The sequence below is a fragment of the Rhodococcus sp. NPDC047139 genome, assembly GCF_040643435.1.
GTDB lineage: Bacteria > Actinomycetota > Actinomycetes > Mycobacteriales > Mycobacteriaceae > Rhodococcus.
In genome coordinates this window covers 1-112,519 of the sequence record NZ_JBEYUH010000002.1, presented here as the reverse complement: position 1 = coordinate 112,519, position 112,519 = coordinate 1, and the positions used below count along the sequence as shown (strand labels likewise).

Annotated in this window: 115 protein-coding genes, 1 tRNA gene, 2 pseudogenes and 1 riboswitch (1 of these 119 cut by a window edge); of the genes and pseudogenes, 68 read left to right on the top strand and 50 right to left on the bottom strand. The window is 67.2% G+C overall.

Annotated features, from left to right (window positions below):
- Positions 1–667 carry the 5' portion of a sulfite exporter TauE/SafE family protein gene (locus tag ABZ789_RS02660; protein WP_358418537.1) on the bottom strand. 212 nt of this gene lie to the left of the window's left edge, so 667 of the gene's 879 nt are visible here — the first part of the coding sequence; its start codon is at positions 665–667; its stop codon lies beyond the left edge, outside the window.
- 2 nt (positions 668–669) lie between these two features.
- Complete coding sequence (locus ABZ789_RS02655) at positions 670–1,269, bottom strand: rhodanese-like domain-containing protein (protein WP_358418534.1); 600 nt, start codon at positions 1,267–1,269, stop codon at positions 670–672.
- 235 nt (positions 1,270–1,504) lie between these two features.
- On the opposite strand from ABZ789_RS02655, the gene ABZ789_RS02650 reads away from it, so the two are divergent.
- Positions 1,505–2,884 carry an MBL fold metallo-hydrolase gene (locus ABZ789_RS02650; RefSeq protein ID WP_358418531.1) on the top strand — a complete coding sequence of 460 codons (1,380 nt, stop codon included), beginning with the start codon at positions 1,505–1,507 and terminating at the stop codon, positions 2,882–2,884.
- Positions 2,885–3,410: 526 nt separating this feature from the next.
- Positions 3,411–4,397, top strand: a complete 987-nt coding sequence (locus ABZ789_RS02645; protein WP_358418529.1) for an LLM class F420-dependent oxidoreductase — start codon at positions 3,411–3,413, stop codon at positions 4,395–4,397.
- Here the strand turns inward: ABZ789_RS02645 and ABZ789_RS02640 are convergent.
- From ABZ789_RS02640 to ABZ789_RS02630, 3 genes are read right to left on the bottom strand one after another with little or no spacing between them, the layout of a single operon-like run.
- Positions 4,380–4,964, bottom strand: a complete 585-nt coding sequence (locus tag ABZ789_RS02640) for a GNAT family N-acetyltransferase (protein ID WP_358418526.1) — start codon at positions 4,962–4,964, stop codon at positions 4,380–4,382. The genes ABZ789_RS02645 and ABZ789_RS02640 overlap by 18 nt on opposite strands.
- Before the next feature lies 1 nt (position 4,965).
- Positions 4,966–5,634, bottom strand: coding sequence for a DUF3239 domain-containing protein (locus ABZ789_RS02635; RefSeq protein ID WP_358418524.1), 669 nt, complete (start codon positions 5,632–5,634; stop codon positions 4,966–4,968).
- Positions 5,635–5,676: 42 nt separating this feature from the next.
- A complete protein-coding gene (locus tag ABZ789_RS02630) occupies positions 5,677–7,335 on the bottom strand; it encodes a DNA repair helicase XPB (protein WP_358418521.1) in 1,659 nt (552 codons plus the stop codon).
- A gap of 179 nt (positions 7,336–7,514) precedes the next feature.
- Here ABZ789_RS02630 and ABZ789_RS02625 point away from each other — a divergent pair, with 179 nt between their 5' ends.
- Positions 7,515–8,000, top strand: coding sequence for a hypothetical protein (locus tag ABZ789_RS02625; protein WP_358418518.1), 486 nt, complete (start codon positions 7,515–7,517; stop codon positions 7,998–8,000).
- Between the two features lie 17 nt (positions 8,001–8,017).
- Here the strand turns inward: ABZ789_RS02625 and ABZ789_RS02620 are convergent, their stop codons facing one another.
- Positions 8,018–10,297: a helicase-associated domain-containing protein gene (locus ABZ789_RS02620; protein ID WP_358418515.1), complete on the bottom strand. Its 2,280-nt coding sequence runs from the start codon at positions 10,295–10,297 to the stop codon at positions 8,018–8,020.
- A gap of 59 nt (positions 10,298–10,356) precedes the next feature.
- On the opposite strand from ABZ789_RS02620, the gene ABZ789_RS02615 reads away from it, so the two are divergent.
- Positions 10,357–10,545, top strand: coding sequence for a hypothetical protein (locus ABZ789_RS02615; RefSeq protein ID WP_358418512.1), 189 nt, complete (start codon positions 10,357–10,359; stop codon positions 10,543–10,545).
- Between the two features lie 170 nt (positions 10,546–10,715).
- On the opposite strand, the gene ABZ789_RS02610 is transcribed toward ABZ789_RS02615, so the two are convergent.
- The 3 genes from ABZ789_RS02610 to ABZ789_RS02600 all read right to left on the bottom strand — a co-directional run bounded on the left by ABZ789_RS02610 (position 10,716) and on the right by ABZ789_RS02600 (position 12,407).
- Entirely contained in the window at positions 10,716–11,306 is a 591-nt protein-coding gene (locus tag ABZ789_RS02610; protein ID WP_358418509.1) for a resuscitation-promoting factor Rpf1 domain-containing protein, read from the bottom strand.
- Positions 11,307–11,316: 10 nt separating this feature from the next.
- A riboswitch (cyclic di-AMP (ydaO/yuaA leader) is annotated at positions 11,317–11,542 on the bottom strand.
- 233 nt (positions 11,543–11,775) lie between these two features.
- On the bottom strand, positions 11,776–12,168 hold the full coding sequence (locus ABZ789_RS02605) for a YccF domain-containing protein (RefSeq protein ID WP_358418506.1): 393 nt from the start codon (positions 12,166–12,168) through the stop codon (positions 11,776–11,778).
- Positions 12,165–12,407 carry a hypothetical protein gene (locus tag ABZ789_RS02600; RefSeq protein ID WP_358418503.1) on the bottom strand — a complete coding sequence of 81 codons (243 nt, stop codon included), beginning with the start codon at positions 12,405–12,407 and terminating at the stop codon, positions 12,165–12,167. The genes ABZ789_RS02605 and ABZ789_RS02600 overlap by 4 nt, the downstream gene beginning before the upstream one ends.
- 190 nt (positions 12,408–12,597) lie before the next feature.
- On the opposite strand from ABZ789_RS02600, the gene ABZ789_RS02595 reads away from it, so the two are divergent.
- On the top strand, positions 12,598–13,008 hold the full coding sequence (locus ABZ789_RS02595; protein ID WP_358419207.1) for a cold-shock protein: 411 nt from the start codon (positions 12,598–12,600) through the stop codon (positions 13,006–13,008).
- 78 nt (positions 13,009–13,086) lie between these two features.
- On the opposite strand, the gene ABZ789_RS02590 is transcribed toward ABZ789_RS02595, so the two are convergent.
- The 3 genes from ABZ789_RS02590 to ABZ789_RS02580 form a co-directional block, all read right to left on the bottom strand.
- On the bottom strand, positions 13,087–13,584 hold the full coding sequence (locus ABZ789_RS02590) for a DUF2771 domain-containing protein (RefSeq protein ID WP_358418500.1): 498 nt from the start codon (positions 13,582–13,584) through the stop codon (positions 13,087–13,089).
- Entirely contained in the window at positions 13,577–15,253 is a 1,677-nt protein-coding gene (locus ABZ789_RS02585; RefSeq protein ID WP_358418497.1) for an MFS transporter, read from the bottom strand. Before ABZ789_RS02585 ends, ABZ789_RS02590 begins: the two co-directional genes overlap by 8 nt.
- A 91-nt stretch (positions 15,254–15,344) precedes the next feature.
- Positions 15,345–16,166 carry a glutaminyl-peptide cyclotransferase gene (locus ABZ789_RS02580; protein ID WP_358418494.1) on the bottom strand — a complete coding sequence of 274 codons (822 nt, stop codon included), beginning with the start codon at positions 16,164–16,166 and terminating at the stop codon, positions 15,345–15,347.
- Positions 16,167–16,295: 129 nt separating this feature from the next.
- On the opposite strand from ABZ789_RS02580, the gene ABZ789_RS02575 reads away from it, so the two are divergent.
- Genes ABZ789_RS02575 through ABZ789_RS02565 form a run of 3 tightly spaced genes read left to right on the top strand, consistent with a single transcriptional unit; the run spans position 16,296 to position 20,453 of the window.
- Positions 16,296–17,108 carry a DUF3027 domain-containing protein gene (locus tag ABZ789_RS02575; RefSeq protein WP_358419205.1) on the top strand — a complete coding sequence of 271 codons (813 nt, stop codon included), beginning with the start codon at positions 16,296–16,298 and terminating at the stop codon, positions 17,106–17,108.
- A 1-nt stretch (position 17,109) separates the two neighbouring features.
- The gene (locus tag ABZ789_RS02570) at positions 17,110–19,917 is read left to right on the top strand and encodes an ATP-binding protein (protein ID WP_358418491.1); all 2,808 of its coding nucleotides are present in this window, start codon (positions 17,110–17,112) and stop codon (positions 19,915–19,917) included.
- Positions 19,914–20,453: a phosphatase PAP2 family protein gene (locus tag ABZ789_RS02565; RefSeq protein WP_358418488.1), complete on the top strand. Its 540-nt coding sequence runs from the start codon at positions 19,914–19,916 to the stop codon at positions 20,451–20,453. The genes ABZ789_RS02570 and ABZ789_RS02565 overlap by 4 nt, the downstream gene beginning before the upstream one ends.
- 36 nt (positions 20,454–20,489) lie before the next feature.
- Here the strand turns inward: ABZ789_RS02565 and ABZ789_RS02560 are convergent, their stop codons facing one another.
- Positions 20,490–20,741: a DUF2530 domain-containing protein gene (locus tag ABZ789_RS02560; protein ID WP_358418485.1), complete on the bottom strand. Its 252-nt coding sequence runs from the start codon at positions 20,739–20,741 to the stop codon at positions 20,490–20,492.
- Positions 20,742–20,821: 80 nt separating this feature from the next.
- Between ABZ789_RS02560 and ABZ789_RS02555 the strand changes: the two genes are divergently transcribed.
- The 8 genes from ABZ789_RS02555 to ABZ789_RS02520 all read left to right on the top strand — a co-directional run bounded on the left by ABZ789_RS02555 (position 20,822) and on the right by ABZ789_RS02520 (position 27,388).
- The gene (locus tag ABZ789_RS02555; RefSeq protein ID WP_358418482.1) at positions 20,822–22,291 is read left to right on the top strand and encodes an NCS2 family permease; all 1,470 of its coding nucleotides are present in this window, start codon (positions 20,822–20,824) and stop codon (positions 22,289–22,291) included.
- A 44-nt stretch (positions 22,292–22,335) separates the two neighbouring features.
- Complete coding sequence (locus ABZ789_RS02550) at positions 22,336–22,767, top strand: MarR family transcriptional regulator (protein ID WP_358418479.1); 432 nt, start codon at positions 22,336–22,338, stop codon at positions 22,765–22,767.
- Between the two features lie 45 nt (positions 22,768–22,812).
- The gene (locus tag ABZ789_RS02545) at positions 22,813–23,619 is read left to right on the top strand and encodes an RNA methyltransferase (protein WP_358418476.1); all 807 of its coding nucleotides are present in this window, start codon (positions 22,813–22,815) and stop codon (positions 23,617–23,619) included.
- Positions 23,616–23,888 (top strand): DUF2537 domain-containing protein, encoded by a 273-nt coding sequence (locus ABZ789_RS02540; RefSeq protein ID WP_358418473.1) that lies wholly within the window; start codon positions 23,616–23,618, stop codon positions 23,886–23,888. The genes ABZ789_RS02545 and ABZ789_RS02540 overlap by 4 nt, the downstream gene beginning before the upstream one ends.
- A gap of 109 nt (positions 23,889–23,997) precedes the next feature.
- Positions 23,998–24,423: a hypothetical protein gene (locus ABZ789_RS02535; RefSeq protein ID WP_358418470.1), complete on the top strand. Its 426-nt coding sequence runs from the start codon at positions 23,998–24,000 to the stop codon at positions 24,421–24,423.
- 251 nt (positions 24,424–24,674) lie between these two features.
- Positions 24,675–25,091 (top strand): SHOCT domain-containing protein, encoded by a 417-nt coding sequence (locus ABZ789_RS02530; protein WP_358418467.1) that lies wholly within the window; start codon positions 24,675–24,677, stop codon positions 25,089–25,091.
- 37 nt (positions 25,092–25,128) lie between these two features.
- Positions 25,129–25,551, top strand: coding sequence for a hypothetical protein (locus ABZ789_RS02525; protein WP_358418464.1), 423 nt, complete (start codon positions 25,129–25,131; stop codon positions 25,549–25,551).
- 82 nt (positions 25,552–25,633) lie between these two features.
- The gene (locus ABZ789_RS02520; protein WP_358418461.1) at positions 25,634–27,388 is read left to right on the top strand and encodes an alpha/beta hydrolase; all 1,755 of its coding nucleotides are present in this window, start codon (positions 25,634–25,636) and stop codon (positions 27,386–27,388) included.
- Between the two features lie 24 nt (positions 27,389–27,412).
- Here the strand turns inward: ABZ789_RS02520 and ABZ789_RS02515 are convergent, their stop codons facing one another.
- From ABZ789_RS02515 to ABZ789_RS02500, 4 genes are all read right to left on the bottom strand, one after another.
- On the bottom strand, positions 27,413–28,114 hold the full coding sequence (locus ABZ789_RS02515) for a hypothetical protein (RefSeq protein WP_358418458.1): 702 nt from the start codon (positions 28,112–28,114) through the stop codon (positions 27,413–27,415).
- Positions 28,115–28,128: 14 nt separating this feature from the next.
- Complete coding sequence (gene sepH, locus ABZ789_RS02510) at positions 28,129–29,001, bottom strand: septation protein SepH (RefSeq protein ID WP_358418456.1); 873 nt, start codon at positions 28,999–29,001, stop codon at positions 28,129–28,131.
- Positions 29,002–29,220: 219 nt separating this feature from the next.
- Entirely contained in the window at positions 29,221–30,342 is a 1,122-nt protein-coding gene (gene serC, locus ABZ789_RS02505; RefSeq protein ID WP_358418453.1) for a phosphoserine transaminase, read from the bottom strand.
- 178 nt (positions 30,343–30,520) lie between these two features.
- Positions 30,521–31,648, bottom strand: a complete 1,128-nt coding sequence (locus tag ABZ789_RS02500) for a citrate synthase 2 (RefSeq protein WP_358418451.1) — start codon at positions 31,646–31,648, stop codon at positions 30,521–30,523.
- Positions 31,649–31,864: 216 nt separating this feature from the next.
- Between ABZ789_RS02500 and pdxH the strand changes: the two genes are divergently transcribed.
- Together pdxH and ABZ789_RS02490 are read left to right on the top strand one after the other, a co-directional pair.
- Positions 31,865–32,518: a pyridoxamine 5'-phosphate oxidase gene (gene pdxH / locus ABZ789_RS02495; protein ID WP_358419202.1), complete on the top strand. Its 654-nt coding sequence runs from the start codon at positions 31,865–31,867 to the stop codon at positions 32,516–32,518.
- Positions 32,515–33,783, top strand: coding sequence for an MFS transporter (locus ABZ789_RS02490; protein ID WP_358418449.1), 1,269 nt, complete (start codon positions 32,515–32,517; stop codon positions 33,781–33,783). Before pdxH ends, ABZ789_RS02490 begins: the two co-directional genes overlap by 4 nt.
- Positions 33,784–33,811: 28 nt before the next feature.
- Here ABZ789_RS02490 and ABZ789_RS02485 read toward each other — a convergent pair whose 3' ends face one another.
- Positions 33,812–34,906 (bottom strand): hypothetical protein, encoded by a 1,095-nt coding sequence (locus ABZ789_RS02485; protein ID WP_358418446.1) that lies wholly within the window; start codon positions 34,904–34,906, stop codon positions 33,812–33,814.
- Between the two features lie 634 nt (positions 34,907–35,540).
- Between ABZ789_RS02485 and ABZ789_RS02480 the strand changes: the two genes are divergently transcribed.
- The 3 genes and pseudogenes from ABZ789_RS02480 (at position 35,541) to ABZ789_RS02470 (ending at position 37,611) form a co-directional block, all read left to right on the top strand.
- Positions 35,541–36,839: a citrate synthase gene (locus tag ABZ789_RS02480; protein WP_358418443.1), complete on the top strand. Its 1,299-nt coding sequence runs from the start codon at positions 35,541–35,543 to the stop codon at positions 36,837–36,839.
- Between the two features lie 49 nt (positions 36,840–36,888).
- Positions 36,889–37,239, top strand: a pseudogene (locus ABZ789_RS02475) (FKBP-type peptidyl-prolyl cis-trans isomerase); the annotation flags it as partial.
- A 27-nt stretch (positions 37,240–37,266) separates the two neighbouring features.
- Positions 37,267–37,611 carry an FKBP-type peptidyl-prolyl cis-trans isomerase gene (locus tag ABZ789_RS02470; protein WP_358419199.1) on the top strand — a complete coding sequence of 115 codons (345 nt, stop codon included), beginning with the start codon at positions 37,267–37,269 and terminating at the stop codon, positions 37,609–37,611.
- Between the two features lie 90 nt (positions 37,612–37,701).
- On the opposite strand, the gene ABZ789_RS02465 is transcribed toward ABZ789_RS02470, so the two are convergent.
- Entirely contained in the window at positions 37,702–38,397 is a 696-nt protein-coding gene (locus ABZ789_RS02465) for a TetR/AcrR family transcriptional regulator (protein ID WP_358418440.1), read from the bottom strand.
- Between the two features lie 76 nt (positions 38,398–38,473).
- Here ABZ789_RS02465 and ABZ789_RS02460 point away from each other — a divergent pair, with 76 nt between their 5' ends.
- Entirely contained in the window at positions 38,474–40,273 is a 1,800-nt protein-coding gene (locus ABZ789_RS02460; protein WP_358418437.1) for an acyl-CoA dehydrogenase, read from the top strand.
- On the opposite strand, the gene ABZ789_RS02455 is transcribed toward ABZ789_RS02460, so the two are convergent.
- The 4 genes from ABZ789_RS02455 to ABZ789_RS02440 are packed head-to-tail and all read right to left on the bottom strand — an operon-like array spanning position 40,256 to position 42,621.
- A complete protein-coding gene (locus ABZ789_RS02455; RefSeq protein WP_358418434.1) occupies positions 40,256–40,777 on the bottom strand; it encodes a hypothetical protein in 522 nt (173 codons plus the stop codon). The two genes, ABZ789_RS02460 and ABZ789_RS02455, sit on opposite strands and share 18 nt — an antisense overlap.
- Positions 40,778–40,812: 35 nt before the next feature.
- Entirely contained in the window at positions 40,813–41,304 is a 492-nt protein-coding gene (locus tag ABZ789_RS02450) for a CinA family protein (RefSeq protein WP_358418431.1), read from the bottom strand.
- Positions 41,294–42,073 carry a pyrimidine reductase family protein gene (locus ABZ789_RS02445; RefSeq protein WP_358419196.1) on the bottom strand — a complete coding sequence of 260 codons (780 nt, stop codon included), beginning with the start codon at positions 42,071–42,073 and terminating at the stop codon, positions 41,294–41,296. The genes ABZ789_RS02450 and ABZ789_RS02445 overlap by 11 nt, the downstream gene beginning before the upstream one ends.
- A gap of 38 nt (positions 42,074–42,111) precedes the next feature.
- Positions 42,112–42,621, bottom strand: a complete 510-nt coding sequence (locus ABZ789_RS02440; protein ID WP_358418428.1) for a flavin reductase family protein — start codon at positions 42,619–42,621, stop codon at positions 42,112–42,114.
- A 77-nt stretch (positions 42,622–42,698) separates the two neighbouring features.
- Here ABZ789_RS02440 and ABZ789_RS02435 point away from each other — a divergent pair, with 77 nt between their 5' ends.
- From ABZ789_RS02435 to ABZ789_RS02425, 3 genes are read left to right on the top strand one after another with little or no spacing between them, the layout of a single operon-like run.
- Entirely contained in the window at positions 42,699–43,820 is a 1,122-nt protein-coding gene (locus ABZ789_RS02435) for a YihY/virulence factor BrkB family protein (RefSeq protein ID WP_358418425.1), read from the top strand.
- Positions 43,817–44,242 carry a phage holin family protein gene (locus tag ABZ789_RS02430; protein WP_358418422.1) on the top strand — a complete coding sequence of 142 codons (426 nt, stop codon included), beginning with the start codon at positions 43,817–43,819 and terminating at the stop codon, positions 44,240–44,242. Before ABZ789_RS02435 ends, ABZ789_RS02430 begins: the two co-directional genes overlap by 4 nt.
- Complete coding sequence (locus ABZ789_RS02425) at positions 44,239–44,481, top strand: DUF3618 domain-containing protein (protein WP_358418419.1); 243 nt, start codon at positions 44,239–44,241, stop codon at positions 44,479–44,481. The genes ABZ789_RS02430 and ABZ789_RS02425 overlap by 4 nt, the downstream gene beginning before the upstream one ends.
- 79 nt (positions 44,482–44,560) lie before the next feature.
- Here the strand turns inward: ABZ789_RS02425 and ABZ789_RS02420 are convergent, their stop codons facing one another.
- Positions 44,561–46,453 carry a propionyl-CoA synthetase gene (locus ABZ789_RS02420; RefSeq protein WP_358418416.1) on the bottom strand — a complete coding sequence of 631 codons (1,893 nt, stop codon included), beginning with the start codon at positions 46,451–46,453 and terminating at the stop codon, positions 44,561–44,563.
- 131 nt (positions 46,454–46,584) lie between these two features.
- Here ABZ789_RS02420 and ABZ789_RS02415 point away from each other — a divergent pair, with 131 nt between their 5' ends.
- Positions 46,585–47,259, top strand: coding sequence for a GPP34 family phosphoprotein (locus ABZ789_RS02415; RefSeq protein ID WP_358418413.1), 675 nt, complete (start codon positions 46,585–46,587; stop codon positions 47,257–47,259).
- Between the two features lie 21 nt (positions 47,260–47,280).
- On the opposite strand, the gene ABZ789_RS02410 is transcribed toward ABZ789_RS02415, so the two are convergent.
- From ABZ789_RS02410 to ABZ789_RS02370, 9 genes are all read right to left on the bottom strand, one after another.
- Positions 47,281–48,786 (bottom strand): carboxyl transferase domain-containing protein, encoded by a 1,506-nt coding sequence (locus ABZ789_RS02410; RefSeq protein ID WP_358418410.1) that lies wholly within the window; start codon positions 48,784–48,786, stop codon positions 47,281–47,283.
- A 118-nt stretch (positions 48,787–48,904) separates the two neighbouring features.
- On the bottom strand, positions 48,905–50,095 hold the full coding sequence (locus tag ABZ789_RS02405; RefSeq protein ID WP_358418407.1) for an ABC transporter permease: 1,191 nt from the start codon (positions 50,093–50,095) through the stop codon (positions 48,905–48,907).
- Entirely contained in the window at positions 50,092–50,982 is an 891-nt protein-coding gene (locus ABZ789_RS02400; protein ID WP_358418405.1) for an ATP-binding cassette domain-containing protein, read from the bottom strand. The genes ABZ789_RS02405 and ABZ789_RS02400 overlap by 4 nt, the downstream gene beginning before the upstream one ends.
- Positions 50,979–51,515, bottom strand: coding sequence for a hypothetical protein (locus tag ABZ789_RS02395; RefSeq protein ID WP_358418402.1), 537 nt, complete (start codon positions 51,513–51,515; stop codon positions 50,979–50,981). The genes ABZ789_RS02400 and ABZ789_RS02395 overlap by 4 nt, the downstream gene beginning before the upstream one ends.
- 2 nt (positions 51,516–51,517) lie before the next feature.
- Positions 51,518–51,790: a helix-turn-helix transcriptional regulator gene (locus ABZ789_RS02390; RefSeq protein ID WP_241385768.1), complete on the bottom strand. Its 273-nt coding sequence runs from the start codon at positions 51,788–51,790 to the stop codon at positions 51,518–51,520.
- 69 nt (positions 51,791–51,859) lie between these two features.
- Complete coding sequence (locus tag ABZ789_RS02385; protein ID WP_016694983.1) at positions 51,860–52,234, bottom strand: S4 domain-containing protein; 375 nt, start codon at positions 52,232–52,234, stop codon at positions 51,860–51,862.
- Complete coding sequence (locus ABZ789_RS02380) at positions 52,235–53,872, bottom strand: ABC-F family ATP-binding cassette domain-containing protein (protein ID WP_358418398.1); 1,638 nt, start codon at positions 53,870–53,872, stop codon at positions 52,235–52,237. It lies immediately after the preceding gene.
- Between the two features lie 159 nt (positions 53,873–54,031).
- The gene (locus ABZ789_RS02375; protein ID WP_358418395.1) at positions 54,032–55,105 is read right to left on the bottom strand and encodes a trypsin-like peptidase domain-containing protein; all 1,074 of its coding nucleotides are present in this window, start codon (positions 55,103–55,105) and stop codon (positions 54,032–54,034) included.
- Positions 55,102–56,232: an NAD(P)-binding domain-containing protein gene (locus ABZ789_RS02370; RefSeq protein WP_358418392.1), complete on the bottom strand. Its 1,131-nt coding sequence runs from the start codon at positions 56,230–56,232 to the stop codon at positions 55,102–55,104. The genes ABZ789_RS02375 and ABZ789_RS02370 overlap by 4 nt, the downstream gene beginning before the upstream one ends.
- 143 nt (positions 56,233–56,375) lie before the next feature.
- Here ABZ789_RS02370 and ABZ789_RS02365 point away from each other — a divergent pair, with 143 nt between their 5' ends.
- The 7 genes from ABZ789_RS02365 (at position 56,376) to ABZ789_RS02335 (ending at position 63,011) form a co-directional block, all read left to right on the top strand.
- Entirely contained in the window at positions 56,376–57,266 is an 891-nt protein-coding gene (locus ABZ789_RS02365; RefSeq protein WP_358418389.1) for an SPFH domain-containing protein, read from the top strand.
- Positions 57,267–57,278: 12 nt separating this feature from the next.
- A complete protein-coding gene (locus ABZ789_RS02360) occupies positions 57,279–57,488 on the top strand; it encodes a hypothetical protein (protein WP_358418386.1) in 210 nt (69 codons plus the stop codon).
- A gap of 5 nt (positions 57,489–57,493) precedes the next feature.
- Complete coding sequence (locus tag ABZ789_RS02355) at positions 57,494–58,177, top strand: DUF2332 family protein (protein ID WP_358418383.1); 684 nt, start codon at positions 57,494–57,496, stop codon at positions 58,175–58,177.
- A gap of 102 nt (positions 58,178–58,279) precedes the next feature.
- Positions 58,280–59,011: an enoyl-CoA hydratase gene (locus ABZ789_RS02350; protein ID WP_358419193.1), complete on the top strand. Its 732-nt coding sequence runs from the start codon at positions 58,280–58,282 to the stop codon at positions 59,009–59,011.
- Positions 59,008–60,126: an MBL fold metallo-hydrolase gene (locus ABZ789_RS02345; protein ID WP_358418380.1), complete on the top strand. Its 1,119-nt coding sequence runs from the start codon at positions 59,008–59,010 to the stop codon at positions 60,124–60,126. Before ABZ789_RS02350 ends, ABZ789_RS02345 begins: the two co-directional genes overlap by 4 nt.
- Positions 60,127–60,202: 76 nt before the next feature.
- Positions 60,203–62,656: an HAD-IC family P-type ATPase gene (locus ABZ789_RS02340; protein WP_358419190.1), complete on the top strand. Its 2,454-nt coding sequence runs from the start codon at positions 60,203–60,205 to the stop codon at positions 62,654–62,656.
- 70 nt (positions 62,657–62,726) lie between these two features.
- Positions 62,727–63,011, top strand: coding sequence for an antitoxin (locus ABZ789_RS02335; RefSeq protein ID WP_358418377.1), 285 nt, complete (start codon positions 62,727–62,729; stop codon positions 63,009–63,011).
- 21 nt (positions 63,012–63,032) lie between these two features.
- On the opposite strand, the gene ABZ789_RS02330 is transcribed toward ABZ789_RS02335, so the two are convergent.
- On the bottom strand, positions 63,033–63,233 hold the full coding sequence (locus ABZ789_RS02330) for a hypothetical protein (RefSeq protein ID WP_358418374.1): 201 nt from the start codon (positions 63,231–63,233) through the stop codon (positions 63,033–63,035).
- A 164-nt stretch (positions 63,234–63,397) separates the two neighbouring features.
- Here ABZ789_RS02330 and ABZ789_RS02325 point away from each other — a divergent pair, with 164 nt between their 5' ends.
- From ABZ789_RS02325 to ABZ789_RS02225, 21 genes are all read left to right on the top strand, one after another.
- Positions 63,398–65,044 (top strand): Na+/H+ antiporter, encoded by a 1,647-nt coding sequence (locus ABZ789_RS02325; protein ID WP_358418371.1) that lies wholly within the window; start codon positions 63,398–63,400, stop codon positions 65,042–65,044.
- A gap of 38 nt (positions 65,045–65,082) precedes the next feature.
- The gene (locus ABZ789_RS02320) at positions 65,083–66,579 is read left to right on the top strand and encodes a SulP family inorganic anion transporter (RefSeq protein WP_358419187.1); all 1,497 of its coding nucleotides are present in this window, start codon (positions 65,083–65,085) and stop codon (positions 66,577–66,579) included.
- Between the two features lie 45 nt (positions 66,580–66,624).
- Positions 66,625–67,839, top strand: coding sequence for a histidine kinase (locus ABZ789_RS02315; RefSeq protein ID WP_358418368.1), 1,215 nt, complete (start codon positions 66,625–66,627; stop codon positions 67,837–67,839).
- A gap of 31 nt (positions 67,840–67,870) precedes the next feature.
- Positions 67,871–68,650 (top strand): LytTR family DNA-binding domain-containing protein, encoded by a 780-nt coding sequence (locus ABZ789_RS02310; protein ID WP_358418365.1) that lies wholly within the window; start codon positions 67,871–67,873, stop codon positions 68,648–68,650.
- Positions 68,647–69,021: a hypothetical protein gene (locus ABZ789_RS02305; RefSeq protein WP_358418362.1), complete on the top strand. Its 375-nt coding sequence runs from the start codon at positions 68,647–68,649 to the stop codon at positions 69,019–69,021. Before ABZ789_RS02310 ends, ABZ789_RS02305 begins: the two co-directional genes overlap by 4 nt.
- A 6-nt stretch (positions 69,022–69,027) precedes the next feature.
- Positions 69,028–70,824, top strand: a complete 1,797-nt coding sequence (locus ABZ789_RS02300) for a cation acetate symporter (RefSeq protein ID WP_358418359.1) — start codon at positions 69,028–69,030, stop codon at positions 70,822–70,824.
- Between the two features lie 124 nt (positions 70,825–70,948).
- Positions 70,949–71,311 (top strand): DUF485 domain-containing protein, encoded by a 363-nt coding sequence (locus tag ABZ789_RS02295; protein WP_358418356.1) that lies wholly within the window; start codon positions 70,949–70,951, stop codon positions 71,309–71,311.
- Positions 71,308–72,942: a cation acetate symporter gene (locus ABZ789_RS02290; protein WP_358418353.1), complete on the top strand. Its 1,635-nt coding sequence runs from the start codon at positions 71,308–71,310 to the stop codon at positions 72,940–72,942. The genes ABZ789_RS02295 and ABZ789_RS02290 overlap by 4 nt, the downstream gene beginning before the upstream one ends.
- Positions 72,943–73,035: 93 nt before the next feature.
- Positions 73,036–73,473, top strand: a complete 438-nt coding sequence (locus ABZ789_RS02285) for an SRPBCC family protein (protein ID WP_358418350.1) — start codon at positions 73,036–73,038, stop codon at positions 73,471–73,473.
- A 483-nt stretch (positions 73,474–73,956) separates the two neighbouring features.
- Entirely contained in the window at positions 73,957–74,172 is a 216-nt protein-coding gene (locus ABZ789_RS02280) for a hypothetical protein (RefSeq protein ID WP_358418347.1), read from the top strand.
- A 48-nt stretch (positions 74,173–74,220) separates the two neighbouring features.
- Positions 74,221–74,661, top strand: a complete 441-nt coding sequence (locus ABZ789_RS02275) for a hypothetical protein (RefSeq protein WP_358418344.1) — start codon at positions 74,221–74,223, stop codon at positions 74,659–74,661.
- Positions 74,662–74,974: 313 nt separating this feature from the next.
- Entirely contained in the window at positions 74,975–75,175 is a 201-nt protein-coding gene (locus tag ABZ789_RS02270) for a cold shock domain-containing protein (RefSeq protein ID WP_358418341.1), read from the top strand.
- Positions 75,176–75,534: 359 nt separating this feature from the next.
- Entirely contained in the window at positions 75,535–75,669 is a 135-nt protein-coding gene (locus tag ABZ789_RS02265) for a hypothetical protein (RefSeq protein WP_358418338.1), read from the top strand.
- Positions 75,670–76,097: 428 nt separating this feature from the next.
- Positions 76,098–78,422, top strand: coding sequence for an ATP-dependent DNA ligase (locus tag ABZ789_RS02260; RefSeq protein WP_358418335.1), 2,325 nt, complete (start codon positions 76,098–76,100; stop codon positions 78,420–78,422).
- 43 nt (positions 78,423–78,465) lie between these two features.
- Positions 78,466–79,143 (top strand): response regulator transcription factor, encoded by a 678-nt coding sequence (locus ABZ789_RS02255; protein ID WP_358418333.1) that lies wholly within the window; start codon positions 78,466–78,468, stop codon positions 79,141–79,143.
- A complete protein-coding gene (locus ABZ789_RS02250; protein ID WP_358418331.1) occupies positions 79,127–80,350 on the top strand; it encodes an ATP-binding protein in 1,224 nt (407 codons plus the stop codon). Before ABZ789_RS02255 ends, ABZ789_RS02250 begins: the two co-directional genes overlap by 17 nt.
- Positions 80,347–81,366 (top strand): hypothetical protein, encoded by a 1,020-nt coding sequence (locus ABZ789_RS02245; protein WP_358418328.1) that lies wholly within the window; start codon positions 80,347–80,349, stop codon positions 81,364–81,366. Before ABZ789_RS02250 ends, ABZ789_RS02245 begins: the two co-directional genes overlap by 4 nt.
- 146 nt (positions 81,367–81,512) lie before the next feature.
- Positions 81,513–81,770, top strand: a complete 258-nt coding sequence (locus ABZ789_RS02240; protein ID WP_358418325.1) for a LuxR C-terminal-related transcriptional regulator — start codon at positions 81,513–81,515, stop codon at positions 81,768–81,770.
- A gap of 32 nt (positions 81,771–81,802) precedes the next feature.
- The gene (locus ABZ789_RS02235) at positions 81,803–82,996 is read left to right on the top strand and encodes an ATP-binding protein (protein ID WP_358418322.1); all 1,194 of its coding nucleotides are present in this window, start codon (positions 81,803–81,805) and stop codon (positions 82,994–82,996) included.
- A complete protein-coding gene (locus ABZ789_RS02230) occupies positions 82,993–84,006 on the top strand; it encodes a hypothetical protein (RefSeq protein ID WP_358418319.1) in 1,014 nt (337 codons plus the stop codon). The genes ABZ789_RS02235 and ABZ789_RS02230 overlap by 4 nt, the downstream gene beginning before the upstream one ends.
- An 11-nt stretch (positions 84,007–84,017) precedes the next feature.
- Complete coding sequence (locus ABZ789_RS02225; RefSeq protein ID WP_358418316.1) at positions 84,018–84,347, top strand: YnfA family protein; 330 nt, start codon at positions 84,018–84,020, stop codon at positions 84,345–84,347.
- A gap of 47 nt (positions 84,348–84,394) precedes the next feature.
- Here ABZ789_RS02225 and ABZ789_RS02220 read toward each other — a convergent pair whose 3' ends face one another.
- The 4 genes from ABZ789_RS02220 to ABZ789_RS02205 form a co-directional block, all read right to left on the bottom strand.
- Positions 84,395–84,847, bottom strand: a complete 453-nt coding sequence (locus ABZ789_RS02220; RefSeq protein ID WP_358418313.1) for a hypothetical protein — start codon at positions 84,845–84,847, stop codon at positions 84,395–84,397.
- A 94-nt stretch (positions 84,848–84,941) separates the two neighbouring features.
- Positions 84,942–85,715 carry an amidohydrolase family protein gene (locus ABZ789_RS02215; RefSeq protein ID WP_358418310.1) on the bottom strand — a complete coding sequence of 258 codons (774 nt, stop codon included), beginning with the start codon at positions 85,713–85,715 and terminating at the stop codon, positions 84,942–84,944.
- Positions 85,716–85,839: 124 nt separating this feature from the next.
- Positions 85,840–86,655 carry a DUF5602 domain-containing protein gene (locus ABZ789_RS02210; RefSeq protein ID WP_358418307.1) on the bottom strand — a complete coding sequence of 272 codons (816 nt, stop codon included), beginning with the start codon at positions 86,653–86,655 and terminating at the stop codon, positions 85,840–85,842.
- A 265-nt stretch (positions 86,656–86,920) separates the two neighbouring features.
- A tRNA-Arg gene (locus ABZ789_RS02205) sits at positions 86,921–86,993 on the bottom strand.
- A 234-nt stretch (positions 86,994–87,227) separates the two neighbouring features.
- Here ABZ789_RS02205 and ABZ789_RS02200 point away from each other — a divergent pair.
- Positions 87,228–88,049 (top strand): M23 family metallopeptidase, encoded by an 822-nt coding sequence (locus ABZ789_RS02200; RefSeq protein WP_358418304.1) that lies wholly within the window; start codon positions 87,228–87,230, stop codon positions 88,047–88,049.
- 66 nt (positions 88,050–88,115) lie between these two features.
- Positions 88,116–89,624 (top strand): glutamate-cysteine ligase family protein, encoded by a 1,509-nt coding sequence (locus tag ABZ789_RS02195; RefSeq protein WP_358418301.1) that lies wholly within the window; start codon positions 88,116–88,118, stop codon positions 89,622–89,624.
- 5 nt (positions 89,625–89,629) lie between these two features.
- Here ABZ789_RS02195 and ABZ789_RS02190 read toward each other — a convergent pair whose 3' ends face one another.
- The 3 genes from ABZ789_RS02190 to ABZ789_RS02180 all read right to left on the bottom strand — a co-directional run bounded on the left by ABZ789_RS02190 (position 89,630) and on the right by ABZ789_RS02180 (position 93,703).
- A complete protein-coding gene (locus ABZ789_RS02190) occupies positions 89,630–91,921 on the bottom strand; it encodes a M28 family peptidase (RefSeq protein WP_358418299.1) in 2,292 nt (763 codons plus the stop codon).
- A 64-nt stretch (positions 91,922–91,985) separates the two neighbouring features.
- Entirely contained in the window at positions 91,986–93,209 is a 1,224-nt protein-coding gene (locus ABZ789_RS02185; RefSeq protein ID WP_358418296.1) for a globin domain-containing protein, read from the bottom strand.
- A 50-nt stretch (positions 93,210–93,259) separates the two neighbouring features.
- Positions 93,260–93,703, bottom strand: coding sequence for an Rrf2 family transcriptional regulator (locus ABZ789_RS02180; protein WP_358418294.1), 444 nt, complete (start codon positions 93,701–93,703; stop codon positions 93,260–93,262).
- Positions 93,704–93,847: 144 nt separating this feature from the next.
- Between ABZ789_RS02180 and ABZ789_RS02175 the strand changes: the two genes are divergently transcribed.
- The 3 genes from ABZ789_RS02175 to ABZ789_RS02165 all read left to right on the top strand — a co-directional run bounded on the left by ABZ789_RS02175 (position 93,848) and on the right by ABZ789_RS02165 (position 96,804).
- Positions 93,848–94,756: a universal stress protein gene (locus ABZ789_RS02175; RefSeq protein WP_358418291.1), complete on the top strand. Its 909-nt coding sequence runs from the start codon at positions 93,848–93,850 to the stop codon at positions 94,754–94,756.
- A 70-nt stretch (positions 94,757–94,826) separates the two neighbouring features.
- The gene (locus ABZ789_RS02170; RefSeq protein WP_358418288.1) at positions 94,827–95,867 is read left to right on the top strand and encodes an LLM class F420-dependent oxidoreductase; all 1,041 of its coding nucleotides are present in this window, start codon (positions 94,827–94,829) and stop codon (positions 95,865–95,867) included.
- Positions 95,868–95,892: 25 nt separating this feature from the next.
- Entirely contained in the window at positions 95,893–96,804 is a 912-nt protein-coding gene (locus tag ABZ789_RS02165) for a universal stress protein (protein WP_358418285.1), read from the top strand.
- Between the two features lie 27 nt (positions 96,805–96,831).
- Here ABZ789_RS02165 and ABZ789_RS02160 read toward each other — a convergent pair whose 3' ends face one another.
- Positions 96,832–97,095: a hypothetical protein gene (locus tag ABZ789_RS02160; protein WP_358418282.1), complete on the bottom strand. Its 264-nt coding sequence runs from the start codon at positions 97,093–97,095 to the stop codon at positions 96,832–96,834.
- Between the two features lie 23 nt (positions 97,096–97,118).
- Positions 97,119–98,042 carry a nitroreductase family protein gene (locus ABZ789_RS02155; RefSeq protein ID WP_358418280.1) on the bottom strand — a complete coding sequence of 308 codons (924 nt, stop codon included), beginning with the start codon at positions 98,040–98,042 and terminating at the stop codon, positions 97,119–97,121.
- Between the two features lie 182 nt (positions 98,043–98,224).
- Between ABZ789_RS02155 and ABZ789_RS02150 the strand changes: the two genes are divergently transcribed.
- Positions 98,225–98,872, top strand: coding sequence for a response regulator transcription factor (locus ABZ789_RS02150; protein WP_358418277.1), 648 nt, complete (start codon positions 98,225–98,227; stop codon positions 98,870–98,872).
- A gap of 29 nt (positions 98,873–98,901) precedes the next feature.
- On the opposite strand, the gene ABZ789_RS02145 is transcribed toward ABZ789_RS02150, so the two are convergent.
- The 3 genes from ABZ789_RS02145 to ABZ789_RS02135 are packed head-to-tail and all read right to left on the bottom strand — an operon-like array spanning position 98,902 to position 101,811.
- Complete coding sequence (locus tag ABZ789_RS02145; protein ID WP_358418274.1) at positions 98,902–100,560, bottom strand: GAF domain-containing protein; 1,659 nt, start codon at positions 100,558–100,560, stop codon at positions 98,902–98,904.
- Entirely contained in the window at positions 100,557–101,204 is a 648-nt protein-coding gene (locus ABZ789_RS02140) for an alpha/beta family hydrolase (protein ID WP_358418271.1), read from the bottom strand. Before ABZ789_RS02140 ends, ABZ789_RS02145 begins: the two co-directional genes overlap by 4 nt.
- A gap of 55 nt (positions 101,205–101,259) precedes the next feature.
- A complete protein-coding gene (locus tag ABZ789_RS02135) occupies positions 101,260–101,811 on the bottom strand; it encodes a hypothetical protein (RefSeq protein WP_358418268.1) in 552 nt (183 codons plus the stop codon).
- Positions 101,812–101,878: 67 nt separating this feature from the next.
- Here ABZ789_RS02135 and ABZ789_RS02130 point away from each other — a divergent pair, with 67 nt between their 5' ends.
- Entirely contained in the window at positions 101,879–102,373 is a 495-nt protein-coding gene (locus ABZ789_RS02130) for a DUF2243 domain-containing protein (RefSeq protein ID WP_358418265.1), read from the top strand.
- Positions 102,374–102,391: 18 nt separating this feature from the next.
- A complete protein-coding gene (locus ABZ789_RS02125; protein ID WP_358418261.1) occupies positions 102,392–103,198 on the top strand; it encodes a cytochrome c oxidase assembly protein in 807 nt (268 codons plus the stop codon).
- A 90-nt stretch (positions 103,199–103,288) separates the two neighbouring features.
- Here ABZ789_RS02125 and ABZ789_RS02120 read toward each other — a convergent pair whose 3' ends face one another.
- Positions 103,289–104,155: a DNA-formamidopyrimidine glycosylase family protein gene (locus ABZ789_RS02120; RefSeq protein ID WP_358418258.1), complete on the bottom strand. Its 867-nt coding sequence runs from the start codon at positions 104,153–104,155 to the stop codon at positions 103,289–103,291.
- 73 nt (positions 104,156–104,228) lie between these two features.
- Here ABZ789_RS02120 and ABZ789_RS02115 point away from each other — a divergent pair, with 73 nt between their 5' ends.
- The 3 genes from ABZ789_RS02115 to ABZ789_RS02105 are packed head-to-tail and all read left to right on the top strand — an operon-like array spanning position 104,229 to position 105,876.
- Positions 104,229–105,029 (top strand): thymidylate synthase, encoded by an 801-nt coding sequence (locus tag ABZ789_RS02115; protein ID WP_358418255.1) that lies wholly within the window; start codon positions 104,229–104,231, stop codon positions 105,027–105,029.
- Positions 105,029–105,514: a dihydrofolate reductase gene (locus ABZ789_RS02110; RefSeq protein WP_358418252.1), complete on the top strand. Its 486-nt coding sequence runs from the start codon at positions 105,029–105,031 to the stop codon at positions 105,512–105,514. The genes ABZ789_RS02115 and ABZ789_RS02110 overlap by 1 nt, the downstream gene beginning before the upstream one ends.
- A 35-nt stretch (positions 105,515–105,549) precedes the next feature.
- Positions 105,550–105,876, top strand: a complete 327-nt coding sequence (locus tag ABZ789_RS02105; RefSeq protein ID WP_358418249.1) for a cupin domain-containing protein — start codon at positions 105,550–105,552, stop codon at positions 105,874–105,876.
- On the opposite strand, the gene ABZ789_RS02100 is transcribed toward ABZ789_RS02105, so the two are convergent.
- The gene (locus ABZ789_RS02100) at positions 105,860–107,410 is read right to left on the bottom strand and encodes a carboxylesterase/lipase family protein (protein ID WP_358418246.1); all 1,551 of its coding nucleotides are present in this window, start codon (positions 107,408–107,410) and stop codon (positions 105,860–105,862) included. The two genes, ABZ789_RS02105 and ABZ789_RS02100, sit on opposite strands and share 17 nt — an antisense overlap.
- A gap of 40 nt (positions 107,411–107,450) precedes the next feature.
- Positions 107,451–108,674 (bottom strand): hypothetical protein, encoded by a 1,224-nt coding sequence (locus ABZ789_RS02095; RefSeq protein WP_358418244.1) that lies wholly within the window; start codon positions 108,672–108,674, stop codon positions 107,451–107,453.
- Between the two features lie 59 nt (positions 108,675–108,733).
- Between ABZ789_RS02095 and ABZ789_RS02090 the strand changes: the two genes are divergently transcribed.
- From ABZ789_RS02090 to ABZ789_RS02080, 3 genes are all read left to right on the top strand, one after another.
- A complete protein-coding gene (locus tag ABZ789_RS02090; RefSeq protein WP_358418241.1) occupies positions 108,734–109,351 on the top strand; it encodes a TetR/AcrR family transcriptional regulator in 618 nt (205 codons plus the stop codon).
- A 4-nt stretch (positions 109,352–109,355) separates the two neighbouring features.
- Positions 109,356–110,978 carry an acyl-CoA dehydrogenase family protein gene (locus ABZ789_RS02085; RefSeq protein WP_358418238.1) on the top strand — a complete coding sequence of 541 codons (1,623 nt, stop codon included), beginning with the start codon at positions 109,356–109,358 and terminating at the stop codon, positions 110,976–110,978.
- 93 nt (positions 110,979–111,071) lie between these two features.
- Positions 111,072–111,863: an FAD:protein FMN transferase gene (locus ABZ789_RS02080; protein WP_358418235.1), complete on the top strand. Its 792-nt coding sequence runs from the start codon at positions 111,072–111,074 to the stop codon at positions 111,861–111,863.
- 9 nt (positions 111,864–111,872) lie between these two features.
- On the opposite strand, the pseudogene ABZ789_RS02075 reads toward ABZ789_RS02080, so the two are convergent.
- Positions 111,873–112,519, bottom strand: a pseudogene (locus ABZ789_RS02075) (glucose-6-phosphate isomerase); the annotation flags it as partial.

The following is a 112,519-nucleotide window of genomic DNA, read 5'->3' as shown; positions in this document are numbered from 1 at the left end:
CGAGTGAGGTCAGGCGTCCTCCGATGAGGCTCCCCACGACGGCGGCGCCGGTGACCATGGCCGCCAGGCGCCAGTCGATCTGCACGTTCGAGAGATAGCCACCGAGGCCGGCGAAGGACTTCATGGCGATCACGATCAACGATGTACCGACGGCGATCGGCATGGGCAGTCCACCGAGCAGCGCCAGGGCGGGTACGACGAGGAAGCCGCCGCCGGCACCGACGAGTCCCGTGACCAGGCCGACGACCACGCCGTCGAGCAGGATCTTGCCGATGGGCATCGCACGGTCGCCGCCGTCGGCTGCGTTTGTGTTCTTGCGGCCACGAAGCATCGCGACCGCAGTGGCGATCATCATCACGGCGAAGGCGAGCAGTAGAACAGTGCCGGGGATGAAACGCGAGAGCAGTCCACCGCCGTAGGCGCCGACCATGCCGGCCAGGCCGAACAGGAGGCCGGTACGCCACTGGACACGGCCGGCGCGTGCGTGGGAGATCGCGCCGACCGCGCTGGTGACACCTACGACCAGCAGCGAGGTGGCAATCGCCTCTTTGGCGTCCATGCCTGCGACGTAGGCAAGTAGGGGGACTGTGAGTATCGAGCCCCCGCCGCCGAGCAGTCCGAGTGTCACACCCACCAGGACTGCCAGGGCCACGGTCAACGCGATCATGATCAGTTCCCTTCGGCAGGTGTGGAATTCGACTCGACGAGCTGCGCGACGATCGTCCGGGCGTCGCACGATGCGCTACGGTTGTAGGGCAGCTTGGACAGCAGCATGCCCATCGCGCAGGTATTCGACAGCGCCGCAAAAGTCAGGCCGCCACCGATTCCGGCGGCGAGCCACTTGAGCTTCGGTACCGCGATGCTGCCGAGGATCGAGCTCAGCACGAGCGATCCGGCGACGAGCCGAACCTGGCGCTCGAGATCCCAGCGCTCGGCACCGCGATTGACGGGTAGTCCGGCGGACTCCCATCCGAGCATGCCTCCGTCGAGGATATGGATGTTGAACAAGCCCGCGTCGCGCAAGGTCTGCTCGGCTTGGGTGGCGCGCTGCCCGGATCGGCAGACCAGCACGATGTTCTCGTCGAAATGGGCGCAGAACTCGTCTCGGTGCTCGCGCAGCAGGTCCAGCGGGACGTTGTAGGCGCCGGGGATGTGCACGGACTCGAACTCGCCCGGAGTGCGGACATCGATGATGCGCACGTTCTTGCCGGAGTCGGCCAACTCGTGCAGGGCGCTCGGATCGATGGTGACAGCGGGAGACTCGGTCATGAATGGCCTTTCGGTGGGATGACTCGAGGGGCTGTATGAGGTGCCCCCGGGGGTATTTCCGATATCATCGTATACATACCCCTAGGGGTATGAGCAAACGTGATGTCGTGCGGGGTGGGTCGAATCGGGGGAGCGGTCCTGCCCCGCCTATCGCATACCCCCAGGGGTACTTGACATACCCTAGGGGGTATATGTCAGGATGTCTACATCCTCGGAACCGATAACGGAGGAATCCATGATTCTCGAGCAGTACTACATCGAGTGCCTCTCCCACGCGTCCTATCTCGTCGGCGACGAGAACACAGGCAGGGCGGTCGTGGTCGACCCGCGCCGCGACATCGCCGAATACCTGTCCGATGCAAAGAAGTACGGGATGACGATCGAGGGTGTGATCAATACCCACTTCCACGCCGATTTCGTCTCCGGCCACCTCGAACTGGTCGATGCGACCGGCGCGTGGATCGGCTTCGGTGAGGCTGCCGAGACCGACTACCCGATCCGCCGCCTGAGCGACGGCGAGAAGCTGTCCCTCGGCGAGGTGGAACTCGAGATCCTGTCCACTCCGGGCCACACCTGGGAATCGATCTCGGTGCTGGTGCGCGAACGTTCCGGCGCCGTCCCGTCGGCGGTCCTCACCGGCGACTCGCTGTTCATCGGCGACGTCGGCCGCCCCGATCTCGTCAATCTCGGAGACGGCTCGACCGACGATCTGGCGCGGGCGATGTACCACACGGTGCACGAGAAGCTGCTGACGCTGCCCGACGAGGTCGTCGTCATGCCTGCTCACGGTGCGGGTTCGTCTTGCGGCAAGAACCTGTCGACGGAGCTCACCTCCACCATCGGCGAGCAGCGTGCCACCAACCCGGCCGTGCAGCCGATGAGCGAGGACGAGTTCGTCGCCCTCGTGACCGAAGGGCAGCCGGCTGCTCCGTCGTACTTCTCGGTCGACGCGGCCATGAACAAGCGGATGCATCCGCTTCTGGTGCAGGACCACACGATTCCGGAGCTGAGCCCGGAAGATGTTAAAGCCGAACTTGTCGCCGGTACAAGGGTTCTCGATGCGCGCAGTGTCGACGATTTCGCTGCCGGCCACCTGCGTGGTTCGGTCAATGTCGGATTCGACGGCCGGTTCGCGGAGACCGGTGGCATGGTCGCCGAGGTCGGGGAGAAGATCGTTCTCATCACTTACCCCGGCGAGGAGCAGGAAGCCGCGGTGCGCCTGGCCCGGATCGGATCCGACGGCGCAGCAGGTTATCTGAACGTCGGCCCTGATGGGGTCTTCCCCGCGGAGCTGGCCGATCTCGTCGAGACCGCAACGAGGACGACCGTCGAGGAACTCGACCACCTGCTCGCAGACGACGCGGTCACTCTCGTCGACATCCGCAATCCCGGCGAACGCGAGTTCGGCACGATCCCGGGCGCGGTTCCGATCCCGTTGGCACAGTTGCGGACCCGACTGGATCAGGTGCCTGCCGACAAGCCGATCGTGGTGCACTGCGCAGGTGGATGGCGTTCGAGCGTGGCGGCCTCCCTGCTACGGGCTCAGGGCTTCGAGAACGTCACCGATCTGCTCGGCGGTTACAACGCGTGGGCCGAATCACACGTCCCCGCCTGATCGTTCAGCACCCGAGGAAGGAGCGGAAACGATGACGACGAAGAACCTCGCGATGGTGGACTTCGAGACCCGGGTTGCCGAACGACGCGCAACCTCCCGCTCCTGACCCTCCGGGGCAGTAGCGAACTTCTTATCCAGGAGGAATCCATGTGTTACCCCGTCACCTGCCCGAAATGCGGAAAGACCGGTTGGGGTGGTTGCGGACAGCATGTCGACGCCGTCATGCGTTCCGTGCCTGCCGCCGACCGCTGCACCTGCAGTGAGGACTCTGAGCCGGCCCGCGCCGAGCGTCGAAGTCTGTTCTCGCTCTTCCGTCGCTGACGGCGATCGTAACGAGCGAGGGGCGGCGGCCCCGGCCGGTGGTCGTGGCCGCGAAGCTGCCGATGAGCGCCGATCAGGGTCCGACCTGGTCCACGGAAGTCCAGGCTCCGCGACTCGCCCGGACTTCCGGGCAAACGCACCGCACACTGTAAGGAGGAGGCGGGATGAATGTCATCACGCCCGTACCTTCCAGCGGAGGAGCTGTATGCGTTTCGGACTGTTCGTTCCCCAGGGCTGGCGACTGGATCTTGTCGGCATCGATCCCTCCGATCAGTGGCGGGTGATGCGCGACCTCGCGGTGCGCGCCGACGGCGGGCCGTGGGAATCGATCTGGGTGTACGACCACTTCCACACCGTCCCAGAACCCACTGACGAAGCGACCCACGAGGCATGGACCCTCGTGTCCGCCTTCGCGGCCGTCACCGAGCGCGTGCGGATCGGCCAGATGTGCACGGCCATGGGTTACCGCAATCCCGCCTACCTCGCGAAGGTCGCGGCGACCACCGACATCATCTCCGGTGGACGCATCGAGATGGGTATCGGCGGCGGCTGGTACGAACACGAATGGCGCGCATACGGTTACGGTTTCCCGTCCGCGGGTGAGCGCCTGCGGCGCCTCGAGGAAGGGGTCGAGATCTTCCGGCAGGCGTGGACCACCGGTTCCGCGACTCTTGCCGGACGGGAGTACACCGTCGACGGCGCCATCGTCCGTCCGCTACCGCTGCAGGAGGGCGGTATTCCGCTGTGGATCGCCGGGGGCGGCGAGAAGGTGACCTTGAAGATCGCCGCGAAGTACGCGCAGTACACCAACTTCGACGGCACACCCGAAGGGTTCGCACGCAAGTCCGACATTCTCCGTGCGCACTGCGCCGAGGTCGGTACGGACTTCGACGCCATCGTGCGCTCGGCCAATTACAACGTGGCCATCGGGCGGACCGAAGCCGAGGTGCAGGAGCGGCTCGAGTCGTTGCGGGCACGTCTCGAACCGATCGTCGGCGCGGAGAAGGCGGACGGGGCGCTCGATGCGTTCCGGGGAATGCCGGCCGTGGGCACGCCCGAACAGATCGTCGACAACCTCACCGCGCTGAAGAAGCAGGGACTCGAGTACGCGATCTTCTACGTTCCCGAGGCCGCCTACGACACCTCGGGCCTCGAACTCCTCGAGAAGGAAGTGCTACCGCACCTCGCGTGACGTGCGGATCGGCCAGGCGTCGGCCGGTCCGGGTGGGTCGTCGGCGGACAACCCGGCGACCCACACGTCCCGTGGAACTCCGCGCTGGACGAGGCCGTTGCGGACGAGGCCCTCGTAGCGGAATCCGACCCCTCGTGCGACGGCCGCGGATGCGAGATTGCCGACGAAGGCGCGCCAGCCGACCCTCCGGAGGTTCATCCCGTCGGGGGCGAAGGCGAACCCGCATGCCAATCGCACTGCGGCGGTCGCGAGACCCCGGCGCCGCGCTGTCGGTGAGATCCAGTAGCCGACCTCCGGATCGTCGCTCTCGCGCGGGGCGAATCCGACCATGCCGCACAGCACTCCGTCCTCGGATGTTCGCACGGCCCAATCGGGAAAGCGGTTGGACCACTTGGCCGGAACGGTGTCCTCGACGAAGCGCAGAGCGTCCGTCCGGGTGTAGGGAGAGGGCATGGTGGTCCATCGGGAGATGAGCGGATCCCGGCATGCCTCGGTGATGGCGTCGACGTCGTCCGACCGGGGAGGCGAGAGCACCACCGCGTTGTCGGTCAGCGTACGCAGTTCCATGTCACCGCAGTTCCGGTGGAAGTTCCTTGCTCGACAGTTCGAGGCGACGCTCGTCGGTCGCGTCGACCTCGTCCACCATCTTCAGCTTGTCCTTCAGGACACGCCACTCGACGTCGGGAATGCGCGCGACGGCATCGGCGATGACCTTCTGGTCGCGAGTGCCCCACGCGATCGGCATCGGGCCCACCATCTGCCACATACCCGAGGTGTTGCGGGTCGTGCGGTCCGAGAGAACCGCCACACAGGGCACCCGCTCGCCGATCGCGATGCGGTGGCCGGGCACCGCCTCCACGTTGCGGGTGACGAGGGCGAAGTGCCGGCTCGATGTCTCGGGCTTCGCGATGTCCACCAGGGCGAGCAGCGTCAACCCGCGAGCGCGCTTCGCTGCGACGACAGCCGGGACGAGCGGGCTGTCGTGATAGAGCTGCTCGATGGTCCCGACCTTGTGCGGTGCCCACAGGGCCACCCATGCCGATGCCACAGCTGCCACCGCCAGCACCGCGGCGACGATGTACGACCAGCCGGCACCGACAAGGAACAGCCCCACCGCACCCGCGGCGCAGACCAGAGCGACGAAGATTCCCGACCAACGCAGACGACGTACATCCGCGAGGGTCTGATTCACGGCTTTGGCATGGGAAAGGTCGACGGGGAACTCGAAGCGGCGCACCCCACCAGCTTATGGGAGGGCCGAACGAGCTCCGGCGGGTAGTCAGCCGATCTGCGGTCCCAGGAGATCGTCGGCGTCGGTGATTCGGTATGCGTAGCCCTGCTCGGCGAGGAACCGCTGGCGGTGCGCGGCATACTCCGCGTCCAGGGTGTCGCGCGAGACCACGGAGTAGAAGTGGGCCTGTCCACCGTCGTGCTTGGGGCGCAACAGCCGCCCGAGCCGCTGGGCCTCCTCCTGCCGGGACCCGAAGGTCCCCGACACCTGGATCGCGACCGACGCCTCCGGCAGGTCGATGGAGAAATTCGCCACCTTCGATACGACGAGCACCTTCAACTCGCCTGCGCGGAACCGGTCGAACAGCGCCTCGCGTTCCTTCGTCTTCGTCGAACCCTTGATGACCGGTGCGTCGAGCGCTTCACCGAGTTCGTCGAGCTGATCGATGTAGGCGCCGATGATGAGTGTCGGGGCGTCCCGGTGCTGCTCGAGGATGGATTTCACCACCGGGATCTTGGTGCGTGCGGTCGAGCAGAGCTTGTACCGCTCCTCGGGCTCGGCCACCGCGTACGCCATGCGTTCGGCGTCGGTGAGGGTGACACGGACCTCCACGCAGTCGGCCGGGGCGATCCAGCCCTGGGCTTCGATGTCCTTCCACGGCGCGTCGAACCGCTTCGGGCCGATGAGCGAGAAGACGTCGCCTTCGCGTCCGTCCTCGCGCACGAGCGTCGCGGTGAGGCCGAGGCGGCGACGCGACTGGAGATCGGCGGTCATGCGGAAGACCGGCGCCGGCAGCAGATGTACCTCGTCGTAGATCATCAGCCCCCAGTCGCGGGAGTCGAACAGCTCGAGGTTGCGGTACTCGCCCTTCGACTTGCGGGTGATCACCTGGTAGGTGGCGATGGTGACCGGGCGGATCTCCTTCTTCTCACCCGAGTACTCGCCGATCTCGTCCTCGGTGAGGGAGGTGCGGGCGATCAGCTCGCGTTTCCACTGGCGTCCCGCGACGGTGTTCGTCACCAGGATCAGCGTCGTAGCTCCGGCCTTCGCCATCGCGGCGGCACCGACCATGGTCTTGCCTGCCCCGCACGGCAACACCACGACACCCGAGCCACCGGCCCAGAACGAGTCGGCCGCCATTTCCTGGTAGTCGCGCAGATGCCAGGGGTTCGTCTCGAAGTCCAAGGAGATGGGATGGGCCTCGCCGTCGACGTAACCCGCGAGGTCCTCCGCGGGCCAGCCGATCTTCAGCAGCATCTGCTTGATGCGTCCGCGCTCGCTCGGGTGCACGATCACGGTGTCGTCGTCGATCTTGGCGCCGAGCATCGGCGCGATCTTCTTGTTCCGGAGAACCTCGGCGAGCACCGCCCGGTCGAGACCGACCAGCGTCAGGCCGTGCGCGGGGTTCTTGACCAGCTGGAGCCGCCCGTAGCGGCTCATGGTGTCGACGATGTCGACGAGCAGCGCCTGCGGGACGGCGAATCGAGAATGTGAGACCAGTGCGTCGACGACCTGCTCGGCGTCGTGACCGGCAGCACGGGCGTTCCACAGTGCCAGCGGCGTGACCCGGTAGGTGTGGATGTGTTCGGGTGCTCGTTCGAGTTCGGCGAACGGTGCGATCGCCTGCCGGGCCGCGTCGGCGCCCTCGTGGTCGACCTCGAGGAGTACGGTCTTGTCGGACTGGACGATGAGCGGTCCGTCGGCCACGAGTGCCTCCTGTGGGTAGAGAGCAGAACTTTCCCATTCTCCAGACTCGAGCCCTCTCGCGCCACCGGCGCAGATCCGTCTCCTACCATCACCACGACGAGCGGACGACTCGCATCGCACTGTACCGAGCATCGTCGTGCGTCCGAGAACATCGAGGACACAACCACATCGGAGGAGTCATGACGACACCGGGCGAGAGTGCCCCGAACACGCTGCCGCGATCGGTGCGCGGACTGCGGGAGCGATTCCGGGAGTTGCACGCCGAGGCGCTCCCCGCGGCCGGCACCTACCGGGCCGTCTTCGTCGGGCCTGCCCTCCTGCGGGTCGCTGCTCCGCGCGCCATTGCGCTCGGCGGGATGCCCCGCTGGTACGGCAAGCGGTTCAGCGGCGACGGGAGCGCGGTGAACCTTCGCGAAGACGCCCCCGGCGTGCTGCGTGAGGTGTTGCCCATGCGTGTGGCGATCGCACCGTCATGGCTCGACGGCCGCCCCGCGATCGTCGTGTCGTACGGAGCGGACGCGCCGGTACCGTGGCGCTGGGTCCGCGACGAGTTCCGGCCGGCCGACGAGCGAACGCTGCTCGGCCTCACCTTCGCCGGAACGCCTGCCTCCCGCGCGGCAGCGTCACCGTTCACCCTCGTGCGTGACCTTCCGCGCCTCGACTGATCGCCGCGTCCTCGCTGTCAGTCGACCAGTGCCACCGAGGTGACGCGGTGCAACACGAAGCTGCGTACCGAGCCGGTCGCCGGATCGAACGCCTGCACCTGCCCGCCGCCCACCGACACCGGGTCGACGATCCGGCGCGTCGCCACCCCCTGCGCATCGACGTAGCCGAGGGTCACACTGCGCTTGCCGTGTACGGCGAGTTGCAGCAGCGCGAGGGTGGCCGCACCGCCCGACCTGCTGCCGTCACCGCGCGCAGAGGCGGTGGGTGTGGCCGTCTCCGCGCGGTCACCGGCACGCAGCGTGCGCACCAGCACGTGAAGCTGCTCCTCGCTCGGGGCACTGGGTCCGGCGTAGCGTGCTCGCGCACGCGGCACTGTGACGCGGGCACCGCGCGGGCGCAGATCCACGATCGTTCCGGAGGCGTCCTCTCCGGCCGGAGCGAAGCCTGCCGCACGGAGTTCGGTGAGCACTTCGGCCAGGGGCGCCTGCGATATCGCCACGGTCGGGGCGACGGCACGCAGGGCGAGGGTTGCTGCGACCGGGGCGGACAGCACCTCGGTGAGCAGGGCGGGATCGTCGGCGCGCACGAAGGACATCGCGACACCCGCACGCAGGCGGCCGTGGCGCCGGGCCACGTCGTCGATCAGATAGGTGAGCGACTGCGGTACCGGTGTGCGCGAATGATCGGCGAACAGGCTGTGCAGGTCGTTCGCGCCGAGACCGGCGTCGAGTGCTCGCCGGATACTGCTGTCGCCGATCCGGTAGACGGTCGCGGCGCCGGCCGATTCGATGTCCGCCACGAGCGAGATCCGCTCGGCGAGTTCGGGGACCAGAGGCCCCGGGGCGACGATTGTGAGGTCGGCTTGGACGAGTACGTAATCGACGGGTTCGGGCAGTGCCGCTGCCATCTCCGCTTCGGCGTCACCGCCGTGCAGCAGGGCTTTGCCCGGTGACGCGAGCATGCCGTGTGCGACGAGACCGAGTGTCGTGGCCTCCCGTACCGTCTCGACGACACTCGTCGTGTCGAAACGTCCTGCCCAGCGCGGGCGGCGCCACGCGGCGGCGGCGCGGAGGTCCGTGACGTCCGCCCCGTCCGCCGGCACGTCGGAGAGGACGTCGAGGAGCAGTCGCCGGTCGCGGACAGCAACGGGCGATTTCACCTCGTCGGAGAGGGCCGCGACCGGCTTGTCGTTCTGATCGCGACGGCCGATCAGCCAGGGCCGGCGCTGCAGGTCGAGCCAGGCACCGGCGAGCACCGCCCAGCGGTGGGCGGGGGAGGACGCCAGCCACGCGTCGGCGGCGGTGGTCGGTGCCCAGTGATCGTCGTCCCCGGGTGTGGGTGGATCGGGAAGCCCCCGCGCGACGAGTCCGGCGCCCGCGAGAACCTCGACGATCAAGGCAGTCTCCACGTCGTCCAGACCCACGGCCTTGCCGATGCGATGCATCTCGCGGACGCCGAGACCACCGGCCTTGAGGACGGGGGCGGGTTGCGCGCCGAGCGTGTCGAGAACGTCTTCGCAGTGCCGCAGCAGTTCGAGCGCGGCTCCGGCTGCGGTCGCGTTGACGTCGGCCGTCGACCGGGTCGCTTTCGGTGCGCGCGGAGCCGTGAGCGCTGCGGGGTCGAAGGGGGCATCGTCACGCAGCGCCTGCCCCACCCGGTGCGGCAGTTCGACGGTCTCGTCGTCGAGGCGGATCAGCAATCCGGCGGAGAGCAGCTTCTGTACGGGCCGCTCGGCGGGGGTCCCGGGCGCGGCGTCACGCGTACGACCGACGGGGGAGGTGCGGGACAGGGTGTCGAGGATACTGCGCTGCTCGGGCGGAAGAGTCGCGAGTATGTCGTCGAGTTCGTGCCGGGCGGGCACGGTGATGTCGCTACCGCGTCCGACCCGCCAGGGGACGGCGTCCACAGCGGCGGCGACGAGGCGCAACTCGTCGATGGGCCCCCACACGAGCAGCAGTGAACGCAGCGTGGACAGGATGCGGTCGAGATTCCTCGCGCTGATCCGGCCCGACACCTCGCCGAGCACGGTGGCACGGGAAACGGGGGACTCGACGGCACCGAGGCGCGCCAGCACCTCGATGATCCCGAACGCAGCCGTGTCGAGTTCGTCGGCTGCACGGAACACCGAGGCGCGTTGCTGTGCCCTGCCGGCGAGCACACTCATACTCGCAGGTGGCGGCACAACGAGGTCGGGTCGGGCACGCAGTGCAGCGGCGAGCTCCGTGTCACGACGACCTGCCAGCCAACTGGCGAGGGAGTCCGAGGTGGTGTCGGGAATGGGCGTGGTCGGTGACATCCTCCCCAGATTAGAGACCTGCGGTAGCAAGCCCCGAACTCACCTGCCAAAATGAGCGCATGGCTACCTCTTCGAAAAAGCACTACGTGGATCACGGATGGCCCGAGCTGGCCGACGGTGAGCATGCTGTCACCGAGCTGTCGTCCACGCGATCCGGTCCGCTCTCGCCCTACGGTGAGGACACCGTGTTCCCGTTGCCGGTCGCGGACCTGCCTTACACGCACCCGAAGACGGTGATCAACCGCTAGTCGAAGACCAGCGAGTCAGCAGTACCCGCGACGCCCGGTCCCTCGGTGAAGGGACCGGGCGTCGCGCGTACGTGTGATGAGCTCGTTCGGTCGGCAACATGCACGAGGGCCTCGCACCGGATTCGGTGCGAGGCCCTCGTGTGATGTCGGGTCTTACTGCGTGTCGGGTCTTACTGCGGCAGCACGGCGCGCACGGCGTCGAGGATGCTCGGGTCGAGTTCGACGCCTGCGTCCTGGAGCGCAGTGACACCCTGCTCGAAGCCGGCCAGGATGCTCTGGGCCTCGGCGGGGAGCTCGGGAACCTCGGGGAGCTGAGGAACCGGGTTGCTGGTGAGCGGGGCCGGCGTCTCGGCAGGAGCGCTGGGAGTCGCGTCGACGGAGCGCTGGGTGGGTGCACTCGACAGTCCGAGGCTCGACGAGCACGAAGGCCAGGCACCCCAGCCCTGGCCGGCGAGGACGCGCTCGGCGACGGCGATCTGCTGCTCGCGGCTGGCCTGGTTGGCGGTGGCAGCGTATTCCTGACCGCCGTAGGCGTTCCAGGTGCTCGGCGAGAACTGCAGTCCGCCCTGGTAGCCGTTGCCGGTGTTGATCGCCCAGTTACCGCCGGACTCGCACTGTGCAAGGCGGTCCCAGTCGGAGTCGGGGGCGGCAGCGGCAGTGCCGCTGAACGCGACACCCGTGACGCCGAGGACTGCGCCGGTCAGCGCGAACTTCGCGACTGTGCGACCGGTATTGGTGGGCTTGCGATGGCGTCCGCTCATGTCGGTTCCGTGTTCCTCTCCGTACGCACCTACGAGGTCAGCTGTCGGGTTCGGGCTGAAGAGGTCGCCCGGTCGCGTTACTCCGTGGGAGTGCTACGACTTCACCCCTAGGGCCGTCGCGGTTGCGTCGGCCCGGGCCTCCTGGACACCGTCCGGTTGTGGACCGAGCGGTTCCTGGGAGACCGGTGGGTCCCCCGTTTCCTGTCCCCTGGATCGTTCGTCGGGACTTCCGGAACCGCGGGACAGGAATTTGGCGCGGCGGTTCAGGACCGGTCGAGCCAGGCGGTTCGACCGGAGATGACGGTAACGGGTCAGGGGGCGAAGTGTCACCAATTGATAACGCACCGATGCCCCGGGCCGCGCGTGACATTCGGCCCGACCTCGGTGGGGAATTCGCAGGTAGTCGGGTTCGGCGGGTCGAAAACCGGTTTCGAGACTCCGCCGTTACCCGACCGTTATGTGATCAAGATCACATGTAACTCGGGCGGGCATCCACGGAGACGATGTCCTTTCCGAGGGGCATGAGCGAGATGGGGATCATCTTCAGGTTCGCGATCGCGAGTGGGATACCGATGATCGTCAGGGCCATCGCGACCGCAGTGGTGATGTGACCGATGGCCAGCCAGATACCGGCGATCAGAATCCAGATCACATTACCGATCAACGACGCGGTACCGGCCGTCGGCTTGTCGACCGTCGTCTTCCCGAACGGCCACAACGCGTAGACACCGATCCGGAACGACGCGATCCCGAAGGGGATGGTGATGATGAGGATGCAGCAGATCACGCCGGCCAGGAAGTAGCCGAGCGCGAGCCACAAACCACCGAAGACCAGCCAGATGATGTTGAGCAGAATCCTCATGTCCTGTCTCCGTTCCGTGCGCGCCGGCCCGAGCGCAATGCGAATGCGATGGCGAGTGCGAAGCCCAGTGGCCACGCGAGCGTCAGCAGATACAGCACGAGTCCGGGCTTGCCGTCGGTGACCACCGGCGTCAGGAAGATGGCGAGCACGGCCACCACGCCGACGACGAAGCACACGACGGCGGCCTTCAACAGGCCGTTACGCGGGGCTGCAGACGAATCCGAAGATGAAGTACCCACGTGACCACGGTAGTCGTCCGGGAGTCGGACCGTGACGTCCGGGACGGGAGACGATGGGAGGGATCGCCCGCCCCCTGCGGGTACACTGTGATGTGTTCACGCGTCCCGCTCGGCCGAGTCGGGGCGCGTTGTTTTGCATAGTAAACGGGTTGCCCCGCGGGGCACGGTTGTCGAGGAGCAGGTGAGCGCGGTGCCGACCGGCAAGGTGAAGTGGTACGACGTCGAAAAGGGCTTCGGCTTCCTGTCCCAGGACGAAGGGGAGGACGTCTACGTCCGAGCCTCGGCGCTTCCCGAGGGAGTCGAAGCGCTCAAGCCGGGCCAGCGCGTCGAGTTCGGCATGGCGGTGGGGCGCAGGGGCCCTCAGGCACTGAAGGTCGAGCTCCTGGAGCAGCCCACGCTGCGGCAGGGTGGACGGCGTGAGGCTCCTGCCCAGCAGAAGCGTCGCGCTCCGGACGAGCTGCACGGCATGGTCGAGGACATGATCAAGCTGCTCGAAGCAGCGGTGCAGCCGGATCTGCGGCGCGGTCGTTATCCCGACCGCAAGACGGGTCAGCGCATCTCGGAGGTCATGCGGGCGATCGCGCGCGAGCTCGACCACTAGGAACGGACCCCACGAACTACTACAGGCCGCCCTCGCTCGTAGCGAGGGCGGCCTGTCTCGTGATCGGGGAGTGCCGGGTCAGAAGGTCCGGACGGCCCACACCGCGTGCGCGATCGGTTCACCGGCCTCGTCCACCACCGCGGACGGCAGCTGGATCTCCACCCCGAGCAGCTGCAGATCCGGAGCGCTCGGGACGGTGAGCGCTCGTCGCGCACCCGCCTCGAACATCTGCCCGTCCACATACGTCTGCCCGGTTCGCGTGTCGCCGTAGACGGTGATGATGCGCCACGGGGCGCCGGAGATCTCCTGCGGAAGCGACAACTGCAGCGGATAACCCGCCGGTACGTCGAGTTCGCCGATCTGGTTCTCCATGCAGTCTTCGAGGTAGAGATTGCAGTACTGTGCAGGGCCGATGGTCGCGGCCTCGCCGCGCGCGTAGGCGGTGATGGTCGGCAGCGTGGGCTCGGCCGAATCGACCAGCCTCCACACGGTGGCGGCGATTCCCCCCACCACTACCACCACGGCCGCCAGCAGTAGTGCGAGAGTCTTCTTCGTCCGTGCCTGCAACTCAACCATTCCAATCTTCGGTCGGGGATCCGCCGGAACGCTTCCGCTCGGCAGCCGTATCTGTGGAGACCCGTTCGGGTCTCCGGCCGCCGAAGCCCGGCAGCAATGTCCCCCCACGGTATGTCAGCACCGTCTGTGCGAACCCGAGGATCAACACGACGGAGACCACCGCGAACCCGAGCCACAGTTCGGTGGGCAGCAGGACACCCATCGCTCCGCCGAACACCCAGCTGAGCTGCAGGACGGTTTCGGAGCGCCCGAAGCCGGAAGCGATCGATTCCTCGGGAAGATCCTGTTGCAGCGACGCGTCGAGCGAGACCTTGGCCAACGCACTGGCACACGCTGCGACGAGCGCCGCCAGTGCGGCCGCCAGGACGTTTCCGGTCGCGGCGACCACAGCGGCCACGATCACGACCGCGGCAGTGCACCGCACGACGATCAGGGCAGGTCGTCCGAGTGCGAGCCGCGCCCCCGTCGCGTTGCCCGCGAAGTTGCCGATCGCGGCGGCGGCACCGACTCCACCGAGCATCGCGGCCTGCATGAGCGGATCCTGGCCCGTGGTGTTCTTCGCGACGAACGCCATGAACAGAGTCAGGAAGCCGGTGAGGATCCGGATCGTGCCGTTACCCCACAAGCCCGTCACGACCGCGCGCCCCAACGGTTGCTTCCGCTTCCCGGACTTGGTGATGATGACTTCGGTCACGGTGTCGGAACCCAGCACTTCCGTCCGTGCATCGGAGCGGTGGTAGGACAGCGTCGCCGGTACCTCGCCCTCGGTGACCTCGACCCAGGCCGGGATACGCATGCTCAGGTAGGCACCGAAGGCGGTGATTCCTGCGCACAGCCACAGGGCGCCCACCGAACCGAACGCCCACGCTGCCGCCGCCGCGACCGCCCCGGCCCCGAGGGTGCCGCCGACCAGGCCGAAGACCGTCAGGCGGGAGTTCACCCGCACGAGGTCGATCTCCGGTGGCAGCACGCGTGGGGTGACCGCGGATTTGAGAACCGCGAACGACTTGCTCAGCACCATCACTCCGAGGGCCGCCGGATACAGCAGCCAGCTGTCGAAGTTGAACACGAGCACCACCGCGAGCACCGTGCGCAGCGCAAACGATGTCGCCAGTGCGACACGACGACCGTGCTGCAAACGATCGAGCAGCGGGCCGATGAGCGGAGCGATGATCGCGAACGGCGCGATCGTGATGAGTAGATACAGCGCGACCTTCGTCCTGTCCTCCCCGGTTGCCGCGGAGAAGAACAGGGTGTTCGCCAGGGCGACGGCGATGGCTGCGTCCGACGCGAAGTTCGTCATCGTCGCGTAGGTGAGCGCAGTCAGGCCCGATTTGTCGGCGCCGTCGGCCGTGGCCGCTCGGCGGAACGTCGCGATGCCCTTCGAGGTGAGTTCGCGGCTGCGCAGGGCCGCGACACGCGTCACGGTCAGCTTGCGCGGCATGCGGGGAGCGCGCGGGGTGTCGGAGTCCGGCGAGCTGTCCGCGCGGCGGGCACCGGACGCACTCGCCGGTCGGCGCGGCTCGTCGACCGGATGCAGTGGTGGCAGCGGCGTACGACGTCCGGAGACACGGCGGGGAGGTGGATAGTTGCTGAACCCCGGATGCTGCGACCCCGGGGCACGGCGGTCCACCCCTTCAGGGGTGCGGCGCTCGTCCGGTTCCGTCACGTCTTCGATTCTTCCCCACGCGATAGCGGTTCGAGCACCAGGGCGGCTCGAGACCCGGGCGATCCGGGTCGCGATCGGAATGCCACCGGGATCACGGCACGAAACGCACTTCGAACAGCGTCGGCCAGTACTTGCCCGTCACGAGGAACCGGTCGGTTCCCGGAATGTGCGCGATGCCGTTGAGAACGTCCACATCGGCTCCCTCTGGCAACAGGTCACGGAGAGGGGCCGCGTCGATCCGCGCCTCGACCCGGCCGGTGGACGGATCGATTCGCACGATCTCGTCCGTCTGCCACACATTCGCGTACACACTGCCGTCCGCGGTGCATTCGAGTTCGTTCAGCTTCGCCACGGCACGGCCCTCCCGGTGCACGGTGATGCGGCCGAGTTCGTCGAAGGTGGCGGCGTCGCGGAAGATCAGATCGGCAGTGCCGTCGCTCATCACCAGACGTTCGGGTTGCGCGCACAATCCCCAGCCTTCGCCGTCGTAGTCGACACGGCGGCGCTCCGACAGAGTGTGGCGGTCGCGGACCACGGCAGTGCCGTCCTTCCAGGTCAACTGCCACACCTCGTCGCCGACCACGGTGATGCCCTCCCCGAAGAGGTCGTCGCCGAGCGGGACGCGGGTACGTTCGGCCGCGGCGAGCGCGATGCCCCCGTCCGAAATGTCGACCGGGCGGGCCGCGACCCACGACCGGCCCGTGCGGCCGGTGCCCTCGAGCAGTTCGCCCTCGTCGATCTCGAGGCCTTGGGTGAACGCTTCGGGATCGTGAGGATGCGTGGCGACGACCTCCACACGGAGCTCGGCGGCCGGAGGGCCGGGCTCGGCGACGAGTTCGCTGCCGCATCCGGCGATCGTGGCGCACACCGTCGCAGTGACGGCGACTGCAGTTGCGAAACGATGGCGGGACACGTGCCCATCCTGCATCCCGCGCGCGGGCGGTGCGCGCGCGACCTTCTGTGACCCGCGGGCACTCGGGCCGACAGGTCAGGCAGAATGGGGGCCGTGAGTGTTGCGTCTGCTTCCCGAGGAACGAACCCCGTGGTCGATCCGGCGGTGCGATCCGTGCTCGCCGACGCCGCTGACCTCGCCCGAGCAGCGCTCGACGAACTCGGAGACGGTGGAGTCGGCGCCTACCTCGGTGTGACGAGTGAGGACGAGTGCTCGGCGACCCACCGTTTCGCGGCCGAGCTCCCTGGCTACCGAGGGTGGCAGTGGGCCGTCGTAGTGGCCGCTGCACCGGAATCCGATCGGGTGACCGTGAGCGAACTCGTGCTCCTCCCCGGCCCGGACGCGCTCGTCGCACCCGACTGGGTGCCGTGGAGCGAGCGGATCCGTCCGGGCGATCTCGGGCCCGGCGACCTGCTGGCGCCCGCTGTCGACGACATTCGGCTGGTACCCGGGTACATGGAGACCGGCGACCCCGAGGTCGACGAGACCGCACTCGAGATCGGCCTGGGCCGTAAGCAGGTCATGAGCCTCGAGGGTCGTCTCGACGCCGCCCAGCGGTGGTTCGACAGCGAATACGGCCCGGACTCGGAGATGGCGAAGGCCGCGCCCTCGTCCTGTCACCTGTGCGGCTTCTATCTCCCCCTCGCCGGATCCTTGCGAGCGGCCTTCGGAGTCTGCGGAAACGAGTTCGCGGCCGACGGGCACGTCGTGCACGCCGAATACGGGTGTGGTGCGCATTCCGACACCAGCCTGCCCACCGGCGCCGGGTCACCGCTGTACGAGGCATTCGACGATGCGGCAGTGGAGGTCGTCGAGCTCGGTCCGGCCACCTCGACGCCCGCCGATTCCACGGACGAGGCCGGTGTCGAGCCCTCCTCGCCCGAGCCGGAACAGACCGACTGACGTGCCCCCGCCGGACCTCGCGGATCCGTTCGGAACCGCGGAGTTGCGCGAGGGGATCGTCGCCGCATGGTCGTCGTCGCCCACTCGGCTCCGCGAGGACGCCACCACCGAGGCGGATCACGTCCGTGCCGGTTACCGCGACCGTGTCCTGACCGAACTCGCCCAGAACGCCGCCGACGCCGCCGCGCGGGCCGGCATACCGGGTGAGCTGCGGGTGTGGTGCGCGGACGGTCGACTCCACTTCGCGAACAACGGTGAACCGCTCGATGTGAGCGGGGTCCACGCGCTGACCGCACTGCGTTCGTCGAACAAGACCGGTTCCGATTCCGTAGTGGGACGGTTCGGTGTCGGGTTCACCGCGGTCCTGTCGGTCTCGGACGACATCGAGGTGCGTTCGCGCACCGGTTCCGTCCACTTCTCCGCCGAGCGGACCCGCTCGGTGCTCGCCGAGCGGAACCTGCCCGCGCCCGCAGCCGGGATTCCGGTGCTGCGCCTGGTGTGGCCGACGACGGCAGTCCCGGCGCCCGGTAGCGACACCGAGATCGTGCTGAGCCTGCATGCAGGGGTGGATCCGGCCGTGTTGCTCGATGCTTTCCGCGCCGAGGCACACGACATCCTGCTCGAGCTTCCGGGCCTGCACACCCTCGTCATCGGTGACGACGAGTTCGCCCGTCGCCGGCGTGAACTCGACACCGGCTTGTCCGAGGTGCGGATCGGGGAGCGCACCTGGTGGGAATTCACCGGACCGTCGGCGCGGTGGCTCGTACCCGTCGTGGGCGGCCGGGTCGAGACGGTGCGCAACGACGTTCTGCGTGCACCCACGCGATCCGACGAGGAACTGTCCCTGCCCGCTCTCGTCGTGGCCGACCTCCCCATGCAACCCGACCGGCGGCGGGTGTTGCCCGGCGCCCGTGTCGAGGACGTCGCCCGTGGTTACGCGCTGTTCGTCGCGGCCCTGCCCCCCGAACAGCGAGTCGACCTCGTGCCCGTCCCGGGCTTCGCGCGCAGTGAGGTCGACGGTCGTATCCGTGAGGCGATCCTCGACGAACTGAGGGGCGCGCGGTGGCTGCCGGCAGCAGACGGGGATACCGATCTGGCACCCGACCGGGCAGTCGCGCTCCCCGGCCTGACCGATGAACTTGCGGACGTCCTCGGTGAGGTCGTTCCAGGGCTCGTGATTCCCGAACTGTGCGGCCCGCGGTATGCGTCCGCGCTCTCGGCCGTCGGCGTCCATCGCCTCGGTCTCGCGCGACTCGCCGAGATGCTCTCCGGGCACGAACGCGACCCGAAATGGTGGCACAGGCTCTACGAGGCGCTGTCCCCGCTCGTCGTCGATGCGGTGGCGGCCGAGGAACTCGCCTCCCTGCCGGTGCCGTTGTCGGACGGTCGCACGGTGACGGGTCCGCGCACCACCGTGCTCGCGACGCGGCTGCAGGATCTCGGCCCGGTGTCGATGCCGTGGATGCGCCTCGTCCATCCCGACGCCGCACATCCTCTGCTTGCGCGGCTGGGAGCCGGCACCGTCACCGTCGAGGATCTGCTCGCGGATCCGGCACTCGTCGCCGCTGTCGAGGACGCCGAGCCCGATGCAGATTCCGACCCCGATCTTCCGGCAGGGACGCTGGCCGATGTCGTTCTGCGGCTGGTGCCGTCGGTGCCTGCGACAGCAGTTCCACGCGAACTCGGGGCACTGCTGCTGCCCGACACCCACGGCGACCTCGTGCCCGCGGACGAACTCCTGCTTCCCGGGGCTCCGCTCGCCGAAGTGCTGGTCGAGGACGCGCCCTTCGGTACCGTCGCGCAATCCGTCGTGGACCGCTACGGTCCGGACGCGTTGCGGGCGATCGGCGTGGGCTGGGGTTTCACGATCCTCCGCGCGGAACTGCCCACCGGTCCCGACCACGACCTGCCAGGCGAACACGCCTGGTGGGAACGGCTCGACGACGATCCCACCTCGCTCGTCGCAGTACGCGACCTCGATCTCGTCGACGATCGTCGCTGGTCACGGGCACTGACCTTGCTGGCGGCCGAACCCGCGACCGTCGAGGCCATGGCAGACCCCGCCGGATACACGGCGTGGTATCTGCGCACCCGTGCCTCGCTCGACGGCCGGCCGCTGGGGCACTACCGATTCGCCGACGACACGCTGTTCGACGGTCTCCTCGATCCCTGTACCCATCCCGACGCCGCCGTCTTCCGCAGTGCCCTTGCCGGCACCGTGGTCGACGACCTCGACCTGGCGCAGACGCTGCTCGATCGTCTCGCGGATCCGAGCCGGTCGCCGCGACCGGCTGCGATCGTCGCCGCTCACGACGCGCTCGCCGCGGCCTTCTCTTCGGGCGGTCTCGATCCCGAGTCGGTCACCCTGCCCGACGGCGTGCGCAGCCTCGCCGGCACCGTCGTCGATGCCGCGGACGCGCTCGTGCCCGACCTTCCCTGGTTCACGGGGATCATCCCGCACGACCGACTCGTCACCGGGGGGCCGGGCACCGCCCACGCTCTCGCGGATGTGCTCGACATTGCAGTCGCCTCGGCGGTGGTCGAGGCAGAACCCACCCGGCAGGGACGGAGCTCGACCTGGGAGCGCGAACCCGCCGCGGTCCTGGCCGGGATCGTCGCCGGAGTTCCGATCCCGCGCGGCACGCTCGTACTGCACGACCGTCTCGCCGTGCGCTGCTCCGGAGCACTGACCGGTGAGGTCGAGGTCGAATGGTGGGTCGATGCGGCCGGTGCTGTCCACAGCACGCCGAACGGATTGTCCGCCGCACTCACCGCTCTTTCCGCGGTGAGCACGGGAAGTGAGCCGTGACGCTCGACGTCGCGGTGCTCGACTGGGTGGTCTCGATCCGGGAGCCCTGGCTGACCGACGCGGTGGCCGTGTTCACCCGGACGGGTGGCGGTGTCGCGACGAGCCTGATCGCGGCGGTGGTGGCTCTGTTGCTGGTCCGGGCCGGTCGGCTGCGCGACGCCGTCTTCGTGGCCGGAGCGGTCTTCACCGGCTGGCCGGTGATGACCCTGCTCAAGCACCTGTTCGGCCGCGTCCGGCCACCCGAACCCGAACGATTGCTGGCTCTGCAGACCGAATCGTTCCCCTCCGGTCACGCGATGACCAGTGCAATCCTGGCCACGGTGCTCGTCGCGGTCGTCGTGCGCACGTGGCCGCGGGGTGATCGCCGGCGGACGGTTGCGACAGCCGCACTGGCCACGTACACCCTGGCGATCGGTCTTTCGCGCGTCTACCTCGCCGCGCACTGGCTCACCGACGTCGCCGCGGGCTGGATCTTCGGGATCGCATGGGCGCTGGGGTGGGTGTGGTTCGTCACTCGGGTGCGGATACGCCGATGAGGGCCCCGTAGATGTGCCGCGCGGCTTCCGGACGGATCAGTCCAAGCCGCGCTGTGCGCCGCGGCTGCCCCGCCGCGCGGCGCGACGCTGTATGAGGAAGAGGGCAGTTCCCAACAGCCCCACCAGGATTCCGGCAACACACACCGGTAGCGAATCCTCGCGTAGATCGCCACCCACTGCCAGCACGACGACGGTCGCCGCGACCCACAGACCTGTTCCCACTGCAAGGGCGGGACGGGGGTCGGCGAGACGTCGGATACGGGCTGCGACGAACTGGGCGGGTTCCACGGATTGCAGATTAGTTCCTTTCCGCTGCAATAATCGTTTCCCGTTGCGACGCCCCGTACTCGACGAGCGGAATTGTGGACATGGCCTTAGAGACCGATTCCAAGCGAACGTCCTTCCTGGACACCTATTTCAAGATCACCGAGCGCGGTTCGACCGTGTCCCGGGAGGTGCGTGGCGGCATCGTCACGTTCTTCGCGATGTCGTACATCGTGGTCCTCAACCCGTTGATCCTGGGTAGCTTCTCTGCCGACGACGCGAGTGCGAAGGTCGACGTGATGGGCAACATCCTGCCCATCAACCAGGTCGCTGCCGTCACCGCCCTGGTGGCCGGGTTCATGAGCATCGTCTTCGGTGTCGTCGCCAACTATCCGTTCGCCATCGCCGCCGGCCTCGGCATCAACAGCCTGCTCGCCGTGACCATCGCGCCGCAGGTCACCTGGCCCGAGGCGATGGGCCTGGTGGTCATCGACGGCATCATCATCGTCGTGCTGGCCCTGACCGGTTTCCGCACCGCTGTCTTCAACGCGATTCCGGCGGAACTCAAGGCTGCCATCGCCGCGGGCATCGGTGCGTTCATCGCCTTGATCGGTCTCGTCGACGCAGGTTTCGTCCGGCGTGTTCCCGATGCGGCCGGAACCACGGTGCCGGTCGGCCTGGGAATCGACGGATCGATCGCCTCGTGGCCGACCCTGGTCTTCGTGATCGGCGTCCTGCTGATGGGCGTACTGGTCGCCCGGAAGGTGCGGGGCGGCCTGCTGATCGGCATCGTCGTCACGACGATCCTGTCCGTGATCATCGAGGCGATCGCCGACGTCGGCCCGTCGATGGGCACCAACCCCAAGGGCTGGAACCTGAGCACGCCTGAAGCGCCCGACTCCCTGTTCGGCATCCCGGACCTGAGTCTCGTCGGCAACGTGGACCTCTTCGGCGCCTTCACACGCATCGGCGTGATCGCCGCGACGCTGCTCGTGTTCACCCTCGTCCTCGCGAACTTCTTCGATGCGATGGGCACGATGACCGGCCTGGGCAAGGAAGCCGAACTGACCGACAAGAACGGCAATCTGCCGGGTATCGGTAAGGCTCTCGTCGTCGAGGGCGCCGGCGCAGTCGCCGGTGGCGCCGCATCGGCCTCCTCGAACACGGTCTTCGTCGAGTCGGCTTCGGGAATCGCGGAAGGTGCCCGCACCGGCCTGGCGAACGTGGTCACCGGTGTGCTGTTCCTGCTCGCGATGTTCCTGACCCCGCTGTACGAGGTGGTCCCGGTCGAGGCCGCCGCTCCGGCGCTCGTCGTGGTCGGCGCCCTGATGATCGGGCAGGTCCGCGACATCGACTTCTCGAAGTTCGCAGTGGCGCTGCCGGCCTTCCTGACCATCATGGTCATGCCGTTCACCTACTCGATCGCCAACGGTATCGGCGTCGGCTTCATCACCTGGGTGATCCTGCACGCGGCGAGCGGCAAGATCCGCACGATCCATCCGCTCCTGTGGATCGTCGCCGTGTTGTTCACCCTGTACTTCGCGGTCGATCCCATCACGGAACTGCTCACCTAGACGGACGGCGCCTGATTTGGCCGGTGTGACGTATTCTGCACGCCATGATCTCGGATACACGCGCACTCGCAGGTGACCTCTCACTGGCCGTAGTGCGTCTGACGCGTCATTTGCGGGGGAGACGCACCGATTCCCGAGTTTCCCTTACCCAGATTTCGGCGATGGCCACCCTTGCTCAGGAGGGTGCGATGACCCCGGGGGCGCTGGCTGCGCGCGAGCGCGTGCAGCCACCTTCCATGACCAGGGTCATCGCATCTCTCCACGAGCTCGGGCTGGTCGAGCGGACGCCCCACCCGACTGACGGTAGACAGATCATCGTCACCCTGTCGGATGCCGGGCACGAGCTCCTCGCCGACGAAGCCCAGGCCCGGGAGGTGTGGCTGACCGAGCGGCTCGACAAGCTCGACGCGCAGTCGCTCGAAACGCTGCGCGATGCGGTAGGCATTCTCACGGCGATCGTCGCTGAAGACGACTGACCGACCCGGTGCAACCGGGCCTGTGAGGGCTGGGAGAATGGGCCGGTGGTGCACGTCATCGACATCGAGGACCCCTCCGACCCCCGGCTCGACGATTTCCGCGATCTCAACTCTGCGGATCGTCGACCGGACCTTCCTGGTGGCAAGGGACTGGTGATCGCCGAGGGTGTGCTGGTGGTCCAGCGCATGCTCGATTCACGCTTCGCGCCGACGAGCCTGCTCGGGGTGGACCGGCGGCTGGACGAACTCGCCGACGATCTACGCGACGTCGATGTGCCGTTCTACCGAACCGACGCCGGAACCATGGCGGAGGTCGTCGGATTCCATCTCAACCGGGGTGTGCTCGCCGTTTCACGCCGGCCCGCGCCTCTGGCCCTCGACGAGGTCCTCGACAAGGCGACCACCGTCGCGGTCCTCGAGGGGGTCAACGACCACGAGAACATCGGTTCGATGTTCCGCAACGCGGCCGGTCTCGGGGTGGACGCCGTGCTCTTCGGCAAGGGCTGTGCCGATCCGCTGTACCGGCGGGCCGTACGCGTGTCGATGGGGCACGTACTGCGCGTTCCCTTCGCGCAGGTCGATCGGTGGCCGGGCGACCTCGACCTGCTGCGTGAGCGGGGCTTCCAGCTGATCTCGTTGACGCCGAATCCGCAGGCGATCCCGCTTGCGGAGGCGATGACGGGGGAGAAGGTCGCGTTGCTGCTCGGCGCCGAGGGCCCGGGCCTGACCGAGCATGCGATGCGGGCGACCGATGTGCGCGCCCGGATTCCGATGGCTCCCGGCACCGATTCGCTGAACGTGGCCACCGCCGCTGCGATGGCCTTCTACGAGCGGGTCCGGCTGCCGCGATGACCCACGCTCGCGACCCGGTGCCGACCCCATGGGCGACGGGACTCCCACTGTCGGCCTTCTCGTTCGTCGCCACCGTCGTCGCCATCGTCGCCTGTGGTCAGTTGCTCGGCCGGATACATCCCGTGCTCGCGGTCGTAGTCAATCTGGTGACGGTTGCGGGAATCACCCCGACCGTGTGGTCCCGGCTGCGGGTACCGGTACTGCGCTGGTTCTCCGCGGGCGTCGTCGCCGGTGTGCCGGCAGGTTGGCTCGTGCTGCTCGTCGCCTGACCCGATCCCCGGACGATCCGATTCTCGGATACAACCGACGCAACGCGCTCCGGAGGACGCCGTCCGAGCGCACACTTGTGATGCCAGTCCACCGGGAAAAGGGAGCATCATGTCTCAGAACGTGCGTGCCGATCGGGAGGACATGTCGCTCGAGCAGGGATTTGCCGCAGGTACGTCGGTCGGCGCGGCCATCATCATGATCCTGATCGGCGTTCTGCAGTTTCTGCAGGGCATCGCGGCCGTGGCCGAAGACGAAGTGTTCGTCCGCGGTCAGGAGTACCTGTTCCAGTTCGACCTCACCACCTGGGGATGGATCCACATCGTCGTCGGAGCCGTGGTGGCGATCGTCGGAATCGCGTTGATCACCGGGGCCACCTGGGCGCGCGTGGCCGCGATCATCATCGCTGCCTTGTCGATCCTGGTGAACTTCGTGTGGCTCCCGTACTACCCGGGCTGGGCGATCGCGATCATAGCCCTCGACGTGGTCGTGATCTGGGCGATCTCGACCTGGAACCCCCGTGCGGTCTACTCCTGATCTCACCGCCGCAGATCGGACAAAGGGATCAGCGAAACGACCGACCTCCGGCACTGAGGCGTCGTATTGTGAATCCGTCCCCGCAGAGCGAGGGGCGGAGGTCTTTCATGACGTGGCGGTAGGTCGATGCCATAGGTAGCGCTGCAGCAGGACATGAAGCGCTGCAGCAGGACATGCTTCGAGAGCGTTCATTTCCGGCCGGATTCGACGAATCGTTCTCCGGCCGCCGACCGAGCCGAGGAGGTTCGGCAATGGAGTCCTTCTGGGATTACGTGTGGTACACAGTCGTCGTGTTCGCCTTCGTGGCGTATCTGATCGTTCTGTTCCAAATCCTCGTCGATCTCTTCCGCGACCACACCGTGTCGGGCTGGGTCAAAGCGGTATGGGTCGTCGCGTTGGTGATCTTCCCGTATCTCACGTCGATCATCTACTTGATCGTTCGTGGCCGGGGAATGGCACTGCGGGCACAGCAAGCCCAAGCAGAAGCGAAGAAGGCCACCGACGAGTACATCCGGACGGTGGCGTCCGGAAAATCGCCGGCCGAGCAGATTGCCGACGCCAAGGCCCTGCTCGACTCCGGTGCGATCACGGCCGAGGAATTCGACCATCTGAAAGCCCAGGCGCTCGGTCGCACCAACACCGGCCGGGACGGCGTGCCCATCGGCTGAGTGCGTCGATGGGTCATCCGTAGACGAAAGGATCGTCATGGCGCACGAAGTTCGCCCTGACAGAAGCGGACCCAGCGTGAAACAAGGGATCGCGGCCGGCACCTCGATCGGGGCGGCGATCATCATGGCAACGGTCGGGGTCGTCGAGTTCTTCCAAGGCATTGCGGCCGTGTCCGAGGACGAATTGTTCGTACAGGGCCAGGATTACACGTTCAAGTTCGATTTCACCGCGTGGGGATGGATCCACATCGTCCTGGGCGTGGTGATGGTGGTGGTGGGTCTCGCGCTGGTGAGCGGCGCTACCTGGGCGCGGGTGACCGCGATCGTCATTGCCGCGCTGTCGATCCTCGCGAACTTCCTCTGGCTGCCGTACTACCCGTGGTGGTCGGTGCTGATCATCGCGCTCGATGTGGTTGTGATCTGGGCGGTCTCGACCTGGAATCCTCGGGCCGATTACTGACGCACCCATCCGTATCCGAAGGAGGAAGCTCTTCCCACGCACCGGCCGTGGGTGCGTCGACAGTTGCAGAACAAGAGGCGCCATGGTGCCGAACGGCAGGAGTGCTGCTCCCGGCGAATCCCGCCACGCCGGAGCGAAGACATCGGGCTCCGGCGGTAACGATTCCGGCTTGCGGTTCGGGCTCGACTCCGATCGTCCTCGAACACCGAGGCGGAGGTCGTTGCACCTCGCACTCCCCGGGTGTTGGGGTGCAGTGCTTTTCGCGTGTTTGTCGTTTACACCTTCTCTGCTTCCACGTGGTGGTCTTCTGCAGGGAATGATCTGCGGAATCACTGCTGCCATCGGATACGGACTCGGGGTGCTCCTCGCATTCGTGTGGCGCGCGTTCGCCGATCGGCCTCCTCGATCTGCGAGGCTTGTCTCGTGGCGGATCTTCGGGATCTGTGCAGTGATTCTCTTCGGGGTGTTCTTCGGGCTCGGTCAGTACTGGCAGCACGAGATCCGTGCGCTGATGGGAGTTTCCGAATACAACCTTCTGCTCGTGGTCCTCTCGCCGGTCGTCGCGGTGGTGGTCGCCGGCCTGTTGCTGGCAATCGGGCGCGGCATCCGCGGTATGTACCGCCGGGCAGCACGGACGCTCGACCGGTGGATGGGTCAGCGAGCAGCGAACGTGGTCGGCTGGGTCCTGGTCGCCGGGCTCGTCTACGTGGTCGTCTCGGGCGTGTTGCTCGGTGGTCTCGTCGATATCGCCAACACGGCCTTCTCGGCACGCGACACGAGAACTCCGGAAGGTGTGCAGCAGCCGGCGAGCGGCCTGCGCTCGGGCGGTCCGGATTCGGTGGTGCCCTGGGATTCCCTGGGATGGCAGGGGCGCACCTTCATCGGCGAAGGGCCGTCCACAGAGCAGATCGGCGGGTTCACCGGCGACCCCGCCCTCGAACCGATCCGGATCTATGCCGGGCTGGCGTCATCCGAGGACTCCGAGTCACGGGCGGCACTGGCAGTCGAAGACCTCATGCGGGCAGGGGGATTCGAGCGTGGCAATCTGGTCGTGGTGACGACGACCGGCAGTGGTTGGGTGGACCCGGCGCTGGTCGACACGTTCGAATACCTCACCGGGGGCGATGCTGCGACCGTCGCGATCCAGTACTCCTACCTCCCGTCGTGGATCTCGTATCTCGTCGACCAGTCGAAAGCACGGGAAGCAGGACGCGACCTGTTCGATGCCGTCTACGACACCTGGTCGACGCTTCCGCAGGACGATCGTCCTCGGTTGTTCGTAGCGGGGGAGAGTCTGGGTTCGTTCGGCGGGGAGACGGCCTTCAGCGGTGAATACGATCTGCGCAATCGCACAGCGGGAACGGTGTTCGCGGGACCTCCCAATTTCAACACTCTCTTCCGCGAGTTCAGCGACCGGCGGGACGAGGGCAGCCCTGAAATCGAACCCGTGTACCGGGAGGGCCGTACGGTGCGATTCACGAACGACCCGGAGTCGGGTATTCCGCCTGCGGACAGGTCGTGGGAGGGGAGTCGGGTGCTGTATCTGATGCACCCCTCGGACCCGATCGTCTGGTGGAGCCCTCGTTTGATCTCGAGAGAGCCGGACTGGATCGGCGAAGCTCCCGGCCACGACGTGCTCGAGGACATGGTGTGGATACCGTTCGTCACCTTCTGGCAGATAACCGCCGATCTACCCTTCTCCACCGGGGTTCCCGCCGGACACGGCCACAAGTACACCACCGAGTACGTCGACGCCTGGGCCGCCGTTCTCCGGCCCCCTGGGATCACCGCCGCCGATCTAGCCAATCTGAAATCTATTGTGGCGCAGGAGGAGTGATCTTTCCGGATCGGCAGCGGGCCGTCAATGAGCCACCAGACGTCGCCACCAGGCGATTCTCGGGGTGGGAACGGAGAGCCGGGGGGACGGGCTGTTCAGCGTGAAACTCCACGTCTCGATCTCGCGCGGATCGGGTTCGTCGTCGCGGCGACCGACATAGCGGAATCCCAGCCACGCGCCGTGAGCCTCCTCGACGAGCTTGCGCGGATGGAAGGGCAGCGACTGCGGAGGCGGCGGGAAGTTCGCCGGCCAGCGGAGCGGATGCTCACCGGCCCAGAAGGGACGCTCCCACACGAACGGCAACCCGTCGTCCTCGAAGAACTCCACTGTGCTCGCCCCGAAGGCCCGCCGGAGGCTGCCGCGCTGCCAGACTGCGAACGATCCCCACGCTCCGGCCCGATCCGAGACCAGCAGACAGGTCCGTTCGGAGGCCGGGGTGCGCAACCACATCGGGGAAAGCTCCGATGGGCGCCTCAATGTGAATCGGTGACTCGATACGACCGTCACCCCGGGATAGCTGCCGACGCAGATCCGTTCGACTTCATCGTCCTGTCCGAGACTGCCGGCCTCGGTCAGCGGAATCCGCTTACCAAAATCGACACGGCGGTCCGGGAACAGGCGCGACAGGAGTGCTCGGGCCGCATCGCGGTCCGGGGCGTGTTCGCGCAGGACCGTCGCTGGATCCGGTGCGTCGACGTACCACAGCGTCGACACCGTCGCCGCCATCGCCGGCGTCTCGCTCAGATACGCCCGTTACTACGCACCCCGAGCAACACGTCGTCCCAGGAGGGCAGTGCCGGCTTGCCGCGCTTGTCCTTCGCCGGAGCCTGGGGCGCTCGCGAGGCCTCTGCATCGTCTCGCACCGTGACTGCGACGGCGGTCTCCTCGACGACGGTGACGGGCTCCGGTGCCGGCTGGTCGAGCACGGGAGTGTCCAGCGTGATCGGGGCACGGCGGTCGGTGCTCTCGATCTCGGTGTAATCGTCGATGTCGCGAGCCGAGTAGACGGGAGTCAGGTAGCGGAGCGGGCGACCGCAGTCCGGATCCACCAGATCCGCTGCGATGTCGTCCAGCGCGGTGATCGTGCCGCCATGCGCGTCCGGCTGATACCGCCAGTGGGCGCGGTTCGTGGAGCGACCGGCATCCCAACGCAGCTGTGCAACCCAGAACCCCTCGTCGTCGCGCCAGGCATCCCACTCGGCCTCGTCGAGGCTGTGTCCACGGGCGCGGAATGCCTGGGTGACGATCTCGAGCAGGGTTTCGACGGTGGGGCCGTCGGGACGGACGGGATGCCCCATCTTGGCCATGTCCGCGGCCCGGGACCGCTCGAGCAGGACGGGATAGGCGAACCGTTCGACCTTGGCGACCGGAATGCCGGCCTCCTCGGCGACCTGTTCGACCGACGCCCCTCCGCGGATACGGGCCTGGATCTCACGAGGCCGGAGCTGGCTGGTCGTCTCGATCTGGATCTGGCCCAGACGAGCGAGATCGCCGCGAGCGGCAGCGCGCAGGGTGTCGTCCACGGGAATGCGGAACTTGTCCCCCGTTGTGGGATCGGCGAGCACCACATGCTTTGCATCGGGCTCGAGACCGACCACTCGAAGCTCTCGCACCTTGACCTCCTCGCGCCGATCGCGACTGACCCGCTCGACTGTAACCGACGTCGTTATATTTCGTGGCCGGACGCGCCGCGCCACGCCGTGGGGCATCGCAAGAAAACCGCCGCGGCGCGTTATCGTCCAGGGTTGCCGAAATGTCTCGATGTGAAGTCGAGACTCGACACAGAGGCGGGCCGGGTCCGATGTCGGACCCGGCCCGCCTCGTGTGGGTGCTCAGAGCTGGGAGACGACCCAGTCGATGCTCTTCGTCAGCTGGGTGACGTCCTCGGGGTCGATGGCCGGGAACATGCCGATGCGCAGCTGGTTACGGCCGAGCTTGCGGTACGGCTCGGTGTCGACGATCCCGTTGGCGCGCAAGATCTTTGCAACCTGCGCGGCGTCGATCGATTCGGCGAGGTCGATGGTGCCCACTACCTGCGAACGCAGTGCCGGATCGGCGACGAAGGGGGTCGCGTACTCGGAGGCCTCGGCCCACTCGTACAGGCGCGAGGACGAATCCTTCGTGCGGGCGACGGCCCAGTCGAGTCCACCGTTGCCGTTGATCCACTCGATCTGGTTTGCGAACAGCAGCAGCGTGGCCAGAGCCGGGGTGTTGTACGTCTGATCCTTGCTGCTGTTGTCGACTGCGATCGGCAACGAAAGGAACTCGGGAGTGTAACGGCCCGAGTCCTTGATCTCGGCGACGCGCTCGAGTGCGGCCGGGCTCATCAGAGCGATCCACAGGCCACCGTCGGCGGCGAAGCACTTCTGCGGGGCGAAGTAGTACACATCGACGTCGGAGATGTTCACCGGCAGGCCGCCGGCTCCCGAGGTGGCGTCGATCGCGATCAGAGCGTTCTCCGAACCGGCGGGTCGCTGTACGGGCACCGCGACACCGGTCGAGGTCTCGTTGTGCGCCCAGCCGATGAGGTCGGCCGACGCGTCGGCGACGATCTCGGGGGCCGAGCCGGGCTCCGAACCCACGACGATCGGATCGCCGATGAAGGGATTCTTCTTCGCGACCGTCGCGAACTTCGACGAGAATTCGCCGTAGGTGAAGTGCTGCGAACGTTCCCGGATCAAACCGAAGGCCGCGGCATCCCAGAACGCGGTGGTACCACCGTTGCCCAGCACCACCTCGTAGCCCTCGGGAAGCGAGAACAGGTCGCCCAGACCGGAGCGGACGCGGGCGACGACATCCTTGACCGGCTTCTGCCGGTGGCTGGTGCCGAACACCGAAGCGCCGACATCGACCAGCGACTGCAGCTGCTCGGGACGAACCTTGGACGGCCCACAGCCGAAGCGGCCGTCGGCGGGCTTCAGGTCGGCGGGAATGATCGGTGAAGCGTCTGCCATCGGAATGCGTGTCCTAAGCGTCGAGGGACATGGTGCACAGGTAGTCTAGACGGCCGCCCTGTGCCTTCCGACGGGCGCGTCGCAGGCATGTGACGCAAATCCTCCCGGTGTGCCCACTGTGGCGCGGATGCAGGCCGTGAGCTCGAGCGGCAACACGGCCCCGGCCGCCGATCGACGATCAGTGATGGTCGATCGAGTCCCAGCCCGCGACCTCCGACGCCGACCGCGGATCCGGACCGGTGTAGACGGCCGCGGGACGCACCAGTTTCCCCAGTCGCTTCTGCTCGAGAATGTGCGCGCACCAGCCGGCGGTGCGTCCGCAGGTGAACATCGCCGGCATCATCGCCGCAGGCACCTCGGCGAAGTCGAGGATCACCGCCGCCCAGAACTCGACATTCGTCTCGATCGCACGGTCGGGACGACGCTCGCGCAGTTCGGCCAGTGCGGCCTGCTCGAGCGCGGCAGCAGCCTCGAAGCGCGGAGCATCGAGTCGCTTGGCGGTGTTGCGCAGCACCCGGGCACGCGGATCCTCGGCGCGGTAGACGCGGTGACCGAAGCCCATGAGCTTGTCCTTGCGGTCGAGGATGCCCTTGACCAGACCACGTGGATCGCCGGTGCGCTCGGTCTCCTCGATCATCGGCAGTACCCGCGCGGGAGCACCGCCGTGCAGCGGCCCGGACATTGCGCCCACTGCGCCGGACAGCGACGCTGCCGCGTCGGCTCCGGTCGAGGCGATGACCCGGGCGGTGAACGTCGAGGCGTTCATGCCGTGCTCGGCCGCCGACACCCAGTAGGCGTCGATCGCCTCGACGTGCTTGGGATCGGGGTCGCCTTTCCAGCGCACCATGAAGCGTTCGGTGACGGTGCTCGCCTCGTCGATGCGTTGCTGCGGTACGGCAGGCTGGTAGATGCCGCGGGCGGACTGGGCGACATAGGACAGAGCCATCACCGCGGCGCGCGCGAGATTGTCGCGGGCGGTTGCGTCGTCGATGTCGAGCAGCGGACGGAAACCCCAGATGGGCGCGAGCATCGCGAGACCGGCCTGAACGTCGACCCGGACATCCCCGGTGTGGATGGGCAGCGGGAACGGCTCGGCCGGATGCAGACCCCGGCCGAACTCGCCGTCGACGAGCAGCGCCCACACGTCACCGAAGGTCACACCCTTCTCGACGAGTTCTTCGATGTCGACCCCCCGGTAGCGCAGGGCGCCACCGTCCTTGTCGGGTTCGGCGATGTCGCTCGTGAAGGCGACCACGCCTTCGAGTCCTGGAACGAAATCCTCGGGAACTGACGCGCCTGCTGCCATGACGGTGGGCTCTCTTCGCTCGCGTGCGGCCCGGTCCGGGCCGCGCTGCCGGGGGAATGAGGACACCGTCGGGTGTGACCGGCGCCCCACTCGGGTCGTCGGTGAAACTGTAGCCCCTCCGGGTCCGAACGCGGCGGGTCGGATGCCGGAGTAGCGTCGTCGTTCGTGCCGTCCGATATCCCGCTGCCGCGTCCCGAGGATGACGACCTCGCGCGTATGCGTGTCGACTACACCCCGGCCGGACCGGCCGGTGAATCCCCGGCCGACCGCGACCTCACGCCGGACGATGTCGCCGCGGGATGGCTTCCGCTGCTGCACACATGGTTTGCGAGTGCTGTCGCTGCGGGTGTACCCGAGCCCAACGCGATGGTGCTCGCGACCGTCGACACCCACGGCCACCCCGCGACCCGCACGGTGCTGTGCAAGAAACTCGACGCCGACGGCCTGGCCTTCTTCACCAATTTCGAGTCGGACAAAGGCCGGCATCTCGCCGCCCTGCCGTATGCGTCGGCGACCTTGCTCTGGCTGCCGATGTACCGGCAGGTGACCGTCCGTGGACCGGTCGTCCGGGTGCCGGACGAGGAGACGCTCGCGTACTGGCGCACGCGTCCCCGTGGATCGCGTCTCGGCGCGTGGGCATCGCAGCAGTCGCGCCCGGTGAAAGACCGGTTCGATCTCGAGCATGCCCTCGTCGAGGTCGCCGAGCAGTACGCCCTCGACGACGACATCCCGGTGCCGCCGTTCTGGGGTGGATTCCGGATCGTGCCCGAGACGGTCGAGTTCTGGCAGGGACGCCCGAACCGGCTCCACAACCGGGTTCGGACCCGCTCGGTCGACGGTCGCTGGATCACCGAGCGTCTGCAACCGTGAAGCGGTTGCTCGCGGACACCACCCCCCTTCGCAACAAGGACTACGCCCGGCTGTGGTGGGCCGGGGTCGTAACCGTCATCGGCGCCCAGATGGCAGTGGTCGCCGTGCCTCAGCAGATCTACGAGATCACTCGCAATTCCGCCTATGTGGGCCTGACCGGAGTGTTCGGTCTCGTCCCGCTGGTGGTGTTCGGACTGTGGGGCGGAGCGCTCGCCGACGCGATGGATCGCCGCAAACTGCTCCTGATCACGTCCGCCGGTCTCGGCGTCACATCCCTTCTGTTGTGGGTGCAGGCGGCGAGCGGACTGAACAACGTGTGGGTGCTGCTGTGTCTGTTCTCGGTGCAGCAGGCGTTCTTCGCGGTCAACCAGCCCACGCGGGCAGCGGTGATCCCGCGATTGCTGCCGGTCGGGCAGATCGCGGCAGCGACCTCGCTGAACATGACGGTCGTGCAGTTCGGTGCCATCGCGGGGCCGCTGTTCGCAGGTGCTCTCATTCCCGTCGTGGGGCTGCCCACCCTCTACCTCCTCGACGCGATCCTCCTGCTTGCCACGCTGTGGGCGGTGGTCAGGCTGCCGGCGATCCCACCCCTCGGCGAGGTGACCCGCGCCGGCCTGCGCGCACTCGTCGACGGGTTCCGGTATCTGTCCGGGCAGAAGATCCTGCTGGCGTCCTTCGTCGTCGACATCGTCGCGATGGTGTTCGGAATGCCGCGTGCACTCTTCCCCCAGATCGCTCACGAATCGTTCGGAGATCCAGCCCAGGGCGGCTTCGCCCTGGGCTTGCTGTTCGCCGCGATGTCGGCCGGAGCGGTCCTTGGTGGAATCTTCTCCGGGTGGCTGCCGCGGGTGCAGCGACAAGGGCTCGCCGTGATCGTGTGCATCCTCCTGTGGGGCGTCGCGATGGTGGGATTCGGCGCTGCGGTGTGGTGGGCCGAACCCGGCAGCGGCGGTCTACTGCTGTGGATCGCGCTGTTCTTCCTCGCCTTCGGTGGTGCGGTCGACATGGTTTCCGCCGCTTTCCGGTCGACGATGCTGCAGACCGTCGCGACCGACGAGATGCGTGGCCGCCTCCAGGGCGTGTTCATCGTGGTCGTCGCAGGCGGACCGCGCATCGGCGACGTGCTCCACGGCGCGGCCGCGGCGGCTGCTGGCACCGCCGTCGCGGCGGCGGGGGGCGGCGCGCTCGTGATCGTGGGCACGCTCGTGTGCGTCGTCGCCTTCCCGGCCTTCGTTCGATATCGCGTCTCCCGCACCCTCGCTTGACGTCGGCGTTCTGCGGGGTCCCGCAAGGTCAGTAGCGCAGGAGCGCTGCGATGCCGTCGGCCGGACTCAGCCGCTCGTCGATCCGCACCAGGCGATCGGCGCCTGTCGCCACGGCTGCGGCCGGAAGAGCGTCGTCCGCCCGGCACGCTCGTTCGTTCTCCGTCCCCATTGCCGACAGCGTCTCCGTGTCACGGGCTACGAGGGACGGATCGTCGCCCGCCAGCACGGTCGCGTCTCCGATATCGCCGATGATCAGTGTCTCGACCCGACGCTCGCGCAGAGCCGCGGTGACTTCGTCGAGTCCTTCGACCGCCAACCCCGTACCTGCCCCGGCGCGGAACCGTTCGGTGGTCTCGTTCATCTCCGCGAGTCGCCGGAGAGCCAGCGCCTCCTCGACAGCGGCCCGGGTCTGCGCGGAATCCGATCCCTGCGCCCGAGAACCTGTCTCCACCTGCACAGCGACCTGCGCGGTCCGGGAAACCAGCGCGTCGGCCAGATCGTTGCGCGAGCGGACCTCACCGATGAGGAAGACCGGGTCGGTTCTGTACCGGTCGGCGAGTTCGGTCGCGCGCTCGGCGACTTTCACGATGTTCCGGCGGCGCTGTTCCTCCACGTGAGGTTCGGGATCGCCGTAGCCGGGTGCCTGCGCGCCGGCAGCCTTGTGAACCGGGTGGTTCTCGCCGTCGACGGATTCCTCGTGTACGACACCGCCGTTGCGGTCGTAGACCGTCACGTCGGCGCCGACGTGGTCGACGGCGACCACCAGATGCGGGCGTCCTCGGCTGCCGTGTTCCACGAGCGGCACCAGATGAGGACTGTCGGACCAGCGGACCTCGGTCTGCAGCGGCGCACGGAGCAACCGCTCGTCGACCCACACTCGTTCCGCGTTCGCCACCACGGCGCGCCCGCCTGTACCGACCGGCGTCGGACCCTCGGTCACCGCACGCTCCACGTTGGCACGTACCTCTTCGGATACCCCCAGTTCCTCCAGTTTGCCGGAGATCGCGCGCCAGGTGAGTTCGGCAACTTTCGCGGCATCCTCGGTGGTGTGCGAGTCCTCGAAATACACGGAGGCGAACGGACCGGGGGCGGAAGCGAGTTCCTGGAATCGATCGGTCTTCAATGCTGCTCCTTCGTCCTCGATTCACGGTCGCTATTTCGAGTGCCCGACCCTCCGTGCGCGCAAACAGTCTCGGCGCAGAATTCGAGTTCTCACGAATCACATTGCCGTGCAGTGAGTTTCTCGAAGACCGGCGTGGCGCCGGTGCTCACTGTTGCGGCGGTATGCGGACTGCCGAAACGACGCGGCGGGCCCCGGCTCCGTGTTCGTTCACTTCGACGGGGCGTAGTGGACGACCCGCCGGATGTCCTGGTGGACTCGGCGGTGAGGCCCGGGTAGAGGGGCGGGCGAGGACGATCGGGAACGCTTCGTTTCGCGGAGGCGACGGCCGCTGTCGCCTATCGGTGCCGCGCCGTGGGGTGGGCGGGACCGACGACCCGAGGCGGTTTCGAGCATATGTCCGGGTGCAGTGTCCGAGGTGGATCGGGCACAGGTAGTATTGCCGCAGGTTATCGGCGTGTGCCGGCCTTGCGGCGCTGTCGCAGAGGGCGCGGTCGAGCGTTCGGAACCCACATGGACGACATACCGCTCGGGGACTTTCGACGGACCCTGCCGCAGCGCTCCGGCCGCGCTACGGCTAGGTTCTACGTGAATGTTCGGAAGTTTCTCGTAGGTCTGAGCTTGAGAGGGATCCTTCGTGCCCGCTGAGAATGACACCAACCCCACCCTCAGCTACCCCGGTGGCGAACACACGATGTCTATCGCCAAGGCGACGGAAGGCAATGACGGTATCGAGCTGGGCAAGCTCCTCGCGGCGACCGGGTACACCACCCTCGACCCGGGTTTCGTCAACACCGCCTCCACCAAGTCGGCGATCACGTACATCGACGGCGAGAAGGGTATTCTGCGGTACCGCGGATACCCGATCGAGCAGCTCGCCGAAAAGTCGACGTTCATCGAGGTCAGCTACCTGTTGATCTACGGTGAGCTGCCGACCGCCGAGCAGCTCGAGGTCTTCACCGACAAGATCCGCCGCCACACGCTGCTGCACGAGGACCTCAAGCGGTTCTTCGACGGCTTCCCGCGCAACGCGCACCCGATGCCCGTCGTGTCGAGCGCGGTCAACGCGCTCTCGGCGTACTACCCGGACTCCCTCGATCCCGACGACTCCGAGCAGGTCGAGCTGTCGACGATCCGTCTGCTCGCCAAGTTGCCGACGATCGCCGCCTACGCCTACAAGAAGTCGGTCGGCCAGCCGTTCCTCTACCCCGACAACTCGCTGTCGCTGGTCGAGAACTTCCTGCGCATGACCTTCGGGTTCCCGGCCGAGCCCTACGAGATCGACCCGGAGATCGCCCAGGCGCTCGACATGCTGCTCATCCTGCATGCCGATCACGAGCAGAACTGCTCGACGTCGACGGTGCGCCTCGTCGGCTCGTCCGATGCCAACCTCTTCACGTCCATCTCGGGCGGCATCAACGCGTTGTGGGGCCCGCTGCACGGCGGCGCCAACCAGGCCGTGCTCGAGATGCTCGACGGCATCCACAAGTCCGAGGGTGACGTCAAGGACTTCGTCCGCAAGGTCAAGAACAAGGAAGACGGCGTGAAGCTCATGGGCTTCGGGCACCGCGTCTACCGCAACTACGACCCGCGGGCCGCGATCGTCAAGAAGACCGCCGACCGCATCCTCAAGAAGCTCGGTGCGGGCGACGAACTGCTCGAGATCGCCATGAAGCTCGAAGAGGCCGCCCTCACGGACGACTACTTCATCGAGCGCAAGCTGTACCCGAATGTCGACTTCTACACCGGCCTGATCTACCGTGCGATGGGCTTCCCGGACCGCATGTTCACCGTGTTGTTCGCGCTCGGTCGCCTGCCCGGATGGATCGCGCACTGGCGTGAGATGCACTCGGATCCGACCTTGAAGATCGGTCGTCCGCGTCAGATCTACACCGGTTACACCGAACGGCCGTACACCTCTCTCGAGGAGCGCTGACCCTCCGGACAACCGGAAATCTCGACCGCATCCCGACGAGGAGACACGCATGACAAAGCCGGAAATCGAGTTCCAGGAGGGCCCCGCCCCCACCCAGCTGGTCATCAAGGACCTGGTGGTCGGCGACGGCGCCGAAGCGGAACCCGGATCGAAGGTCGAAGTCCATTACGTCGGGGTCGAGTTCGATACCGGCGAAGAGTTCGACTCGTCGTGGAGCCGTGGTGAGTCCATCACCTTCCCGCTGTCCGGTCTGATCGCCGGATGGCAGGAAGGTATCCCCGGCATGAGGGTCGGCGGCCGTCGCCAGCTGACCATCCCGCCGGAGCTCGCCTACGGCCCGGCCGGATCGGGACACCGTCTGTCGGGCAAGACGCTCGTCTTCATCATCGACCTGCTCGCCGTGCAGGTGCCGCCGGAGGTTCCCACGGTGGAGCCGTCGACCGGCCCGGCGCCCGCCGATCTGGTGATCGAGGACATCACCGTCGGCGACGGCGAGGAGGCCCAGCCCGGTGGTGTGGTCGACGTGCATTACCACGGGGTGGAGTACGAGACCAACGAGGTGTTCGACTCGTCGTTCGCTCGTGGCGACTCCGTCCGGTTCCCCCTGGGGCGTCTGATCCCCGGTTGGCAGGAGGGCATCCCGGGCATGCGCGTCGGTGGGCGCCGCAAGCTCACCGTCCCACCGCAACTCGCATACGGACCGGCGGGCTCCGGGCATCCGCTCGGAGGAAAGACGCTCGTCTTCGTGATCGATCTGCTCGGCGTGGGATAGCCCGAGCGGACAAGAGCATTCGGGGCTCGCAACATCGGTGGCCATCACCGGCGTTGCGGGCCCCGTTCTTCGTATTCGGGTCCCGGGCGCTCAGCGGCGGGGTGTCCCGAGCATCGACAACGCGAGGCCGATGTAATTGCGGGCGAGAACGTCGACGTCCACGCGGTCGGGGCGGTACCAGCGGGCCACATCGATTCCCAGTGACAGAATCGCCAGGGCAGCGGTGGGAACGTCGTCGACGTCGAACACCCCGCCGTCCACACCCGAGGAGATGACCTCACGGACCACGGCGTCGGTGCGTCTGCGGATCTCGGCGATCTCGCGGTAGTGCTCCTCGGAGAGCGCGTGCAGTTCGTACTGCGCGACCCGGCAGGTGGTGTGATGCACGGCGTGGATCCGCACGAAGCGATCGACGATCGCGCGGACCCGCTCGACCGGATCGGTTGCGCTCGTGGCGGCCTTCTCGACCTCGTCGAGAACGTGGAGGTGTCCGTTGCGGCAGGCCTCGAACAACACCGCTTCCTTCGAGGGGAAGTGCACGTACAGGGCTGCGGGACTCAACCCCGCGCCGACCGAGATGTCCCGGGTGGTGGTCGCGTGGTAGCCGCGGCGAGCGAAGGACTCCACTGCTGATGCGACGAGCCGGCGCGCGACCTCGGATCCTTCGCCGGGGAGAGCGGCAGCGAGAGAGTCGACTGCCGCCGGGGCGTCGGTGGATTGCTCGGGTGTGTGGCTCACGGGTTCCGTCCTGCAGTTCGCGGAAAAGGCGTCGTTGACATGATGCACCCGCGTTGGTCTACTGAGTGAGCGCTTAGTTCGTTCCTGTTGCGGCCGGGTCCCCGCGTCGCCCGAAAGGATTTCGATGCCTTCTCCCATCCTGTCCCGCCGCGACCTGGATTTTCTCCTCTACGACTGGCTCGACGTCGAGTCCCTCACCCGCCGTGAACGCTTCGCCGATCACTCTCGTGAGACTTTCGACGCAGTACTCGACCTGAGCGCCGACATCGCCGTCAAGCACTTCGCGACCCACAACAAGAAGGCCGACGCACAGGAGCCCCGCATCGGGGAGGACGGTCGCGTCGAGATCGTTCCCGAGGTCAAGGAAGCCCTCGAGTTGTTCTCGAAGGCCGGACTCCTCGCCGGTGGATTCGACGAGGAACACGGCGGGATGCAGCTGCCGGTGACGGTGCAACGGGCATCGATGGCGTGGTTCCAGGCCGCGAACGCCGGGACCTCCGCCTACCCCTTCCTCACGGCGGCGAACGCGAGTCTGCTCGTGGCTCACGGTAGCGACGAGCAGATCTCGGCGTTCGTTCCTCCGATGCTCGAAGGCCGGTTCTTCGGCACCATGTGCCTGTCGGAACCGCAGGCCGGTTCGTCGCTCGCCGACATCACCACCAAGGCCGCCCCCGCTGCGGACGGAACCTACCGGCTGACCGGCACCAAGATGTGGATCTCCGGTGGCGACCACGAACTCACCGAGAACATCGTGCATCTCGTGCTGGCGAAGATTCCCGGCGGACCCGAGGGCGTGAAGGGCATCTCGCTGTTCATCGTCCCGAAGTTCCTCGTCGAGGCCGACGGCACTCTCGGCGAGCGCAACGACGTCGCGCTTGTCGGCCTGAACCACAAGATGGGCAACCGGGGTACCACCAACACCTTCCTCAACTTCGGTGAGGGCGTCCATACACCCGGTGGTGAGGCGGGTGCGGTGGGCTATCTGCTCGGCGAACCACACAAGGGCCTGTCGTACATGTTCCACATGATGAACGAGGCGCGGATCGGCGTCGGCTTCCTCGCCACCTCCCTCGGGTACGCCGGATACCTGCAGTCCCTCGACTATGCCCGCACCCGTACCCAGGGCCGGCCGCTCGGCGCGAAGGATCCGGCCTCACCGCAGGTTCCACTCGTCGAACATGCCGACGTGCGGCGAATGCTGCTGGCGCAGAAGTCGTACGTCGAAGGTGCCCTGGCGCTGGGACTGTACTGCTCGAACCTCGTCGACGAACAGCGCACCGCCGAGAGCGAAGAGGCACGCGCTCGCGCCGGGCTCCTGCTGGACCTGCTCACTCCCATCGCGAAGTCCTGGCCGTCGCAGTGGTGCCTCGAGGCCAACAGCCTCGCGATCCAGGTACTCGGTGGCTACGGCTACACCCGCGAGTTCGACGTCGAGCAGTTCTACCGCGACAACCGCCTCAACCCCATTCACGAAGGCACCCACGGCATCCAGGGCCTGGACCTCCTCGGCCGCAAGGTGATCATGCAGGGCGGCGCCGCTCTGGCGCTGCTCGGCGAAACGGTAGGGGAGACCATCGCACGGGCGACCCGGGCCGGGGGCGACGCCGCGGCCTACGCGGAGCAACTGGGCGCGGCGGTGGGGCGCGTCGCCGAGATCACGGCAACGCTGTGGTCCACCGGCGATCCTGCTGTGGCCCTGGCGAACTCGTCGGTCTATCTCGAAGCCGTCGGGCACGTCGTGGTCGCGTGGATCTGGCTCGAGCAACTCCTTGCGGCCGGCGACAGGGAGGGCGACTTCTTCGACGGCAAGCGCGCGGCCGCGCGGTACTTCTATCGCTTCGAGTTGCCGAGGACCGGACCACAGTTCGATCTGCTCGCGAGCCTGGACCGGACGACCCTGGACGTCTCACCGTCGGTTCTGTAACGGCACCTTCCAGAGCACCGTCAACGACCCGCCGACCGGTAGCGCATGCCACCGGTCGGCGTAGTCGTCGAAGGCGTTCACGATGCGGCCGACCACCGGTTCGACATCTTTCTCGGAGACATAGGCCGGCAGCCCGTCTGCCAGGCCTCGCCGCGCCTCCCAGACGGGGACGGCGATGCGCGCCAGTTCCTCCGACCTGATCATGTCGGCCTCCGCACGCGGCGACATCGCGTGTTTCTTCGATCTGCGACGCCGACCGGCCCGGGTTCGTTCCGCGTCGTCGGCGGGCCAGAACAGGCCGTTGTCGCCGGCGGCCAACTGTCCGTAGACGCCGAGTTCGATGCCCGCCTCCCTCTCGACCAGCAGGTGTACGAGGTCGTGGGGGAGATAGGGGTGACCGCCCGGGCCGTTGCGCGGAGCGAGTTCCGGACCGGTGTCGCGATGCACCGCGATCTCGTACCCGATGCCGGGACCTTTCGTGAAGACGACGCGCACGGTCGCCACATTAGATCCCGCGGGCAAGGGGCCGCATCCGATTTTCAGGCGGATGCCCGCTCGACGAGCAGGGACAGGGCGTGACGCACCGTCTTCGCGAGCACCTTCTGTGGGTCGCCGTCGAAGTGCTGTTCTTCGCTGCGGGTTCCGTCGGGTGCGGTCGTGGCGAAACAGACCGTCCCCGGGGGGCGGCCGTCCTGCGGATCCGGGCCGCCCGCGCCGCTCACGGCCACGACGATGTCCGCACCCAGCAGACGGGCCGTGCTCTCGGCCATCGTGCGCGCCGCGCTCTCGCTCACGACCGGGCCTTCGGGTACGTCGAGAAGGCCGTACTTGACCTCCCGTGAGTACGCGACGATGCCGCCGCGGAACCAGTCCGAGCTGCCCTTCGCCGCTCCGAGTCGGGCCGCGAGGGTGCCTGCGGTGAGCGACTCCGCGCAGCCGAGCGTCAGCTCTCCGTCGGAGGCGATCTCGGCGAGTCGCTCGATCAGCTCGTCGGAAGTGTCCGTGCCCTCCACCACATCGTCATCGGCCATCGGTTTCTCCCTCCAGGTCATCGGGTCGCACCCAGCGAGTGAGCAGGGTGCCGTCGTCGTCGCAGATCAGATGGGCACGCCGCAGCGGAGTCAGGACGGGTGCGGGAGACGTCGCGATCCTGCCCGCACCGCCTGCGGTGAGAACCGGTGCCCACGTCAAGCACAGGTCGTCGACGATTCCGTCGTCGATCATGCGACCGAACAAGCGCGGACCGCCTTCGCACAGCACCCGCATCCACCCCGCTCCGGCGAGCGCGGCGCGCAGGGTGCGGCCGTCGATGTCGTCCTCGGCGATCACCCGGAGATCCGCACCCGCCTCCTGCACGGCACGCCGGGCGGCTTCCGGGGCCCGCGCGGTCGTGAACACGACCGGCGGGATCGTCGTATCGGTGAACAACCTCAGGTCGGGAGTGAGATCGCAGGAGGCGGTGACCACTGCGACGGGTGGGATCGGTGTCAGGCCGGCCTCTTCCCGGCGCGCCCGCAGCATTTCGGTCGTACGTGCCCCGCCGTAATTCTCGGCGCGGACGGTTCCCGCGCCCACGAGGATCACGTCGGCGAGCTCGCGCAGCAGGCCGAAGACCTTCTTGTCGGCGGGCGAACCGAGAGCACCCGATCGTCCTTCGACCGACACGGCGCCGTCGAGGGAGGACACGAAGTTGATGCGAATCCAGGGACGTGCGAGATCGTCCGGATATGCATAAAGGTCGCGCAGCACGGCGTCGTCCACATTCCGGAGCAGTACCGGGTCACCGTCGAGTCGTTGCATGGTTCCGATCCGATCCTCCTCGAGGTCTCGTCGAGCGGTCACGCGCCGTGTCCGGCGTCGATGTCCTTGACGGCTGCGAATGTGAGCAGGCCACCCGCGTCCTCCCGTAACTCGCCGAGGTCCGGCTCGAGCAGGAATCCGACATGATCGCCCAGTTCGAACTTCCCCAGAACGCGTCCGGTGAACCATCCCGCCGCCTCGTCGAGGATGGGTAACCCGTGTGGACCCTCCGTCCAGGAGCAGCGGGCGAACTTGTCGACGTCGTCCCCGGTGTGACCGCCGAACAACTCGGCGAGTTCCCGCGCGCCCTCGCGCAACACGTGTACCGCAAGATACTCGACCTCTCTTGCGATCCGATATGTCCGGTTCTTGTCGGACAGACCCACCAGGAAACGGGCGGGATAGATCCCGGCCTGGGTGGCGAAGCCGACGAGGCATCCGCTGAGTTCCTCCCCGGACCGCGTCGTGACGATGAACATCGGATAGTTCAGGTGACCCACGATCGAATCGAATCCGTCGGAAGATCCCTGCAGCAAGGTGTCGGGCATGCGCTGAATCGTACGGCCGTTCGTACCCGGGCGCGGCGGCGTTTGGTCCCGATGTGACGGTGGGTACCCGCTGCACTATGGATGCCGAGCACGGAACGGAACGGAGACACGGCGCCACTCTCGCGCCGGACGATCCGCGTAAACCGGACTCTCCGACCGATCTGTCCAAGCCCTCGTGGAAGTACCTGCTGCGCAGGACCATTCGCGAATTCAGCCACGATCAGTGCACCGATCTCGCTGCCGCGCTGACGTACTACGCCGTCCTGTCGCTGTTTCCTGCCCTGCTCGTGGTGGTCTCGTTGCTCGGTGTGTTCGGGCAGGGGCAGGCCACGGTGGACACCGTGCTCGACATGGTCGAAGACCTCGGCCCGTCCTCCGCCGTCGACACACTCCGCGGACCGATCGAACAGCTTGTTTCTGCTCCGACTGCCGGATTCGCGCTGGTTGTCGGTGTTCTGGGTGCCCTGTGGTCGGCCTCGGGGTATGTCGGTGCCTTCGGTCGTGCGATGAACCGCATCTACGAGATCGAGGAAGGGCGTCCGGTCTGGAAGCTTCGTCCGCTGATGTTGCTGGTCACCGCCCTGGTGCTGGTCGCAGCCGGTGCTACCGCGCTGATGCTCGTCGTCAGCGGTCCGGTGGCCCGCGCGATCGGGGACGTCATCGGCCTCGGCGAGACCGCCGTGATGATCTGGAACATCGCCAAGTGGCCCGTCATGCTCGCACTCGTCGTCATGATCGTCGCGGTGCTGTACTACGCCACACCGAACGTGGCCCAGCCCAAGTTCCGCTGGGTGAGCCTGGGATCGCTCATCGCTATCCTGGTGTGGATCGTGGCCTCGGTCGGCTTCGCCTTCTACGTCTCCAATTTCGGCAGCTACAACAAGACCTACGGATCGCTCGCCGGCGCCGTGATCTTCTTGCTGTGGCTGTGGATCACCAACTTGGCCCTGTTGTTCGGTGCCGAATTCGACGCCGAGATGGAACGCGGCCGCCAGCTGCAGGCGGGCATTGCCGCGGAGAAGAACATCCGGCTGCCCGAACGCGATTCGCGGGCATACGAGAAGAACGCCGCCAAACTCCAAGCACTCGTAGAGCACGGTCGGCGCTTGCGAGAAGCACACAGCGCCGACAAGCCCTCCGAGGACGCGACCGACTCCGCGGGTTCCGGCAAGCATTCGACGGAAAGGAATCCGCAATGACGACACCCGCAGGAGATTCGCGCCCTGTGGCCGAACAACCCAAGAATCTGTCGACGGTCGAACTCACCGAACGGCTCACCGAGCAGGTCTCCACTCTGGTCCGAACCGAGGTTTCGCACGCGCTCGAGGAGGTCAAGTCGAAGGGCAGCCGCATCGGGGTAGGGATAGGGATTTCGGGCGCGGGAGCGATCCTGCTCTTCTTGGGGGCGGCGACCCTGATCGCGACGGCTGTGCTCGGTCTGGCCACCGCCGTCGAACCGTGGCTCGCGGCCCTGATCGTCGCCCTGGTGGTGCTCGCGGCAGGCGGAATCCTTGCGGTGGCCGGTGCCTCGAAAGCCAAGAACGCCGCACCGCCCGTGCCGGAACGTACCGCCGCCAGTGTCCGCGCCGACATCGACGCCGCGAAGGGAGCAACGAGGTGACCACACCCGACAACGACGGACCACCGGAGGCGACCGAGATCGAACGTCAGCGGGCCGAACTCGCCGCGACCGTCGGCGAACTCACCGATCGGCTCGACGTACCCACGAGAGTCAGGCAGTCCGCTGCCGACCAGGCAGAGGCAGTGCGCAAACGCCCTGATCTGATCGCAGCGGCCGCCGGGGCTGTGGTGACTGTGGTCGTGGTGGTGTCGGTGCTCCAGCGCAGACGCCGGAAGTGATGTAGACGCCGCTCGGCGGCCGGGGCTCGCGTGTGCAGCGACGCCCGGCCGCCGAGGGTGCGAACTCCCGGCGTGCCGATCAGCCGCCGAGTTGTTCCTTCAACGCGTCGAGAACCGCGGGATCCTCGATCGTCGACGGCACGGTGTACTCCTCGTTGTCGGCGATCTGCCGCATCGTCTTACGGAGGATCTTGCCGGACCGTGTCTTCGGGAGGGCCTGGACGACTGTTACGTCGCGGAAGGTCGCAACCGCACCGATCTGGTCCCGGACCATTTGGACGAGCTCTCGGCGCAACGTCTCCGGGTCGATCTCGAAGCCGGACTTGAGCACGACATATCCGGAGGGGCGCTGGCCTTTCAGTTCGTCGCGGATACCCACCACCGCGCATTCGGCGACGGCGGGGTGCGAGGCGACTACGGCCTCTATGCTGCCGGTCGAAAGACGGTGCCCGGCAACATTGATCACATCGTCGGAGCGTCCGAGCACGAATACGTAGCCGTCTTCGTCGAGGTAGCCGGAGTCGCCGGTGAGGTAGAAGCCGGGGAAGGTGTCGAGATAGGAGCGCCGGTAGCGATCCTCGTCCTGCCACAGCCCCGTCAACGTTCCCGGGGGCAACGGCAGTCGGATGACGATATTGCCCTCGGTGCCGGGTCCGACGGGGCTGCCTTCACCGTCGACGATCTCGACCCGATATCCGGGCACGGGCACGGTCGGGGAGCCCGCCTTGAGTGGCATCCGTTCGAGACCGCGCAGATTGGCTGCGATCGCCCAGCCCGTCTCGGTCTGCCACCAGTGGTCGACGACGGGCCGGTCGAGTACCTGCGTCGCCCACCGGTAGGTGTCGGGGTCGAGGCGCTCACCGGCGGCGAAGAGGGTCTGCAACGTATCGACCGGGTAGTTCTCCAATTCGGCCGCATCGGGATCGGCTTTGCGTATCGCACGGATCGCGGTGGGAGCGGTGAACAAAGCCTTGACGCCGTTCTCGGCGATGATCCGCCAGAAAGCACCAGCATCGGGCGTGCCGACGGGCTTGCCCTCGTACATCACCGTCGTGGCGCCGGTCAGCAGCGGTCCGTAGACGATGTAGGAGTGTCCGACCACCCAGCCCACATCGGAGGCCGTCCACCAGACATCGCCCGGATCGATGTCGTAGATGTTGCGCATCGACCAGGTGAGAGCGACTGCGTGCCCGCCGTTGTCGCGGACCACGCCCTTGGGCTTTCCGGTGGTGCCGGAGGTGTAGAGGATGTAGAGCGGATCGGTCGCCGCGACCGTCACAGCCTCGGCGGGGGTCGCGTCGGCACACAACTCGTCCCAGTCGAACCAGGACGCCGAGGATGTCCGGTAGTCGGCTGCGGAACCGGGGATCTGCTCGCGATCCTTGACGATCACGGTGTGCGGCGGCGTCGGCGACAAGCCGATCGCCTGCTCGACCATCGGCAGGTACTCGACGGTACGTCCGGGTTCGAGGCCGCCGGACGCCGTGATCAGCACGACGGGCTTCGCGTCGTCGATGCGCGTCGCGAGTTCCTTGGCGGCGAACCCGCCGAAGACCACCGAGTGCACCGCACCGATGCGGGCACAGGCGAGCATCGCGATCGCGGCCTCGGGGATCATCGGCATGTAGATGATCACTCGGTCGCCGGCGGTCACTCCCTGGTCGCGCAGTACCCCGGCGAACTTTGCGACCTCGTCGAGCAGTTCCGCGTAGGTGTAGGTGCGCTTGGCCGGTACCATCGCCGAATCCCAGATCAGCGCAGGACGATTGCCGTGCCCGGCACGCACGTGCCGATCGAGCGCGTTCACGCACGTGTTCAGGGTGCCGTCGGGGAACCATCGGTAGGACGGCGCCGACGAGTCGTCGAGTGCTCGCGTCGGAGCGCTCTCCCACTCGACCGCCTGCGCGGCCTCGAGCCAGAATTCTTCCGGATCCTCGATGCTCCGGCGGAACGCGTCCTCGTACGAGCTCATCCGTCGTGTCCTTCCTCTGGCGACAGTTCTGGCGCAAGCCACCTTATGTGACCTCGGCTGCCCTGGCCGGAGGTCTGCGTCGGGTGGGCACGATCGAGCGACGAGCGGACGAACTCCCTACGCTGACAGGCATGGCATTGCTCGCGGAGGACATTCTGCTCCTGCTGCTCGACGACGAATCGGGAAAGCCGCTCGTCGGTAGCGTCGAATTGCCCCGGGTCCTGGCCGGCGCCGTGCTTCTCGAGCTCGCACTCGACGACATCGTGGTCGTCGATACGGAGGGGAAGCAGGCGAAGAAGGGGCGGTTCGCGGTGCGAGCGGCGGCACAACCCGCTGATCCCGTCCTCGCCGAGGCGGTGGAACTGCTGGACTCGGGTAAGGAGGTGAAACCCACGGCCGCCGTGGAGAAGTTGCAGAAGGACATTCGGGAGAAGCTGCTCGGACGAGTGATCGAGCACGGCTGGGTCTCGGAGGAGCGCGGCAAGATCCTCGGATTGTTCCCCACCAGGAAGTGGCCCGCTCTCGATACCGGCCACGAACAGCGGGTCCGCGAACGGATTCGAGCCGCCCTGATCGAAGGGGTGACGCCGGAACCCCGCACAGCGGCCCTGATCGCTCTGCTGTCGGCGGTCGGCGCGGCCCCGAAGGTGTTCCCGGACACCGACAAGCGGATGGTCAAGCGTCGCGCCAAGGAAATTGCGCAGGGCGAATGGGCGGCCGAAGCGGTGCGCGCCGCCGTATCGTCCGTGAACGCGGCGATGATGGCTGCCATGGCCGCCGGCGGAGCGGCGGGTTCGAGCAGCTGATCGATCTGCCGACGGGGCGGGTCAGGAAGGCACGCCGAGCTTCCGGTAGCGCTCGAGACGGCGCCGACAGCGTTCTTCCGCAGGTTCTTCGGTCAGGATCGTGAGTTCGCGAGCGACCGCGGCACCGACACGTTTGACGAACGACACCGGCTCCTCCGTGGCGTCCGGGTGCTCGGGGACGACCGCGTCGACGATGCCGTTGTGCAGTAGATCGCGGGAGCGGATCCCCTGATCCCGGGCCATGCTCGGTGCGTGGGTGGTGTCTCGGTACACGATCGCACTGGCGCCTTCGGGTGGCAGCGGCGCGAGCCAGCCGTGCTGCGCGCACAACACCCGGTCGGCAGGCAGGAGGGCGAGCGCCCCGCCGCCGGTGCCCTGACCGAGCAATACCGACACGGTGGGGCTCGGCAGGGTGACGAGATCGGCGAGGCAGCGGGCGATCTCCGGGGCGAGTCCGCGCTCTTCCGCCTCCTTCGACAGCGAGGCGCCCAGTGTGTCGATGACGAGCACGAGTGGCAGACGCAATTCGTCGGCGAGACGCATCGCACGGCGCGCCTCTCGCAATGCTCCCGGACCCATCGTCCGTTCCGGGGACTGGCCCGAGCGGTCCTGACCGAACATCACACATGACACACCGCGGAAGCGGGCGAGCGAGAGCAACACGGTGCGGTCCGATTCTCCCTCTCCCGTGCCGGACAAGGGGACCTGTGCCGACGCGGCGTGCCGCAGCAGATGCCGGATACCGGGTCGTTCGGCTCGCCGGCTGAGCATCACCGACTGCCACGCGGGAATATCCGGGACATCGTCGACGGTGGTGACCGCAGGGCTGACCGTCACCTCGGGTCGGTTCGGCTCGACCAGCACCCGCAGCAGGCGGTGCACCACCTGCCGCACCCCGCCGAGGGGTACGACGCCGTCGATGACGCCCTTGCGGTACAGATTCTCGGCCGTCTGCACGTCTTCCGGGAAGTTCTCCTGGTAGAGGGACTTGTAGACGCGCGGCCCGAGGAAGCCGACGAGCGCACCGGGCTCGGCAGCGGTGACGTGCCCGAGCGAACCCCACGAGGCGAAGACGCCGCCGGTCGTCGGATTGCGCAGGTAGACAAGGTAACCGAGATGTGCGGCCTTGTGGGCTGCGACGGCGGCGGCGATCTTCACCATCTGCACGAAGGCGAGTGTGCCCTCCTGCATGCGCGTGCCGCCCGAAGTCGGGGACGCGAGCAACGGCAGTTCCTCGGCCGTCGCGCGCTCGACCGCAGTGACGATGCGTTCGGCTGCGGCGACCCCGATAGAGCCTGCGAGGAAGGAGAATTCGCACACGATCAGCGCGATCCGCCGACCGTGGACGGTGCCCGAACCGGTGACGACGGACTCGTCGAGCCCGGACTTCTCGGCGGCCCTGCCGAGATCGGCGAGGTATTTCTCGCCGGCGCCCACATCGATCGGATCGACGTCCCAGGAGACGAAGCTCCCCGGGTCCAGAACCTTGTCGATGAACTCCTGCGCCGAAATCCTGCCAGCGGCCACTTTGTCCTCCACCTGTCCCTGTCGGTCGAGGTCAACCTACAACGGCGCGAACGAGGGGAAGGACATGTGCGTTCTCTTGCGATGAACCGCACATATCCTCCCCCTCGAATTGGGCGGGCTAACGGCCGAGCGCTTCCTTCCAGGTGACCGTCCGGCCGATGCGCAGGATCGATCGCTGGTAGATCCGCGCGGCGATCACGCTGAGTACGCCGATCGCGGCGAGCATGAGCACGATCGTGCCGACGATCTGCACCGGGGTGGCCACACCCGCGGCGATGCGCAGCGGCATGAGGATCGCCGAGAAGGGCGGTATCCAGCTGAGTGTGGTGCTCCACCCCGCGTCGGGGTCGTCGACGGACGAGAACGCCGCGAAGAACATCGCGAGGATGATCATCACCAGGGGGCCGGACGTGGCGTTGACGTCCTCCTGTCGGGAGACCATCGAACCTGCCGCAGCGTAGAGCACCGCGAAGAAGGCGAATCCGAGGACGAACCAGCCGAGGGTGCCGGCGAGGACACCGAGCGCGGTGCCGGTGATGGTGAGGGTCCCGGTGGCGAGCGCGGTGCCGACACCGACCACACCGTACGCCGTCAATTGCAGAAGCCCGACCGCCCCGATACCGAGGATCTTCCCCCAGAGCAACTGCAGGGGACGCAGGGTGGAGAGCAGCAGTTCGACGACCCGCGAGGACTTCTCCTCGACGACACCCATCGCGACGTACATGCCGAACATGAGGATCTGCATGTAGAGCAGGATCACGGCGATGACCGACAGGATGACGCGTTGTCCCTGTTCGGGATCCGGCGGGTCGATGGCATCGACTGTCACGGTCGCGGCGGACACGTCGGCGGCGACCGCGGCGGGATCGACACCGCGATCCGTCAGCGCGGTGGCCTGGGCCTGCTGCATCACGGCGGCTTCGACGACCGCGCGGACCTCGCTGTCGAGATCCGACTCGGTGATCGCCGTGACGCCCGCTCCGTCGCCGGGTACAAGGGCGACGTCGAGATCGCCGGCGGCGACCCGGTCGCGGGCCGTGCCGGCGTCCGGGACCTCGGAGACCTCGAGCGGAGTACCGATGGTTTCGCCGAGGGAGGAGATCGTCGTCTGCAGCGCCGGTGCCCCGACGACTCCGACGGTGGGTCGATCATCCTCGCCGGAGAAGATCGACGTGGCGACGATGCCGACGACGATGGCGACGAGAATGATCCCGTTGCTGATCAGGAAGCTCTTCTTCCGTACCTGGGTAACGAACTCGCGCGAGGCGACGAGCCCGATCGCGCGGGCATTGCTCAGTGGGGCACTCATGCGGCGACCACCTCTCGGAACAGTTCGGTCAGGGACGGGCGCCGGAGTGAGAACTCGTGAACGGGGCCGGTGGACAGGGCTGCCTTGAGGATCATCTGGTCGTCGGTTCCGGGGGCGACTGTCAGCACGGTGCGCTCGGCCTCGTACTCGGCCAGCGTGACCCCGGGCATGCCGTCCGCCCAGCCGTGGGGTGCCTGTGGCGCGTGGACGACGAGCCGTGCGTCCCCTTCGGAGCGTAGGTCGTCGACGGCGCCCACTGCGCGCATCCTCCCCGCGCCGATGATGCCCACGCGGTCGCACAGGCGCTGGACCAGATCGAGTTGATGGCTCGAGAACACCACCGGTACACCCTCTTTCGCTTTCTCGAGCAGGACGTCGCTCATGACGTCCACCGCGACCGGGTCGAGTCCGGAGAAGGGTTCGTCGAGCACGAGAACCTTCGGATCGTGCACGAGTGCGGCGGCGAGCTGCACGCGCTGCTGGTTGCCGAGGGAGAGTGCGTCGACGGCGTCGTCGAGGCGCTCGGCGATCCCGAGCCGTTCGGTCCACCGCTGCACCGCATCGGTCGCCTCCGACTTGGAAAGTCCGTGCAGCCGAGCGAGATAGGACAGTTGCCTGCCGACCTTCATCTTCGGATACAGGCCGCGTTCCTCGGGCATGTATCCGATCGTGCGGCGGACCTCGAGGTCGACGGGCCGCCCGTCGATGCGGACCTCACCGGAGTCGGCGGCCAGGACGCCGAGAATGATCCGCATCGTGGTGGTCTTGCCCGCGCCGTTGCTGCCGACGAAACCGAACAGCTCGCCGGGGCGGACTTCGAAGCTCGCGCCGTCGAGAGCGACCTTGTCGCCGTAGCGTTTCGAGAGAGTGTCGATCGTCAGTGTCACAGCAGGTCCTCCGGGTCGTCGTCGGGGCGGGTCCAGGCGAGCAGAACGGCGGGCAGGCATCCGCTGAACAGTATCGAGGCGAGAGCGAAGCCGCCCGCGGAATAGGCGAGGGCCCGATGATCGATCGTGTCGAGCGACGCGCTCCACAGCAGTGTGAAGATGGGGAGTATCAGCAGCCCCTGTGCCACGGACAGGCCGATCGAACGGGCACTGTTGCGTTCGGCGATCTCACGTTCGTCGAGGGCGTGGCGGGGCGCTTCGGACTGCCGCCCCGACACGATCTGCAAGCAGGTCCACACCGGAAGGAAGGCGATGGTGACCGGCAGCCAGACGAGGGCGGCGGACATCGTGAAGTACGAGACGATCGCGGTGACGAACATGAGCGCGATCAGCGCCAGGACCGTGCCGGCGAGAATGCGACGGCGGTGCTGGGTGCGCCAATTGGGCAACCATCCGGCGGTGAGCTTCTCGTACTCGAGGAACCGGCGCGTGCGGCGGTCTTCGTAACGGTCGAGCAGGGACGGGGTGGACATCGTCAGGCCCCCTTCCGAGGCTTGTACAACTCGGTCGACAACGGGGTGAACTCGGTTCGGGAGAACACTGCCTCGACCGGAAGCCCGAACACGTCACAGATCCGGAAGGCCAGATCGAGACTCGGGTAGTGGTCGCCTCGTTCCAGGGCGCCGACGGTCTGAGGGTTCACCTCGATGAGTTCGGCCAGTTGTGCGCGGCTCATCCCGCGTTCCGCGCGCAGGACGCGGATGCGGTTGTAGATGGGGAGCGTTTCCCCACGGCGTACCGGACTCATGGAACAAAGTGTTGTGAAAACACAATGTTTTGTCAACCGCTGAAGACGACGCCCTGCTCAGTGGGTTGTTCAGTCGTCGTCGAAACCGCGAAGCCGATCGAGTTCGCGGCGCTCCTTCTTCGTCGGGCGACCCGCTCCACGGTCCCGGCGGGGCAGCGCGGCCAGGATCTCCTTCGGCGGAGGCGGAGGACTGTGATCGATGTACGCGGTCGCGGCGATCGGTGCTCCGACCCGTTTGTTCACCAGCTGGGTGACCTCGACGATCTTCTCGGTGCCGTGCGCACGCACGCGCACCTCGGCGCCGATCGTCACCGGCGTCGACGGCTTGGCCGTCACGCCGTCGACCCGGACGTGCCCGGCGCGGCACGCGCTCGCCGCGGCCGAGCGGGTCTTGAACAACCGGACCGACCACGTCCAACTGTCCACCCGGACGCTTCCACCCATCTACAGCAACTCCTCGCTCAGCTTCCCGTCGTCGAGCATCCATCGACGTGTACTCCGCGTGGTTTCCAGCATGCGGCGATCGTGCGTGATCAACAGCAGTGTGCCGTCGAAACTGTCGACGGCCTGCTCGAGTTGCTCGATCGCCGGAAGGTCGAGGTGGTTGGTGGGTTCGTCCAGGACCAGCAGATTCACCCCCCGCGCCTGCAGCAGCGCCAGCCCTGCACGGGTACGTTCGCCCGGTGACAGCGACGCCGCCGTCCGCAACACGTGATGGCCTTTGAGCGCGAACTTCGCCAGCAGCGTCCGAACCTCGGCATCCGGCCAGTCCGGAACGTTGCGCCCGAACGCCTCGACCAGCGGCTCGTCATCTTCGAACAGGCTGCGCGCCTGGTCGATCTCCCCGACGAGCACACCCGACCCGAGCGACGCCCGGCCGGAATCCGGCTCGATCGTGCCGAGCAGCAACCCCAGGAGCGTGGACTTACCTGCTCCGTTCGGGCCGGTGACGACGATACGGTCGCCCCACTCCACCTGTGTTGTCACCGGGCCGAGCGTGAAGTGGCCCCGACGGACCGTCGCCTCGTCGAGGGTCGCGACGACCGTGCCGCTGCGAGGGGCCGCGGCGATGGACATGCGCAGTTCCCATTCCTTGCGGGGTTCTTCGACGACGTCGAGCCGTTCGATGCGACGTTGCGTCTGACGCGCTTTCGCAGCCTGCTTCTCGGTGGCCTCCGCGCGGTGCTTGCGTCCGATCTTGTCGTTGTCCTTGGACTTGCGCCGCGCGTTCCGCACGCCGTGCTCGAGCCAATTGCGTTGCATCCGAGCACGTTCCTCGAGCTGCGCCTTCGTGTCGGCGTACTCGTCGTACTGCTCGCGGGCGTGGCGGCGCGCCACCTCACGTTCCACCAGATATGCCTCGTAACCACCCTCGTACACCGAGATCTGCTGCTGCACCGGATCGAGTTCGACGATGCCCGTGACCGTGCGAGCGAGGAACGCGCGGTCGTGGCTGACGACCACCAGCGCCGTGCGGGTCTCCTCCACGAACCGTTCGAGCCGTTCGAGTCCGGCCAGATCCAGATCGTTCGTCGGCTCGTCGAGCAGGAGCACGTCGTAGCGCGAGAGCAGCAGTGCCGCCAGTCCGGCGCGTGCGGCCTGACCACCGGACAGCGCCGTCATCGGCGCCTCGAGTCCGACGTCCAGCCCGAGATCAGCGACCACCTTCTCGGCGCGCTCGGCCAGGTCGGCCCCGCCGAGAGCCAGCCACCGCTCGAGCGCCGGGGTGTACTCGTCGTCGTCCGATTCGCCGAGCCGTGCGGCGGCTTCGTTCATGACGTGTTCGGCATCGGAGACACCGGTGCGACGAGCGAGGAAATCGAGGATGGTCTCGCCCGGCATCCGCTCGGGTTCCTGCGCGAGGTATCCGATCGTGGCGTCGGGCGGGCTGAGGATCACCGAGCCCGCGACATCGGCGTCACCGACCCCCGCGAGTGTCGTGAGCAGCGTCGATTTCCCGGCACCGTTCGCCCCCACCAGGCCGATCACGTCGCCCGGTGCGACAGTGAGATCGAGCCCGTCGAACAGGACACGTTCCCCACGGGAGGCCGACAGACCGTTGATGCGAAGTGTTGCGCTCACGCTCCGAGTATCCCGGTCGCGATGAGCTCGGCATCCGGCGCGGGTCGGTACGGCCTCGGCACGACCCCTCGGGTCCGGCACTCCACCGGCGCGATCGCCGTCCGCGTCCATCGCGGCGACCTGCCATCGGAGGACGATCGATTCTCCGTGCGGGTAGGGTCAGCGCGCAGGACCGGGTTCGAGAATCACCTCGGCGGAACGCTTTTCGCCGCTTTCTGTGGTCCACTCGATCGACACGGCGTCTCCGGGACGGCGCCGCATGAGCAACTCCTCCAGCTCCGAGGTCGACGAGACGAGTTCCCCGTCGAAGGACACCACGACATCACCGGCATCGAGCCCGACCTGGTGGGCAGGGCCGTCGAAGGACACCCACAACACCTCGGCCCCGCGGTCTTGTCCGTCCGCTCGTCGCGTGGTGACACTTGCGCCCAGTCGCGGTGTGGGGCCCACGTGCACCGATCCGTCGCTCACCCCCGACCGCACCTGGTCGACCACCGTGATCGCCTCGGCGATCGGTACGGCGTACGCCTCCGGCGTCGTGTCCGGTGAGGAGTCGGTGTTCCGTTGCACAGCGCCGGCGGTGTTGATGCCGACAACCGTTCCGTAGTCGTCCACGAGCGGTCCCCCCGAATCGCCGGGCCGGATCGGGGCGTCGGTCCGGATCATCCCTGTCAGGCGGTGCCGCGAGCCGTCCGCGGCGTCGCGAACCACGACATTGCGGTCGAACTCGACGATGGTGCCCGGGGTGGCCACGACGACTCCGCCGCCCTCGGAATTTCCGAATGCCGTCACCCGGGTGCCCACGGGCGGCGGACTGTTCGCGACGGTCGCGACGGGAAGATCTCTCGCGGTGGCGAGTTGCAGAACGGCGAGGTCGCGCTCGCGGTCGTACCCGAGGACCTCCACGTCGTATACCAGTCCGTCGGCGCCGCTCACGGCACGGATATCGGTGGCGCCGCTCACCACATGGTGATTCGTGAGGACCGTACCGTCGGGGGAGAGCACGATCCCGGTGCCGGTGACCCCGGTCCAGCCCGCGCTCGCATCGATCGTCACGACGACCGGCACGGTACGCGCGGCCAGTTCGTCCGCGGCCAGGGGGATCGGTGGGGGAGCGACGGGGGCGGGGGGCGGCGGAGGTAGCGGGATGTCGACCAGGGCAGGGGCTGAGGCGACGAGGCTGGCCGTGGTCGCGAGCGCCACCAGCAGCACCGATCCTGTGCGGCCGCTCACTTCTGCGGTACCTCGCCGGTGAGATGATCGAGCAGTTCTCGTGCGGCAGCGCGCCCGGCCCGGTTCGCGCCGATGGTGGACGCGGAGGGGCCGTACCCGACCAGATGGATACGCGGGTCCTTCTCGACACGTGTGGCGAGGCGCCCGGTCATCGTGATGCCGCCACCGGCATTGCGCAGCGACAGCGGGGCCAAGTGGTCGAGTGAACTCCGGAAACCGGTGCACCACAAGATGACATCGACATCGAGGGTCGTTCCGTCGCTCCATCGGACACCGGTCTCGGTGATCTCCGAGAACATCGGTGACCGCTCCAGTGCGCCCCGCTCGCGCGCAGCGCGCAGCGCGGGGGTGAGGGGGAGTCCGGTGACGGACACGACCGATCCCGGTGGCAGCCCCCGCCGGACCCGATCCTCGACGAGCGCCACGGCGGCGTGACCGCGTTCGGAAGTGAAAGGTTCGTCGCTCCAAGCCGGTTCGCGACGGGTGACCCAGGTGGTGGTGGTGACCTGCGAGATCTCGTCGAGGAGCTGGACCGCGGAGATACCTCCCCCGACGACGAGGACGTGCAGGCCGGCGAACTCTTCGGCCGACCGATAGTCCTTGGTGTGCAACTGTCTTCCGGTGAACCGTGCGGCTCCCGGATACCAGGGTACGAAAGGGTGCTCCCAGGTGCCGGTTGCGTTGATGATGCCGCGTGCGGCGTACACGGCCGACCCGGTCTCCACCCGTAGCCACTCGCCCCGGTCGCACACGACCCGGACCGTGCTCGGGCGGTGGACGGGCAGGCCGAATTCCTTCTCGTAGGCGGCGTAGTACTCGGGAACGGCCGTTGCTGCCGGAACTTGTCCCGCAGAGGTGTCCACGACGTCCGAGAACGCGAGGCCCGGCAGATCGTGGACACCGTTGACGGTGCTCAGCGTCAGTGACGGCCAGCGCTCCTGCCACGCGCCGCCGGGGCCGAACGAGCGGTCGAGCACGACGAATCCGGACTCGGGCCTCACTCCGAACCGGGTGAGGAAGTACGCGGCCGACAAGCCGGCCTGCCCTGCGCCGATCACGACGATGTCCACCGGCGTCGCGTCGGTGGTCTGGGTGTCGGCGGCATCGAGTGCTCCGTCGGCGGTCATCGAGTCTCCCTCTCCGATCGTCGCCTTTCATGATGCCGTGGCGGCGACGTACATGCGGAACGAACGCAGTTCGCTCCGGGGCAATTCCCACGCGAAAAATGTGATATCACTTAGACATCATTTTGACTCTGGGAGGTTGGAACATGGATGTCGTGCACTCACCTGCGACCGCCGAGCGGCCGGGCGCCTCGTCCAATGGGTGGCCTGTACTGATCTCCGCTCTCGTCGCGATCGTGATCGGTGCCGGGCTGATCGGCTGGGGCGCGGTCGAGGTGACCGTTCCGCTGATCGTCGTCGGAGTCGTGGTGGTCGTGCTCGCTCTCGTTCCGCTCGCCGGGCTCGTCCTCGTCGAACCGAACGAAGCACGGGTGCTGCAACTTCTCGGCAGTTCGTACACCGGCACCCTGCGCGAACCCGGCCTTCGATGGATGAATCCGCTCAACACCCGGCGCAAGATCTCCACCCGTATCCGCAACCACGAGACCGCCAAGGCCAAGGTCAACGACGCCGACGGAAGTCCGATCGAGATTTCTGCGGTGATCGTGTGGCAGGTCGAAGACACCGCTCGGGCGGTCTTCGACGTCGACGATTTCGAGGAGTTCGTCGCGGTCCAGACCGAGGCCGCGGTGCGTCACATCGCCGGAGCGTATCCCTACGACGGTGCATCGGAAGTGATGTCGTTGCGCGAGAACGCCGACGAGATCACCACCGAACTCTCTGCCGAGGTGCACAATCGCGTCCAGCTCGCCGGCATCCGGGTGATCGAGACCCGCATCAACCAGCTCGCCTACGCGCCCGAGATCGCCCAGGCCATGTTGCGGAGGCAGCAGGCAGGAGCCGTGATCGCAGCTCGTGAGCAGATCGTCAAGGGGGCCGTGTCGATGGTGGGAACCGCGCTCGAGCGGCTCGAAGCCGAGCACACCGTCGAACTCGACGAGGAACGCAGGGCCGCGATGGTCTCGAACCTGCTCGTCGTGCTGTGCGGAGATCAGAGTGCTCAGCCTGTGCTCAATGCAGGATCGTTGTACCAGTAGGGATCGTGCGGTATGCCCGAACGTAAGAAGGTGCTGTTGCGACTCGACCCGGCAGTCCACGATGCGCTCGCGCGCTGGGCTGCCGACGAGTTGCGCAGCACCAACGCCCAGATCGAGTTCCTGCTCCGGCGCGCTCTCGCCGAAGCGGGCCGGATGCCGCGCGAGGCGCGGCCCGTTCGCGGGCCGGGCCGCCCCCGTGCGGATTCCGGCGGCGAGGAGTGAGTGGCATGCCCGACGCGACGCGGCGAAAGGCAGCTCCCGACGAGCCCGGCCGTTGTTCGGTGCTGTATCCGGCGATCGCCGAGGCTGCTCATCGTGCGGGAGCAACCGCGATCGGCCTGATCGATGTGGCACGCCCAGCGGCGACGAACCTCCACGTCGATCGGGCAGGTATCACCTACAGCGACGGAATGTTCTTGGGTGAGCCGGATTCGGTTGTGCAGGAACACTGTTCGATTGTCCACGGCGGGTCTGTCCCGGGGCGGACGATGCCTCCTGTCGTCGCACGGATCGCACTGGCCCGCCGCAGGGCCGATCTCGAAGGCTCTCCGATCGCAGCCGACTCATCTCTCCGGTTGCACGGTGACGTCGTGGAACTGCTTCCGGATGCGATCGCGGCAGTACCGGAGGAGGCTCTGCCCGTCGTGATGACGACCTGGGCACTGTCGCGCCTGTCCATCGCCCGGCGCGCCCTGTTCGTCCAACGCCTCGGAGAAGCGGCCACGAGTGCGAAGGTGGCGTGGGTCTCGGTCGAGGGGGTCGGCGTCGCGCCATCGGTACCGACGCTCGGTGATCGCCCAGCCTCCGGCCACAGCATCGTCGGCATCGCGGTGTTCGAGGGATCGAGCCAGAGCGTGGACGCGGTTGCGCGCTGCTGGTCGCGGGGACGGATGCTCGACTGGTTCCACTGATTCGTGTGGATCGGCCGTGGTGCGCTGATCCCGTCTTCGGGCACGCGGACCTCGCTGATGGAATGATGCGGGGTGTCCGGCGACGAAGAGATGGGACGACACATGATCGGGATCAGCCGCGACGGCGACGTCGTGACCGTGGAACTGCAGCGCGAGGAGCGCAGGAACGCGCTCAGCACGCAGTTGTGCGTGGAGATCCGCGAAGCCGTGGAGAAGGCCGTGGCCGACGAGGTCCGTGTCATGGTGATCACCGGACGGGGCACAAGTTTCTGTGCCGGTGCCGATCTGTCCGGTGACGTTTACGCCGAAGGGTTCACCGACAGCCTCGCCGAGATGCTGCGCACACTCGAAGGAGCCCCGATACCGGTGATCGCCGCGGTCAACGGCCCGGCGATCGGTGCCGGAACCCAGCTTGCCCTGGCTGCGGACCTCCGGGTCGTGGCACCCACCGGACGTTTTGCGGTACCTGCTGCGAGACTGGGTATCTCGGTGGATCGCTGGACCGTTCGACGACTCGCATCGCTCGTCGGCGGTGGTCCCGCGCGAACGGTCTTCCTCGCGGCCGGGAACATCCCAGCAGAGGAGGCACTCGCTCGGGGGCTGGCCAACCGCATCGGCGACCTTGCCGACGCCCAGGCATGGGCGCACGAGATCGCAAAGCTCGCCCCGCTCTCGCTGCACGCGATGAAGTTGTTCCTCAACGACGACGGCACCCGCGACGAGAGCACCCCCGAGCAGACCGCGGCGCTCGCCGCGGCGTGGCTCAGCGAGGACGCCCAGGAAGCCAGGCTCGCTCGCGCCGAACGTCGCGACCCGATCTTCCGCGGACGATGAACATCCGGTCGGCGGTCTCGGCCGCGCTCGCCGGAGCGGGCACGCTGTGGGTTGTTCGCGCCGTCAACGGGCTCCCCGGTGCTCTGGGCGCCTCGTCCTCCGACATCCGCCCGTACGCCGCCGGGTCGCCGCGCTACCGGGACGGTCGCTTCCACAACACCGACCCGGCGTCCGTCCTCGGCCCCGAAGCAGTGGGTGGTTTCGCGAAGGACATACTCACCCGCGGCTCGAAGGGAAGACCGCGCGCAGACGTGCCGCTGGCTCCCTATCTGGCGCCGGTCGACGCGGCCGAACTCGCGGTGACCTGGTTCGGCCACTCGTCCGCGTTGGTGGAGATCGACGGCTACCGGATCCTGTGCGACCCGGTGTGGAGTGAGCGGGTGTCGCCGTCACCGACCATCGGTCCGGCCCGCATGCATCCCGTGCCCGTCGAATTGAAGTCCCTGCCTCCCCTCGACGCGGTGGTGATCTCGCACGATCACTACGACCATCTCGACCGATCCACCGTCGAACGACTTGCTGCACTCCAGCCGGCGGCCCGCTTCGTCGTGCCGCTCGGTGTAGGCGCTCACCTGCGCCGGTGGCGCATTGCAGAGAGCCGGATCGTCGACCTCGACTGGGACCAGCACGTCGAGGTCGACGGGCTGCGGATCACGTGTACCGAGGCCCGGCATTTCTCCGGACGCGGCCTGCAGCGCGACCTCACGCTGTGGTCGTCATGGGTGTTCACCGGGCCGACCCGCCGGGTGTTCTTCGGTGGCGACAGCGGGTACACCCCGCGGTTTGCGGGTGTCGGTGAGGCCTACGGCCCGTTCGACCTGACACTGTTGCCCGTGGGCGCTTACGACAAGCGGTGGCCCGATATACATATGAATCCCGAGGAAGCGGTGCGCACGCATCTCGACCTCGGCGGTGTCGACCGGCGCGACAGCATGCTGGTTCCCGTGCACTGGGGAACCTTCGACCTGGCTTTCCATGCGTGGTCGGAGCCGATCACCCGGCTGCTTCCCGCCGCGCGGGAGTCGGAGGTGACCACCGCCGTGCCGATGCCCGGGCAACGGATCGATGTCTCGAGGCCCGTCTCGGTCGATCCGTGGTGGCTCGCCGCCGGCTGACGTACCCGCCGCCGCGACAGGTGTTCGCTTCCGTGCCTTAATCTGGTTCTTCATGGCAGTAGAAGAGCCCGCGACGATGGTGGGAACGGACGAGGCGGAAGCCCTCGGATCCGGCCACGCCGCCAACGGGCTGTCCACCGAGCAGGTCGCCGAGCGAGTGGCGCGTGGCCTCACCAACGACGTTCCCGACCGCGCATCCCGATCGGTCAAGGACATCGTCCGGGCCAACGTGTTCACCCGGATCAACGCGATCCTCGGAGTGCTGTTGCTGATCGTGCTGGCCACCGGCTCGATCATCGACGGCATGTTCGGCCTGCTGATCATCGCGAACAGCGGGATCGGCATCATCCAGGAGGTTCGCGCCAAGCGCACGCTCGACAAATTGGCGATCGTCAGCCAGACGAAACCCGTGGTGCGCAGAGGCGGCACCGCAGCGCCGATCGCTCCCCGCGAGGTGGTGCTCGACGACATCATCGAACTCGGGCCCGGCGACCAGCTCGTCGTCGACGGCGAGGTGGTCGAGGCACAGGGACTCGAACTCGACGAGTCGTTGCTGACCGGTGAGTCGGACGCTGTGCACAAGATTCCTGGTTCGACGGTGATGTCCGGTAGCTTCGTCGCGTCCGGGTCGGGCTCCTACCGTGCGACGAAGGTCGGCCGCGACGCGTATGCGGCGCGACTGGCGGAGGAGGCCAGCAAGTTCACCCTCGTCAAGTCGGAGCTGAACGCGGGCATCAACAAGATCCTGCGCTTCATCACCTACCTGATGATCCCCGCGGGGCTGCTCATCATCTACAACCAGCTCTTCTCCAGCGGTCAATCGCTCGGTCCTGCGCTGAGCGGAATGGTCGCGGCCCTCGTGCCGATGGTGCCCGAGGGCCTCGTGCTCATGACGTCCATCGCTTTCGCGGTCGGCGTGATCCGTCTCGGTCGCCGTCAGTGCCTCGTGCAGGAGCTTCCGGCGATCGAGGGTCTCGCACGTGTCGATGTGGTGTGCGCGGACAAGACCGGCACGCTCACCGAGAACGGCATGCGGCTCGCCGACCTCGAAGCCGTACACGACGGCAACCTCGACGAGGCTCGCGCCGCCCTGGCCGCGCTCGCCGCGGATGACCCACGTCCCAACGCCAGTGTGCTTGCGATCGCCGAGGCGTTCCCCACCTCGCCCGCGTGGGGCGCGCCGACCGCCGTGGCGCCGTTCTCGTCGGCCAAGAAGTGGAGCGGGCAGTCCTACGGCACGCACGGCAACTGGTTGCTCGGTGCTCCCGACGTACTGCTCGATCCGGGCAGTGAGGCTGCGCGACGCGCCGAGGAACTCGGAGCAGGCGGATTGCGGGTGTTGTTGCTCGCCTGCAGCGACCGCCCGGTCGACGTGGTGGACGCGCCCGGCACGGTCACGCCGGTCGCACTCGTCGTCCTCGAACAGCGGGTACGCCCGGAGGCGAAGCCGACACTGGAGTATTTCGCCGGTCAGCACGTCGACGTCAAGGTCATCTCGGGCGACAATGCGATCGCCGTGGGCGCGGTCGCCTCGTCGCTCGGCCTGCAGGGGAGCGCGACTCCTGTCGACGCGCGGTCCCTACCGGATGGGGAGAGTGAGCTCGCCGACGCCGTCGAAGGCTCGACGACCTTCGGGCGGGTGCGGCCCGATCAGAAGCGCGCCATGGTCGGGGCACTGCAGTCGCGTGGCCACACGGTCGCGATGACCGGCGACGGTGTCAACGACGTGCTCGCTCTCAAGGACGCCGACATCGGAGTCGCCATGGGATCCGGCAGCCCTGCGACGCGTGCGGTGGCGCAGATCGTCCTGCTCGACAACAAGTTCTCGACGCTTCCTTACGTAGTGGCCGAGGGCCGGCGCGTGATCGGGAACATCGAACGCGTGTCCAACCTGTTCCTCACCAAGACCGTCTACTCGGTGCTGTTGGCCTTCCTGGTGGGCATGTCGGGCGTGTTGTCGCAGGTGTTCGATTTCGAGCCGCTGCCTTATCCCTTCCTGCCCCGGCACGTGACGATCGCGGCGTGGTTCACGATCGGGATCCCGGCTTTCCTGTTGTCGCTGGCTCCCAACAACGAGCGCGCGCGTTCGGGTTTCGTCTCCCGCGTGATGCGTTTCGCGATCCCCTCGGGTGTCGTCGTCGGTGTGGCGACCTTCGTCTGCTATGTGCTCGTCTACGGTGGCCCGGATCAGAGCGAGCAGCAGAAGATCCAGGCCGGTACGTCGGCTCTGATCACGCTGCTGATCATCGCCCTGTGGGTGCTCGCCGTGGTTGCCCGTCCGTACCAGTGGTGGAAGATCGTGCTGCTCGGCGGTTCGGTGCTCGGCTATGTGATCCTGTTCGCCGTGCCGTTCACGCGGGAGTTCTTCGCGCTCGATCCGTCCAACGTCGCGTACTCGACGATTGCGGTCACATGCGGCCTGATCGGTGTCGTTCTCGTCGAGACCGTGTGGTGGGTGTCGGGGCGTCTTCACGGTGAGCGCCGGCGTCTGTTCGCTGCCCCCGACGATCTTCTTCCGAGCGTACACTGACCCGCAGGCACGGTTCGGTGCCTGCGCCCGGACCTGAAGGATGCCCCCGCAGGAAGGGAATGGCCGAACTATGGGTTTCATGGATTCGGTGAGAGGCATTGTGAACAAGGGCAAGGATTTCGCCTCGAGGAACCCGGACAAGGTCGAGAACTTCATCGACAAGACCGGCGACCAGGTGGACAAGCGCACCGGCGGCAAGTACGCCCAGCACGTCGACAAGGCGCAGGACGCGGCCCGAAAGCATCTGGGCGACCCCGGCAACCCGGCGCCGGGAACCCGGCCCGGACCGGGTGGGCAATCGGGTCCGGAGGGCGGCCCGGGTCCGGAAGCGCAGCCGGGTCCGCAGCAACCTTGACTCGGCGCCGGGAGGGTTTTCTCACGACAGGCAGGGGAATACCCTCCCCGCAGACGTCGAATCCGTCACCCACACCCGGCCCTGCGCCGTGGTGAACACGGTGCGCACCGGATACCAGTCCACCGCCCCGTCCTCGGCGACGAGGGCGACAGTGTCGCCGTCGCCCAGCGCAGCGTATGTGCGCAGGGCCGCGTAACCGTCGTCCTCGCGGTCAGGAATCACGCACACTCCTTGCTCGGTCCTTGCTCGGTGAGGTACACGGCGCATCGTCCCGGCTGCATACCCGTGCCGGGTCGGTGCAAACGGTGCACAGGAACCCGCCGCGACGGCCGACCGCTGTGTCACGATCACATCGTGACCCGGACGGCCGGAGCGGTGCGGTCGCGATGAACGGCTCGTGGATCCTGCTGGTCGTCATCGCCGGGATTGCAGTGACCGCATTTGCCGCGCGACGCAATCTGCAGGCGCCGCTCGTGCTCGTCGTCGTCGGAGCACTGGCGTCGTTGGTGCCGGGCCTACCGAGGCTCATGCTGCATCCCGACGTCATTCTCGGGGTCGTTCTGCCGCCACTGCTCTATTCGGCCGCATTGCGGTTCTCTGTCCCCACCTTCCGCCGTTATCTTCCGTCGATCCTGCGCCTGGGTGTCCTGACGGTGCTGGTGACGGCTTTTGCGGTCGCTTGGATCGCGTCGGTGCTCGTGCCTGCCGTCCCGTTCGGGGCAGTGCTCGCGCTCGGGGCGGTGGTGGCTCCCACCGATGCCGTGAGCGCCGTCGCGGTGGGGGAGCGACTCGGTCTGCCGAAACGCGTGCTCGCGGTGCTCACGGGCGAGGGACTCGTCAACGACGCCACGGCCCTGACCCTTTTCACCGTCGCGGTCGCGGCGGTCACCGGCACACACATCCTTACCGATTCACCCGTGCTGCTCTTCGCGTACGAGGTTGTGGGTGGTGTCGGGATCGGGTTGGTACTGGCGTTCGCCGTGCACGGTATCCGGGCGCGGATGTACGACTCGCCGCTCGAGACCGTACTGGGACTCGTACTGCCGTTCGCCGCCTATCTCGCGGCCGAGGAGATCCACGCCTCGGGGATTCTCGCCGTGGTTGCCGCCGGTCTGTATCTCGGGCACCGGGCCACCGACGTCTCGGTGAGCACCCGCATCCAGGAGCGCGCGGTGTGGAAGAGCGTCGACGTGGTGCTCGAGATGTTCGTCTTCGCCTACATGGGCCTGCAGTTCCGGTTCGTCCTCGAAGACGTCCGCGACAGCGGGATCGAGGTGCTCCACGCGTTGCTCGGTTCCTGCCTCGTGCTGTTCGTCGTGATAGCCGTGCGACCGGCGTGGGGTCTGCTGCACTGGGCTCGGCGAGCGCTGGTACGGCGCGCCGGACTCGTGCGGCTCGGCTACGACCCGATGAACTTCCGCGAACACGTCGTCGTGTCATGGGCCGGGATGCGTGGTGTGGTCACACTGGCTGCGGCCGGAGGTGTGCCCGTCGCAGTGGCGTCGGGCGCACCTTTCCCCGGTCGCGAGATGATCCAGATCTGTGCGCTCGTCGTCGCCATCGGCACCCTGCTCATCCAGGGAGCAACGATGCCCTGGCTCATCCGGCGCCTCGAGGTCACCGATCCGTACGAGCGGCTGCGGACCGAGGAACAGCTCGCCGTCGTCCGGCGGATCTCCTCGCAGTCGCGCGAACGCGTGTTGCGAGAACTCGGCGAGCATCTTCCCGAGGGCACGGATCCCGAGCTCTACGCCGAACTCCTCGCCAGGGCGCGCGCCTTCCTCCGGGCGCGAGAGAACGCACGTCACGTCGAGGACACCGCCGAGGACGCCGGTGCCCGCGTTGCCACGCTGTTCGACGACATCCGGCGCACGGCTCTGCGTGCGCGCAGGAAGGATCTGATCGCCGCGCGTGATCGCGGCGAGCTCGACGACGAGATCCTCCGCGACGTGCTCGAGAGCCTCGACATCGAGGAGGCGGGGGTGGAAGAGCACATCCGCCGGCGCCGTCGGGACGAGAGTTCGCAAAGGTAGACTTTTCCCGAGTGAAGACCCCACACGGCCCGGAACAGATGCCGCAGGATGCGCGCACGGATGTCTCCGTCCTCTCCGCGCTCCGGTCACCCGGTCGGCTGAAGACCGAACTGCTCGCAGGCCTGGTCGTCGCGCTGGCGCTGATCCCCGAGGCGATCGCCTTCTCCGTGATCGCCGGTGTCGATCCCCGGGTAGGTCTGTTCGCGTCGGTGACAATGGCGATCACCATCGCGTTCGTCGGTGGACGGCCGGCGATGATCTCTGCTTCGACCGCTGCGGTCGCGCTCGTGATCGCCCCGGTGTCGGAGCAGTACGGCGTCGATCATCTGATCGCGACCGTGATCCTCGGCGGAGTTTTCCAGATTCTGCTCAGCCTGCTCGGCGTCGCCAAGCTCATGCGGTTCGTGCCGCGCAGTGTCATGGTCGGCTTCGTCAACTCGCTCGCAATCCTCGTGTTCGTGGCGCAGATTCCGCACCTCGTGAACGTGCCCTGGATGGTCTATCCGCTCGTTGCGGCCGGCCTGCTCGTACTCGTGTTGCTTCCCAAGGTCACCGAGGTCGTGCCGGCTCCGCTCGTCACGATCGTGCTTCTCACCGTGATCACGGTAACGTTCTCGCTGAACGTGCCCGATGTCGCGGACCAGGGTGAGCTGCCGGAAAGTCTGCCGTCGCTGTTCTTCCCGGATGTGCCGTTGACCTTCGCGACATTCGAGATCCTGGCTCCTTACGCGCTCGCTATGGCTCTCGTCGGTCTCATGGAATCGCTGATGACGGCCAAACTCGTCGACGACATCACCGACACCCGGTCGGACAAGACTCGGGAAGGCTGGGGCCAGGGCATCGCCAACATCGTGACCGGATTTTTCGGCGGCATGGGCGGATGTGCGGTCGTCGGCCAGACCATGATGAACGTGAAGGTGTCCGGGGCGCGAACGCGGCTGTCCACCCTCGCGGCCGGGGTATTCCTGCTGATTCTCGTGGTCGTGCTCGGCGACATCGTCGGACTGGTCCCGATGGCAGCGCTCGTGGCAGTGATGATCATGGTGTCGATCGCGACCATCGACTGGCACAGTGTGCACCCGCGCACCCTGCGGTTGATGCCGCTCAGCGAAACCGTCGTCATGATCGCCACCGTCGTGGCCACGGTGAGTACCGACAACCTCGCGATCGGTGTGACGCTCGGCGTGCTCACGGCGATGGTGCTGTTCGCCCGCCGCGTCGCCCGTCTGACCTCGGTCGAAAAGGTCGTCGACGCCGGCGGGGGAGTGGACACGTGCACCTACCGGGTGAGCGGCGAACTGTTCTGGGCATCGAGCAACGACCTCGTCTACCGGTTCGACTACCTCGAAGACCCGGCGAATGTGGTGATCGACCTCACCGGGGCCGAGGTCTGGGACGCCTCCACAGTGGCAACACTCGACGCGATCCAGCACAAGTACGCGGCCAAGGGAAAGTCGGTCACCATCGTCGGACTGGACGGAGCGAGCCTGGAAAGACTTCGCCGGCTGTCCGGTCGCCTCGGTGGAGACCATTGACCGCTCGTCCCGGGCCGGAACGCCGATCCGACGTACCGTGAGCGCATGATCGCGATCGAACTCGCCGTGGTAGTACTCCTCCTGGTGCTGGTCGTGGTCTCGGTGGTGTTGTGGACCCGGCGCGTGGTCACCACACCTGCCGAACGCGCCGTCCACGCGACCCTGCACACGGCATCCCTGGCGGCGCGACCACTACGGGCAGGACTCGACGCGGCGTCGGCGAAGGAGGCCGCCCCGCATCTGCGGATGCTGTTGGCCGAAGCACGTGCCGTGGCACTCATGGACGAGGGCGGCGCGCTGCTCGCATGGGACGGCCCGTTCGAGGAACTGACGGACGAGATGGTCGCCGCTGCGACCCGCGCCGCGGCCGGCAAGCGCCGGGTGCTCGTGGGGCATCACGACCTTCGCCGGGAGCACGGCGACCTCGCGGCCCGCGCGTTGATCGCCCAACCGCTCGTCGTGGAGGACGTGGGCGTCGCGGGGGTGCTCGGAGTCGTGACGAGTGTCGAACCGGGACCGGCGCTGCTGGGCGCGATCACCGAGGTGGCCCGGTACGCGTGCAGTCAGATCGAACTGGCCGAACTCGACGCCTCGCGCGCCCGGCTCGATCGCGCCGAGGTCCGTGCGCTTCGAGCCCAGATCAGTCCGCACTTCATCTACAACGCTCTCAACACCGTGGCATCGTTCGTCCGTACCGACCCCGACCGGGCCCGCGAACTGCTGCTGGACTTCGCCGACTTCACCCGCTATTCGTTCCGCGCGGCAGGCGAGTACACCCTTCTCGCCGACGAACTGCGCAACATCGACCGGTATCTGACCCTCGAACGTGCCAGGTTCGGCAACGCACTCGAAGTGCGTCTGCAGATCGCACCCGAAGTGCTCAACGTGACGCTGCCCTTCCTGGCGTTGCAACCGCTCGTCGAGAATGCCGTGCGGCACGGTATCGCCGGCACGGCCACGAGGACGGGGACGATCACCATCACCGCCGCGGACGAGGGCACCGACTGCGTCATCAGCGTCGAGGACGACGGCATCGGCATGGACCCGGAACTGCTGAGATCGGGCTCGCTCGACGCGATCGCCGAGAGCGAGCACGGCAGCGGCGTCAGGGAGTCCGCGCACGTGGGACTCGCCAATGTGGACGACCGGTTGCGTGCGGCTTTCGGTAACGATTACGGCCTCGTCGTGGAGACGGCGCCAGGTGCAGGTACGCGGGTGAGCATGCGCGTCCCGAAGTTCCGGGCGGGTATCCGGCCGTGAGGAACACCCGGCATGGCAACATGGACTCGCCGTGAACGAGATCACAGACAAGCTGACCGTGCTGGCGGTCGACGACGAACCGCCCGCCCTCGACGAGCTGGCCTACCTCCTGCGTGCGCGGGAGGAGATCGCCGTCGTGCACACCGCGGGAGACGCGACGACCGCACTGCGGCTGCTGCGCGACGGTGGCGTCGACGCGGTCTTCCTCGACATCAACATGCCCGGACTCGACGGACTGGAACTCGCGGGCATTCTTCGCAACTTCGCCGTCCCCCCGGCAGTGGTATTCGTGACCGCCCACGACGATCGTGCGATCTCGGCCTTCGATCTCGGCGCCGTCGACTACATCCTCAAGCCGCTCCGTGAGGAACGACTGGCCGAAGCGGTCCGACGGATCGCCGAGCGCCGCCGTCCCGGCGTTCCGGCGTCGGCCGAGGCCGGCACGAGCGACGACGTGATTCCGGTCGAGCTCGGTGGGGTCACCACCCTCGTGCCGCGCTCGTCGGTGCACTGGGTCGAAGCCGAGGGAGACTACGCGCGACTGCACACCGCGACCGGCTCGCACCTGGTCCGTATCCCGATCTCGACGCTCGAGAGCCGCTGGGCCGATGCGGGCTTCCTCCGTGTACACCGGTCCTATCTGGTGGCGTTACCGCTCGTGACCGGTATCCGCAGCGTCGGCTCCGGTCTCGTCGTGTGCCTGCGCGGCGACAACGCGGCGCCCGTCGAACTGCCCGTCTCTCGCCGCCACACCCGAGAACTCAAGGACCGGCTCATCCGTGGGCCGATGCAGTCGTGGACGTCGCGATGAGTGCGCCCGAAGGCCCGTCCCGGCAGCGGCAGCGGGTCGTGCTCGCCGAGCGGCGCGGCGCGCGCATGGTCCGTACCCGGGTCGAGGTGCAGCAGCAGACCGAGGTGGGTGACGCGATGGTCCGCGGGTTGGTCCGGGCGCAACTCGGTCTTGCTCTGCGGGTCGCGCTGTTCACCATGTGCGTGCTGGGTGCGGTTCCTGTTCTGTTCCATGTCCTTCCCGCAGTCGCGGACGTCACGGTCCTCGGTATCCGGCTGCCGTGGGTGTTGCTGGGCGTGGTCGTCTACCCGGTGCTGCTCGGTATCGCGTGGGTGTATCTGAGGCTCGCAGAACGCAACGAGCAGGACTTCACCGACCTCACCGACGATTGACGACCCATGAGCGGATCGATTCCCGTCGCCACAGTCGTCGGTCTCGTCACCGCGGCGGTCGCCACCGTCGCGATCGGCGTCTACGGCGTGCGAATGGCACGCACCACCTCGGATTTCCTCGTCGCGTCGCGCAGTGTGGGACCACGCTGGAACGCCGCGGCTATTTCCGGTGAGTATCTCTCCGCCGCATCCTTTCTCGGTGTGGCAGGACTCGTCGCCAAGTTCGGTGCCGACGCGATGTGGTATCCCGTCGGTTTCACGGCGGGCTACCTGGGGCTGTTGCTGTTCGTCGCCGCGCCGCTACGACGCTCGGGTGCCTACACCGTTCCCGACTTCGCAGAGTTCCGGCTGGGCGAGCGGTGGTTGCGAAGCCTGTCGATGATGGTCGTTGCCATCATCTGCATCCTCTACCTGGTGCCGCAGTTCCAAGGGGCGGGACTCACCCTCAACATCCTTCTCGGAGTACCCGACTGGGTGGGCGTGGCGGTGGTCGGCGTGATCGTCGTAGCCAATGTCGTGGGTGGGGGGATGCGCTCGATCACGTTCGTGCAGGCATTCCAGTACTGGCTCAAACTCACCGCCGTCGTGTTGCCTGCTCTCGTCCTCACGCTGCATTTCGTCGGCGACGACCGCGGCGTCGACGAACCCGTGCCGCCCACCGTCACCGAGACCACGACCGTCGACGTGACGATCGACGTCGTCGTGCAGGTCGCGGAGCCGCTGCCGGTGGTGGTGACCGGAGAGGTCGACGGTCGCCCGGTCGCAGGCGATTTCGAACTCGAACCGGGCGAGCACGTTCTCGGAGCCGGCACCGAACTCGTCCTCGAGGCCGGATCTCCGGTGCCGGTGGTGGCCGGTGCGCCGACCGACAACGAGAGCTGGGCGTCGCCCGGTGCCGGTTTGGGAGCGAGCAGTCAGCATCCGCTGTTCCAGGTCTACTCGCTGATGCTCGCGACCTTCCTCGGAACGATGGGATTGCCGCACGTGCTCGTGCGGTTCTATACGAACCCGGACGGACGCGCAGCGCGCATGACCTCCTTCGCCGTGATCGGGCTGCTGGGGCTGTTCTATCTGTTTCCCACGCTGCTGGGAGTGTTCGCGCGCCTGTACGTTCCGCAGTTGCTCATCACGGGGCGGTCCGACGCCGCGGTTCTGCTGCTGCCGGGGTCGGTGCTGTCGGGCTGGGGCGGACAACTGCTCGCGGCGCTCGTGGCGGCGGGGGCGATCGCCGCCTTCCTGTCGACCTCCTCCGGATTGCTGGTCACCGTCGCGGGCGTATTGTCCACGGACGTCCTGCGAGGGCGGGTGCGTGACTTCCGGATTGCCGCGGTGCTCGCGGGCGTGGTGCCCCTCGTGCTGGCGCTGTCGGTGACCTCCCTCGACCTGTCGCGTTCGGTGGGGCAGGTCTTCGCGATCGCCGCATCGACGCTGTGCCCGCTACTGGTCCTGGGGATCTGGTGGCGCGGTCTCACCGCGATCGGTGCCGCGGCGGGGATGGTCGTCGGTGGTTGCGTCGCGGGCGGTGCTGCACTGGCGACCGCGCTCGTGCCGATCGACCCGTCGCTGGCGGGGGGATGGCCTACCGTACTGTCCGCATATCCCGCAGCGCTGAGCGTGCCTCTGGCGTTCGTCACGATGATCGTCGTGAGTCTCGTGACGCACCGGCGGATTCCGGTCGACGTGGGTCGGGCCTTCTCCCGCATGCACGTACCCGAACGGCTCGGCATGGGCCGCGACCGCGAACTCGGAGCGTTCGGCGACCGCGGGCGGGGTTCGTCGGCCCGGCGCCGTTCGTCGCGGTGACGCTACCGTTCGTCGCACGAGCACACCCCTCGTCGTTCCGCTCATTCCGGACCCTGTTCGTGTGACAGCCGTCTCACTAGCGTTGTGATCACCCTCACCTCACTCGACTACCAAGGAGTCGGCAGTGACCACAGCACCACTCAGCGAGAGCGGAGTACCCCAGCGGCGAACTCCGACGCCGCAGGAGTTCGTCGCGATGCAGGAGAGTCCCGAGTTCCAGGAGCTGCGCAGCCGCTTGCGCCGCTTCGTCTTCCCGGTGACGGCGTTCTTCCTGGCCTGGTACGCCCTGTACGTCCTGCTGGCCACCTATGCGGACGAGTTCATGGCGACGAAGGTCATCGGAAACATCAACATCGGCTTGCTCATGGGGCTCGGCCAGTTCGTGACGACCTTCGTGATCACCGCCGTCTACGTGAAGTTCGCCGGCCGTGAGCTGGACCCGCGTTCCGCCGCGATCCGTGAAGAACTGGAAGGACCGCAGCAGTGACCGTTCTCGCACAGGGTGCGACCGACGTCGGCAACCCCCTCCTCAACATCGGCATCTTCATCGCGTTCGTCGTCGTCACGATGGGCCTGGTCATCAAGGCAAGCCGTACGACCAAGAAGGCCTCCGACTTCTACACCGGCGGCGGTCAGTTCTCGGGCCCGCAGAACGGTTTCGCGATCGCCGGCGATTATCTGTCGGCCGCGTCGTTCCTCGGTATCGCGGGAGCGATCGCCGTCTACGGTTACGACGGCTTCCTGTACTCGATCGGCTTCCTCGTCGCATGGCTTGTCGCCCTGCTGCTCGTCGCCGAACTGCTGCGCAACACGGGCCGTTTCACGATGGCGGACGTGCTGAGTTTCCGGCTCAAGGAACGGCCGGTGCGCATGGCGGCAGCGTTGTCGACCCTTGCGGTGTCGCTGTTCTACCTGCTCGCACAGATGGCCGGCGCCGGCGGTCTGGTGGCACTGCTGCTCGACATCGAAGGCAAAGTCGGCCAGTCCGTCGTCGTCGCGATCGTCGGTGTTCTGATGATCGCGTACGTGCTCATCGGCGGCATGAAGGGCACGACCTACGTGCAGATGGTCAAGGCCGTGCTGCTCATCGCAGGTGCGGGCCTGATGTTCGTGCTCGTTCTGGTCGCGGTGCGCGGCAACTTCTCCCAGTTGCTCGCCGACGCACAGGCGATGGTGTCCGGTTCGGCGAACGAGGCAGTCGCACAGCGTGACGTGCTCGCTCCCGGGGCCAAGTACGGCATCAGCAACATGTCGCAGATCGATTTCATCTCTCTCGGTATCGCCCTGGTCCTGGGTACCGCCGGGCTTCCGCACGTGCTCATGCGCTTCTACACCGTGCCCACCGCGAAGGAAGCACGTCGTTCCGTCACCTGGGCCATCGCGCTCATCGGCGCCTTCTACCTGTTCACCCTGGTGCTCGGATACGGCGCCGCGAAGATGGTCGGTCCCGACGCGATCCTCGCCGCTCCCGGCAAGGAGAACGCAGCAGCCCCGCTGCTCGCCTTCGAACTCGGCGGCACGATCTTCCTTGCGATCATCGCGGCCGTCGCGTTCGCCACGATCCTCGCGGTCGTCGCCGGCCTGGCCATCACCGCCTCGGCGTCGTTCGCTCACGACATCTATGCCAGCGTCATCAAGCACGGCAACGCCACCGAGGACGAGCAGGTGCGAGTCTCTCGGATAACGGTCGTCGTGATCGGCCTGGTGTCGATCGTCCTCGGCATCCTCGCCATGGGACAGAACATCGCCTTCCTGGTGGCCCTGGCCTTCGCGGTCGCCGCGTCGGCGAACCTGCCCACGCTGCTGTACTCGCTGTTCTGGCGCAAGTTCAACACCACGGGTGCGCTGTTCAGCATCTACGGCGGCCTGATCAGCTGCCTGGTGCTCATCGTGTTCTCCCCGGCCGTGTCCGGTGCGCCGTCGGCGATGTTCCCCGACGTGGACTTCTCCTGGTTCCCGCTGTCGAACCCGGGCATCGTGTCGATTCCGCTCGCGTTCGTTCTCGGTGTCGTCGGTACCTTCGTCGGCCGCCGCAAGCAGGAGGACCGGTTCAAGCAGGCGGAGATGGAGGTCCGTTCCCTCACCGGGGTCGGTGTGGAGAAGGCCGTCTCCCACTGATCTTCGCTGCCACGGCGGCCCGTTCCCTCGAGGAGCGGGCCGCCGTCGTGTCGCCCGTCTTCGGCGCCGGGCCGAGCGTCTACTGTGCGAACCATGGCGAAACTCGAAGTGTCCACCGATCTTCCACTCGACCCGCACGCTGCGTGGGAGCACGCGTCCCGCCTGGGGGCGTTCGACGAATGGCTGAGCATTCACGACGGTTGGCGCAGCGACCTTCCGGACGACCTCTCGGAAGGGACCACCCTGGAGTCGGTGGTGTCCGTCAAGGGCATGCGCAACCGGGTCAGGTGGACCATCGTCGAACTGGACGCGCCGCATCACGTGGTACTGAAGGGAAGCGGCAAGAGCGGCACCAAGTTCTCGATGCGTCTCGCCGTCGCACGGCGAGGTGACGGATCGACCTTGACGATGAAGATCGAACTCGGGGGTGCGCCGTTGTTCGGACCTATCGGGTCGGGTGTGGCGCGCGCCCTGCACGGCGACCTGCAGTCGTCGCTCGACACCTTCGCTCGGCGCTATGGGGGTAACTGAGGGCTCGATCCCGCGACACCGCTTCCGGATTCGGACATCGATGTCACCTCTGTTCTGTTTTCCTCCGAAAGCTCGCAGGCCTAGGGTGAACCTTGCAGTGCTGCTGGTCGACCACTAGGCCTGCGAGCTTCGTTTTCACCCTGCGAGCTCGGTCGTCGGATGACACATTTCCGCCGGTATACGACCAATGAGCGTTATAGGATGGCCTCGTCGATCAGTTGAACGGAGCTACGCTCCGGTCGGGTGGAATTGCCCATTCGACAGATGCGACGAGATTGCCCGTGGGTCGGTCGCGTCGAGAGGATCTCGTCATAGATTCGTTTCTGGGGCCACATCCGGTACGCGAGCGTCGTATTCGCTTTCGCGGCATCTCCGATCGTGCTTCTGCCGTATGTCTTCGCGGATATCACAGAGACCGGCGGCATGCCGCTCACGCCGACATGATCGTTCCGCCATGGTAACGGGCTCGACGGGGCGAGTCGCATGAGTGATTGGAGGTGCACGGGATACCGGATCGACACACCGACGGATCGTGTGGCGTACCTGTCGTTGATACTGGCGGATGAGCTCTCCCCGGCGCAGGTGCAGGAGCGCGCCCGCCTGCTGGCGCGTCAGCTTTACGGCCACGAAGTCGATGTCGGGAAGGTCGAACCGGATTCCTGGTCGACGGTGAAGGCTCGCCGACCCCAGTCCACGTGAACGAACGCCGCCGTCCGGGCGGAAAGTAGCTCTTGTGAGGAGACCGTCATGTCCGAGGATGTCCGTCCACGCCGGGATCATCCCGATCCGAGAACGGGTAGTGGAAGCGTTAAGCAGGGTATTGCCGCCGGCACCTCCATCGCCGCCGGAATCGTCCTTGCCACAGTGGGCCTGGTCCAACTGTTTCAAGGGATTGCAGCGGTGGCCGAGGACGAGGTCTTCGTTCGAGGCGTGGAGTACACGTTCAAGTTCGACTTCACGACGTGGGGATGGATCCACATCGCCCTCGGTGTCGTGATGATCATCGTGGGTATCGCTCTGGTCACGGGCGCGACATGGGCACGGGTGACTGCGGTCGTCCTCGCGGCACTGTCGATCGTGGCGAACTTCCTGTGGCTGCCCTATTACCCGTGGTGGGCGATCTTGATCATCGCGCTCGACGTGGTGGTGATCTGGGCGGTCTCGGCCTGGAATCCCAAGATGGTCTGAACCTGCCGGACTTCGACGGCGCGGGCGGATCGACCGTCCGCGCCGTCGACGTCCTTTCATGGTGTTGTCGTGTCGACACGAGCCTTGGCTCCGCGCATACTCCTTCAGTGCTACGATGTCTGTCATTCAATTGAACTACATTGGTGCACAAGGAAATAGGACGAATATCGCCGATTCTGCGTGGACGCTTCCGATTCCCTTGCAATCGCGATTGAATAGCAGTTGCAGAGGGCACTCGGGAGCGCAGGGGGGATGCGTTTCCGCGTTTGCTGCTCCTCTGAGACGGACATGGAACGTCGGCAGGGGAACGGATATGAGACACGGTGTTGTGCTGTGGTTCGACGATGCCAGGGGGCGCGGGTTCATCCGCGGCGACGACGGCAGGGAGATCCTGGTGCACTATTCGGAGATCGTCGGAAGCGGCTATCGCTCGCTGGCCGGGGGACAGCACGTCCGCTTCGATGTCGGTTACGGGATCTTCGGGCACCAGGCGGTCTGCGTGCACGTCGCCTGAAACCGATGAAGATCGGGTGACTTCCACCGTCGGCAGGTCTGGTGAAAGCGCGTTACCGACAGTGGGCGAGGGGGTAGGCTGGGTGATCGGTGACCGCCCGTCACCCCCCTGCATGGACGATCACCGCCCGCCGGGACGAACGCGAAGCCGTTCCTCTTCGGCGATGCCGGGCCCCGCCGCCCACATCCCCCTGCTCGGCGACGGGGTCTCGGCATGGGCAGCGCGTACGGTCTCGCTCGGCGCGATCCGAAGTCTGCCGACCGCACCGTCGGCGCTCACCGCCTCGCCCTGTAACGCCAACTCCCGCAACCGCGAAACATCGGTTGGATACTGTCTGCACTAGGTAGGGGGCTCGGCGCATGGGATCTGTCGAAATCTTAAATTGGCTTCAAGAGGGTGCGAATGCCGGAGATCCGATTCGGGGGCCGCTCTATGTCGCGGCGTTCGTCCTGATCGGCCTCTACAGCGTCATCTTCGAGGGTGCGGTCATCTGACCGCGGATACTGCGACCCGGGCTGTCCGTGGTCGCGGAGAGTGAAATTCCGAAATGCCTTGCGGAAGTGTTTTATTCGCGAAGTCGAGGATGTTTCGGTGAAGTAGCGCGCAGGTGCGCGGCGTGAGGATCGTGGGGTAGGTGGGACAGGAGGCATTTCGGCGCAGGGGGGCCGAGAATGTCTCCTGTCCCACCTGTATCCACCGTGTAAGGAAGTTGTTCATCCACTCGTGAAATGAAGGCGTAGGCTGGGTGGATCGGTGATCGTCAGTCACCCCCCCTGCATGGACGATCACCGCCCGCCGGGACGAACCCGAAGCCGTTGTTCCTCCCAGGCGATGCCGGACCCCGCCGCCCGCATCCCCCTGCTCGGCGACGGGGCCTCGGCATGGGCAGCGCGTACGGGTCTCGCTTGGCACAATCCGAAGTATGCCGACCCGAACCGTCGACGGTCATCGCATCACCCTGACCAATCTCGACAAGGTGCTGTACCCGAGTACCGGAACCACGAAGGCCGAGATCGTCGACTACTACGAAGCGGTCGCCGAGGCGATGCTTCCCCACATTGCCGGGCGGGCCGCGACTCGTAAACGCTGGCCGAACGGGGTCGATGAGCAGTCCTTCTTCGAGAAGAACCTCGCGGAGCACGCACCGGCCTGGCTCGACCGCCGGACCCTGCACCACAAGGACCGGCGGGTGACCTATCCGCTGTTCGATTCGGTTGCAGGCCTGGTATGGCTCGGACAGCAAGCAGCCCTCGAACTGCACGTGCCGCAATGGCGCTTCGACGGCGACCGAGGAGGACCCGCGACGCGCATCGTGTTCGACCTCGACCCCGGACCCGGCGTGGGCCTGGTCGAATGCGCGGAGGTTGCCCGCTACGTGCGCGACACCGTCGCGGAACTCGGATGGACGGCGTATCCGGTCACCAGCGGGAGCAAGGGAATCCACCTGTACGTTCCGCTCGACCGGATGCTGTCTTCGTCCGGGGCGTCGAAGGTCGCCAAACAGGTCGCGCGGAACCTCGAGACCACGCACCCCGACCTGGTCACCGCGACGATGGCCAAGTCGGTGCGTGAGGGCAAGGTCTTCGTCGACTGGAGTCAGAACAACGGTTCGAAGACGACCGTCGCACCGTATTCGTTGCGCGGTCGGGACGCGCCGTGGGTGGCGGCACCGCGCAGGTGGGACGAACTCGACGATCCCGACCTCGCGCAGCTGCAGTTCCGTGAGGTTCTCGCCCGAGTCGACGAATTCGGAGACCTGCTCCTCGGTCTCGACCCGCCGCTCGGCGGCCGAACCTCCTCCGCCGGCGACGCACTGGACTCGTACCGTGGCAAGCGCGACGCCGCCCGCACGCCGGAACCCGTACCGGACCGCGTCTCGCAAGACGGCCCCGGCAACAGGTTCGTCATCCAGGAACACCATGCGCGTCGCCTGCACTACGACCTGCGACTCGAACGCGACGGTGTCCTCGCGTCGTGGGCCGTACCGAAAAATCTGCCGGAGACCTCCGGGCGCAACAACCTGGCGGTACGCACCGAAGATCATCCCATCGAGTATCTGACCTTCCACGGGACCATCCCGAAGGGCGAATACGGTGCCGGGAGTATGACCGTCTGGGACACCGGCACCTACGACACCGAGAAGTGGCGGGACGACGAGGTGATCGTGCATTTCCACGGTGAGCGGGTCGAGGGACGGTACGCGCTGATCCGCACCGAGAAGGATCAGTGGCTCGCACATCGCATGAAGGACCAATCGGCGCCGCTCCCGGAATCGCCGGTGGAGGGCGGATCGGCGCGGGCGAAGGACTTCCCACGAGACCTCGCGCCCATGCTCGCGACGCCGGGTGAGGTCTCCGCCCTCGACGCCGAGCACTGGGTCTTCGAAGGCAAGTGGGACGGATATCGTGCGATCGCCGAGATCGAGGACGGAACCGTGCGGCTCCGCAGCAGATCAGGACGTGATGTGACGGGCGACTACCCGAAGCTCGCCGAACTCGCGACGGTCCTCGACGGTCACCGGGCAGTGCTCGACGGGGAGATCGTCGCGGTGGACCGCTCGGGAGTGACGAGTTTCTCGATGCTGCAACGGGGCGTGAACTACGAGTACCGCGTCTTCGACGTGCTCTATCTCGACGGGGTGTCACTGCTGCGCAAAACCTACGACGACCGCCGCCGTGTCCTCGAGGCACTCTCCGCAGCGACGAAGGGACTGCTCGTGCCGGACCTGCTTGAGGGTGACGGACAAGAGGCTCTCGATCGCAGCCGCACGAACAACTGGGAGGGTGTCGTCGCGAAGCGGCGGGACTCGGTGTACCTGCCGGGCAAACGCGGATCGGGATGGATCAAGTCGAAGAACTGGCTCACGCAGACCGTCGTGCTCGGGGGATACCGCAGAGGACGCGGCAATCGCTCCTCGACCTTCGGGTCACTTCTCCTGGGTGTCTACGACGACAACGGTGAATTCGTGTACGTCGGTAAGGTCGGGACAGGTTTCGACGACGAGACGCTCTTGTCGGTGGCCCACGCTATGAAGGGGCACACGAGCCGTGCGAACCCCTTCGCAAACGAGGTGCCGGCCACGGAACGCCGAGATGCGGTGTGGCTGCGGCCCGAACTGGTGGGGGAGGTCCGGTTCGGCGGATGGACGGACGGGGACCGTGTGCGGCACGCGAGCTGGCGCGGTCTGCGGGACGATGTGGAGGCTTCGTCCGTGATGAGAGAAGAGGAAACCAGCGCTGACTGCTAACGTTCGTGCGAAGTCGGGTGATCGGGCATCAGGGGAGGCAGGAATGGCCGAGGACTCGCGCAGTGTCGTCCGCCGGATCGGACTCATCGAGGATCACGAGTCGGTCGCGCTCGGATTCGCGTCGATGCTCGATCACCAGCCCGATCTCGAACTCGTTTGTACGAGTACCACTGTGGGTGGTCTCCTCGCGCAGACCACCGAACTGGACCTCGCCGTTCTCGATCTGCGGTTGTCCGACGGATCTTCGCCGAAAAGCAACGTCGAGCAGTTGCGATCGGCGGGAGTCGAAACCCTGGTGTTCACCGGCGCCGAGAATCCGTACCTGCTGCGATCCGCGGCCCGCGCCGGTGTACTCGGTGTGGTCCGGAAGTCCGAGCCCGCGTCCGTGGTGATCGACGCGATTCGCGTGGCCGCAGCCGGAGGGCAGGTTGCCAGCACCGAGTGGGCTGCTGCGATCGACGGCGATCCCGAACTCGACGATGTGGGGCTCAGCCCCCGGCAACTCGAAGTGCTCGAACTGTACGCATCGGGGGAGAAACTCGATCGGGTCGCCCGGCTGACCGGCCTCGCTCCGCAGACGGTCAACGACTATCTGCAGCGGATTCGCCAGAAGTACGCGGAGGCAGGCCGTCCCGCACCTACGAAGACGGACCTCTACAAGCGTGCAGTCGAGGATGGCTGGTTGCCGATGCCTGAACGGTCGGATGTCCGCCGTCGTTGACGAGCCGGTCGAAACGACCGGGGAGCGCCCACCCGATCGCAACACTGCGGCCGCGGACCGTCTCACCAGGATGTTCGTGCGATTCGTCGCGATCGGTTATCTCTGCTACTTCACGCTGCTGATTCCGCGGATCATCGAAGCGCCGGTGCTCACTGCATCGTGGTGGACTCCTGCCGCGATCGTCGCGATCTTCGGGTCCGGGATGGCGCTCGCTCTCGTCTCGTTCCGCGGCACGCTGTGGATGAAGCGGGCAGCCGCCGTCAACGCCCTCGCCTACATCGTGCTGGTCGCGTTGTGGTTCGTGGCATGGAACGGGACGAAGATCCCGCAGGACGAGTCGCTGTGGTTCACGGCGTTCCCAGGGGTGGCGTCGCTCGCTGCGGCAGTCGCGTGGCGACCGCGGCGAGCGTTCGTCCACATGATCGTCGCAGTCCTGCTCGCGCAGTGCGCGAACCATCTCGTCCGTGACGCACCTTTCGGTTCCTTCCTGGTGTCCGACCTGGCGTTCGCGCTCGTGTTCTGCGCGGTGTTCCTTGCTGCCGCAGTGGTGGGGCTGGGGACCAGCCGTACCCTCGACGAGACCATTGCGGCGACGCAAGCCGCAGCTGCGGCAGCGGCAGCGGCGGAGGCACGGAACGCCGAGCGCGAACGGTTCGACGCGCTCGTCCACGACAGGGTGATGTCCACCCTGCTGGCGGCTTCGCGGAATTCCGCTGGGGCTTCCCTCGCGGAACAAGCCCGGCGCGCGGTTGCGGAACTCGACGAGTTGAGAGGCGGTCCCGGCCGAGAATCGGCACTCGACGCCGACGCGGTCATGGCGCGAGTGCGGTCGGCGGCGACCGAGGCCGACGAGGACATCGTGTTCGTCGGCCGTGTCGCCTCGGAATGCGACGGCGCCTCGTTCCCGACCGAGCCGGCCCGGGCAATCGCCGCTGCCCTGGCCGAGGCCGTACGCAACAGTCTGCGGCACGCGGGTGACGACGCGACACGAAAGGTCGAGGTGGACGTCGCGCCGCGGTGGATCTCGGTTCAGCTGGTGGACGACGGCAGGGGCTTCGAACCGGACGCCGTCGATCCGCATCGCCTCGGCCTCGAGGTGAGTATCCGGGGACGCATGCGCCGGCTGGCCGGAGGCCACGCGATGGTGGAGTCCGCGCCCGGTGCGGGCACCCGGGTGCTGCTGTCGTGGCGGGATTCCCTCGCATGAATACTGCGAACGCCACCGTCTCCGATCTGCTGCGGATGCACAGCCCTCCTGCGCGGGCCTTCGCCTTCCTGTATGCGGTGACGTGCGTGGTCCTTGCGCTGAATACCGCTCCCTATGCCGAGGTCCGCTGGCCGCTCGGTGTCGCCGTGGTCGTGTGCGTGGCCGCTGCGTGTGCACTGGTGGCAGTCGAAGGCGATCCGTTGCCTCTGCGACCCACGGTGGCGATGACGGTTTCGGGAGCGGTGGCCTCGGCGGCCGTGCTGTGGGTGGTGCCCGCAGAGCCGGCACCGCACCCGATCGAACTCTGGCCGTTCGGGATGTCCACGGCGGTCCTCGTGTTCATGTGCGTACGCGGGCGAACGGCGTTTGCTTGGGGCGGAATGATTCTCATGTTCGCCGTCGCCGCGCTGTGGGGGCACCTCACGGGTCCGGGTGCCGGTTACGGACTGGGGCTGACCATCACGAGTGCGGGGCCGGTCCTCATGGGCACAGTCTTCGGCTACACGATCCGTCCGCTGGCACGGTCCATCTACTTGCTCAGGGCCCAGTCGATGCGACGGATCGCCGCAGAATCGGCGGCGGCGGCGGCACTCGAGGAACGTGATGCCCGGCTCGGCGGCCTCGATGTCTCGGCTCGTCCGCTGCTCACGCGGATCGCCTCGGGGGAACCACTCGACGAGAACGAACGGATCGAGTGCGGGCTGCTCGAGGCGCGGCTGCGCGATGGTCTGCGAGCCCCGGTGCTGCAGGTGCCCGAGATCCGGAATGCTGCCGCTGCGGCACGCCGGCGCGGGGTCGAGGTGGTCATGCTCGACGACCACGCCATGGACTCCGCCCCACCGGAAGTCCGGCGTGCCGTGTACCGCGAAGTGGTGGATGCGCTCGATTCCGCGTCTACCGGTTCGGTGACCGTGCGGGTGCTTCCGCCCGGCCGCTCGGCGATGGTGACGATACTGCTGAAGGGCGATGACGTGGGCCGCATCGGATTCGGGCACGACGGCCACCGAATCAATTAGCAAAAGTAACTATGCCCGTATTCTGTTGGGCAGAGAAAGATCGGTCTGTTCGGCTGTCGGGCGTAATCGCTACGTTGTTCACGCTCGGAACGGTGTTCGTCGGGGACCCGGTTCGATCCCAGTATTCATCTCGGTAGGGACGCGCTATGACCATGATGCTCGAACATTCCTCGGCACCCAAACCCGCACTCTCGGCTCGCGAGATCGAAATCCTGCGGGCATGGCTGCTCTGCGAGTCCAAATCGGAGGCGGCCGCACGCCTCTTCGTCACCGCGGCCACGGTCAGCACCCACATCGTCCGTATCCGCGAGAAATACGCCCGGGTGGGACGCACGGCGACCACGAAGACGGCACTGCTCGCCCGCGCCCTGCAGGACGGTGTGGTCTCCATCGACGAGCTGTGACTCGCCGGCCTCCCACCGGCCCGGACGGATCCGTGGCGGACTCCACGAGTGCGGCCGACCGGATCCAGCGGGTCTTCGGACGGTTCATCAGCGCGGGTTACGTGTTCTACCTGCTGTTCGTCGTGCCCAGTGCTGTGTCGCAGGCTCACCTCACGGCTTGGTGGTGGTTGCCGACGGCGATGCTCGGGATCTTCGGCACGGGGATCGCATTGGGCGTGGTGACCTTCCTCCGAGATGTTCGGTGGGTCGGCCGGCTCGCGGCCGCCAACGCCGTGGCATTCCTCGTCGTGTCGATCCTGTGGTTGCCGGCCTGGACCGGTGAGGCTTCGTCGAGCACTGCTTGGCAGTCGCTCTGCCCGGGAGTCGCAGGACTGGCTGCTGCAGCGGCGTGGCGACCACGCACCGCGATCGCTTACCTCGTAGCGGTGGTCTGCGTGGTGCAGGGCACCAACTATCTACTCGTCCACACCACGACGGGGTACCGCTTGATCCCGGAACTCGCGTTCGCGCTCATGTTCTGCGGGGTCTTCGCGGCAGCCGCGCTCGTTGCGTTCCGCACGGGGGAGCTACTCGATTCGACCGTGGCGACTACCGAGCGTTCCGTCGCCGCGGCCGCCGCCACACGAGCCAGAGCGGTCGAGCGTGAGCGGTTCGACGCGCTCGTGCACGATCAGGTGATGTCCACCCTGCTCGCGTCGGGACGTGGCGCGTCCGGCGGCGTGAGTGCGGCCCAGGCCCGACGTGCACTGGAGATCTTCGACTCGCTGCGGCGCGGTGACGATGCCGGCGGCAGATTCGACGTCGATCGCGTCGCAGCTCAGCTCAGATCGGCGGCGTCCGAGTCGGACGAGGATGTCGAGTTCACAGCGGAGGTGAATGCGCCTGCGGAGCAGGACTATCCACCCGAGGTGATTCGGGAGGTCGCGGCTGCTCTCGCCGAAGCCGTACGCAACAGCGTTCGGCATGCGGGGACCGGCGTCCGCCGCGCGGTCCACGTCGACCTCGAGCCGGGCGCCGTGCGGGTCACCGTACGTGACGACGGGCGAGGATTCGACCCCGGCGTCGTAGACCCCTACCGGATGGGCATCCGGGCGAGCATCCTGGGCCGCATGCGTGGCCTGGACGGAGGTGACTCGCAGATCGAATCGGGCCCCGGGGGCACGACGGTGACTCTGGTCTGGGTCGAACCGATCGCCGCGGCTTCTGCCGATCTTCGGATGTCGTGAACGACGAGTCGACGCGCGACGTGCGCGACCTGCTGGGAATGCGCACCACTGCGGCACGCGTGCTCGTAGGTTTCTACGCGCTGGTCTGTGTGCTCCTGGCGGGATTCGGTGCCGAGGACGTGTCCTCGAGTTGGCCGCCCGCGCTGGCCGTCCTGGTGTGCACGTTCGCTGCGTTCACTCTCGTCACCGTTCCTGGCGATCCCTTGCCGATGGCGGCGACGATCCTGCTCGCCGCCACCGGTGTCGTCTCGTCGGTACTCGTCTTCTCGGTGCTGCCGGTGCCGTCGCCCGGAGGAATCGCGACATGGCCGCTGGGGATGTCGACCGTGATCTTCACGTTCATGTGTGTGCGGGGCCGCGTGCTCGCCGCCTGGATCGGGTTGGTGTGCATGATCGCGACCGCAATCGTCTGGACGTCTGTCACCGGGCAGGGAGCTGCCACCGGCCTGTCGTTGTCCGTGGTCAACGCAGCGCCGGTTCTCATGTCGACCTTCTTCGCATCCACCTTGCGCCCACTGGCGAGGTCCATCTACACATTGCGCGCGATGTCGTTGCAGCGCAGCGCAGATCAGGCCGCGTCGGCCGCGGCGCTCGAAGAACGTGATGCGCAACTCGACCGACTCGACGCCCTCGCCCGGCCACTACTCGAACGCATCGCGACCGGGGCAACGCTCGACCCTGCAGAACGACAGGCCGGTGTGCTGCTCGAAGCGCGATTGCGGGACAGGCTCCGAGCACCGGCGCTGCAGGACCCGCAGATCGTCGTCGCGGCGGAAGCCGCGCGTCGCCGAGGTGTGGACGTGATGATGCTCGACGATCACGGTCTCGACGCTGTGCCGCAGGAGGAGCAGGCACGTATCCGCCGTGCGGTCGCCGACGAACTCGATTCCGTGGCGTGCGGTTCGGTCACCGTGCGAGTCCTTCCCCCCGGACGCAGAGCCCTCGTGACGATCCTCGTCCGCGGGGACACCGTGCGTCGCATCGAGTTGCGAGCGGCATCGGACGACTAGAGTTGCGCGCTGTGACCATCCTGAAGTCCCTGCTGCTCTTCGCTGTTGCCGCCCTGTTCGAGATCGGTGGCGCCTGGCTCGTATGGCAGGGCGTGCGCGAACACCGCGGCTGGATATGGATGGGACTGGGTGTGATCGCTCTCGGCGCTTACGGTTTCGTGGCCACGCTGCAGCCTGATGCGAATTTCGGACGCATCCTCGCCGCGTACGGTGGCGTGTTCGTGGCAGGTTCTCTGGCTTGGGCCATGGTGATGGACGGATTCCGGCCGGACCGATGGGACGTCGCAGGCGCGCTCGTGTGCCTCGTCGGCGTCGCCATCATCATGTATTCACCTCGGTGAAAAGGCATCCGACGTGGGGACGACCACGCCGGATGCCAGTTCCGATCTCACGGCACCAGGACACCACCGACCGCGGGCGTCGAATTGCACAGCGGTCCGCTCCCGAGGTTCACCGATCCGAACACTGTCGCCACGACATCGCCGGGGCCGGTGTCGACCAGCGCCGACAGGTTCGGATAGGCGCCGCCCAGATCGACCACGCCGGCTCGGCCGTTGCTGCGGTTGAGCCATGCGACGCTGACCTGACCGGCTGCCGGGATCGGCCACATGGCCTCTCGTGTCGAGAACAGCACGTTGCCGGCGGGGATAGCAGTATCAGGTCCGGGCTGGGCCGTGACCGCCGTCATCGACGCAAGGCTGCCTTGATTGATACAACCGATGGTGATCGCAGTGCCCATCGGCTGTGGAGGTGCAGCGGCCGCCACACCGGTGAACAGAATCGCTGCAGCGACGGGGGTCGCGAGGGCGAGAACTCGACGGGGGATTCGCAGTGCAGGCATGGTGCTGCTCCTCGGAAAGGGAAGTCACGTCCGGGTGCCGACCGCAGCAAGGAGAAACCGCGGCGCGCCCCGCGCACCGGTGACGTGCGTGAGTCTATCGAGCAGTCGAAGACACAGGGGCGGTTTCGGTCTCGATCCGATACAACTCGGAAGCATTGCGGCGCAGTACCGCGTCGGCGAGATCGCCGCCGAGCGCGTCCTCGATCAGGGCGATGTCGCTGTCCCGGAACGGTCGTGGCGCCCGCGTCGACGGCAGGTCGGTGCCGAACACGAGCGCACCCGGATTCACATCGGCGACAGTGCGAAGGGTGTCCGCCACAGGGAGGTCGACGCGCCCGAACCCTGTTGCCTTCACGTGGATGCCATTCTCCACCAGCCGTAACAGCGATGGCAGTCCCTCTCCGGACAGCCCCAGATGGTCGACGGATATCGCGGGCAGTGCTGCGATCGTCGTGTACACATCGGCCAGATCGCGCGAATCGATGTACAACTCGGCGTGCCAGCCGACGAGATCGTGGACCCTGCGGGCGAGGCGGTCGAGTTCGGCGAGCGTCGCCGATCCTCCGCGGCGGACGTTGACGCGCACGGCCCGCACTCCCGCCGCGTCGAGCCGGACGATCTCGTCGTCCGTGGCGGTGACCGGAAGTTGCGCGACACCGACGAAAGTGGAACCGAGCCGATCGAGCGCGTCGAGAAGACAAGTCTGGTCGAACGCCTGGAACGATCCCGAGACCACCGCTCCTCCGGTGACACCCAGACGCCGGACCCGAGCGAGGTAGTCGTCGACCGTGAACGGGTCGGGAAGATAGCCGTCGTTCTCGACGAGGGGGAAACGCGGATCGATGATGTGCAGGTGGGCGTCGAACATCTCCCCACCCTAGGAAGCGCGACGCACTTCCACAGCGCGGCACGACGACGTATTCGGACAAACGTTCGGGGCGGCCGGACCCGGACGGAAATCCGATCCGTGTCTCCCCGTCGGACCGGCCGACCTACGACGCCTCGCGCATCGTGAGCCCACCGAGTTCGACCGTGTACGTCTGCGACGCCTCGTCCCACCACACGGAGTAGGTGGTCGGCCAGAGACCGGTGCGCTGATACGCCTCGGGTTGGGGGAGCTGCTCGTGGAGCGTGGGCCGGGATTCGAGCCAATCGCGGCTCATCATCGGTTCGACGAACGCCTGCCGACCGTCCCAGGTGCCGTAGAGCACGGACTCGGTGAAGTGATGCTCCGTCGTCGAGCGGTCACTTGCTTCGGCGGTGTCCAGCCAGTGCAGACCCATGCCGGCGACGGTCGAGGTCAGTGGATCCCCGGTGGGTGCGTATCCCTCGGGCAGATAGCGGGGGTCCGGCACGCGGACGGCGGCCGGGATGTATCCGGGAGCGAAGGGCTGGATGGACTCCAGGGTGGCCCTGTCCAGTAGATAGAAATGGACGTCGAAATGCGGCGCGTCGAAACCGTGCTCGGGATTGTGGCCGTGCGAGTTCCAGTCGATCGTGAGGTGATCGAAGACGGTGGCGTTCGCCTGCTCGGGCAGGTCGAGGACGTACGCCTCCGTGGTCGGCAGCAGTGCACCCGGCAGGCCGTCGAGTGCGGCCGCGTCGAGTCGTACCCCGACGGTGGCCGGCGTGCCGTCGGGCTCCAGGGTGACGTAGGAGCGGGCGCTACCCGCGCCGACCGGATGCGCCGGTCCTTCGACCGAGACGGGGATGCCTTCGCCGACCGCGGCCGCAGGGGTGACGAACGATCCGAGGACCCCCGCGGAGACGACCACGGCAAGCTGTCGAACGCGCAGTCGAATATCCATGAGGATCCTCGATTCCGTCGTCGAGAGGCATCGTTTTCGGATGCTAATTGCCATGCCGACGGCGAAGGACGGAGTAGATCGATTCGTGACCCCGCACGACGGGGGGGCTCGGAGGGCTGTCGAGGTGGCTCGGGATCCGTACGGAACCCGACCCCGTCCTCCCTCCGCCGCGACGGCTTCGTCGCGGCTCGTTGCTCGGTGCGCCTTCGTGAATCTTGTTCGAACCCTGTAGGCGCACCCCGGCCGGAGGTCGGCAGTGCCACAGTGCCCCCGGCAGGATTCGAACCTGCGACACCCGCTTTAGGAGAGCGGTGCTCTATCCCCTGAGCTACGGAGGCGTGCGGCCGGACGGAGCCGACCGTGACGCGTTGTGAGTGTAGCCGCCGGGCGCCTTCTGCAACCAAGCACCCGCTCCGAAGGGCGTCACATCGGCGAACCGGACCTGCAACTTCCCGCCCGTTGAGATAAAGGAAAGGTAACACTGGCGGTTCTCTATACCGTTTTGTTACCTTGGGTCGCCAGGAGCGGCCGGGGATACCCGGTCGAAGTCGGGACGAAACAAGGGACAGACTGTGGGACGCCATCAGCGCACGCGAGAAGACGCAGCATTCGACCTCGAAACAACTCGTGTGCCGTCCTCCGGCAAGGGTCGCCACCGTGTCGAGCCGACGGGAACCTCCGCTCCGGTGAAGGCCGCCACTGTTGCTGCCGCCACGGGAGCCTTCTTCGCTGTCGGCTCGCAGATCGGCGCCGGCACCGCTGCCGCGCATCCGGGCCACGATCACGTCCAGGCCGAAGCGCCCACCGGCAACCTGCCCTTCGAACTTCCTGCGGGCCTGCTGCCCGAGGGTGTCGAGATCCCGGTCATCCCGGGGCTCACCGCGCCGATGGAGCAGGGTGCACCCGAGCTTCCGGCAGAGGTCACCGGATTCCTCGATCACTTCGCGGGTCCCAGCTGGCTCGACCAGCTCAACCCCGCTGCACCCTCTGCGGTTCAGCCTGTCTCCGGCACGCTCACTTCCGACTGGGGTCCTCGCTGGGGTGCGCACCACGGCGGCATCGACATCGCGGCACCGATCGGTACGCCCATCAAGTCCGCCGCCGACGGCACCGTCCTCGAGGCGGGCCAGGCGTCGGGCTACGGTCAGTGGGTTCGCGTTCTCAACGACGACGGCACCACTGCGGTCTACGGCCACGTCGACACCTACATCGTCTCCGAGGGCCAGCGGGTGTCCGCGGGCCAGCAGATCGCCACTGTCGGTAACCAGGGTTGGTCCACGGGGCCGCACCTGCACTTCGAGGTGTGGGACACCGATGGCACCAAGATCAACCCGAACGCTTGGCTGAGCGACCGTGGCGTCGTCACCGACTGGGGCGGATACCGCGCCGTCTGATCCGCCCTCGCGCGGACGTGCGCGCTAGGCTTGGCTCGTCAACAGCGCGCCGATCCGGGAGTGTCATTGGGAGCCGAGATTTCCGCTCGTTCGTTCACCGGGGAAGACCGGCGAGTGTTCCGGAGCAAGGTTCGCGACTGTATGAAGACGCTCGAGCGGATGCTCCGGGACGATGTCTTCGTCGACGTGCATTCGTCGCCCGAACCACATCTCGGCATGGAGATCGAGTTCAACCTCGTCCGCGACGATATGTCTCCGGCGATGTCGAATCTGGAAGTACTCCAAGCGATCGATGATCACGCTGTCTTCCAGACCGAACTCGGTCAGTTCAATGTCGAGATGAACGTCGAGCCCCGTCCCCTTACCGGCGACGAACCCTTCGATCTCGAGGAATCGCTGCGCTCGTCGCTGCGACGCGCCGAGGACCGGATGCACCGGCACGACGCGCAGCTGGTGATGATCGGCATGCTCCCCACTCTCGAGCTCGACGATCTCGAACTCGGCCGGATCACCGCCAATCCCCGCTACGAAGCACTCAACGAGCAGATCTTCGCGGCACGTGGCGAGGACATCGAGCTCGATCTCGACGGGGTGCCGCTTCCCGGTAGCGACGTCGTGGAAAGCCTTCGCGCAGATATGAACTCGGTGGTTCCCGAGGCTGCCTGTACGTCGTTGCAGTTGCATCTGCGGGTCGCTCCCGAGGATTTCGCGACTCACTGGAACGCTGCACAGTGCCTCGCCGGAGCGCAGGTCGCTCTCGCCGCCAATTCGCCCTTCCTTGCCGGGAAGGCGCTCTGGCACGAGAGCCGGATCCCGTTGTTCGCGCAGGCCACCGACACACGTCCGCTCGAGTTGAGAAACCAGGGCGTCCGTCCCCGCGTGTGGTTCGGCGAGCGGTGGATAGATTCGGTCCTCGATTTGTTCGAGGAGAACGCCCGCTATTTCACCGCTCTGCTCCCGGAGGTCTCGGACGTCGACCCGATGGCCGAACTCGACGCCGGCCGCGTCCCAGAACTGCGCGAACTGCAGATGCACAACGGCACCATCTACCGATGGAACCGGCCGGTCTACGACATCAACGACGGCCATCCACATCTGCGCGTCGAGAACCGTGTGCTCCCGGCGGGTCCCACTGTCCTCGACACGATGGCCAACGCCGCGTTCTACTACGGGGCGCTGCGAGCCCTGGCCGACGCCGACGAACCTCTCTGGCGCGATCTGAGCTTCGACGCCGCCGAGCGGAATCTCGTACTCGGCGCGAAGTTCGGGCTCGACGCGAAGCTGTACTGGCCCCGGACCGGATGGGTCGGCGCCGACGAACTCGTGTTGCGGTGTCTGTTGCCGCTCGCGCACAAGGGCCTCGACGCGTACGGGCTGTCGTCCGAGGTCCGCGATCGCTATCTCGGCGTCGTCGAAGGACGAGCACTGACTCGGCAGACCGGCGCGGCGTGGCAGCGGCGACAGGTGGCCCGGCGCGAGGCGGCCGGAGACGATCGGCGCACCGCGCTGCTCGGGATGATGAAGGACTACGTGCAGAACATGTCCGACGGTCGTCCGGTCCACGAGTGGGAGTGACGTCCCTACAGTTGCAGGCTCCGCGTCACCGCCACCGTCGGTTGCACCACGACGCGATCGGCGGGCGGTGCGAAGCCGGGGACGACTCCGAGATCGTCACCGAGATCGGCGACACGGAGGCCGAGACGGTTTCGGAGCATGCTCAGCGTCAACTCGACCTCGATTCCGTCGGGCCCGGGAGCCCAGAACAGGAAACCGAAATCGTCGGAGGGTTCGGCGCGATAACCGTCCACCGTTGCGCCGTGCACGTGAGCGCTCGTAGCGTCGACCCACAACCCCACGGCCTGTGCGTTCCGGGGGGAAGTCAGCCGTAGCCGTATCTTCCGGGCGCTTCCACCGGTCGTGTCCTCGAGGATCTCGACCTCCGGAGCTTCGAGTTCGGCGACCGGAGCAGAGCCGTAATGCATCGGAGTGTGCTCCCGCCACGGAAATGCGGGGCGGAGCGGTTCGGGTCCGGTGGTCAGGAGGGCCTGGCTCCAATCCGACCGGGGTGCGTCCGGCGACGCCCACACCGCGGTGCCTCGGTCGGCGTCGAGTGAGTACCAGAGATATTCCTGCCGAGGATCGGTCGCTCCGTCCCGGTTGAGATAGCCGGCCACCAGCGTGCACACAACGACCATCACGACCGTGCCCGTCGCAGATATCGCTACCGCGCGGGTCGTCGCCGGAAACGGTTCGCACAGCGGAAGCAGGGCCGTGCAGGTGATCGCGACGAAGAGGCCGGCGACCGGCGCACCGTAGAGCAGGCCGGCATCGAACGACACCACCACCGCAGGTAATCCGAAGATCAGCGAGCCGAGAGCACCCATCGTGATCGCGACGAGCGGCAACACCCCGGCGCGGCGTGGAAGCAGCAGTGCCACCAGCAGACCCACCGCCGATGGCAACACGAGCACGATCATGGTCAGCGGTACGCCGGGGAAGGGGATACCGGCCACGGCAAGGACCGCAACGAGCACGAACGCTCCGCACGTGAGGGCACCCGGCGGACGGACCCGACCCCACCACGATCGCGCTACGACGAGTACGCCGATCGCCGCGACGATCGCAGCGAACTCGAAGACCTCCGGGCGGTACGGCTCGTCGGCGACCGGCGAGGCCATTCCTGGGTCGATCGCCTGCGCGCTCCACCACGGCAACCATGCTGCGCCTGCGGCCAGTGCGCTCGCCAGCAGGGTTACGGCCCCCGCGGCGCCGACCTGCCAGAGCGAGGTTTCACGACGGCGTACCCGCAGCACGACGATCGCGGCCGCGACGCCGCCGAGCACGAGCGCTCCTACCGTTTCGGCCCATCGGGGCATGTGCAGCAGGCCCCATGGCGCGGTGGTCATCACCTGATCCCCACCCTCGTCGACGTCCGCCAGATCGGCTGTGGCCAGTGCGCGGGCGATCGCCAGAGATGTCTCGCCCATGTGCTGCAGCGACGTGCGGCTGAGACGGTCGGGTGTGTCGAGAGGGCTGTGGTAGTACGCCGATCCGGCCGAGATCGCGGTGTCGAAGGCGTGGAATCCGTTCTCGGCGAAGCGACGGAAGTCGGTGTCGTTCGGCAGGGCCTCGAAAATCAGTTCGGTCAGGGAGTCCGCGTTCACGCCGGGTGCTCGCGCGAGTGTGTCGACGAGGACACCGTTGGGCGAAGTGATGCGGAAGGTGTTCGGAGCGCCCGAGTTTCCACGGGCCTCGTGATTGAGGACCACGACGGGATCCGTCCGCACCGGCTGCGTGCCGGCGAACCGGTGGGCGCCGAGCAGTCCGTTCTCCTCACCGTCGGTGAGAAGCACGACGACGTCGTTCCGTGGGGGAGGTCCGCCGTCGAGGGCACGTGCGACCTCGAGGACGGTGCCTACACCGATTCCGTCGTCGCCTGCACCGGGTGAGCCGCGAACCGTGTCGTAGTGCGCGACGAGCATGACGGTGCCGGTGGGGTCGGTGCCGCTCCTCGTCGCCACGATGTTCCGGACCCGGGCACCACGTTGGGTCGCCTCGGTGGGCCGCGCCATCCACCCGACGCCGGATTCGACACGGGTGGTCCACCCGAGACTCTCGAGGGTGGACACCAGATGGTCGCGAGCAGCGGTGTGGGCGGGTGAGCCCGGCGGCCGCGGTGCTCCAGCGATCGCATCGATGGTTTCGGCGGCGCGGGCGGCACTGAATACGTCGGGGGGTGCATCGGTGCCGAGTGATCTTCCGGTCGCGGGGAAGAGCGTGATGATGCCCGCGACGAGAAGGACCCCGAGCAGTGCGAGGAGGTGGCCTCGCCTGGACGTGGCCGGGTGGCGAACGACCTCGGCGGAGTCCATGGGTGCAGACTAACTGCGAAATGCGCGGTGGCCCGGTAGACACGACCGGGCCACCGCGGCGGGATCAGGAAGCCGGTGACCAGCTGTCGGGCCCGAACACCTCGTAGTGGATGTTCTCGGCCGGCACGTTGCGTTCGATCAGAGCCTCGCGCAGCGAGAGCATGAACGGCAGAGGGCCGCACAGATAGGCCTGGGTCTTCGGATCGAGTGGTAGATCGGTGATGTCGGCACGTCCCACCCGTATGGTCTCGAGCGGTTCGCGGGTGCCGAGATCCTCGTACCAGCGGAAGACCTGAGCCGAGGGGATCTTCTCGGCGAGGATCTCGAGTTCCCGGCGGTGGGCGTGGCTCGCGACGGACCGGTCGGCGTGCAGGACGGAGACGGGGCGCTGGTCGCCGACGCCGGCGAGATGGTCGAGGATGCCGATCATGGGTGTGCAGCCGATACCGGCCGACGCCAACAGGATCGGAGTGTCGTCCTCGGTGAGGACGAGATCGCCGAAGGGCGTGGTGACCTGAAGTTCGTCGCCTTCGAAGACATTGCTGTACAGAAAGTTCGACACTTCGCCGGCGGGCTTGGCGGTGCCGTCGGGCGCGATGGTTTCGAGCACGCGCTTGACGGTGATGCGCCAATCTCCCTTGGCCGGTGCACTCGTCAGGCTGTACTGGCGGATCTGGCGGGCACCGTCGGGAAGGTGCACGCCCACCGAGAGGTACTGGCCCGGGCGGAAGGTGGGCAGCGGAGATCCGTCGAGCGAGGTCAGAACGAACGAGACGGTGTCCGCGGACTGGTGCACGCGATCGGCGACGCGGACGGTGCGCCAGACGTCCCCGGTTTCGACTCCGGCCGACCGGTACAGATCGGCCTCCATCGAGATGAGGGTGTTCGCCATCAGCCAGTACAGCTCGTCCCATGCCTTCGCGACTTCGGGGGTCACTGCGTCACCGAGGATTTCGACGATCGCCTCGAAAAGGTGCTTGTGGACGATCCAGTACTCGTCGGGCTTGATGCCGAGGGAGGCGTGCTTGTGTGCGATGCGGGAGAGGATCGCCTCGACGCGGGCAGGATCGGGATCGAGCTGGAGCGTTGCGAAGGCCGCGATCGACCCGGCGAGAGCCTTCTGCTGCTCGCCCTGCTTCTGGTTGCCGCGGTTGAACAGGTCGCGTTCGAGTTCGGGATGCGCCTCGAACATCTTGCGGTAGAAGAGCGGAGTGATGTCGCCGATGGCGGCACCCACAGCGGGCAGGGTGGCGGCGATGACGGCCTCGGATTCGGGTGACAACGGCACGGGTGTCTCCTTTGTAGGTTGTGACGGACTGGACGGACGGCCGCTGTGGGTCAGCGACCGGCCGGTGGTTCGAGGGAGAGTGATACAGGTCCGGCCTCGGACTCGGTCAGATCGGCGATCGTGACCGCGTCGAGGGCGGTGTAGAAGGCATCCTGAGCGGCACGCAACTTCGAACGGAGTGTGCAACCGCGACGCATCGGGCAGGGCTCGTTTCCTTCGCAGTCGACGACCTCGCCTTCCCCTTCGAGTGCCCGGGTGAGCCAGCCGAGGCCGGCGGTGCGACCGAGTTCGGTGATGGTGAGGCCTCCGCCTCGTCCGCGCCGGGTGGTGACCACACCGAGTTCGGAGAGGCGGGCGACGACCTTCGTCGTATGGGCATACGACACGCCGAGCCGATCTGCGATCGTTCTCGTGCTGGGCCTGCTCTCCGGCGGGGCGGCGACGAGATACATCACCACTCTCAGACCGAGATCGGTGAACCGGGTGAGCTGCACGGACCCCACGGTAATAATTCGCATCAGTGATGACAATTTGATGTGACTTAGATCGCGTACCGGAAGGCATTGCAACCGAATGGTTCTCGCCCCTGTGACCAAAGGCTGTATCCGGACGTACCGGATGCGTCTAGCCTCGGGGATGTGAAACCTCTCGGTGAAGCACCCCGCGACCACAACCATGTGACGGTCGGAGTGGACGGTTCCCCGGCCTCCGAGCGGGCGGTGCGATGGGCTGCATCCACCGCATCGGGGCGAAAACTCTCGCTGCATCTGGTCCACGCCGTGGATTTCGCGCCGACAGGATGGACGAACCTCCCTTTCTTCCGGCCATCCCAGGTCTTCGAGTGGAGCGAGGCGGAAGCCGAGACAATTCTCCGAGACGCCGCGGAGACCGCGACATCGGTGGCCGCGGACCTCGAGATCACCGCCGAACTCGCTCTCACCGGGAGCGCCAAGTGGCTGGTCGAACTGTCGCGGATGTCGCGGATGCTCGTCTTGGGGGCCACCGGTGGAACCAAACTGGGGGAGGCCTTCCTCGGCTCCACGCCGGTCTCGGTCGCCGGCCACGCCGAATGTCCTGTCGTGGTGGTGCGCGGCCCGGAAGGTGCCGTCCCCGACGAGCGACCCGTCGTGGTCGGTGTGGACGGAAGTTCTGCGAGCCGTAGCGCGGTCGGGGCAGCGTTCGAGGAGGCTTCGTGGCGCGGCGTCGACCTCGTCGCCGTCCATGTCTGGAGCGACCTGAGGATCGGCGAGATCGAGGAGTCGCCGCTCGAGTTCGATCCCCGGGCATTCGAGGAGTACGAGCACTCCCTCCTGGCCGAGAGCCTCGCGGGTTACGGCGAACGCTATCCGGACGTGACGGTCCACCGTGAGATCTACCTCGACGGACCGCGTGCCCGTCTGCGGGGATGGAGCGAAAAAGCGCAGCTCGTGGTCGTCGGAACCCGTGGTAGGGGAGGCTTCAAGGGGCTCGTGCTCGGCTCCACCGGAAACGCGCTGATGCGCGAAGCGCACTGCCCGGTGATGGTCGTGCGACCGGAGTCATCTTGACGGCGGTAGGGTTCGGGTGCACGTGTACGAGCGCGCCCGGGACGGGTGTGCAGCAGGACGAAGGTGGCGCATGCGCATCGGAATGGGACTGAACTACAGCGGCGGTTTCGCAGAGACCGCCGCGGAGGTTGCCGACCTGGAGAAGGCGGGCCTCGACATCGTGTTCGTGCCGGAGGCATATTCGTTCGATGCGGTGAGCCAACTCGGCTATCTGGCGGCCAAGACCACGCGCGTGGAGCTCGCCTCGGGAATTCTCCAGTTGTTCACCCGGACACCGACGCTCACAGCGATGACGGCCGCCGGACTGGACTTCGTCTCCGACGGCCGCTTCGTGCTCGGTATCGGTGCGTCCGGGCCGCAGGTTATCGAAGGTTTCCACGGCGTTCCCTACAACGCGCCGCTCGGGCGCACACGCGAGATCGTCGACATCTGCCGGAAGGTGTGGCGCCGCGAGAAGGTCGACCACCAGGGCAAGTACTATCAGATCCCGTTGCCGGCAGACCGCGGCACCGGTCTCGGGAAGCCGCTGAAGATCATCAATCAGCCTGTGCGCGAGAATATTCCGATCATCATTGCTTCGCTCGGCCCGAAGAACGTCGAGATGACCGCCGAGATCGCCGAGGGTTGGCAGCCGCTCTTCTACTACCCGGAGAAGGCCGCGGACGTGTGGGGCGAGTCGATCACGAAGGGCAAGGCCAAGCGCGATCCGGCGCTCGGCGACCTGCAGGTCTACGCACAGACTCCCCTTGCGATCGGTGATGATGTCGAGCACATGCTCGACTGGGTCCGGCCCATGGTCGCGCTCTATGTCGGCGGTATGGGGGCCAAGGGCAAGAACTTCTACAACGACCTCGCGATCAGGTACGGCTACGCGAAGGAAGCCGAGACCATCCAGGAGTTGTACCTGGCGGGCAAGAAGCAGGAAGCGGCCGCCGCGGTTCCCCTCGAACTGCTGCGTGCGATCTCCCTGATCGGTCCGGAGAGCTTCGTGCGCGAGCGTGTCGCCGCATTCGCGGAGGCCGGTGTCACCACCCTCAACGTCACTCCCTTCGCAGCCGACACCGCAGGTCGTGTGCGACTGATCGAACAGCTGCGGAATATCTGCGGCTGACCCACCGAGAAAGGTTCCGCGTGCGATGACCGAAACCAAGCCGATCGTCGTGGCCGTCGACGGCTCCGACGCATCCACCACCGCGGTGAACTGGGCGGCACGAGCGGCTGCGATCCGCGGCCTTCCGTTGCGTATCGTCACCGTCGTCCACATCCCCGCCTTCTACTACTCCGAGCCCTATCTCGCGCAGAGCTTCCACGAGGAGATGAAGGAGACCGCGCGCGACCGGCTCGAGAGTGCGGCCGTGCTCGCCCGGCAGATCGTCGACGAGCACCGCCACGGAGATGTCGAGGTCACGACCGAACAGCTCGAGGGCAAGGTCGTTCCCACTCTCATCGCCCAGGCCGAGCACGCTGATCGGCTCGTGGTCGGCTCACGCGGCCTCGGTGAGGTGAAGGGCCTGCTCGCGGGTTCGGTCTCGACGGCCGTCGTCTCGCACGCGAAGGCACCGGTCGTGGTGGTGCGTGGCCGCACCCTCGACGGTGCTCCGCCGGCGGAGGGGCCCGTCGTGGTGGGTGTCGACGGTTCGATCTCGTGCCGGGACGCCGTCGAGGTCGCGTTCGAGGAGGCATCCGCGCGTGGCGCGACGCTCGTCGCGGTGAACGTGTGGAGCGATGTGAGTGTGCAGCCGTCGTTGGGAGCCGTCCCCGAGGATCCGCACTGGAGCCGGATCCAGACGGGTGAGGAGATCGTACTCGCCGAGCGCCTGGCCGGATATCAGGAACGGTACCCGGATGTCACCGTCGAGCGCGTCGTCGCGCGCGACCGGCCGGTCCGTGTGCTCAGCGAATACGCCGAAGCTGCGCAGCTCCTGGTGGTCGGCACCCGCGGACGTGGGGGATTCAAGGGGCTGCTGCTCGGCTCGACGAGCAACGCGCTGATCCAGACTGCGGACTGCCCGGTCCTCGTGGCGCGGTCGACGGAGACAGAGGACTGATCAGGACGAAGGAGCGGGTACGGGGCGTCAGCCGAAGTCGTCGACGCCCCGGTCGCGCAGTTCCCTCCAGACGTCCGCCGGGTGAACCCCGCGGCTGACCGCCCCGTTCTCGATGAGCACTCCGAGCATCTGCGAGAGCAGAAATGCCACGTCCTCGAGGCGTCCGCTCTGATATCGGGCGGCGAGCCAGCCGGACACGTTTCCGGCCTTCGCGGCCTGCGCCATGTCGAGGGCCGTGTGGAACAACTCCTGTGTCGGGTCCTCGACGGGCTTCTCGGTCGGTACGCTCATCGGTGCCTCGGCCTCTCGTCGACTCAGAATCCCACGCGCAGGATGACCAGCGGCGACACGGGCAGGTCGAGCATCTCGGCGAGGCGGGCACCCGCGTCCTCCACCCGCAGCGGATGTGTCAGTACCGACGCCGACAGTCGCGCGTCGACCGCGGCCAACCATGCACGTTCGGCCGATGCGCCGACCCGGATCAGGTCCGCGGGGGAGGTGGACGGCGCGGAGAACAGCAGCACCGACTCGCGAGCGATCGCCGCAGCCAGGTGATCGATGTCGGGAATGCCCGTCGTGACCAGAGCCTTTCCGGCCGCTCCCCGCTCGTCGAGGCTCGCGCTCCACGTGGTGACCACCTCGGCGTTGCCGCGCGGCTGCCAGTGCGAGGTCCACGAGAACATCTCGCGCTGGTAATGCGCATGGAGCCGGCGGGCTTCGGCCGCATACGCCAGTACCTGTGCCAGGGCGACGGCTTCGTCGGTCGCAAGCAAGCGTACGTCCACCTCGGGCACGTCCGCGGCTGCGGAGACGATGTCGGCGAGCGTCTCCGTCGGCACCGGGATGTCGGCGAACGACTCGCGGTGGCTGCGCCGATGCGAGATCGCCGCGTACAACCGCAGGTCGCGGCTCGTCGGGGTGCCCGGTCCGAGGGTCTCGATCCGTGCGACGAGTTCGGGACGCTGCGCGTCGGGAAGCAAGGTGGTTCGTGCCTTGTTCCCGAGGACCCGGATTGCCAGTTCGAGATTGGCGAGCGCCGTGCCGCAGGAGATCAACCGGTCGGCACGTAGGGGGTCCGGACCGGGCTCGGCGAACTCGAGGCGCTCCTCGAGCTCGGCGTTGTGATCGGGAAGGCGCAGATTCCACGGCTGCGTGTCGTGTACCGACGGCGCTTCGACCACCGCACGCGCGATGATCTCGGTGTCGCCGAGCGACCAGGTTCCGGCATCGATGGTCACGACATCCTCCTCGGTGGCTCGTTCGTCCCACCTATCGCGTAGTACCTTCAGCGTCTCCTACCGAGAGCCTGCACGGCAGGGGGAGAAGGTCCTGATCTGAGTGTCGAACGGCCCCGCGACGGCGGGCTTCGCGGTACACCTGGGAGGATATGCGGACATCCTGCCTACGAAAGGTGCCCGAAATGCCCCGCGTCTTCCTCGTCGACGATCACGAAATCGTGCGGCGCGGCCTGGTGGATCTGCTGAGCAGCGTGCCGGACTTCACCGTGGTCGGTGAGGCTGCGTCGGTAGGCGAAGCGCTGGCTCGCGTGCCCGAGAGCGGCGCCGATGTCGCGGTGCTCGACGTGCGCCTGCCGGACGGTAACGGTGTCGAACTCTGCCGTGAACTGCGTGCCCGAATGCCGGAACTACGCGCCCTGATGCTCACCTCGTATGCCGACGACGAGGCGTTGTTCGACGCGATCATGGCAGGAGCCTCGGGGTTCGTTCTCAAGCAGATCCTGGGCACCGATCTCGTCTCGGCGATCCGCACCGTCGGTGAGGGCGGCTCGTTGCTGGACAGCCGGGCCACTGCGGCACTCATGGAGAGGATCAGAGCCTCCCGGACCGCCGATCCACTCGCCGAACTGTCCGAGCAGGAGCGCGCGGTCTTCGAACTCATCGGTGAGGGTCTGACCAACCGGGAGATCGCCGAGCGGCTGTTCCTCGCGGAGAAGACCGTGAAGAACTACGTCTCCCGGCTCCTCGCAAAGCTCGGCATGCAACGCCGCACCCAGGCCGCGGTACTCGCCACCGAATTGCGGAACGAACGCGGTAGGTCGACGTCCTAGTTCCCGGCGGCGTTTCCGGTCGCTCGGGATCAGAGCGGGACGACCCACAGCACTCGGGTGCCGCTCGGGCGGGCGGGACCGATCTCGCACGAACCGCCGCACTGCACGGCGCGACGTTCGAGATTCGCCAGCCCGCTGCGACGAGGGGTGTCGGGGAGGCCGGTGCCGTCGTCGACGATCTCGATGCGGAAGTCCTCCTGGACCGAGACCGACACCGAGATGTTCTCCGACCGCGAGTGGCGTAGCGCATTGCTCAATCCCTCGCGCAGGACGGCTTCGGCATGCGGGTGGATGCGCATCGGGACGAGGGTGTCGATGGGTCCGACGAACTGGATGTTCGGGGTCACCGTGGAATGGACGCTCAGGTCGCCCACCACGTCGAGCAACCTCCGGCGCAGACTGCTCGATGCGGCTGCGCCGGTGGTGTGCAGATCGAAGATGGTCGTGCGGATCTCGCGCACCGTACGGTCGAGTTGTTCGATCGCGTGCTGAACCACCTCCAGGACACGTTCGGTGTCGACACCTTCTGCGGTGACGCTCTGCAGGCTCATGCCGGTCGCGAACAGTCGCTGGATGACGTTGTCGTGCAAGTCTTGTGCGATGCGGTCGCGGTCGGCGAGGACATCGAGCAGGCGCTTCTTGCGCTGCTGTTCGGCGAACTCGAGTGCTACGGCCGCGAGGTTCGCCATGGACTCGAAGCGGGCCACCTCTTCGTCGTCCCACGGTTCGGTGCCGCCCTCGCGAGTCGCGACGAGCACGCCCGGAACGGCCGAGGTCGCCGACAGCGGCAGCACCACAGCGTGTCCCACCTTGTCGGGGCCCGCCTGAGGCATGCCCTCGAGGTTGTCCACGTGCACTATCTGCCGGCTTCTGAGCGCTTGCAGCACAGGAGATCCGGTGAGATCGAAGTGTGTGTCCTCGGCCCGCGCGACCGGGGGCGCCGCGGCCTGCAGGCTGCCGTGGTGACCGTCGACGAGTACGACATATGCCCCTGCGCAGCGGGCGAGTTCGCGAACCTGGCCGGTGAGCATCGACAGTGTTTCGTCCACGGAACCGCCGACCAGCAGGCGGGCGTTGATGGAAGCCATTGCGGTGAGCCATCGCTCGCGAGCGAGTGAACCCTCGAACAGGTGCGCGTTGTCGACCGCCATACCGGCGGATGTCGCGAGCACCTTGAGGATGATCTCGTCTTCCTCGGTGAACTCCGGCGCACCGATCTTCTCGGTGAGATAGATGCTTCCGAAAACCTTGCCGCGCACCATGATCGGTGTTCCCAGGAAGCTGTTCATGGGCGGGTGGTTCGGAGGGAAGCCGATGGAGGCGCGATGCTTCGACAGGTCGCTCAGGCGGACGGGCCTGGGGTCGTTGATGAGCAGCCCGAGCAGCCCCCGGCCCTCGGGGAGATGACCCATGACCGCGCGCTGTTCGGGATCGATTCCCACGTACACGAATTCCGAGAGCCCGCCGTCCGCGGAGCGCACACCCAAGGCGCCGTAGCGCGCATCGAGGAGGGCGGTGGCAGCTGTGACGATCCGCTGCAGCATCGAGTCGAGTTCGAGACCGGAGCCCACGACGAGGACGGCCTCGAGCAATCCCCGGAGTGTTTCCGGCGTGGTGACGGTGTCGTCGAGGCGCTCGCGCAGTTCGGCGAGCAGGGTGTCGATGGTGACATCGCTCGAACGGGTCATGACTTCGCTTCCTCCAGCAGTCGCAGCGCAGCAGCCACCGCGGCTTCCGAGGGATCGGACTTCGCGCGGCTCAGGTCGTGGGCCGCGGCGGGCACCGCCACGAGGGTGGTGGGGGCGGGCACGAGTTCCGTCGCGACACGCAACTCGTCAAGAGTGCCGAAGGGGTCGCGGTCGCCGTGCACGAACACCGAGGGCATCGTGATCTTCGGCAGATGCTCGGTGCGCGCCTTCTCCGGCTTGCCCGGAGGATGCAGCGGATAGGACAGCAGAACGAGCGCGTCGGCGATGCCGGGTTCGTCGGCCGCGAGCATCGACGTCTGCCGACCGCCGTAGGAGACCCCGCCGAGCAGGATGGGCCCGGACACGCGATTCCGCAGAAATGCAGCCGCAACGGCCACCCCCTCGCGGTCCTCGGCGGCGCGGGACGGTTGCGGGGGTCCCTTGGGCTTTCTTCTCCGGAACGGAAGGTCGTAGCGCAGGGCGAGGAAACCGCGGTCAGCGAAACGGGTGCACATCATCTGCAGGATCCGGGCCTCGGAATTGCCGCCGGCACCGTGCGTCAGCGCGACGGCTCCCCGCGGAATCCCTGCAGGAACATGCAGGTGACCGCGCAGGGTGTCGGTATCCAGCGGTTCGGCGCTCACACCGATACGGTAACCGTTGCCCCGACCGCCGCGAGGTGCCCCTCCGGCGGCGCGTTCATGTTCCGCGGTGGGCCTTACGTCCCGCGGCCATGCTGCGAGGCAAGGGGCCGACATCGGCGTGGCGGCCGGGCACGAGTTCGGCATGCAACCCTCCAGGACCGGGCCCTCGGCGGGCTGCGAGTGCGTCGGCGACCGCACCGGTGACGAAGCCGTAGACACCCTTGTGGAGGACGTCGATCACCAGTTCCGAGCGTGGCCACGTCTGGGGCGGAGCCCCGACGCCGGTCGCGTTCTCGAGGATCTGATCGTTGGTCAGTCGCACGACGGTGAACTTCGCAGACGCGAGCGGCCCCCGCAGGCCCACCTCGGCCATGACCGAACGCAAGACCCCGAGTGCAACGCCCTGCCCGAAGTGCATCGTCCAGTTCAGTGCCGTCGAGTGCTTCCCGGCGGCTTCGGATGCACCCGTCAGTCGTGCAAGCACACGAGCTGGGACGTGCGAGTTCGGTCGTCCCGTGATCGCCTGCTCGATCTTCTCTCCGACCGTCATGACGGCGGCGCCGGCCGCTCCTGCGACCATGCCTTCCCACAGTGCGTTTCTCAGCATGGTCGCTCGGGTACCCGCCCCGGGATCGGAACAACCAGGTTCTCCGGACGGCACAGTGAGGACAGCGATGACCGGCGCGAGCCGACCTGTGAGTGCGCGCGACGGAATCTCGGTGCGGCACTCCGCAATCAGCGGTGCCCTGCTCGGCGTGGCACTCATGGCCGCAGTGGACGAGATCGTCTTCCACCAGATCCTCGGTTGGCATCACTTCTACGACCGATCGACACCGGCGATCGGTCTCGCCTCGGACGGCCTGCTTCACACCGCCGAGTTACTGGTCCTGGTGGCAGGATTCGCGCTGCTTGCCGATGTGCGCCGCAGGCACGCCCTTGCAGTGAGACACTTCTGGGCCGCCCTGCTGCTCGGAGCCGGGGGATTCCAGTTGTTCGACGGACTCGTCAACCACAAGGTCTTCCGCATCCACCAGATCCGTTACGACGTCGACGTGCTGCCCTACGACCTGGCGTGGATCGCGGGGGCGGTCGTGTTCCTGATCGCCGGTGCCGTCCTGTGGTGGTCGACGAAGCGGACGCCCCGAACTGCCGCGACCACCGACGGATAGACGGAGAGGAGGTCGCCGGTGCACGACCATTCGGCGCACGCGGACGCCGGACCGGGCGCTCTCGCACTGTTCGTCCTGGCTGCCGCGGTCATCGGCGTCACGCTGTACGTCGCTGCCGCCACCCGGCTCCGCAGGCGCGGGGACGCCTGGCCGTGGTGGCGTGACGCCGGTCTCGCCGCAGGTGCCGGTGCCGTCGTCGCGCCGGCGTTCGTCTCGCTGCCCGGCGGTCCGTTCACCTCCCACATGGCCTCGCATCTGTTGGTCGGCATGATCGGGCCGTTGTCGATCGTGCTGGGCAGACCCGTGACTCTGCTGCTGAGGTCCATGCCCGCAGGTCGTGTTCGCACGGGCCTGCTCACCGCTCTGCACTCGCGGCCGGCCGAACTGCTGACGGTGCCTGTCGTCGGTGCCGTTCTGGACATGGGCGGGCTGTGGGTGCTCTACCGGACCTCCCTGTTCGCCGCAATGCACGACAGCCGTGTCGTCTCGGCTGTCGTCCACCTGCACGTCTTCGCAGCGGGGATGCTGTTCACCTTCGCGATCTGCCGCCTCGACCCTCTCCGGCGCCGATACGGATTCCCGCATCTCGCGGTGGTGCTGCTCGCGGCGGGTGCGGCCCACGCGGTGCTCGCCAAGATGCTGTACGCGCATCCACCTCCGGGCACGATGTTCGAGTCGTCCGACCTGCAGGCGGGTGCCCAGTTGATGTACTACGGGGGCGATGCGGTGGGAGTGGCGATCGCCGTCGTCCTCGCGGTGCGCTGGTACGGCGAAGCCGGGCGCGCCCGATCGCGGACCGAACGGATCCTCGATCGGGCCGGTTGACCCCGGCGAGGCCGGCGATCAGACCGCGTGTGGCATCGACCATCGGCGCGGCGCCCATCTCGACGATCCGCGCTCCCGCCACGACGCGACCTATTTGAGCAGGCGCGACAGTCGCCGGTCGGCGAGAACCTTCCCGCCCGTCTGGCAGGCGGGGCAGTACTGGAACGAGCGATCGGTGTAGGAGACCTCGCGGACGAGGTCTCCGCACACCGGGCACGGTTGCCCGGTGCGGGCGTGTACGCGCAACCCCGACCGTTTCTCACCCTTGAGCCGCGCCGCGTCCTGACCGACGGAGCGGGTCACGGCGTCGGTCAGGACCGACCGCACCGCCCCGTAGAGCACGGTCGCCTCGTGCTCGGTCAGCCGGCCTGCGGTGGCGAAGGGTGACTGCTGCGCGACGTGGAGGATCTCGTCGGAATAGGCGTTGCCGATACCGGCGAGAACTTTCTGGTCGGTCAGCAAAGTCTTGAGTCGCGCGGTGCTGCCGGTCAGGAGCGCGGCGAACTCGTCGCGCGTGAGGGCGAGGGCGTCGGGGCCCAGTCGCGCGATTCCCGGCACCTTCCGCGGATCGTCGACGATCCACACCGCCAGCCGCTTCTTCGTGCCGGCTTCGGTGAGGTCGAAGGCAGGGGTGGTCGCATCCGGCGCGAACAGATGGACCCGCAGTGCGAGCGGGCCGCGCCCCAGTTTCGGTGGAGTCTGCGACGGCTCGTCGAGCCAGCGCAACCAGCCTCCCCGGGACAGATGGGTGACCAGGTGCAGGCCGGAACAGTCGATCGCGAGAAACTTGCCGAACCGCGAGGCGCCGCTGATGTCGCGTCCCTGCAGCGCCGTGATCGGGGGGTCGGCGGTCTGCAGCACACTCAGAGCCGCGACGTCGATGCGTCCGACGACGCTGCCGACCGCATGCTCGCGCAGGAACACCGCAAGTGCTTCCACCTCGGGGAGCTCGGGCATGGGAACAGGCTACGGTCGTCGGGGCCTTCTCGGGTGGCGACGAGCACGTTCGGCTCGCCGATAGACTGCCCTCGTGACTGTGCCGACGCCCTATGAAGACCTCCTGCGCCTGATCCTCGAGACCGGAGCGGAGAAGGCCGACCGCACCGGAACGGGCACCCGCAGCCTCTTCGGCCATCAGATGCGCTTCGACCTGTCCGAAGGGTTTCCGCTCGTCACGACCAAGAAGGTGCACCTGAAGTCCGTCGTCTACGAACTGTTGTGGTTCCTGCGCGGCGACTCCAACGTCCAGTGGCTGCGGGATCACGGCGTGACGATCTGGGACGAGTGGGCCGCGCCCGACGGTGATCTCGGCCCTGTCTACGGCGTGCAGTGGCGCTCGTGGCCGACCCCCGATGGGCAGCACATCGATCAGATCGCCCAGGTGATCGAGACTCTGCGCACCAACCCCGATTCCCGCCGCATCCTGGTCTCCGCGTGGAATGTCGCCGAGCTCGACAAGATGGCACTCATGCCGTGTCACGCCTTCTTCCAGTTCTATGTGGCCGACGGCAAGCTCAGTTGCCAGCTCTACCAGCGCAGCGCCGACATGTTCCTCGGTGTCCCGTTCAACATCGCAAGTTATGCGCTGCTCACCCATATGGTCGCCCAGCAGACCGGCCTCGAACCGGGGGAGTTCATCTGGACCGGCGGTGACTGCCACATCTACTCGAACCACATCGAGCAGGTCACCGAGCAACTCGGCCGCGAACCGTATCCCTACCCGACGCTGAAGCTGCACCCTCGCGAGTCGATCTTCGACTACCGCTACGAGGACGTCGAGGTTGTGGGTTACCGGCATCATCCTGCGATCAAGGCGCCGGTGGCCGTCTGATGGGCGAGGTCACTCTGGTGTGGGCCCAGGCCCGCGGCGGTGTGATCGGCCGGGACAACACCATCCCGTGGCACATCCCCGAGGACCTGGCGTTCTTCAAGGACGCGACGATGGGCAAGCCGGTGATCATGGGCCGGCTCACCTGGGACTCGCTGCCCCCGAGGTTCCGGCCGCTGCCGGGACGCCGGAACATCGTCGTCACCCGTAACGCCGAGTGGTCCGCCGAGGGCGCCGAGACCGCGGCGAGCCTCGACGACGCGCTCGCTCTCTCCCGCCACGGCGACGTGGTGGTGATCGGGGGCGGTCAGATCTACGCGCAGGCCATGCCGTTCGCGACACGGCTGCTCGTCACCGAGGTGGATCTCGACGTCGACGGCGACGCCACCGCGCCCCCGATCGGACCCGAATGGGCGGCAGAGGCAGGGGAATGGCAGACATCTGCGAAGGGAATTCGATTCCGCTGGGTCCGGTACACGCGAAGCTGAGTCCTCACGGGGGCATCTGAGCGATACTGCGGTACATGGACAAGCTCTCCTTGACCGCCATGGCACGGCAGCAGCTCAAACTCGCGGCGACCTCCAGCAGCGGGCGTAGTTCCCAGACGGTTTTCGGTGGGCATGCCAAGCACCTGCGGCAGACCGTCGTGGCATTGCTGGCGGGCCGCGAACTCGGCGAACACGACAGTCCGGGGGAGGCGACGGTGCAGGTGCTGTCGGGTCAGCTGCAGCTCGTCGCAGGCAACGACGTGTGGAAGGGGTCGGCCGGTGACCTGCTCGTCGTCCCTCCCGTGCGGCACAGTGTGAGCGCCATCGAGGACGTGGCCTTTCTGCTCACGGTGACGAAGTAGTCGCTCTCATCGGACGAGGCGCGGGGGTGGCGTAACCGCGGTAACCCTCCCACGCGAGGCGCCGCTCGCGGCGCGGATCGTGCTCCACGCGGGTAACCTCGTCGAAAATGACTGTCGCGCGGTCTTTCTCGTCGTAACGCGGCCACGAAGGCAACGGTTCGCCGTGGTGGGCGAGGCTCAACCAGTGACGCTGCATCGTGGCGGAGACAGTACGCAGTCCGCGTCGGCCGCCCAGTGCCGTGAGTGCCCGGCCGACCGGTTCGTCGGCCTGGTCGAACACCGCGAGCAACTCGATTGCGTGGGTGGCGTCGAAGCCCGTCATCTTCAGCAATCGCGGTGCGAAATCGAACCGGTACATGTAGGTGGGCGCGAAGCGGGAATGCGCCTGGGCGATCTGCACGGACGGATGCCAGAAGGTGAGGTCGCCGCCGAGATCGATCGCGGCCCGCTCGTTCGGATATCCCGGATAGGCCGCTGCGATACGGTCTTTCGCGTCCGGATCGGTGGCGGCGAACAATGCGTCGATCCGCTGCGGATCGGTGGGCAACCCATCGAGGAACTTCGGGAACAGCGCACCCTCCCGGTCGTTCGTTCCGAGCATCAGAGGAACGGGATTCGCCGCGCCCGTCTCATACGCTTCGAGTGGCTGAACCGGAACGAAGTCGCCGTCGACGACCGGCCCGAACGGATGAAGGCCGGGTGTCGCGCGCAGTACCTGCGCTCCGAGTCGCGATCCGGCGCGCCCGAGTTCGGCGGGCGAGGCATCGAGGAGCGCCTGCGCCGCCGACTCGGTATCGGCGCCGATCAGCTCGACGAACTTGCGGCCCCATTCCGCCGAGCGGTCGGCGGTGACGACGAGATTCGGTGCCGGGCTCTGCGCGATCGCGGCGGAGAACAGCCCGCTCGCAGCAGGGGTCGCGAGCAAGGTCGTCACCGAGGTACCGCCGGCGGACTCGCCGAAGATCGTCACGTTGCCGGGATCGCCGCCGAAGGCCGCGATGTTGCGCTGCACCCACTCGAGTGCCGCCACCTGGTCGCGCAACCCCAGATTCGAATCGAACCGCACCGAATCCGTCGAGAAGACACCGAAATCGAGGTAGCCGAGCGCTCCGAGCCGATAGTTGATCGACACGTACACGACGTCGCCGCGACGCACCAGCGACTCGCCGCCGTACAACGACAGTGCGCTCGTGCCGAGGGTGAATGCGCCGCCGTGGATGAACACCATCACCGGTCGCGGCGTGTGGACCTTCCCGGCCGGGGCGAGCACGTTGAGGGTCAGGCAGTCCTCGTCGGGGCGGATCCGCACCCCGCGGCGGCCGGTCGCGACCCCGCGCGGATGCTGCGAGGCCGCATTCCCGAACTGCGTCGCATCCCGCACGCCCGACCAGGGCTCGACCGGCTGCGGAGCGCGTAGTCGCAGCGGACCGACCGGGGGAGCGGCGTAGGGCAGGCCGCGCCACGCGAGAAGGTCACCGAGCCGGATACCGCGGACGGTTCCGTCGGCCGATGTGACGAGGGTCTCGGACGTCATGATTCGCCACTGTACGTGACCGGAGGTGACAGGAGACGTGTCACCAGAAACGGGGTTCGAGTCCTCGCTCGGCGAGTTCGGTCCGGACATGGGTGCGCAAGGCGGTGGTATCGGGGAAGTGTTCCTCGTCGAGGGCGACGAATGCCAGCGTGTACCGATCGGCGGTGTGGCACGCGTACACCGACAGCCGGGTCGCGGTGCGGGCCGGCCGGGTGCCGAGTCCCGGGTGCATCGCGCGCATCGCGATTCCGGTGGTGCGATACGGGCCCAAGCTGGTGAGTTCGTCGGGGACCGCGCCGATATTGGAACACAGCACATCTCTCTCGCCCGCTCCTCGGGAAGCGCGGGCTGCGAGCCGGTCGGGCAGAAGCTGCAGGATCTCGGCCGGCAGGTTGTGCGGTGCCCCCTCTCGCGGCCGGGAGTACGCGTCCGTCGCACGTGCGCGGATCGTGGAAACGGTGTCGCCTTCGTCGATGGTTATCCCCACCATCGACACGCCGTTGGAGACGGTTCCGTCTCCTCGGTCGTCGACCGGGACGGAGACGCGTACCGGGAACGGGATCCGCGCGCGTCGGGTGACGCCGGCGACCACGGCGAGCAGGAGGGAGTTCGGAGTACCGTCCGCCGCCGTTGCGGCCTTCTCCCACAGGTCGGCATCCACGTCGACGACCGCAGTGCGCGGCTGCACGCGCACCGTCCGCGGCACGGGAGGCTTCTCCGTGCGAGGCGTGTACTGCACGGCGCGCAGTCCTCGTCCGACCCGTCGGAGCAACTGCATCGCGTCGCGCACGTCCGAGCTGCGAAGAGGATCCGGCCGGCGGGGCCGGTCGGCGAGGGCGTCGGCGACTGCGCGAACGAACCCGCGTGCGTCGGTAAGGACGTGTGAGCACACGATCGACAGTGCTGTTCCCCCGCTCGCGAGGTGGGTGGCCGCGAGGGCCCAGCCGGGACCGAGTTCGGGATCGACATCGACGTTCGCGTGGGCGTCGGCCCAGGTGAGAAGCTCGTCGTCGGGAATGGGTGTCGTGGGATAGCGCAGCGGATGTACGTGCGTGTTCGGTTCGAATCGCGGGCGGGCGCCCGGTATCCGGGACCGGACCACGCGCCGCCCCAGAGGACCCTCGGACAGCACATCGTGCAGGGACAGCAACAGGGTCGCGTCGACGGTCTCGTCGGTACGCCACAACCCCTGCATGACCGACGGCAGGCCGGTTCCTTTGTGGCGGTGGAGGAACATCTCGTCCACCACACTCAATCGATTCACGGTTCCGACCGTAGCGCCGACCGTTGACCGAAGCACTGAACCGGGGTTCAATCCTTGATGTGGCATACCGGCGGACTCCCGCAGTGCAGGAACGGCTCGACGCTCAGCGCGAGGCGATCGCGGCTGCCGCGGTGGATCTGCTGAGCGAGCGCGGATACGGAGGACTGTCCGTCGCCGCGGTCGCCGAGCGGGCCTGCGTCGCAACCGGCAGCGTCTATCGGCACTACGTCGACAAGTCGGACCTCATGGTGCGGATCTTCCGGCAACTGTGCACCCGCGAGGTCGAAGCCGTGACAGCCGCGGCGGCGAGCGGATCCGGTGTACGACGTGTGAGCGCGGTGGTCGACACCTTCGCCCGGCGTGCCCTGCGCAATCCCACACTCGCCTATGCGCTGCTCGCCGAACCCGTCGACGCCGCCGTCGATGCCGAACGACTCGTGCTGCGCCGCGCGTTCGCGGCTGCTTTCGAGAGCGCTGTGAACCACGGGGTCGGCACCGGGGAGTTCCCCGAGCAGGACGTCGCACTCACCGCCGCCGCGCTGGTCGGGGCAGTCGGCGAAGTTCTCACCGGTCGACTGCGTGGCGGAGCGACCGAATCCACCGTGCCCGACCTCGTCACCCTCGCCCTGCGGGCGGCCGGGGCGTCGCCGGCCGGAACGACATCGTCTCAGGAGTGAAGCCGTGAATTTTCCCGTCACCCACGAGGTGTTCAACCAGGTTCCGGATCTCGTCCCGTATCAGGCCGCCGACGATCGTGCGCTGCTCGAAGGATTGCGCCGTGAGGGAGCGGGTTGGGCCGAGGACGAGGTCCGCGGACTCGGTGCCCTGGCCGGTACCGCGCGTAGCCAGGACTGGGGTCGTCTCGCCGACGAGTATCCGCCGGTGCTGCACACGCACGACCGGTACGGCCACCGCATCGACGAGGTCGAATTCCATCCGCACTGGCACGATCTGATGACTGTCGCCGTGGAGAACGGCCTGCACGCGGCCCCCTGGCGTGACCCGCGCCCCGGCGCGCACGTGGCCCGTGCCGCGAAGTTCTACGTGTGGGGACACACCGACGCCGGACATATGTGCCCGATCTCGATGACGTACGCGGCGATCCCGGCTCTGCGTCACAACGCCGAACTCTCGGAGCGTTACGAGCCGTTGCTGGCCGCGCCCCACTACGATTTCGGGCTGCGGGAGCCCTCCTCGAAGAGGGGTCTCATCGCCGGAATGTCGATGACCGAGAAGCAGGGCGGCTCGGACGTCCGCGCCAACACCACCACCGCCACCCCCAACGCGGACGGCTCGTACACCATCGTCGGGCACAAGTGGTTCACCTCGGCGCCGATGTCCGATCTGTTCCTCACCCTCGCGCAGACCGAACACGGGCCGTCCTGCTTCCTGCTGCCTCGGGTCCTGCCCGACGGTAGCCGCAATGCGATCCGTATCCAGCGTCTGAAGGACAAGCTGGGCAACAAGTCGAACGCCTCGTCGGAGATCGAGTACGAGAACGCCATCGGCTGGCTCGTCGGCCCGGAGGGCCGGGGCATCAACACCATCATCGAGATGGTGAACATGACGCGGCTCGACTGCGTCATCGGGTCCGCGGTGAACATGCGGGTCGCGACGTTGCGCGCGGTACACCACGCGAGGCATCGCACAGCATTCGGTGCGCTGCTCGTCGACCAGCCGCTCATGCGCAACGTCCTCGCCGATCTCGTGGTCGAATCCGAAGCCGCGACGACGATGATGATGCGACTCGCCGGGGCGACCGACCGGGCGTCCGGTGACGAGCAGGAAGCCGCACTGCGTCGGATCGCGCTGGCCGTCACCAAGTACTGGGTGTGCAAGCGGGCGCCCGCCGTGGCGGTCGAAGCCCTCGAATGTCTCGGTGGCAACGGCTATGCGGAGGAATCCGGGATGCCGCGGCTGTACCGCGAATCGCCGCTGATGTCGATCTGGGAAGGTTCGGGCAACGTCGCGGCACTCGACGCCCTCCGTGCCATGGCCCGTCGACCCGACACCGTGGACGCCTTCTTCACCGAGGTCCGGCGCGCCGAGGGTGCCGATCCCCGGCTCGACTCGGCGATCTCCCGGGTGGGCAAGGAACTCGCCGATCTCGAGGATGCCGAGTACCGGGCGCGGCGGGTCGTGGAGTTGATGGCCCTGGTTCTGCAGGGAGCGCAGCTCGTGCGAAACGGACACCCCGCAGTCGCCGAGGCGTTCTGCCGTAGCCGGCTCGACGACGACTGGGGCATCGCGATGGGGACGTTGCCGACCGGCGTGGACACCGCCGCCGTCCTCGAGCGGATCTGACGCCCGGGCGATCCTGCGTCGTCGTCACGTGTCGGAGGCCGAAGGCATACTTGGACTACGTCCTCCGAGGAATCGCCCAGCGGTGGAGGCCTGATGATCGGCAGTAACGAATGGTGGGAGTGGGGTCGGCAGGTCGCACTCGCGGTGACCGAGCCGCATGCGATCCACCGTGCCCGCATGATCGTGCGCGGCGTCATCGCCGAATCGGAAGCAGTGAGCGACAGCCGCCTCGGTGACGCCGAGATCCATTCCGTCAATCTCGCGCAGGGCACACCGGTGACGATGAGTCCACGCCTCGCGTCGATGGTCCGGTCGGCATTGTGGGCGGCGCGGATGACGGCCGGCGCGATCACTCCCGTCGACTCCGACGACGCATCCGTGGACGTCGGCGCGATTCCGCCGATCCATCCACTGCCGACCTACCGCGACGTGCAGGTCGAGGGAGATACCGTGCTCGCGCCGTTCGGTGTGAGTCTCGAACTGGGGGCGACCGCGGTCGCCGACACCGTCGACTATGCCGCGGCGCTCGTTGCGAGCCTGCTCGAATGCGGGGCGCTCGTGCGTGTGGGCACGGTCATGGCCACCGCCGGTCCTGCCCCGGCCGGGGGATGGCAGGTGCCTCTCCCGGACAGGGGCGCCGTCGAGTTGCCATCCGGATCGGCGATGGCGTCGCACACCAGCGATGTCGCCGATCCGGAGCAATGGCGCATCGTCAGCGTCATCGCTCCCGACGCGGTGTGGGCCGACGCAGCCGCAGCCACGGCAGTGCAGCGCGGGATCGGCGCGCTCTCGTGGCTCGAGCAGTACGACCTTCCTGCGCGTCTCGTCGACTCACACGGGCGGGTGCGTACCACGACTGCCTGGTCCGACCCGAAGGCCGCCTGACCGAGCGCGTCACCCTCCGGCGCGCATGGCGCGGTAGATGTCGATGAGGTGGTCGGTGGAGGCATCGCCGGTGTCGGGGGTGTCGTCGCCGGTGAGCACGGCCTGCAGGGCGGTGGCCTGAGCCTTGCCGAGTTCGACGCCCCACTGATCGAACGAATCGATCCCCCACACCACCCCCTGCACGAACACCTGATGCTCGTAGAACGCGATGATCTGACCCACCACCGACGGCGTCAGCTCCGGAGCCAGGATCGTCGTCGACGGCCGATCACCGGGCATCACCTTGTGCGCCACCAACACCTCCTCCACCCCCTCGGCCCGCACCTGCTCGGCGTCGCGCCCGAAGGCCAGCACCTTGGCCTGGGCGAACATGTTCGCCAGCAACAACACCTGCATCGACGTCCGCCCGTCCCGCGCCATCAGATCCTCCGGGCTGCGGGCCAGGCCGAGGAAATCGACCGGGACGATCTCGGTGCCCTGGTGCAGCAACTGGAAAAACGCATGCTGCCCGCCCGTGCCCGGCTCCCCCCAGAACACCTCCCCGGTCGGGCACCTCACCGGTGCGCCGTCGGCGCGCACCGACTTGCCGTTCGATTCCATCGTCAGCTGCTGCAGATAGGCCGGCAACCGCGCCAGATCCTGGGCGTACGGCACCA

Coding starts and splice junctions, on each gene's coding strand:
- ABZ789_RS02655 (WP_358418534.1), bottom strand. CDS start 1,269: ATGACCGAGTCTCCCGCTGTCACCATCGATCCGAGCGCCCTGCACGAG.
- ABZ789_RS02650 (WP_358418531.1), top strand. CDS start 1,505: ATGATTCTCGAGCAGTACTACATCGAGTGCCTCTCCCACGCGTCCTAT.
- ABZ789_RS02645 (WP_358418529.1), top strand. CDS start 3,411: ATGCGTTTCGGACTGTTCGTTCCCCAGGGCTGGCGACTGGATCTTGTC.
- ABZ789_RS02640 (WP_358418526.1), bottom strand. CDS start 4,964: ATGGAACTGCGTACGCTGACCGACAACGCGGTGGTGCTCTCGCCTCCC.
- ABZ789_RS02625 (WP_358418518.1), top strand. CDS start 7,515: ATGACGACACCGGGCGAGAGTGCCCCGAACACGCTGCCGCGATCGGTG.
- ABZ789_RS02620 (WP_358418515.1), bottom strand. CDS start 10,297: ATGTCACCGACCACGCCCATTCCCGACACCACCTCGGACTCCCTCGCC.
- ABZ789_RS02615 (WP_358418512.1), top strand. CDS start 10,357: ATGGCTACCTCTTCGAAAAAGCACTACGTGGATCACGGATGGCCCGAG.
- ABZ789_RS02610 (WP_358418509.1), bottom strand. CDS start 11,306: ATGAGCGGACGCCATCGCAAGCCCACCAATACCGGTCGCACAGTCGCG.
- ABZ789_RS02605 (WP_358418506.1), bottom strand. CDS start 12,168: ATGAGGATTCTGCTCAACATCATCTGGCTGGTCTTCGGTGGTTTGTGG.
- ABZ789_RS02590 (WP_358418500.1), bottom strand. CDS start 13,584: ATGGTTGAGTTGCAGGCACGGACGAAGAAGACTCTCGCACTACTGCTG.
- ABZ789_RS02555 (WP_358418482.1), top strand. CDS start 20,822: ATGGCCTTAGAGACCGATTCCAAGCGAACGTCCTTCCTGGACACCTAT.
- ABZ789_RS02550 (WP_358418479.1), top strand. CDS start 22,336: ATGATCTCGGATACACGCGCACTCGCAGGTGACCTCTCACTGGCCGTA.
- ABZ789_RS02540 (WP_358418473.1), top strand. CDS start 23,616: ATGACCCACGCTCGCGACCCGGTGCCGACCCCATGGGCGACGGGACTC.
- ABZ789_RS02535 (WP_358418470.1), top strand. CDS start 23,998: ATGTCTCAGAACGTGCGTGCCGATCGGGAGGACATGTCGCTCGAGCAG.
- ABZ789_RS02530 (WP_358418467.1), top strand. CDS start 24,675: ATGGAGTCCTTCTGGGATTACGTGTGGTACACAGTCGTCGTGTTCGCC.
- ABZ789_RS02525 (WP_358418464.1), top strand. CDS start 25,129: ATGGCGCACGAAGTTCGCCCTGACAGAAGCGGACCCAGCGTGAAACAA.
- ABZ789_RS02520 (WP_358418461.1), top strand. CDS start 25,634: ATGGTGCCGAACGGCAGGAGTGCTGCTCCCGGCGAATCCCGCCACGCC.
- ABZ789_RS02515 (WP_358418458.1), bottom strand. CDS start 28,114: ATGGCGGCGACGGTGTCGACGCTGTGGTACGTCGACGCACCGGATCCA.
- serC (WP_358418453.1), bottom strand. CDS start 30,342: ATGGCAGACGCTTCACCGATCATTCCCGCCGACCTGAAGCCCGCCGAC.
- ABZ789_RS02500 (WP_358418451.1), bottom strand. CDS start 31,648: ATGGCAGCAGGCGCGTCAGTTCCCGAGGATTTCGTTCCAGGACTCGAA.
- pdxH (WP_358419202.1), top strand. CDS start 31,865: ATGCGTGTCGACTACACCCCGGCCGGACCGGCCGGTGAATCCCCGGCC.
- ABZ789_RS02460 (WP_358418437.1), top strand. CDS start 38,474: ATGCCTTCTCCCATCCTGTCCCGCCGCGACCTGGATTTTCTCCTCTAC.
- ABZ789_RS02450 (WP_358418431.1), bottom strand. CDS start 41,304: ATGGCCGATGACGATGTGGTGGAGGGCACGGACACTTCCGACGAGCTG.
- ABZ789_RS02445 (WP_358419196.1), bottom strand. CDS start 42,073: ATGCAACGACTCGACGGTGACCCGGTACTGCTCCGGAATGTGGACGAC.
- ABZ789_RS02440 (WP_358418428.1), bottom strand. CDS start 42,621: ATGCCCGACACCTTGCTGCAGGGATCTTCCGACGGATTCGATTCGATC.
- ABZ789_RS02435 (WP_358418425.1), top strand. CDS start 42,699: ATGGATGCCGAGCACGGAACGGAACGGAGACACGGCGCCACTCTCGCG.
- ABZ789_RS02430 (WP_358418422.1), top strand. CDS start 43,817: ATGACGACACCCGCAGGAGATTCGCGCCCTGTGGCCGAACAACCCAAG.
- ABZ789_RS02420 (WP_358418416.1), bottom strand. CDS start 46,453: ATGAGCTCGTACGAGGACGCGTTCCGCCGGAGCATCGAGGATCCGGAA.
- ABZ789_RS02415 (WP_358418413.1), top strand. CDS start 46,585: ATGGCATTGCTCGCGGAGGACATTCTGCTCCTGCTGCTCGACGACGAA.
- ABZ789_RS02405 (WP_358418407.1), bottom strand. CDS start 50,095: ATGAGTGCCCCACTGAGCAATGCCCGCGCGATCGGGCTCGTCGCCTCG.
- ABZ789_RS02395 (WP_358418402.1), bottom strand. CDS start 51,515: ATGTCCACCCCGTCCCTGCTCGACCGTTACGAAGACCGCCGCACGCGC.
- ABZ789_RS02390 (WP_241385768.1), bottom strand. CDS start 51,790: ATGAGTCCGGTACGCCGTGGGGAAACGCTCCCCATCTACAACCGCATC.
- ABZ789_RS02385 (WP_016694983.1), bottom strand. CDS start 52,234: ATGGGTGGAAGCGTCCGGGTGGACAGTTGGACGTGGTCGGTCCGGTTG.
- ABZ789_RS02370 (WP_358418392.1), bottom strand. CDS start 56,232: ATGACCGCCGACGGAGCACTCGATGCCGCCGACACCCAGACCACCGAC.
- ABZ789_RS02365 (WP_358418389.1), top strand. CDS start 56,376: ATGGATGTCGTGCACTCACCTGCGACCGCCGAGCGGCCGGGCGCCTCG.
- ABZ789_RS02360 (WP_358418386.1), top strand. CDS start 57,279: ATGCCCGAACGTAAGAAGGTGCTGTTGCGACTCGACCCGGCAGTCCAC.
- ABZ789_RS02355 (WP_358418383.1), top strand. CDS start 57,494: ATGCCCGACGCGACGCGGCGAAAGGCAGCTCCCGACGAGCCCGGCCGT.
- ABZ789_RS02350 (WP_358419193.1), top strand. CDS start 58,280: ATGATCGGGATCAGCCGCGACGGCGACGTCGTGACCGTGGAACTGCAG.
- ABZ789_RS02345 (WP_358418380.1), top strand. CDS start 59,008: ATGAACATCCGGTCGGCGGTCTCGGCCGCGCTCGCCGGAGCGGGCACG.
- ABZ789_RS02340 (WP_358419190.1), top strand. CDS start 60,203: ATGGTGGGAACGGACGAGGCGGAAGCCCTCGGATCCGGCCACGCCGCC.
- ABZ789_RS02335 (WP_358418377.1), top strand. CDS start 62,727: ATGGGTTTCATGGATTCGGTGAGAGGCATTGTGAACAAGGGCAAGGAT.
- ABZ789_RS02325 (WP_358418371.1), top strand. CDS start 63,398: ATGAACGGCTCGTGGATCCTGCTGGTCGTCATCGCCGGGATTGCAGTG.
- ABZ789_RS02320 (WP_358419187.1), top strand. CDS start 65,083: ATGCCGCAGGATGCGCGCACGGATGTCTCCGTCCTCTCCGCGCTCCGG.
- ABZ789_RS02315 (WP_358418368.1), top strand. CDS start 66,625: ATGATCGCGATCGAACTCGCCGTGGTAGTACTCCTCCTGGTGCTGGTC.
- ABZ789_RS02305 (WP_358418362.1), top strand. CDS start 68,647: ATGAGTGCGCCCGAAGGCCCGTCCCGGCAGCGGCAGCGGGTCGTGCTC.
- ABZ789_RS02300 (WP_358418359.1), top strand. CDS start 69,028: ATGAGCGGATCGATTCCCGTCGCCACAGTCGTCGGTCTCGTCACCGCG.
- ABZ789_RS02285 (WP_358418350.1), top strand. CDS start 73,036: ATGGCGAAACTCGAAGTGTCCACCGATCTTCCACTCGACCCGCACGCT.
- ABZ789_RS02280 (WP_358418347.1), top strand. CDS start 73,957: ATGAGTGATTGGAGGTGCACGGGATACCGGATCGACACACCGACGGAT.
- ABZ789_RS02275 (WP_358418344.1), top strand. CDS start 74,221: ATGTCCGAGGATGTCCGTCCACGCCGGGATCATCCCGATCCGAGAACG.
- ABZ789_RS02270 (WP_358418341.1), top strand. CDS start 74,975: ATGAGACACGGTGTTGTGCTGTGGTTCGACGATGCCAGGGGGCGCGGG.
- ABZ789_RS02265 (WP_358418338.1), top strand. CDS start 75,535: ATGGGATCTGTCGAAATCTTAAATTGGCTTCAAGAGGGTGCGAATGCC.
- ABZ789_RS02260 (WP_358418335.1), top strand. CDS start 76,098: ATGCCGACCCGAACCGTCGACGGTCATCGCATCACCCTGACCAATCTC.
- ABZ789_RS02255 (WP_358418333.1), top strand. CDS start 78,466: ATGGCCGAGGACTCGCGCAGTGTCGTCCGCCGGATCGGACTCATCGAG.
- ABZ789_RS02250 (WP_358418331.1), top strand. CDS start 79,127: ATGTCCGCCGTCGTTGACGAGCCGGTCGAAACGACCGGGGAGCGCCCA.
- ABZ789_RS02245 (WP_358418328.1), top strand. CDS start 80,347: ATGAATACTGCGAACGCCACCGTCTCCGATCTGCTGCGGATGCACAGC.
- ABZ789_RS02240 (WP_358418325.1), top strand. CDS start 81,513: ATGACCATGATGCTCGAACATTCCTCGGCACCCAAACCCGCACTCTCG.
- ABZ789_RS02220 (WP_358418313.1), bottom strand. CDS start 84,847: ATGCCTGCACTGCGAATCCCCCGTCGAGTTCTCGCCCTCGCGACCCCC.
- ABZ789_RS02215 (WP_358418310.1), bottom strand. CDS start 85,715: ATGTTCGACGCCCACCTGCACATCATCGATCCGCGTTTCCCCCTCGTC.
- ABZ789_RS02210 (WP_358418307.1), bottom strand. CDS start 86,655: ATGGATATTCGACTGCGCGTTCGACAGCTTGCCGTGGTCGTCTCCGCG.
- ABZ789_RS02190 (WP_358418299.1), bottom strand. CDS start 91,921: ATGGACTCCGCCGAGGTCGTTCGCCACCCGGCCACGTCCAGGCGAGGC.
- ABZ789_RS02170 (WP_358418288.1), top strand. CDS start 94,827: ATGCGCATCGGAATGGGACTGAACTACAGCGGCGGTTTCGCAGAGACC.
- ABZ789_RS02165 (WP_358418285.1), top strand. CDS start 95,893: ATGACCGAAACCAAGCCGATCGTCGTGGCCGTCGACGGCTCCGACGCA.
- ABZ789_RS02160 (WP_358418282.1), bottom strand. CDS start 97,095: ATGAGCGTACCGACCGAGAAGCCCGTCGAGGACCCGACACAGGAGTTG.
- ABZ789_RS02150 (WP_358418277.1), top strand. CDS start 98,225: ATGCCCCGCGTCTTCCTCGTCGACGATCACGAAATCGTGCGGCGCGGC.
- ABZ789_RS02145 (WP_358418274.1), bottom strand. CDS start 100,560: ATGACCCGTTCGAGCGATGTCACCATCGACACCCTGCTCGCCGAACTG.
- ABZ789_RS02135 (WP_358418268.1), bottom strand. CDS start 101,811: ATGCTGAGAAACGCACTGTGGGAAGGCATGGTCGCAGGAGCGGCCGGC.
- ABZ789_RS02130 (WP_358418265.1), top strand. CDS start 101,879: ATGACCGGCGCGAGCCGACCTGTGAGTGCGCGCGACGGAATCTCGGTG.
- ABZ789_RS02120 (WP_358418258.1), bottom strand. CDS start 104,155: ATGCCCGAGCTCCCCGAGGTGGAAGCACTTGCGGTGTTCCTGCGCGAG.
- ABZ789_RS02110 (WP_358418252.1), top strand. CDS start 105,029: ATGGGCGAGGTCACTCTGGTGTGGGCCCAGGCCCGCGGCGGTGTGATC.
- ABZ789_RS02105 (WP_358418249.1), top strand. CDS start 105,550: ATGGACAAGCTCTCCTTGACCGCCATGGCACGGCAGCAGCTCAAACTC.
- ABZ789_RS02100 (WP_358418246.1), bottom strand. CDS start 107,410: ATGACGTCCGAGACCCTCGTCACATCGGCCGACGGAACCGTCCGCGGT.
- ABZ789_RS02080 (WP_358418235.1), top strand. CDS start 111,072: ATGATCGGCAGTAACGAATGGTGGGAGTGGGGTCGGCAGGTCGCACTC.